A 115,343-nucleotide genomic window follows, 5' to 3' on the forward strand; every position below is an offset into this window, starting at 1 on the left:
CTGTTGGCTCTATACTAGGTGGTAAAAAATTGTAATTTTTTAAAACATCATGAAAATCTACAGTATACTTCTGTACCACTTCCATTGGTTCAATTTCTTCTAAACGTGCTTTTTTAGAAATTCTATCTTCTCCTTCATCTGCATCATTTTCTAAATGACCTGCATCAGTAATATTACGTACATAACGCACTTTGTAACCTAAATGTAATAAATAACGATATACCACATCAAAAAACATAAATGTACGTACGTTTCCTAAATGGGCATTGCTATATACTGTAGGACCACAAACGTACATACCTACATATCCGTCGTTTACAGTTTTAAAAGGCTCTTTTGTTTTTGATAAAGAGTTGTATACTTTTAGTTGATTTTCTTTATATAATTTCATCGGAAAAGTGACTATTAACAGATGCTAAAGATAGGCACTTTATTAGGAAAGTAATAAATTTTTAAAAGGTATTTTTTTTAATACTATCTATTATTTTTGAAGTACTAACTGACTGTATTTTCCAATAATTTTCAGCATATTATCTTCTGTTGATATGCTGAAATTACCATTTACTTCTTTTTTAGAATCGTTAATAGAAAATTTTATTGCTGGTTTATGAGGATGATTTCTAGATTTATCCTCTATAACATGCGCTAATTTTTTATTGATGTTAGCTATATTTATCAATGCTTCGGATGAATTTAAATCAACTTTAAAAGTATGATAATTTGGATGAATTTTATTGATTTTTAAACCTCCAAATTCACTATTTACTTCAACATTTTTATAAACGTTAACAAGAACAACCTCTGATGAAGTTGAACTTATTTTAGTATTAGCAACCGATGCTATATGAGCATCGGTTACATTATTTAAAAATAAATCAGTAGTATTTAGTGAATTTATTATTACTGGCGAGTATGATATATTTAATTCACCTCCGCTTAAAACATCGGCATTAAAAGTACCATAACTAACTTTACCTGAAGCTTTTGTTTTCGGTAACTTTACTTTACAATGACGTGTATTTAAGTCGAAAGTTGCATTTTCAGGCACTTTTATCGTAACCTTTTTAGTAACTTTTACTTTCTTACCATTTATTATTAAATTGTTTCCATTGTTTGAAAAAGAGCGGCTATAACTTACTTCACTTAATTGTTTACGTGCATTTATTAAAGCTTCTCTTTTTAATTCAAGAGCCATACGCTGCATTTCTCTTTTTTTAATTAACTGTTGCTTTTTAGCGTTTTCCTGTTTCTTTAACACTTCTCTTTTTAACTTTATTAATTCAATCTTTTTTTCTCTTTCAAGTTGTTTAAATTTTTCTTTAAGTGCTTTTATATTTTTTTCTTGTGCTTTTTTAAACTTTTTATATTTTTTTGTTTTCTTAAAGGCTTCCCATTCTTTTTTTGATTTTATAGTAATATCATTTACACCATCTTTCCATTGAAAAAAGTAATTTTTTCCATCTTTCGCATATTTATCAAAATCAAATTTCATATGATCTAAATCAGATACTATATCTTCAAAATTAATTTCTGGTATTACTATCTCTGGCATTTCTGGTAATTCAGGCATTTCTGGTAATTCAGGCATTTCTGGCATTACAATAACATTCGCTCCATTAGTGTTGTAATGATAAACGTTAGCACTATTGTCTTTCGATGAATTAAAGAATATAATATCATCTGTATTTAAAGAGTGAAAACTATTGCTTCTAGCATTGATTTTTACTTTACTTTTATTACCTAAAGCTTCAAACTTCCACTTATTTAAATATTTTTGAGCTTCAGATTTACCTAATCCTTCTATTTCTATAACTGCCTCTACAAAAACCTCATTTTTATTCCACGTAGTTACATCAATAGTTGCATTTGTTGCATTGATATTTACAGCAACATCATTGTTGGTTTTAAAGTTTTCGCTAAATTTCTTATCGTACTTCTGGGCAAACACAACACTAGTTGCGAGTAATAAAAAAACACTTATTTTAAATTGTTTGAATGTCATTTTTAATTGGATTTTTAAGTTCATGTAATTGTTTTTGCATACGTTTTAACAGCTGTAAACGCAATTGCAGGTTTCCAATCAATGCATTGATGGTGTTGTCGTTAACTCCTTTTGTATTGAGCTCTTCGGTTAACGATTTATATTCGTTGGTTAGTTCGCCTATTTTAGCAAAATAACCATCGATAAATTCTTTAGTATCATCAGTTAATTCTAACTGACTTAATTCGTAATTAATAGTATTAATATAATACGACTCTAATGTTTTTAATTCAGGTGAAACATTTCCTAAGCTAATCGTATTTTTATATTCATTTGGCACTATGTTTACAGGCGTATTTATATTTTCTGTTGGATAAAATTTAATCGTAACACTTAATAACAATACAATAGAAGCCGCAATATATAACCACTTATATGATTTTTCGCCAACAGGTTTCTCATGCAATTCTTTCATTAATTTTTCTTGAAAACGTTGCCTATGATTTGTTGATATTTCAACGTTTTTTTGAATCTTATTTTTTAATAATTCTCTAATATCTTTAGGCATAGTTTACGTTTTTTAATTGTTCTTGCAGTTTCTTTTTACCTCTTAACAAATGTGTTCTTGAGGTTACCTCTGAAATCCCTAAAATTTCAGCAATTTCTCCATGATCATATCCTTCTAACAAAAACAAGGTTACCACTACCCTATATTTATCTTTTAATTGTTGAATACTGTTTACAATTTCTGCGTATGAAATTGTTGGTTCTACATGCCAATCTCTCTCTTCTATTATTGTATTTGTTTCTTCTTTTATTGAAACTAATTCTAGTTTCTTCTTTTTCAAAAAATCAATACTTTGGTTAATTACAATTCGTTTTAACCAAGACCCAAAGGCTACCTCTTCTTTATAATTTTTTATATTTTTAAAGGCTTTAATAAATGCTTCTTGCATTACATCTTCGGCAATAAACGTATCTTTTACATAACGAACTGCAACCGTAAGCATCGCTTCACAATACAAATCATACAATTGCATTTGCGCCTTTGCGTCATTATTTTTACAACCGTTTATTATAGGTTGATGTAACTGTTTGGTTAATTTCATTATTGATTTCTTATACTAAAGACGATACTTTTTAAACTTCGTTGCAGTTTGCTTACTTTTTATTTTTAAATTTACTTAATATTTAGTTTTTACTTTATAATGATTGATAAAAAAAAATCTGCACTTACCGAAAAAGACGGTGTTTTCCAACCTGAAACCACCAGTATCTCATCTGCAGAAAAAATAAAACTTAGTCGTAGAAAAAAAATTACTACAACCAAGTATATTACAAATATATTAGCAGGTAATATTCCTTTTTTAAGTAAAGCTATTACTTTAGTTGAAAGCACCAATTTAAAACATCAACAACAAGCCAATAAAATTTTAGAAGCTTGCTTACCATATGCAAACAATTCAGTACGAATTGGTATTACTGGTGTTCCTGGTGTTGGAAAAAGTACTTTTATTGAAACTTTAGGAAAACACTTAACCGCACTAGGTAAAAAAGTGGCTGTTTTGGCTGTTGACCCGAGTAGCTCTGTTAATAAAGGAAGTATTTTAGGTGATAAAACTCGGATGGAAGAATTGGTTACCGATAAAAATGCGTTTATCAGACCTTCTCCTTCAGGAACTTCATTAGGAGGTGTTGCTCAAAAAACTAGAGAATCGATTATTTTATGTGAAGCTGCTGGTTTTGACACCATTATTATTGAAACCGTAGGTGTTGGACAATCAGAAACCGCCGTACATTCTATGACCGATTTTTTTTTACTTTTAAAACTTGCTGGGGCTGGTGATGAATTACAAGGTATAAAACGCGGAATTATAGAAATGGCCGATGCTATTGTTATAAATAAAGCCGATAGTGGTAATGAGAAAAATGCAAAAATTGCTAAAGTAGAGTTTAATAGAGCTTTACATTTATATCCACCAAAAGATAGTGGTTGGCAACCCAAAGTTTTATTGGCAAGCGCCCTTAAAAACCAAGGTATAGATGAAGTTTATACAATGATTGATCAATATATAAACACGGCTAAAAGTAGCTTATATTTTCAACAAAAAAGAAACGATCAAAACAAGTACTGGCTGTTAGAAACGATTAATCAGCAATTAAAAGATAATTTTTACAACAATAATAACATCAAAGACTTATTACAGCAGGAATTAAAAAAATTAGAAAACGGAAAAACGACTCCGTTTACCGCTGCTAATAGGTTATTAAATAAATAACTATGGAAACCCATAATGGGTATTTGGTTAAAATGCTACATGTAATAATAAAAAATTTTAAACTCCTTTACATTTATGGAAAACAATACTTTAACTTGGGATGATTTTACAAAAGTAGAAATGCGAGTAGGAACCATACTTACTGCAGAAATATTTAAAGAAGTAAAAAATCCTGCTTATAAAATGCAAATAGATTTTGGTGAATTTGGTATTAAAAAAACCTCAGCACAAATTACTAAATTATATACTCCTGATGAGTTAATAGGTAATCAAATAATTGCAGTAATAAACTTCCCTAAAAAACAAATAGCCAACATAATGAGTGAATGTTTAGTGTTAGGTGCTGTTGGAGACAATAAAGAGGTAACGCTTATATCACCAGAAAGAAATATTAAAAACGGCACAAGAATTGGGTAAATTTATTTTATTCTTATAAACACAAAACTTTCTTAATTAATAAATAATTATTGTATAATGGAAAAATAGGTGTTGAAATAATGAAAATGACTTTAAAATCTAGGATATTGTTTATTCTAGGTATAACAATTATTTACACTTTAATTCTTTGGTTTTTTGATTATGTTTGGAATGAAAATAATTCAATTACATCGTTTATTATTCAAGGTTTATTTTTTGGCGTTATTTTTGGAATTGGGTATCCTTATTCTAATAAAAAATTAGCTGACACATTTTACACAAAAATCTCTAAAAATTTAAATCCTAAATTAGACAAAAATGAACAAATCGAAGTTCACGGATCAGGGAATTTATTTAAAGGAGTTGAAGCTATTGGAGGAAAAATATTCTTAACCAATAAAAGAGTAATCTTCAAATCACATAAAATTAATATTCAAAAAATAAGCATTGATATTAATTACTTCAATATTAAACAAATTAATAAAACAAAAACTGTTAAATTTATCGACAACGGAATAAAAATAACTACCAAAAATCATAAAGAATATAACTTTGTTTTTAATGAAAGAGACTTATGGTTTAGTAAAATAAATGAAGGATTAAATTAAAACAATTTAATCCTTTTTCTTTTTTGGTATATTTGTTTGCAATCAAAAACAATACCATGAAGAAAATCTTCTTAACCATTGTAGCTGCTGCTACACTACTAACTTCTTGTAAACAAGAAAAAAAGGAAGTAATTACAGTTCCTGTAAAAGAAAATACAGCTTTTAATCAATTATTAAAAGATTATAATGAAGGTAAACTACAACTAAATCCGATAAATGCCACTTTTGCTGGTGATAATCGTTTTAACGATCAATTTCCTAACATCTTATCTGAAAATTATCTAACAAAAAACAACGATTTTTACAAAAACTACAAATTAAAACTAGCTGATTTTAAAGAGAATGATTTAACTGAAAGTCAACAAATGAGTAAAGCTGTTTTAGATTGGGATTGTGATATGGCTTTAGCACAAAATAGCTTTAAAAACGATGCTTTAATGCCTATCAACCAAATGTGGACTATCAATTTAACCGTAGGTCAATTAGCTAGTGGTAGTAGTGCACAACCCTTTAAAACTGTAAATGATTACGAAAATTGGCTAAAAAGATTAGATGGTTTTCATGTTTGGATGCAATCTGCCATTACAAACATGAAACAAGGTATTAAAGAAGGTTATGTTTTACCAACTTCTTTAATAAAAAAAATTGTTCCTCAATTTAAAGGTTTGGCTGAAACAAAAATTACGGAACATTTATTTTATTCGCCAATCAAAAAAATTCCAACAGATTTTTCAAAAGAAGATAAAAAGAAATTAGCTGAAAACTATTCTAGTTTATTAAATGAAAAATTAATTCCTTCATTTAAATCAATATACAATTTCTTAAAAACAGATTACTTAGCCGCTGGTAGAGAAACAAGTGGAATTTCTGCTATTCCTAATGGAAAAGAATACTATCAACACGCTATAAAAAACTACACAACAACTACTATGACTGCTGATGAAATACACAACTTAGGTTTAAGTGAAGTTGCACGTATTTTAGCCGAAATGGAAAAAGTAAAAACACAGGTTGGTTTTAAGGGAGAATTAAAAGATTTCTTCAATTTTGTTAGAGAAAATAAAGAGTTAATGCCTTATTCTGAACCGCAACAAATTATCAATAACTTTAATGCGATTCATGATAAAATGAAACCGCAATTAGAAAAATTATTTGGTAACAAACCAAAAACACCTTTTGTAGTAAAACAAACTGAAAAATTTAGGGAAGCTTCGGCTAGTGCAGAATACAACCCAGGTTCATTAGATGGTACACGTCCGGGGGTTTTTTATACCCCAATACCAGATGCTACAAAATACAATGTATTTTCTGATGAAGCGTTGTTTTTACACGAAGCAATTCCTGGGCATCATTATCAAATTTCTTTAACACAAGAAAATCAAGATTTACCAGATTTTAGAAAAACGTTATGGTATAGTGCTTATGGCGAAGGTTGGGCATTGTATACCGAAAACTTAGGAAAAGAATTAGGTTTATATACCGATCCTTATCAATATTTCGGAATGTTAGGTATGGAAATGCACCGTGCAATTCGTTTGGTTGTTGATACTGGAATGCACGCAAAAGGTTGGAGCCGTGAAAAAGCAATTCAATATTCTTTAGATAATGAAGCAGAAAGTGAAACTAGTATTATTTCTGAAATTGAACGTTATATGGCAAACCCAGGGCAGGCATTATCTTATAAAATTGGACAATTAAAAATACGTGAATTACGTGCTAAAGCGAAAAAGGAATTAGGTGAAAAATTTGATATTAGAGAATTTCATAATCAAGTTTTAGAAACAGGTTGTATTCCCTTAGCTTTACTAGAAGCTAAAATTGATAAATGGATTACTGCTAACAAGTAATTATGTGATACTGTAACAAGTTTAGTTTAAAAAAAATCCACTTTGTAAATTACAAAGTGGATTTTTTATGATTTATAAATGTTTTGTAAAGTGGTTTTTAAGCATAATTATTTGACCAAAAATCATCAAGGTAAAAAAGAAACAAGCAAATAACATGATGTTAGAAATGGTAATTCCTTCAAACAAATTTGGCATTTGAATATGATATGAAAAATCTAACTGTAATGTTGGCATTTTCATCCAACTTAAAGATGTACCTCTTGAAACAAATAAAATACTTGTCACTAAAATAACTCCAAGAAAAAACCATCCTTTTCTTGATATTAAAGGTGTTGCTTTATAAATGTTAACAGTTTCTTTTTCTAAAACGGTCATTAAATTAGCTGTAAAATCTAAAGAGGGACTTTCTTCTTTTACTTCTTTAATGTACTTTTTCGTAAAAGCATCTAACTTTTCTATGTCTTTATTTTCTCCCATAATGATTAATTAATTCGGGTTCAACATTTTGTTTTATAACACTTAACAATCTTTTTCTGGCTCTGTGTAATTTTACTTTTACATTGGCTTCAGAAAAATTAGTTATTGCTATAATTTCTTTTAAACTTAGTTCATCAAAATAAAACATCCATAAAATAGTCCGTTCATCTTCTGGTAAACGTAATATACAGTTATTAATTATTTCGGCACGTTCTTTTCGTTCAATACCTTCTAAAATATTTTCAGTAGATTTTATTTTATTAAATGTAATTTCATCAATCGTATCAGTACTATACTTTTCTTTATGCTTTTTTAAGCTATCTAAGGCTGTTCTATACCCTATTTTGTACAACCAAGTAGAAAATTTTGATTCACCTTTAAACTTACTTAAATTTTTAAACGCTTTTATAAAAGTATCTTGAGAAATTTCTTCAGCCTCTTCTCTACTCTTTACCATTTTTAAAGCCAAAGTAAAAATCATCGTTTTATACTTATCAACTAAAAAAGCAAAAGCATTAGTATCTCCTTGTAAGGTTAAATCGATATATGTTTGGTCAGTTTTTATAGTCATTTTATACTTTGACTGCCTATTAATTTAAAAGGTTACAAAATTTCATGAAAAATATTTTTTTATTTTTCTGTAACCTTTTCTATAATCTAACGGTCATACTTGCAAACACAATAAAAATAATCATTTAAATTTTAAAATATGGAAGTAGCAATTGTATTTATGTTTTTATTCGCAGTAATTTTCGGAATCTTTTATTTATTCTATTCAACTAGAAACAAAGAGCGTTTAGCATTGATAGAAAAAGGTGTAGATGCTAAAATATTTATGCAAGGAGAGCGAAAAAAATCAACTTTAACAGGTAGAGTAATTGTTTTAAACCTAGCGCTATTGTTAATGGGAATTGGCTTAGGAATCTTTTTAGGGTTATTAATTGATACGTATAGCTCTATTGATGAAGAAGCGGTATATCCAGCAATGATTTTTTTAATGGCTGGTTTAGGTTTATTTACTGGCTTTAACCTAACTAAAAGATTAGATAAAGAATAGTTTTTTACAATAAATTATAATTTAAAAAGAGAATGAAGTTTTATTTCATTCTCTTTTTTGTTTTATAAATTAGCGATAATTTTTATTTTAAATAAGATAGTAATTGTGAAAGAAAAAGCGGAATTTTATTTTAAGAATGACATTGAATGGCGTAATTGGTTGTCTAAAAACTATAATACATCCGAAGGGATATATCTTATTTTTTATAAAGTTGAAAACATAGAGAGATCTATGCGTTGGGAAGAAGCTGTAAAAGTAGCTTTGTGTTACGGTTGGATAGATGCTACTGTAAAAAGCTTAGGCAACGGTAAACGAAAGCAATATTTTTGTAAGCGAAAACAAAAAAGTATTTGGAGTCCCGTAAATAAAAAACATATTAAAAATTTAATTGCTACTAATTTAATGCATAACAGCGGACTAGAAGCTATAAACATTGCTAAACAAAATGGTTCGTGGAACACTTTAGATGCGATTGATAAACTAATAATTCCGATAGAGCTACAAATGGAATTTGATAAAAATAAAATTGCTTTTACAAACTTTAAAAACTTTGCTCCTAGTTATAAAAAGAATTATTTATATTGGCTACTACAAGCCAAAAGAGAAACAACTCGAACAAAACGTATTGATGAAATTATTAAACTTTGTACTAACAATATAAAATCTAGAAGTAATTAATCATAAAATTATGCCTTGATTAATTTTACTATCTTACAAAAAAAATAAAATGCAATTAGAAGATCTTGTTATAAAATTCACACAAAAAGATGTAAAAGCTTTTGAAAAATTATACGAAATGTATAATAAAAGTGTAAACGGAATTGTATTTAATATTATTAGAGATAAAGATATTTCAGAAGAAGTTACTCAAGATGTTTTTATAAAAGCTTGGAATAATGCTACATCATACTCTGCTAAAAAAGGTAGGTTTTTTACTTGGATTATTAATATTGCTAGAAATGCTGCGATAGATAAAACCCGATCAAAAAGTTTTAAGAACAGTGCTAAAAACCTAAACTCTGAAATTTTCGTAGATATATTAGAGAATCATGATAGTTTAGATTCTAAAACGAATGCTATTGGAATTAAAAACTTTGTAAATAAGTTAAAAGATACCTGTATAAAAGTAATAGAATTACTTTATTTTAAAGGTTTTACGCAAAAAGAAGTTTCTGAAAGTTTAAATATACCTTTAGGTACTGTTAAAACAAGAAACAGAAACTGTATTAATGAGTTAAGAATTATGCTTAAATAATGGAAGCAAAAAAACACATAGAATCTGGAATACTAGAATTGTACGTTGCTGGGGCACTTTCTGAAAAAGAAAACGAGCAAATACATGCCTTAACTATAAAGTACCCTGAAATTTTAGAAGAAATAAAAGATATTGAAAAATCAATATCTTCTCTTACTGGTTATGTTTCTCGTTCAGGAAACAAAAACTCTTTTAAAAATATTTTAATTAAAATATTACAAGAAAAAGAAAACTCAAGTACAGTTATTCCTTTAAATAGTCGAAAAAATAACTGGGCAACTTATACTGGTTGGGCTGCTGCATTAATTATTGGTAGTACGTTAGTTTTATCGATAAATAAAAATAATAACCTACAAGCTGAAATAGATACAATTAATCAAGCTAAAGACCAGTTTAAATTTCAATTAGAAAAATCGAATACTTTTTTAGCTCAAAATGAGAATTTATTAAAAGTAATAAGAGCTAAAAATGTTGTGACTGTGCCTTTACAAGGACAAAAAGTACTTCCTGAGGCATACGCTAAAGTTTTTTGGAATATAGAATCGAAAAAAATATATTTAGATGTACAAGGATTACCTGATCCTCCTGAAGGAAAAGTATATCAAGTATGGTCGTTAAAACTTGATCCGTTATCACCTACCAGTTTAGGAACTATCGATAATTTTATAACTAATAAAAATAAAATATTTACTATTGATAATCCTAACGAATCTCAAGCATTCGGTATTACTTTAGAGCCTGCTGGAGGTAGTATATCTCCTAATTTAGAGCAGTTATATACTTTGGGTGCTGTTTAAAATTATATTTATCTTACAAGCCTTCCTATTTTAAGATCTTAGGTTATAAAATCTTTTTTATATTTATTAATAAAGCTATTGATATTTATAGTCTTAATTATATATCTGTTTTTATAAAAAATTAAATCACTTATATAAATAAACATAGCCGCATAAAGCGACTATGTTTTACTATCATTAATCCTTCTAAAAAAATGATAGCACTTAATAGTTATCCCCCCGAACAACTACTTTTTTATTAAAATGAATATCTTATTGTTGCTTTTACACTAAATGGTGTACCAGGTGTAAAATGAATTTCTTCTACGGCGTTAGGTTCATTTTGTAATCTAGATTCCGTTGCAAATTGTGTTTCATTCCAAGCTACATCAAATAAATTTTCGACTGCCAAACCTAAAGTTATATCATTAATTTTATAACTAATATTTGCATCGGTAACAAAATAACCTTCTGCTACTATTGAGTTATCTTCATTTGCAGGTCTATCTCCTATGTATCTATAATCAATTCCTCCTGAAAAATTTTTATAATTATTTATAGATAAACCACCTGTCATTGTAAAACTTGGAGCTAACGGTATGTTATTAGCATTTGATGGCTCGGCTACAATTTTAGCATCGGTAATGGTAGCATCGGTATTAAAATATAACCAATCTGTTAATTGATATCTAAAACCAATATCTAATCCAAAACGCTCTGATTCTCCTGATGGCTCTACAATACCAGCATCACCAACATAAACCAATTCATCTTCAGATAATAAATACCATAAGGCAGTATTAATTGCTATTTTTGAAGTAGGTTTCCAAATATTACCAAAATCTATACCATAAGCCTTTGGTAATGTTTTTCTGTTAGGTTGTGTAGCAACAACTCTTGCATCATTTGAATGAAACCCAATACCTGATTTTAAAAACCATTGAGTTTTTGTATTTGGTGTGTATGTTATATTTACTTTAGGATTTACAATTACTTTTGATTTTGAAAATGTTTTATATTCATTCAATAAATAATCGTTGTAGCTAAAGTTTAAATAATCTAATCGTAAAGCCGGAGCAATTGTAAATTTACCTAATTCAAACTCACTGTTAAAAAAAGTGTAAAAATTTGTTTGATGTACTTTTCCTAGTTGAATTTCATTTAAAACTTCTTTTCTTTGTAATGTATGTGATAATTCTAAATTATCTACAATATCTGTTCTTAAACCGGTACCAAAAGTTAATGTTGTTGGTATTTTATTTATGTTTAATTTCTTTTTAAATTGTGTGTTAAACCCTAAAATATCTCTATTTTCGGTTTGTTTTATTTGATCTCCATTTATAGGATCGTCTAAGAAAAAAGTAAAATTAGAAAACAAATTAAAATTATAATTCGAATAAAAAATATTAGAAGCTATTTTTACATCATTCTTTAAAACTTTTGAATGTTCAATATTTATATTTGTTCTTGATGTAGTTCCTCCTTCTGTATCATCTATACTACCAAAACGAGTAATATTTCCGTTAGCAACTTCCCTTACAGGGATTTGTCCTGATGCATCCCATTTACTTGTAAAATGAGCTGCTGATAAAGACAAACTACTATTATCTTTTAAAAAGGTTTTATATTTTGAAAAGATATTTATTCTGCTAAAGTTTTGAGGAGATTCTACAAAACCATCTGTTGCCAAATACTCAATAGCTATATAAGCATTGTCTGTACTGTTTTTATCTAAAAGATTAAACATACCTAATGTTCTAAAAGTATTAAATTGCCCAATACCAATTTCAATTTGACTTTGCTCTAAATGTGATTTTGTTTTAAAATCTACATATCCGGCTGTATTAAAATCACCTTTACTTGCATAATAAGGCCCTTTACCAAAGTTTATTTTTTCAATAGTTTCTGGTATTAAAAAGTGCAAGTCACTATATCCTTGTCCGTGAGCATGAGATACCATATTTACAGGCATTCCGTCAACTGACAATGCTAAATCAGTACCATGATCAATGTCAAAACCTCTTAAAAAAATTTGTTCTGCTTTTCCACCACCAGCATGTTGTCCTATAAATAAACCTGGTACTTTTTGTAAAATTTGTTGTGATGAGTTTACTGGTTTTTTATCTAAATCTATTCTAACAAAAGTTTGTAAAGCATCTTGTTTGTTTGATAAAACCATTTCATCTAACATAAAACGTTTGGTTGATAAAATTAATATATATGGCTTTGCTAAGTTGTTTTTAGTTAATTGAATTACTTGTTTTTTGTAACCTAAAATTCTAAATTCTACAAAATCGCCTTCATTTGCTTTTTCAATAACAAATTTTCCGTTTACCTCTGTATGACTATGAGTATTACTTGTCATGTTATACACATAAACATTTTCTAAAGGTTTATTATTGGTGTTAAATACTGTTCCTGTAAACTTTTGTGAAAATAATTGCAAATAACTAATAAGCACAAAAAGTATTGTTAATTTAGTTTTCAAAATAATAGTTTTTAATTAAATATTTAAAATTTTCTTTGTCATCAAAGGTCCTAATTCAAAAGAACTTTTCAGCAATTCTTTTCTTATTTTTTTTGCTTTTGATATTTTTCCGTTAGCTTTATAAATTTCTGCCATATGGTACTGTATTTCAGGTTCAAAAGTTTTATTTGCAATATATGTATCTACTATTTTTAACGATTTTTTAATTTTTTTTTTCTTAAAATAATACCATGCTAATAAATCGTAAGATTGTGGGGTAGGTCTGTTAACTATTTCTTCATTAATTAACGGTAATGCTTTGGCTGTATTATTGTATTCATCTAAATAAACTTTAGCTAAATTTTGATGATACATCACACCATATTGATTATTTTTTATAGTTGATAAATAAGAATTTATATTATTTTTTTTTGATATAGAATCGTTTTGATACTCAGCAATTTCAGCTTTTAACAAATAATAATCTGGTGAAAAATGACGGGTGCTAATCATATCTAAAATACGCTGTGCTTCTGTTGGTTTTTGATCATTAGAATAAACAATCCAAGCAATTCCTTTTTTGGCATATGCGTTATTTTCATCTAAAGCTAACGCTTTTAAGTATAAATTGTATGATTCTTTAACTTGACCATCATGACCGTAAAAATCCGCTAAGTTGGTGTAGCTCCAAATTTTAAGCTGTTTGTCGTTTGCTTCTTCAGCTTTTTTCATAGCCTTCTCCATAAAACGAATGGCTGAACTTAAATTTCCTTTATGATCATACCATTTAGAAACCCTAATTAGATAATCAAAATCGGCATAATCCTCTATCTTGGCTAAAAATTCAAATGCTTTTTGGGTATTTCCTAATTCTAAATATATATCGAAAAGCATTTTTTGACTACCTCTTAAATTTTCTCCAATAACAGTGGCTTTTTTTACTAATGCTAAAGCTTCTTTAAATCGATGTTGAGAAATATAATTTCGTGCTAATGCCCTTAAGTTTCCGCTATTATTATAATTCGTTTTTTTATTAACTTCTATTAACTTTTTCTCAGCTTCTAATAAATAAGTAATAGTACCTTTTGATGAAAAAAGTAACATGTTAGCATCTGCTATTTTTGATAAATATGGATATTGATTGGGGTTTTTAATTATTTTATTTTCCCAGAAAACAAGCTCTCTTTCTGCTAATATTTCAGTTATATTTATTGGATTTTTTAGGTATTTATTATAATCTATTTTTTTTGTTACCTCAATATTTGTAGCAGTACTGCAACTATAAAATAGATTAAAAATAACTATAATTAGTAGTGTTTTTATTGTTTTCATAATAAGAAGGATTAGTTTTTAAAATTGGCTACAATGATACAAAGTAGCCAATTCTTATTTTTTTATAATTTTACCAAGGGCTTGCTAAATAAGGAAAAGATGTTAAAAATTCTTTATCATTAGCACTTACATTATCATCAGATAGTGTTGGGTTTTCAGTAAAATCTTCACCTCCAAAAATCAACAATAACTCTACCGTTATAACATCATCAGCTAAAGCTCTTCCTGTTAAAACATTTTCTCCATCATAAAAAGTTGTTTTATCATCTAAAGATACCGTTAACACATCGGTAGCTAATACTCCTGCAAAACTTGCGGCATCTAGCCCCAATGCATTTTTATCCCCTTCATTTGTATAAGCTGGACTTAAAGCTTTTAAATTTGTTTCAAACATCGCTGCATAAGCTGCATTTTGTTCTGATGGTATTGTAGTATTAAACATATCTTTTTTATCACTATTAACAAATACAGTATTAATAGCTGGTCGTCCCATTTGATCTTTTTGTGTATAAGTACCTGAAAAATTCATAGGTGTTAAATAATCCATATTATCATTATCATCACTACAACTTATTAATGTTAAAAAAGATAATATTAAAAGTGATACTATTTTTATTGGTTTAAGTTTCATAGTGCTGTTTTTTGTAATAAAATTTGATACTATTAACAATACGTTCGTTTTTATATTTTTAAGTTTCATGCTTCAAGATTTTAAAATTTGATTGATAATTATTGCTTTGTTTTTGTTTCTACCCAAGTATTAATAGTTCCTGATCCTCCAATCATAGACTTTGGTACTTCTACAACAACAGACAATACATTGGTTCCTTTAAAAGTATCTGTACCTGGATTATCAAATCCACTCGCCATACCTCCAATTATTTCACCATACTTAGCAAAATCCATAAAAAAAGGATCATCTCTTGGACCTGCAAAAAATTTCATTCCGTTTTTATTTCCTATAACAGGATTTACTTTATAGGGAGATATAGCTACTCCGTATTCAGATCCATCTTGAGGCAATAAACTTTTTACACCCGTCATTGATGGTTTATACGGACCAAAAAAATACATTTTCCCATCTCTTGGAATGGCCTGAATTACCAAGTCTTCTATTTTATCATCATTATTATCAATATTAAATTCTATTAATACATTTTCATCAAATTTTGCCTCACTCGTTGCTGAAGGACTTAATAACCCCTGAACATTTGCTACAAAAACAAGGTTGTTTGTATCTTCTGCTTGAAAAGCATAAAAGTCTGTAATATCGCTCGTACCACCTTGTACATTTGGCGCATCAATATGATCTGCTGCATAAAGCATTAATCCGATTAAAGCAAAAACACCTGCTCCGATAATTAATTTAATTTTTTTCATGATTGTAAATTTTTATTAGTTAATTATTCATTCAACCTTATTTACGAGAAAACTTCTATTTCGGTTTTTATTTTATATCATTTTTTTAAAAAATATTTTAAAACACTAAAAAACAAGTACTTATTTATGTTTTTTTTCTTACCTAAACAATATCCTAACCTTATATTTGTATGTACTACCATTTTAATTAAATGGTAAAAAACAATTAAGTAATTAAGAATACTTTTAATTGTTTTACTTTTATATCATATGATTGGATAAAAGTTAAAAGACTTATTTTAAATACTCTGATTACTGAAAAAAAATAAGGTAAAACGAATGAAGGAAATGTTTACTCAAGTTACAGCCCTGAAAAAAACATAAATATCAAGTTGTAATTCCAAATGCCAAAAATCATTCTATTGCCTTTCACTTTTTATATAAAAAATATTAAAAATGACTAAAATACTTATAACTGGAGGAACTGGATTAATTGGAAAAAGACTTCAAAAAAAGTTAATAGAAAAAAAATATGAAGTTGTTATTTTATCAAGAAATCCAAAAAAAAAGAATGAATTTCTTTGGAATATTTCAAACGAATTTATTGATGATAATGCTTTTGCAAACATTACACATATCATCCATTTAGCTGGAGCAGGAATTGCTGATAAGCGATGGACAGATGAACAAAAAAAAATATTAATTGATAGTCGTGTACAGTCCGCTAATCTACTTTTAAAAAAAACAAAAGAGTTAAAAATTCAACTCAAAGGTTTTATTTCAGCTTCAGGAATTGGTTATTATGGAGCAATTACTTCTGATAAAATTTTTACTGAAGATGATCTTCCTGAAAATGATTTTATTTCTAAAGTTTGTGTACAGTGGGAAAAAGCTGCACATCAATTTAAAAAACTAAATATTCCTGTTACTATTATACGTACCGGTATTGTTTTATCAGAAATAGGTGGTGCGTTGCCAAAAATAAATACACCTTTGTTTTTAGCTAATATAGGAAGCGGAAAACAATACATGCCATGGATTCATATTGATGATTTATGCAACATATATTTAAAAGCAATTAAAACCAATAACTTTACAGGTACATACAATGCTGTAGCTCCCGAGCATCAAACAAATAAAAATTTCACAAAAATACTATCAAAAGTTATTCATAAACCTGTTCTTCCATTTAACGTGCCTTCATTTATACTAAAAATTATTTTAGGTGAAATGAATGTCCTTTTATTAAAAGGAAGTCCTATTTCCTATAAAAAAACAGAAAAACATTATTCATTTATATTTTCTGATTTAAAATCAGCTTTAAAAGATATTTATAAAAGTGGAAAATAAACTTAAAAATCCTGTTTGGTTTTCTTTAAATGAAACACATAAAGATTTCGCTATTAAATATGATGGAGTACAATTTTACAATCCAAAAGTATGTCCGTTTGGCGCTTTTATTGATTCTTCAAAAACAGCAAATGCTTTAAATAAATACGCTAAACTTACTGATAATTTTTTCTTAGTAACAGAAAAAGAAACACCAAATCATGACCCTAATTTTGTTACATTAAATCGAAAAATTGAAGGCTGCCAAATGGTGTTAGAAAACTTAATTGAAATTGATATAACCGAAAAAATCATTCCACTTACTACTAAACATATCAATGAAATATATGACTTAGTTTGGTTGGTTATGCCAGGCTATTTTAAGATGAAAACTTTTGAAATGGGTAAATATTTTGGTGTTTTTAAAAATAATAAATTAGTATCCATTACTGGTCAACGCATGCAAACTAATAATTTTATTGAGGTAAGTGCTGTTGTTACACACCCCGATTATAGAGGTAATGGTTTTGCTAAACAATTAACAACTCATGTTACTAAAAATATAATAGCAAATAAAAAACATCCTATTTTACATACTACTAAAGGAAACCCAGCAATAAAAATTTATGAAAATCTAGGTTATAAATTAACACGTGAAATGAATTGGTGGCACTACTCTAAATAATTTTTATAATAAATACTAACTAAGCTGGTTTTCTATGTATTTTTTTGCTGTTTTATAAATAACATCCACTTCTTTTTTATCATAGCCACTAAATTTACCTAAAGGAAAACATACTGTTGCAAAGGTTTCAAAAAATTTATATTCTTCAGAAGATAGCATCAATAATTTTGAAGCATGCGCTAAGACCTTTAATGTTGTATCTAATTCTTCTGTTTTTTTTTCTGATGGAAAAACAACATAACTTCCTACCGTTGGATATTGTGAATTATTAAAAGGTGTTGTTGGAAAATTATCTATTACTCCTCCATCAGAATACAACATATCATTAATTTTTACAGGATTAAATAAACCTGGCAAGGCACATGATGCTAGTACAGGTTTTAATAATTCGCCTTTAAAAAAATATTCCGTCACTCCTTTATTTAAATTTGTTGTTGAAATGATTAACGGAATTGTTAATTCTTCAAAAGTTGTTTTTATTTTATCTTCAATTAACTTTGCGTAACTAGAGGAATTAAAAATTCCAGGTTTTGCTATAGTTATCCATGAGTATTGAAATATTTCAGTAGTTCTAAAAAAAGATAAAATCTCTTTTGGCTTTAAACCAGAAGCATACATAGTTGCTACTAATGAGCCAGAACTGCATGCAGATATTGCATTAATTTTTATATTAAGTTCTTCTAATTTTTCTAACAGAGCAATATGAGCAACACCTTTTTCTGCACCACCACTTAACACTAGGTTTATAGGTGTATTAGGTTGTAACTTTTTTAATTTATAAATTGAGCATTTATACTTTTCTTTTACCATAAACTATCTATTATAAAATTATCTTATTGTAATTTAATTATTTTTTCTTGCTTATTTTTTAAAAATTCACTCGGGTTAATACCATATTTACGTTTAAATATCTTCGAAAAATAACTTCTACTAGAAAATCCTATTGAATAAACTATTTGAGAAATATTATAATCTGTTGTATTCATCAAATCTCTTGCTTCTTCTAAACGTACATGCCTTATATATTCAATAACTGTTCTAGAAAACAATAACTTAAATCCTTCTTGAAGTTTAACTTGTGTAATACCTATGTTATTAGCTAAATCCTCAACATTATAATCTTCTGCTACATTTTTAAGTATTCTTTGACCTACTTTACGTACTAAACTTATTTCTTTTTTAGTTAAAGATGTACTTGGTTTTTTATTTCTTTTAATATCTTTATTATGCTGTAGCATGTGTTCTGATAATATCTGATACACAATACCTTCTTTTATTAATATACGAATCATACCTTTTTGTTTAATTCCGTTATATTGTTTTATAAGGTTTGCTAATTTCAAATTGTATGTTCCAAAGTAAGCGAAAACATTTTCATGTTGGTCATCATGAAAAACTTCATATAATCTCTGGTTTAATACTGAAGCATCATTTAAACGTTTTTTAATAAATAAAACTCTATTTATTTGAATAAGATGCATGTTTATTTTTACATTCTTTTCAAAATATCTATAATTATAGCCTCCATCTTTACTCGTAATAATTACAGATTGATATTGCTCTAATTTTCGTTTTTTATTTTCTAATTCAAACTTATGAAAAGTATGACCTTCAGTTGTATATGTAAAGTGTATTGGGTTAAATTCAGAAGCATCTATAGCTACTCTAATATCATCTAAAAAGGTAATATCGTATTGTAAAACATTGCCTCCCCACTCAAAGGTTAAAAAGGTAATTTTACCTTTAGCTAAATTACTATCAACTTCTAAAACATACTCACCCCATCTTTCAGTAATCTCTCCTCCTATTACTTTTTGTATTTGCTCAACTGCTCCTATAACATCTGTAGCGGTAATATTTATAACTGTCATTATTTTTTTTGATAAAGTTAATCTTAATCTATTATAATTTTCATAAATGTTTAAAACTACAGACCTTTAATATCTTTAAAGTTATATGTTTATGTTATTTAATTTTTAGTTTTTAACAAGATATTTAAATACTCTTTTCATAAATAATTTTTAGCTAAATGCTTTCAAAACAAATTTTTTATCTTTTTGAACATTTTTTATAAATTTCCTCATAAACAGGCAGTATTTGTTCTAATGAAAATAATTTAATGTGTTCTTTTGCCTTCTTTTTAAATCTTTCTAAAACAATTTCGTTTTTTAAAATTTTAATGGCATTTTTAGCCATGTCATCAATAGCTCCTAAATTACTCAAATATCCTGTTTTACCATGAACATTTACCTCAGGCAACCCTCCACAATTAGTTGAAATTACTGGTGTACTTGCTGCCATCGCTTCTAAAGCTGCTAACCCAAAACTTTCTGTTTCTGAAGGTAATAAAAATACATCTGTATAACATAGTATTTTGGCAACTTCATTACTATTCCCTAAAAACAATACTTTCTCTTCAATTTGTAATTTTTTTGCTAAATTCTCAGCTTTTAAACGTTCAGGCCCATCACCCACCATTAGTAATTTAGAGGGAATTTTTTTTTGAACTTCATTAAAAATCTTAATTACATCTTCTGTTCTTTTAACTGGACGAAAATTACTAACATGTGTTAAAATTTTTTCTTCAGGTTTTGCTAAAGCTATTCTTTTACATTCGTCTTGATTTGCTTTATCGTATTTTTTACCATCAATAAAATTATAAACCACTTTAATATCTTTATCAATATTAAATAAACGCAAAGTGTCTTCCTTTAAACTATTAGATACCGCCGTTACTTCATCTGACTTATTGATACTAAATTCTACCGCAGTTTTATATGTTGGATGACTTCCTACTAAAGTAATATCTGTACCATGTAAGGTCGTTACAACTTTTATTTCTATACCTTTATCTTCTAACATTTTTTTCGCCATATAAGCTGCATAAGCATGCGGAATAGCATAGTGCACATGCAAAACCTCTAATTGGTGCTTCTCTACAACTTCAACCATTTTACTAGATAATGCTAACTCATAAGGTTGGTATTGAAATAATGGATATTCTTCTAAAACGACTTCATGAAAATGCAATCGATGTGAAAAAAAATCTAACCTAACAGGCTGGTTATAAGTAACAAAATGCACTTCATGACCTTTATCAGCTAATGCCATCCCTAACTCTGTTGCTACTACTCCACTTCCTCCAAATGTTGGATAACACACAATTCCTATTCTCATATTTTATTAAAAGATTGAATGGTTTAATTATTGATTTACTTAACTGTAAAGATAAAATTATTCTTACAGTTAAATTCTAAATAAAACTATAAAAAAAGAGTTTTTCAATTGTGAAAAACTCTTTTTTTAAATTATTAATAGCATGTGCTTTAATAGTCTCCTAATGTTTCAGGATTTTGTGCTAATGATGATGCTAATTGCTCATCATTAGGTGCTTTACCATGCCATGCGTGAGTATGCATCATAAAATCTATACCATTACCCATCTCTGTATATAATAATACACAAACTGGTTTTCCTTTACCTGTACGATATTTTGCATCTGCCATTCCCTTTAAAATAGCTGCTACGTTATTTCCTTCTCTTATTTCAAGTACATCCCATCCAAAAGCTTCAAATTTTGCTTTTAAACTTCCCATTGCTAAAACTTGGTCGGTGGTACCGTCAATTTGTTTTTCGTTTACATCAATAGTTGAAATTAAATTATCAACTTTTTTTCCTGCAGCATACATTGCTGCTTCCCAAATTTGACCTTCTTGTAACTCTCCATCACCATGTAATGTGTATACAATTTTATTATCGTCATTTAATTTCTTTGCTTCAGCAGCACCAATTGCAACGCTCATTCCTTGTCCTAAAGACCCTGAAGCAACACGAATACCAGGCAAGTTTTCATGAGTTGTTGGATGTCCTTGTAAACGAGTGTCTAACTTTCTAAATGTAGCTAATTCAGCTACTGGAAAGAAACCACTACGTGCCAAAACACTATAATAAACTGGTGATATATGTCCGTTTGATAAAAAGAATAAATCTTCATTATTCCCATCCATTTTAAAATCAGTAGAATAATCCATGATTTCTTGGTATAAGCATGTTAAAAACTCAGCACATCCTAAAGAACCTCCCGGGTGTCCTGAATTTACTGCATGAACCATTCTAACGATATCTCTACGAACTTGTTGTGTAAACTCTTGGTGTTGTTGTATTGTTGGCATTGTTGTTTTGTTTTGTCATTAGCAAAAGTAACTGTTTATAAAACAATTGCCAATTACTTTTTTTAAGTTTTTTTCTTTTTCTTTTTTGCAGCAGGAAAGAGCACATTATTTAAAATTAATCGATATCCTGGTGATGTTGGATGCAAATCTAATTCTGTTTTCGGATCTCCTACTCTATGCTGATAATCTTCTGGATCATGGCCACCATAAAAAGTAAACATTCCTTTCCCTTTGGTACCATGAATATAACGCCCTTCACCATTCGTTTTATTTTCACCTAAAACCATTACAGTCGATTTTATTGTACTTCGATCAAAAGAAGTAGTTTGTCCCATAAAAGCTTTTACCAATTGTGTATGGTTTTGCGTTAACATTGTTGGTACTTGATCCCATTTTGCTGAAAACTCTCTTAACGTAAAATAATCAACTTCTTTTTTTATTTTACGCTTACGTGTCATATCTATTGATGAAAACTCGTACGTAGTTGGATTGCGAATCAGCTCAAAGTTTTTAAATGCAAAAGTTTTATTAAAATCTATTTTTGATTGATAATTAGGCTCCGAAGCATCTCCGTCAAACATTCCTTCAGCAATATCAACACCGTCAGCAGCTAAAGCAATATCAAAACTATCAGTTGCTGAGCACATTGCAAACATAAATCCGCCACCAACTACATAATCTCTAATTTTTTTAGCTACGGCTCTTTTTTCTTCTGATACCTTAGTATATCCTAATTTTTTAGCCAGTGTTTCTGCATCTTTTTTTTGTTGAATATACCAAGGTGCCGTTTTAAAAGCGCCATAAAAACGACCATATTGTCCCGTAAAATCTTCGTGATGTAAATGCAACCATTCGTATAACAATAGTTTATCTTCTAAAACTTCTTCATCATAAATTACATCAAACGGAATTTCAGCATAGGTTAACACCATAGTTACTGCATCATCCCAAGGCATTTTTCCTTTAGGAGAATATACAGCTATTTTTGGTGCTTTTTCTAAAGTTACCGCTTCTTGATTTTTAGAGGGTGATGAAATTTCTTCTAAAATTAAAGCTGATTTAGCGTCTGAAATTACTTGGTATGAAACTCCACGAATTTTACACTCTTTTTCTACCGATTGATTGTTTTCTATTAAAAAAGCACCACCATCATAGTTTAACAACCATTTTGCTTTTAAGCCGTTTTGTAAGGCATAATAAACAATTCCGTATGCCTTTAAATGATTTTTTTGATTATTATGATTCATCGGCACGTATATAAAAGACGCCCAAAGTGAGTTTGTAACAAACAATAATATAAATGAGTATAATGTTTTTTTCATATCAAAAACTAAAATACACAATTACTAAGTAGTAATTGTGTATTTATTATATTTTATGAATTGTTTAAGTTTTAAAACGGAACATCATCATCACTAGGACCAAAAGCATCTTCAGGCGAAGCAAAGTTATTAGAAGCCATTTCGTTGTTAAAACCTGATTCGACACCAGTATTCATACTTGATTGAAACTCACTACTAAACCCTTCTTCTAAATCTGAGAATTTTGCTAAATGCCCTGTAAATTTTAAACGAATATTATCCAATCCACCGTTACGATGTTTTGCTACAATAAACTCTCCTTGTCCTTCACATGGTGAGTGATCATCATCGTCCCACTCTGTCATTCCGTAATACTCTGGTCTAAAAATAAACGATACAATATCGGCATCTTGCTCAATTGCACCCGATTCACGTAAATCTGATAATAACGGTCGTTTTGATCCTCCACGAGTTTCTACGGCACGCGATAATTGCGATAATGCAATTACTGGCACACTTAGTTCCTTTGCTAAAGCTTTTAAGTTACGTGAAATGGTAGATATTTCTTGTTCACGATTTCCGCCAGATCCTCCAGCAGTCATTAATTGTAAATAATCAATTATTAAAATACGAACATTATGTTGTGACACTAAACGTCGTGCTTTTGCACGTAAATCAAAAATTGAAAGCGCTGGCGTATCATCAATAAAAATTGGTGCATCTGATAGTTTTTTAACCTTAACATTTAATTGTTCCCACTCATGTGGTTCTAAATTACCTTTACGTAGTTTTTCTGATGTTAAACCTGTTTCAGAAGATATCATACGTGTAATTAACTGTACTGATGACATCTCTAGTGAAAAAACTGCAACAGCGTGGTTAAAGTCAATGGCCATATTTTTAGCCATTGAAATTACAAATGCTGTTTTACCCATACCAGGACGCGCTGCAATAATAATTAAATCAGACGGTTGCCACCCCGATGTTAAAGCGTCTAATTTGGTAAATCCGGTTGCCAAACCACTCATTCCTTCTTGGCTAGAAATTTCTTGTATTTTATTAATAGATTGTTGTACTAGCGAATCGGCTCTTTCGGCTCCCTTTTTAAGATTTCCTTGTGTTACTTCAAATAACTTTCCTTCGGCATCATCTAATAAATCAAAAACATCAACTGTTTCGTTGTATGCATTTTCAATAATTTCAGAAGAAATGGTAATTAACTTACGCTGAATATATTTTTCTAATATAATTCGAGAATGGAATTCAATATGCGCTGATGATGCTACTTTTTGAGTTAAACCAATTAAATAAAAATCACCTCCTGCTAAATCTAACGTTCCATTTTTCTTTAATTGATTTGATACTGAAAGTAAATCAATTGGCTCTGAGTTTTGAAACAACGCGTAAATTGCAGCGTATATTTCTTGATGCCTTTTGTCATAAAAAGCTTCTGGATTAAGGATATCGATTATCTCATCAATTCCTTTCTTATCAATCATCATGGCTCCTAAAACAGCCTCTTCTAATTCTAGTGCTTGTGGTGGTATTTTACCTTTTTCAAGGCTAACAATTTTAGCCCTTTCTGTTTTTGTTCCTCTGAGAGATTGCGTTCGTTCCATAACTGCAAATGTAATTTTTTAAGCTGATACTTATAGGCGCTATCTTTAACTTTCTTTATACACAAATTTTGTAAACAAAATTGTTATTAACTTGTTGATAACCTTATAACTTTCTTATTTTTGAATTTTATGAAGCAATATCAAAAAAAAATATTTTTAGCTTTAACCTTACCTATTCAGGTATTTTTTGTGCACCTTTTAAGTCAAAAAACTGCGTGGATAGAAAAATACTATAGTAATGGTGTATATCCTTATATATCTAAATTTTTTCGTTTTACTTTAGGTTGGATTCCTTTTTCTTTTGGAGATATTATAGGATTAATTTTAATTTTATTATTGATAAAGGGCATTTATCAACTAATTAAAAATCGATTTAAAAATAGCATTTCACTACTTTTAAATTTTACAATAGCTTTATCTATTATCTATTTTTGTTTTTACACTTTTTGGGGATTCAATTATTTTCGTGAACCATTGGCTAAAAATTTAAACTTACAGCAAGCAACTTACAGTACTGAACAATTGGTTAAAACAACAAAAAAAATTGTTCTTGAATTAAATAAAGTGCATTTGCAAATTGTTGCAAACGATTCTATAAAAGTCAAAGTTCCATATTCGCAAAAAGAAATTTATCAGTTAGCTACCAATGGTTATCAAAACTTAGCTTTTATTTATCCGCAGTTAACCTATCAAAATACATCTATAAAAAGTTCTTTAGTTAGTTTATTTCAATCTTATAACGGAACCGCTGGTTATATAAATCCAATTACTGGTGAAGCGCAAGTAAATTACATGATTCCTAAAACAGGATATCCAACTACTACATGTCATGAAATGGCGCATCAAATAGGTTGGGCTGCAGAAAATGATGCTAACTTTGTAGGTTTTTTAGCCTCTATTGCAAATGATGATTTATATTTTAAATATTCAGGCTACAGAATGGCGTATAATTACTGTATTGGCCAAGTATACAAACATGATAAAGCGATTGCATCTGAAATAAAAAACTTAGTAAACAAAGGCATTTATAAAGATTACAGAGATAGTTATTTACATTGGAAACAATTTGACAACCCTTTAGAGCCTTATTTAAAAAAAGGTTATAACTCTTATTTAAAAGCAAACAATCAATCAAAAGGAATAAAATCTTACAGTTATGTGGTAGATTTGTTAATTGCCTATTTTGATAAAAATCAATAAAAACATTATTCTTATTTATGAAATATTTTTTAGCTATTTTAGTCCTATTCTCTATCATTTCTTGCAACTCTCTTCCTGATTTGAATGAAGATTTTCCGTGTGTAAAAATTGATACTTACACTGATTTACAAAAAAATGAAGATGTTAGAAAAATGTTTACAATACCGTTGCCTAAAAAATGGAAAGTAAATTTATATTTTGATGATACAAAAACATCCCTTTACGCAGCTGACACCACAGTAAGCCTAACAAAAACAACGCTTATTGATGTTACCCTAGTACATAAAACCGTTTTTATTGATAAAACTTTTGCTCAAAAAATTACAGACGATAACAAAAAAATGAATTTATCAGAAATTAAAACAAACAAAGTAAACCTACTTAACAAACCATCATATTATAGTTATGCTAAGGGTAAAAAAAATAATTATTCTTATCATATTTTAAACACCTTTACTAAAATAAATTCAGACAATTTTTTACATGTAAAAACAGAAATTTATGGAGACTCTTTAGTAGATCAACGAATTTGTAAAGCCTTAAAATTAATAAACAAAATACAGTTAAATTAGTTATTTTTGAAACGCTAAAAAAATACAACAATGAACAAACAACATATCATCAATCGATTTATAAAATACGTAACTATTGATACAGAAAGTGATCCTAACAACCCTGCTTTTCCGAGTACCGAAAAACAATGGGATTTAGCTAGAGTTCTTGAAAAAGAATTGAAAGAAATAGGAATGGAAGAAGTTGATTTAGATGAAAACTGTTATCTAATGGCAACCTTACCTAGTAATTTAGATTACGAAGTGCCAACCATTGGTTTTGTTGCTCATATTGATACAAGTCCTGATTTTACTGGCGCAAATGTAAAGCCTCAAATTCATGAAAATTACGACGGAAAAGATATTCTTTTAAATAAAGAAGAAAACATTGTATTATCTCCAGATTATTTTGAAGATTTATTACAATATAAAGGACAAACAATTATTACTACTGACGGAACTACACTTTTAGGTGCTGATGATAAAGCTGGTGTTACCGAAATCGTTTCTGCGATGGAATATTTAATTCAACATCCAGAAATTAAGCATGGTAAAATTAGAGTATGTTTTCCTCCTGATGAAGAAGTAGGAAAAGGTGCACACATGTTTGATGTTGAAAAATTTGGTGCTCAATGGGCATATACTATGGATGGAAGTCAGATTGGAGAACTAGAATATGAAAACTTTAATGCTGCTGGTGCTAAAATTACTGTTAATGGTAAAATAGTACATCCTGGTTATGCAAAAGGAAAAATGATTAATTCAATGACAATTGCCAGCGAATTAATTAATGCAATGCCATCCAATGAAGTGCCTGAAAAAACAACTGGTTACGAAGGTTTTTTCCATTTACACAATATGGAAGGAAAAGTTGAAAAAACAACTTTACAATACATTATTAGAGACCATGATATGGAATTGTTTAAAAATCGTAAACAAGCCATGTTAGATTTAGTTTCAACCATGAATAAAAAATTAGGTCAAGACTTAATTGAAATTGAAATCAAAGACCAATATTACAACATGAAAGAAAAAGTAACTCCTGTTATGCATATTGTTGATATTGCCGAAGAGGTTATGAATGATATCGGAATTACACCTTTAATTAAACCTATTCGTGGTGGTACCGATGGATCTCAACTATCATACAAAGGATTACCTTGCCCAAATATTTTTGCCGGCGGACACAACTTTCACGGACGTTACGAATACGTACCTGTAGAAAGTATTTTAAAAGCTACCGAAGTAATTGTTGGAATTGCTGAAAAAGTAGCTGTTAAATTTAACTAAGCTTAACTTTTTATAAAAACAAAAAACTCTAGCAAAAGCTAGAGTTTTTTTATGACATCTCCTAGCCCTACAGAAAATATCATAAATATTAAATTGAAATAAATCCCTTTATTTAGGAGAATCACCTTTTCTCTTCCTGATAACAACCTTTTTTTCACAAAAGAAACAGATTTGTATAGTTTTTATAAATAATTTTTTAGGTATACGGACTTCTATAAATTTGACGCAGTTAAACAACAAAGAAGAATGAATAGAGAAGATTTATTAAATTTAGCCAATAAATATGGTTCGCCACTTTATGTATATGATACCGAAAAAATAACGCAACAATATAAAAAAATAACCACAGCGTTTTCTAAAGTTAAAAGTGTAAAAATAAATTATGCTGCAAAAGCTTTATCTAATATTAATATTTTAAAGGTTTTAAACACTTTAAAAAGTGGACTAGACACTGTTTCTATTCAAGAGGTTAAACTTGGTTTGCATGCTGGTTTTAAAGCTAAAGATATAATTTACACACCAAATGGAGTATCATTACAAGAAATTGAACAAGTAGCCAAATTAGGAGTTCAAATTAATATTGATAATTTATCTATACTTGAATTGTTTGGTCAAAAACACCCCAAAGTACCTGTTTGTATTCGTATAAATCCACATATTATGGCTGGCGGAAACAGTAATATTTCTGTAGGTCATATTGATTCTAAATTTGGAATATCAATTCATCAAGTACCACATATAAAAAGAGTTGTTGAAAATACAGGAATGCGTATTAATGGTATTCATATGCATACCGGATCTGATATTTTAGATATTGATACTTTTGTTAGAGCTTCAGAAATATTATTTGACGTTGCTAAACAATTTAAAAACATTGACTTTATTGATTTCGGAAGCGGATTTAAAGTACCTTATAAAAAAGATGATATTTCTACAGATATTGTTGAATTAGGAGAAAAATTATCCACTCGCTTTAATCAATTTTGTAAAGAATATGGCAAAAATATTACCTTAATGTTTGAGCCTGGTAAGTTTTTAGTAAGTGAATCTGGTTACTTTTTAGCAAAAGTTAATGTTATAAAACAAACTACTTCTACTGTTTTTGCTGGTATTGATAGTGGAATGAATCATTTAATTCGCCCAATGCTATATAATTCTTATCATTATATAGAAAACCTGTCAAATCCAAAAGGTAGAGAACGTTTTTATAGTGTTGTAGGTTATATTTGTGAAACTGATACTTTTGGTTCAAATAGAAGAATTAATGAAATATCAGAAGAGGATATTTTATGTTTCCATAATGCTGGTGCCTATTGTTTTTCTATGACTTCAAATTACAATTCAAGGTTTAAACCTGCAGAAGTTATGATTTACAAAGGAAAAGATTATTTAATAAGAAAAAGAGAGACATTTGAGGATATTCTTAGAAATCAAGAGGAAATAAAATTATAAAAAAACGCTGATCTTATATAAGATCAGCGTTTTTTAAAATACAATCAATCCCTTAAAAGACTATATTTTAATTGTAATAAAGTCCCCTATTCTTTATTTAAATTACAAATGTCATCAATTACTTTTAATAAACAGTAAGGAAAAACCTCCTTTTCACCTATTAAATACTATAAAAAATAAAAACCTACTCAAAAATGAGTAGGTTTTATAATATATATTATTTTAACTATTACTTTTCAGCAACAACTTCAAATACAATATCAGCAACTACAGCTCTGTGCAAACGTACAGCAGCATTATATTTACCTAATCTTTTTACACTACCTCCAGTAACTTTGATAAATTTCTTATCAATTACAGTACCAGCTTTAGCTATAGCTTCAGCAACATTAATGTTGTTTACCGAACCAAATAATTTATCACCAGAACCTACTTTAGAAGCAATCTTAATTTCATATCCTTTAATAGCTTCAGCCACTTTGGTAGCATCTTCTACTAATTTAGCTTCTTTAAAAGCACGTTGCTTTAAGTTTTCAGCTAATACTTTTTTAGCTGAAGAAGTAGCTAAAATTGCAAATCCTTGAGGAATTAGGCAATTACGACCATAACCATTCTTAACAGTTACAACATCGTCTTTAAAACCTAAATTTTCTACGTCTTGTTTTAATATCAATTCCATGTGTCTACTTCTTTATTATTTTAATAAATCACCAACATATGGCATTAATGCTAAGTGACGCGCTCTTTTAATAGCTTGTGCCACTTTACGTTGATATTTTAATGATGTTCCTGTTAAACGTCTTGGTAAAATTTTACCTTGTTCGTTTACTAAATACATTAAGAAGTCAGCATCTTTATAATCGATGTATTTAATACCATTCTTTTTAAAACGACAGTATTTAGCTTCTTTTTTAGTTTCGATATCAAGCGGAGTTAAGTAACGTACTTCTCCTTGCTTGTTTCCTTTTGCTTGTTGATCTATTGATGCCATTTCTTACTTTTTTGCAGATTTAACACGATTTCTTCTCTTTTCAGCCCAAGCTGCAGCATGTTTGTCTAACTTTACAGTTAAATAACGCATAACACTATCGTCTCTTCTGAACTCTAATTCAAAAGGAGCAATCGCATCTCCTGCTACCTTGTAATCTAATAAGTGGTAAAATCCACTTTTTTTCTTTTCAATTGGGTAAGCTAATTTTTTTAAGCCCCAATCTTCTTTAGAAATCATTTCTGCACCTTTAGATAGTAAGTAGTCCTCAAACTTCTTTACTGTCTCCTTTATCTGAGTTTCAGATAAAACGGGATTCAAAATGAAAACAGTTTCGTAATGATTCATAATTAAATTGTTTAAAATTTATTTTAAGCCTGCAAATATACTGTTTTTTCCTATCTAAACAAATTCTTACCTTTAAAAACAATCACTATTTTTTATGTAGGTTTGTAACTAAACCTTTTTTATGCAACTCCCTGAAACACCAAACTTAATACATTACGCCATTCCTTTTTTTGTTATAACTGTTATTATTGAAGTTATACTCACTGTTAAAGTTAAGTTAGAAGATTATGAATTTAAAGATGCCTTTACTTCAATAATAATGGGTTTAGGTAATGTTGCTATAGGTTTATTTACCAAAGGAGTAATTTTTACAATTTTTACTTTACTATATAGTTACAGATTTTTTACGATTCCTTTTATATGGTGGTCATGGATTGTTTTGTTATTTGCTGAAGATTTTGTGTATTACTGGAATCATAGAATTGCACATAAAAGTAGGCTTTTCTGGGCAAGTCATGTAGTGCATCATTCATCAAAAAAATACAATTTAAGTACCGCTTTAAGGCAAACTTGGACCGGTAGCTTTTATACTTTTATTTTTTGGGCACCTTTGGCTATCATCGGGTTTCATCCTTTAATGATATTAACTCAAATGAGTATTAGCTTATTATACCAATATTGGATTCATACTGAATTGATAAAAAAATTACCCAATTGGTTTGAAGCTGTTTTTAATACACCTAGTCATCACAGGGTACATCACGCTACAAATCCGCAGTACTTAGATAGAAACCATGCGGGTATTTTTATTATTTGGGATAAACTATTTAGTACTTTTGAACCCGAAGTTGAAAAACCTATATATGGTTTAGTTACTAATATAAATACATATAATCCTATTAAAATTGCTTTTTTAGAATGGTGTAATATGTTTACTGATGTTTTTAAAAGCAAAACTTCTTTAGGAAAAAAGTTTTTATATCTACTAAAGCCTCCTGGTTGGAAACATGACGGCACCGGAAAACTTTCTGGTGATTTACGCCATGAATGGGAAGTAAATAAAAAAAGAGAAGTTTAAACACTTCTCTTTTTTATTAAAGTCAATACCTTAATTAATATCAAATCGTAATCCTAATGAAATATTTCGTGTGTCTGTATTCTTAAATAAAGGATTTAAATCATATTTAACATACAAACCATAACCTTGGTAAGCAAAATATGCGCTTAGTCCATAATTAATTGTGTTGGTGTTAAAACTAGCTTTTTGTACTTCTTCAACATTAATACCTTGCGCGTTTTTGTATTCTAAATACTGGCGAGTTCCTAACTTAAACCCAAAGAAACCTCCAAGCCCGAAGCGAATAGATTGATGCGTTCTATCAACAATTTCTTCATCTGAATACTTTTTATTTTTTGAAAAATCAAATTCTAAATGCATCGGAAAAGTCATTTGAACATGGCGTAATCTACTTTCTATAAGATTATTTGTATGCTCATTTAATGCTATTTCATCTCCATTTACAACATGATATTGGTTATTTTCGGCTCTTAAATTATTCCATAAAAATGATACCCCATATTTAAAATATGTTTTCGATGGTTCTTTTGAAAAACGTGTTTTAAATGTAAAACCTAATTCGTAAAAATGCGATTGCCAAAATTTATACTTAGAATCATTTAATGAGCTAAATTTATTATTTGTTAAAACGTTGTTTACACCTAAAGCAAATACAAACTGAGTAGTGGTTCTTTTATTTTTTCTATTCCTTTTTTTCTTAACATCATCATCCGATAAGTTAAACTTAAATGTCGTTCCTCCTATTCTAAAAGTATCTTCAAAATCAACATCATTATTACTTGCTATTTTACCGTCTGTTTTATCTTGCACTAATTGTTGTAAATTTTGTTCTTGTTCACTAATTAAATTTTCTATTTGCTTCGCATGATAAACTGCTGCTGACTTTTTTAAAGCAGTAGCCTCATCAAGTGTAAGCTCTTTTTTATCAACTTTTAAATTAATTTCTTTTACCTTTATTTTTAAGGAGTCTTTTTGCTGTGTTGTTATTTTATCAATATTTTTAGATATTTTTTTCACCTCATTTTCAAATGTTTTTTCTTGAGATTGGGCAATAGTTGTTACAAACAACACTAATAATAGTATTCTTTTCATGTTTTAAATTTTTAAATTAAATGGAATAATTTGGTAATTTAATTATCGATAATTGGTAAGCGTTTACTTATTTCTATCTGCAATTGCTACAATTACATTTGATAGTTTTGATTTGAATTTTTTCATAAAATTTTGCTCAAAATCAGTTTCTTTAATATCATACTCTACTTCGGCCAAAATAGTTTCAGGATTTATGGCAAGGTTTGATTTTATTAATTCTTTTCGAATAGTATCTAACACATCTTTTCTATTAATTTTATACTTCGCATAATACTCTTTTACCTCTTCTTGCGAATGTGTTACTACAAACAACAAATCATCACTATTTACAAGTATACTTGATTTGCCTTTTTTACTATTTGCAATCGTTGAATCTTTATCTTCTTTTTTAACTTTATGATTAACTAAAATTTTACCAATACGTTGTTTTGACACATTGGCTACTGTCCTTTTAGATTCTTCTTTAAACTGTATTTTTTTAGTTTTTATATTTTTATATTTTTCCTTTCTTTCAATCACTTTTACAATTGCTTCTTCAACAGGTATAATTTCTTTTAGGTTAACTTCTTTAAGTTTTAAAGTATCAGTTGTTGCATTAACTATAATATTTTGAGGAGTAAGTTTATTATTTAATATGTATAAAAAACCTGCACCAATTAACACAACAATACTTGCTGCATAACCTAGGTACAAAACCCAACTATGTTTTTTCTTAACTGGCTCTTTATTCAACTCTTCACTTAAACGTTCCCAGGCTGATAAAGAAGGTTTAAATTCCCTATCTTTAAGTTTATCAGCTATTTGTTTATCTATTTTATTTGTCTGCATTTTCAATCTGATTCATTTTTATATAGCTTTGTTGCAACCACTTTCTGGCTTTAAACAATTGCGACTTAGAGGTACCTTCTGAAATATTCAATTTTTTAGCTATTTCTGAATGTTTATATCCTTCAATGGCATATAAATTAAAAACTAATTTATAGCCTTCAGGTAATTGGTCTATTAATTTCTGAATATCTTCTACCGATGTATTTTCTAAATTTTCGGTAGCAACATCATCAAAAACAAAATCTTCATCTGTTAATTGAATCGGATTTTTTTTATTTAAATAAGTAAGACAAGTGTTTACTATAATTTTACGAATCCACCCTTCAAAACTCCCTTCATTTTTAAAGGTATCTAATTTTGTAAATACTTTTAAAAACCCTGAAAGCATTAAATCTTCAGCATGGTGCATATCTTTTACATATTGCCTACAAACCCCTAACATTTTAGGCGAGTACTGTTTAAATAATAGCTGCTGAGCTTCTCTATTCTGCTCTTTTGCCTTTTTTATTAATACAGATTGATTTTTATGTAACTGAATAATTTTCAATTCGAATAGTTAATTTACACGCTTACAAATATAAAGACTAGCACATTGTAAAAAAGGTTGCCTAGCGGTAAAAAAAAGTAAAAAAGAATCTCCGACTTTATAAAAAGTCGGAGATTCAAATATCATCTTAAATGATATTTCAGGGGGACTTAAATATTTTAAAGTCTTGTTACCACTGAATTATATAACAAATATATCTTTTTTTATCAATATATATTAGAGGAAAAACACTCGATATTTACTGTATAAATACTTTTTTATTATTGTAAACATTTTTAACGAAAACTTGCTCAGTAAGTTTCTTTACACTATTTTTATTTTGAAACGTATTTAACAAAAAGAACTTTAAGCGTATGAGTTATAATGCAACGATCGAAGAAGAAAATAAAGAAATAGCCCACAGATATAAAGATTTATTAAAAGGAACCTACCAAACACTATCTGATAATGACAAAAAATTAATACGTAAAGCTTTTGATATTGCTGTTGAAGCTCATTCTGAACAACGAAGAAAAACAGGCGAACCTTATATTTATCATCCAATTGCTGTAGCTAAAATTGTTGCTTATGAAATTGGCTTAGGAGCTACCTCAATTGCCGCAGCATTATTACACGATGTTGTTGAAGACACCCATTACACTATTGATGATATGGAGCGTTTATTTGGTGAAAACATAGCACGTATTGTTAGCGGACTTACCAAAATCTCTAATCTAAAAAAAGAGCAAGATTACTCAATACAAGCTGAAAATTTTAGAAAAATGCTACTTACCTTACATGATGATGTAAGAGTTATTTTAATAAAAATTGCCGATCGTTTGCATAACATGCAAACCATGGACGCAATGCCCGCCCATAAACAGGTAAAAATTGCCTCAGAAACTTTATACATTTATGCGCCTTTAGCACATCGATTAGGTTTATACAATATAAAAACAGAATTAGAAGATTTAGGATTAAAATATACCGAACCTGAAGTTTATAAAGATATTTTAACCAAAATAAAAGACAGTAAAGAAGAACAACAAAAATATATTGATAGCTTTACTGGTATTTTAAAAGAAGCTTTAGATAAAGAAGGTTTTAAATATGATATTAAAGGGCGCTTTAAATCAATTTTTTCTATCAGAAGAAAAATGCGAAAACAAAACGTAACCTTTGATGAAGTATACGATAAATTTGCAATTCGAATTATTTATGAACCAACCTCTGATGATGAAAAATTTGATGCTTGGAAAATATACTCTATCGTAACCGATTTTTTTAAACCAAACCCTGCCCGTTTACGAGATTGGATTTCACAACCAAAATCAACAGGTTATGAAGCTTTACATATTACCGTAATTGGCCCACAATCAAGGTGGGTTGAAGTACAAGTGCGCTCTGAAAGAATGGACGAAATAGCTGAAAAAGGATATGCAGCACACTTTAAATACAAACAAGGTAATGTTAAGGAAAACGGACTAGAAGGTTGGTTAAATAAACTAAAAGAAACTTTAGAAAACCAAAGTGCTGATGCCATTGACTTTGTTGAAGATTTTAAACTTAATTTATACGCAAAAGAAATATATGTTTTTACTCCTAAAGGAGATTTAAAATCACTACCTAAAGGAGCATCTGCGCTAGATTTTGCTTTTTCTGTTCATACCGATGTAGGTTTAAAATGTAGAGGAGCCAAAGTAAACGGAAAATTAGTTCCGTTAAGCCACACCCTTAAAAGCGGTGATCAAGTACAAGTGCTAACCGCTAGCAACAACAAACCAAATGTACGTTGGTTAGATTTTGTATTAACTGCAAGAGCACGTACTAAAATTAAATCAGCACTAAAAGCTGAAGAAAAGATAATTGCAGAAGAAGGAAAGGCTATTTTATTACGAAAATTACGCCATTTAAAAATTGGATCAGGAGAAAAAGTAATACACGAACTTGCTAATTATTTTGGTTTAAAAACAAGTTTTGATTTATTTTTTAGAGTTGGTAACGGTGCTATTGACAATACACAATTAAAGGAGTTTGTTACACAACGAAGCGGACTCATTATGGGCTTTATTAAAAATACGTTTCGTCGAAACCCATCAAAAGGAATTTCAGAAAAAGAAGAAATCACCCATAAATATGACGCTTTAGTATTCGGTAAAGAAGAACAAACATTAGATTACACATTAGCAAAATGCTGCTCTCCTATCCCAGGCGATAAAGTTTTTGGCTTTGTAACCATAAACGAAGGTATAAAAATTCATAAAAAAGATTGCCCTAATGCTATTTCATTACAGTCAAATTACGCATATCGAATTATGCTTGCTAAATGGATTGACTCTACCAAACAAGAGTTTACAGCCATTTTAAATTTATCAGGAATAGATAATAAAGGTATCGTTAATAGTATTACACGTATTATTTCAAATAGTATGGATGTACATATTCATAGCATTAATATCTCAGGAGATCATGGTGTTTTTGCAGGAAAACTCTCGTTAAGTGTAAAAAACAAAGCCCAACTTAATAAGTTAATTGACAACATAAAAAAGATAGATGGAGTACAAAAAGTAGAGCGTGTTAATACATTGTAAATATCATTTTAATATCCTTGTTTTTTTATCAATAAATAAACGTAAATTTGTCCGTCCGTAAATTTTTAAATAAGAATGAGTAACTCAGTCGAAAATCAAGAAATTGTAAAAAAAGTTTTCACTACTTTTTTAGAAGAAAACAAGCATCGAAAAACACCAGAACGTTATGCTATTTTACAAGAAATATATAGTGCTGAAGAGCATTTTGATATCGAATCATTATATATTAAAATGAAAAATAAAAACTATCGTGTAAGTAGAGCAACACTTTACAATACGATGGATTTACTTTTAGATTGTGGTTTGGTTCGTAAACATCAATTTGACGGGCAATCAATGGCACGTTACGAAAAAAGTTATTTCGATAAAAATCACGATCATGTAATTTTAACTGACTCTGGAGAAGTTAAAGAATTTTGTGACCCTAGAATTCAAATCATCAAAAAAACAATTGAAGATGTTTTTGATATTGATATTCACAACCATTCACTCTATTTTTACGGAACAAAACGCAACAAAAAATAACAACAACAAATACACTTAATAACACACTAAATGGCAGTAGATTTATTACTCGGATTACAATGGGGAGACGAGGGAAAAGGTAAAATCGTAGACGTACTAACAGGTAATTACGATATTATTGCACGATTTCAAGGAGGTCCAAACGCAGGTCATACCTTAATCTTTGACGGTAACAAACACGTTTTACACACAATTCCTTCTGGAATTTTTCATAAAACCGCTTTAAACGTAGTTGGTAATGGAGTGGTAATAGACCCTGTTATCTTTAAAAAAGAACTAGAAAATTTAGATGTTCATAATATCGATTATACATCTAAATTATTAATTTCTCGTAAAGCACATTTAATTTTACCAACACACCGTTTATTAGATGCTGCTTCTGAAACATCTAAAGGAAAAGCAAAAATCGGTTCTACTTTAAAAGGTATTGGTCCAACTTATATGGACAAAACTGGTAGAAATGGAATGCGTGTTGGAGATTTAGAGCTAGATAATTGGAAAGATAAATATAGAGCTTTAACTCAAAAGCACTTAAGTATGCTTGCTTATTTTGATGTGCAAGTAGAATATGATTTAGATGAATTAGAGGCTGAATTTGATTTAGGAATTGAAAAATTAAGAACACTACAATTTATAGATTCTGAAGAATTTTTAAACTCAGCAATAAAAGAAGGAAAAACAATTTTAGCTGAAGGTGCACAAGGATCATTATTAGATATCGATTTTGGTACCTATCCTTTTGTAACCTCTTCAAACACAACAGCTGCAGGTGCTTGTACTGGTTTAGGAATTGCTCCTAACAGAATTGGAGATGTATTTGGTATTTTTAAAGCCTACACAACACGTGTTGGTTCTGGACCTTTTCCTACTGAATTATTTGATGAAGATGGTGCACAAATGGCTAAAGTTGGTCATGAATTTGGGGCAACTACTGGTCGTCCAAGAAGATGCGGTTGGTTAGATTTAGTGGCTTTAAAATATGCTGTTGATGTAAACGGTGTTACGCAATTAATGATGATGAAAGGAGATGTACTTTCTGGATTTGACACCTTAAAAGTATGTACTTCATACAATTATAAAGGAGAAGAAATTACACATTTACCTTATAATATTGAGCCTGAAAATATTTCAGTAAACTATACTGAATTTAAAGGATGGGAAGATGATTTAACAAAAATGACAAATGCTGATGAGTTACCAAAAAACTTACTAGACTATGTTGCTTTTATTGAAAAAGAGACCGGAGTTCCTGTAAAAATAGTATCGGTAGGACCTGATAGAAAACAAACAATTAATAGATAAATTTAAAAAGGAACCCTAATTGAGTTCCTTTTTTTTTGCATTTAATGGTACACGAATATTTACAAAATATAACAACGCAATTTAAATCGTATAAACAAGTAGCTGACAAAACCATTGCGCAACTACAAGAAAAAGAATTGCATTTTAAGTACAACGAAGAAAGCAACAGTATTGCTATAATAATGATACATGTTTCTGAAAATATGTTATCACGTTGGACCGATTTTTTTACTTCAGATGGTGAAAAGGAATCAAGAGATAGAGATGCCGAATTTAAAACTCAAAGTTTATCAAAGGATGAATTATTAACTAGATGGGAAAATGGGTGGAATTGCTTATTTACTGCTTTAAATTCGTTAAATGAAACTAATTTTGAACAACCTATTTATATCAGAAATAAAAAGCATAAACTTATAGAGAGTATTACTAGGCAAATAGCTCATTACCCTTATCATATTGGTCAGATAACTTATGTAGGTAAAATGATTTTAAATGATAAATGGCAAACAACTTCTATTGCCAAAGGAAAATCAAAAGAACATATGAAACGAGAATTTGCTAAAAATTCAAAATAAAAAAAGGAGCTCTTAAGAGCTCCTTTTTTTATTTATTTAATATTTCTTGTCCAAATTTATGGCACAAAGCTAATGTTTCGTTTATATCATCAATAGTCGTTTTTGGATTTATCAAACACATACGTAATACAACTTGTTTATTTAAAATAGTTGTTACTAAAAACGCCTCTTTAGAATCCATTACTTTTTTAGAAATTTCTTGATTTAAAACATCAATCTCTTTTTCTGATAAATTTAATCCAATTGGGTTATATCTAAAGTTAATTACTGCTAAGGTTGCAGGAGAAATAATTTCCCAATTTCTACTTTTTCTTAATATTTTTTCAACATCATCCGTTAGTTTAATATTATAACTAACTGCTTTTTTAAAAGTATCTAAGCCATATGTTTTTATCGACATGTAAAATTTTAACGCTCTAAATCTTCTTGTTAATTGAATCCCGTAATCATAAAAGTTTATTTCAGACTCATTTCCTTCAATATCTCTTAAGTATTCAGGTTTTTCACTAAAGGTACCACTTAACCATGACGAATCCTTTACTAATAAACATCCGATTTCGTAGGGTTGATAAAACCACTTGTGCGGATCAACAGTTAAAGAATCTGCTCTTTCGATTCCACGCAAAGCTTTTGCTCCTTTTTTAGATAAAATTGCAGCTCCTCCATAAGCTCCATCAATGTGAAACCATAAATTTTCTTCTTCACAAATGTCTGCTATTTCATCTAAAGGATCAACAGTACCTGTATTTGTTGTTCCTGCCGAAGCTAAAAAACAAAAAGGCTGTAACCCTTCTAACCTATCTTTAGCTATGGCATTTTTTAGTTTATTTATACTTATCCTAAACTCTATATCAGTTGGCAAAATACGAATCTGCTCTTTTTTAAATCCTAAAACACGAATTGCTTTAATATTAGAAGAATGTGCCTGATCAGATAAATAAATAACAGCTTTTGAAAAATCATCTCCACACTTAATACGACGAGCTGTAACCAAAGCTGTCAAGTTTGCCATTGACCCACCACTTGTAAAAATACCTCCACCTTTTTCAACAGGAAAATTAAACATTTTTAATAACCAGTTCATGGTTACTATTTCTAATTCTGCTGCTGCAGGAGAAACCATCCATCCTCCAGAAAAAACATTAAAACCTGTAGCTAAACTATCAGCCATTGTACTAATAAAATTACTAGGTCCTGGTACAAAAGAATATGCTTTTGGATGCGAAATAACAGTACTATTAGGTATCACATTATTCATCACAAAATCTAATACTTCATTTGCATTCATTCCTTTATCAGGAGCTTCTTGCAAAAATAAATTATCCATTTCTTTACGTGTAGCAGAAGTAACAGGTTTTTTATCTTTTAAAGTATCCCAATGTTCAGCTATTAAATCGACTATTTTATAGCCATAAGACTTCATTTCTTCTATTGATAAATCAAAATGAGCACTCATAAAAATTCTTTTTTTTTAATTTGCACAAAAATAGCCAATAAAATACGACACACTCTTTTTAATATTATAATTTTATTGATTTATTAAGAAAAACCGCAAGTTCTTTTCGTTATTTTTGCTTTCTAAATATGGTTACTTTGAAAAAAATATTTCTTTTATCTTTTTTATTATATATTACTGCAGGTTTTTCTCAAGCAAAAAAAATAAAAATCCTTTCTACACAACAAGCACTTACTGATGAAGCTAAATACCCTGGTGCTACTTTACTTATTGGTAATGTAAAAATGGAACATGAAGGTGCTACTTTAGACTGCCAAAGAGCCTTACTTTATAAAAAAGAAAATATTTTTAAAGCCCTTGGTGAGGTTGTTATTGAACAAGGTGATAGTATTATTCAATACAGTGATTTTACGCTTTACAATGGAAATACCAAAAAAGCAAAATCGTGGGGCAATGTTGAAATTAACGATAAAGAGATGAAAATGAGTACAGACACACTTCATTTTGATCGTCAAAATCAAATTTTATATTACCCAAACGGCGGAACGATTCGAGATAAAAAAAACACCTTAAAAAGCATTAAAGGAACTTATTTTTTAAGAGATAAAAAATTTACAGCAAAATCTAAAGTTACCGTAGTAAATCCTGATAACAATTTAGAATCAGACCATTTAGATTATTATACAAACTCAAATTTAGCTTATTTATATGGTCCCAGTACCGTTACAAATTTAAAAGATAGCACGAAAGTTTATTCTGAAAGAGGATTTTATGATACCAATACCGATATTTCTTATTTTGTAAAAAACGCAAAACTTTTTTTAAAAGAACGTACAATTTTAGCTGATAGCCTTTATTATGATAAACGCAAAGGTTTTGCTTCTGCAACCAATCGAATAAAAGTAATTGACACACTTCAAAATATGGTTACTAAAGGTAATTATGCAGAACTATACGAAAAAAAAGATTCACTCTTTATTATTAAAAGAGCTGTTACAATTTCTTTGCTCGATAAAGATTCTATGTATGTTGCTGGTGATAAAATTTTACTAACTGGTAGGCCTGAAAAAAGAATTGTTCGAATTTTTAAAAATGTTAAAATTTTTAAATCTGATTTACAAGGAAAATGCGACTCCATTCACACAAGTCAAAACACAGGGCTTACACGAATGTTTAATAACCCAATTTTATGGTCAGGTAAAAGTCAAATTACAGGAGATAGCATTCAACTATTAAGTAATAAAGAAACCAATAAATTAGACTCTTTAAGAGTTTTGCAAAACGCGTTTATGATTCAAAAAGATTCTTTATCTAAAGATGATTTTAATCAAATAAAAGGAAGAAATATTTACGGTAAATTTGAAGAAAATGATTTAAGGATTATGCTTGTGAAAGGAAATGCAGAATCGTTATATTATAACAGAAACGAAGAATCTTTAAAACTAGAAACCATTACCAAAGAAATAGCTAGTGATATTGAATTTACCTTAGAAAACAACGAAATTATTCAAACAAAATACTTTAAAAAAACAGAAGGAAAAACATTTCCGCCATCAGAATTTCCTTCTGAAGAAAAAAAGTTTAAAGGTTTTATTTGGCGTGAAGATGAACAACCCAAAACAGTAGAAGATATTTTTGTGAAAGATAAAAACACTACAACTCCTGTTAAGGTTAAAAAAAATAACTCAGCAATTAATAAAGCTAAAAAAATGTTTGTAAAAGAAACTATAAAAAGGCAAGATTTTAAAAAATCAAGAGCCTTAAAACCTGAGTTAGAATTAAAAAAAATTAAATAATAAATTGTGAAAAACGATTTTTTAAAATATCAAGGGCAAACAACACCACATCCATTAGCTATTGAAATATCACATGCTAATGGTAGTTACATTTACGATGCTAACGGAAAAAAAATGTTAGATTTTGTTGCTGGTGTATCTGCAAATACCTTGGGACATAATCACCCCAAAGTTACTAATGCTATAAAAAATCAATTAGATTCATATACGCATGTTATGGTGTATGGAGAATTTATACAAAAACCTCAACTGGAGTTATGTAAAGCACTAGCAAAAACATTACCTGAAAACTTATCTTCTGTTTACATCGTTAATTCGGGAACTGAAGCTACTGAAGGTGCCCTAAAACTAGCAAAACGTTTTACAGGCAGAGATGAAATGATAGCCGCTAAAAACAGTTATCACGGTAATACCCAAGGCGCAATGAGTGTTTGTGGTGCCGAACAACAAAATCGCGCATTTCGTCCGTTGGTTCCTGGTATTAAATTTATTGAATTTAATAACGAAGCCGATTTAGCAAAAATCACTACAAAAACAGCAGGTGTTATTTTAGAAACGATTCAAGGTGGTGCTGGTTTTATTGAACCACAAAATAATTATTTAACAAAAGTAAAGCAACGATGTGAAGAAGTTGGTGCTTTATTAATTTTAGATGAAATTCAAACAGGAATTGGGCGCACCGGAAAATTTTGGGGTTTTGAAAATTACAATGTTATTCCTGATATTATTATAACTGGTAAAGGTTTAGGTGGCGGAATGCCGATTGGTGCTTTTATTGCTTCTTTTGAAATTATGAATTGCCTTAAAGAAAATCCAAAATTAGGACATATTACAACTTTTGGTGGACATCCTGTAATTGCAAGTGCTGGTTTGGCTACTGTAAAAGAAATTACTGAATCAAACCTCATCGAAGAAACACTAAGGAAAGAGAAATTAATTAGGGATAAATTTAAAAATAACACTGCCATTAAAGAAATTAGAGGGCGCGGATTAATGTTGGCTTTATTAGTTGAATCTCCTGAAATTGCTTCAAAAGTTATTTTAAATTGTTTAGATAAGGGCTTAATTTTATTTTGGTTGCTTTTTGAAGGTAGTGCTATAAGAATCACTCCTCCATTAACCATTTCTGATAAAGAAATTAACGAAGGATGTGATTTTATTTTAAATGAATTGAACGTTTTTATACAAGACTAATTACTTACGTATCTATATGCTAAATAAAAAATTGGTACACTTATTTATGTTTAAAATAAATTCTTAGTTCCGAAGGTATTGAGTCTTGTTTGAAGTTTTTATGTATGCTCCAATTGAAACTTTCTTGTTTAGATTCAATAAATGTTCTAGCCATTTTATTTGGAATTAGATATAATCCTTCTGGGTGTTTTCCTTTTATAGGAGATGTATTTATCTTGAGTTTTAAGTCAGTATTAATAATAAGTTCTTCATAAACTTTTTGAGTAACATAAAATCGAGTTGAAGAATATTCAATTGTTTTTTTCATAGTTCTCTTTAGTTTTTTAAATAAAAAAAAAGTTAATATATCTTTAATTTGATGTTTTTTAGCGATAAATATATATATATTACATTTTTCATAAAATGTAATACTTGTACATAACTAAAAAAGCGCATTAACCAACAACCGTTGGTGCGCTTCATCTATTCTTAAAAAATATTTAAAATAATACTACACCAAAAATTCAAATAAATTTGGTTTATCATTTAAGTATTCACCATAAAAATTAAGTGCTTTCATTCTAGCTATTAAAGGTGCTAAATTTTCACTTTTAACAAGTTCAATACCTACTACAGCTGGTGCATTTTCTTTACTCGTTTTCTTTGAGTATTCAAAATATGTAATATCATCGTTTTCTCCTAAAACGTCTATTACAAATTCTTTTAATGCTCCTGCTCTTTGCGGAAAACGAATAATAAAATAGTGCTTTAATTTACCATATAATAATGCACGCTCTTTAATTTCGGCAGTTCTCGTTATATCGTTATTACTACCGCTTATAACACAAACAACATTTTTACCTTTAATTTCATCTGCAAAAAAATCTAGCGCTGTTATTGTTAAAGCGCCAGCAGGTTCAACCACAATAGCTTCTCTATTATATAAATCTAAAATCGTTTGACATACTTTTCCTTCAGGAACCGTTATCATATCATGTAAATTTTCTTTACAAATATTAAAAGTTAAATTCCCTACTTGTTGTACTGCTGCACCGTCAATAAACTTATCTATTTTTTCTAACTTAACATTTCTATTAGCTGAAATAGATGTTTTCATAGATGGAGCTCCTGCTGGCTCTACTCCTATTATTTTTGTGTTTGGAGACAGTAATTTAAATACACTAGATAGCCCTGAAGCTAATCCTCCTCCTCCTACAGGAACAAATACATAGTCTATAGCCTCTTTAGATTGGTTTATCATTTCTAAACCAACTGTTGCCTGCCCTTCTATAATTTTTTCATCATCAAAAGGGTGTACAAATGTTTTACCTAAAGTATCACACACATGTTTTGCAAACTTATAAGCATCATCAAAAGTATCACCAGACAATTCAATATCAACATAATCTCCACCAAACATTTTAACCTGTTCTACTTTTTGTTTTGGTGTAGGTGCTGGCATTACTATAGTACCATGAATTTTTAATTTCTTACAAGCAAAAGCCACTCCTTGTGCATGATTTCCAGCACTTGCACAAACAATTCCATTACGTCGTTGTTCTTCAGTTATCGAACTAATTTTATTATACGCTCCTCTTATTTTATAAGATCTAACCTGTTGTAAGTCTTCTCTTTTAAGGAAAATATTTGCCTTAAACTTTTCTGAATAAATATAATTTTTAAATAAAGGAGTTTCTATAGCTACACCTTTTAGTGTAGCTACAGCCTCCTTAATTGCCTTTATTGTTGGTGAATATGTGGTGTTTACTTGCATATTATTAATGAAAAACTACTGCTTCTTTTTCTTCTTCTTGATCTATTGTTTTCATGGCTGTCATTGACGCTCTTAATGTTTTACCAATAGCCTCAATTGGATGTCCTTGAATTGTATTGTTAACAGCAATTAAATCTAAATTATCTACTTCATTAGAAGATGTAAATGATTTACCTATAACAGAAGTATCAACGTCTTTCATAAAATCTACTAACATTGGTTTAGCAGCATGATCAAATAAATAACATCCATATTCAGCTGTATCAGAAATAATACGATTCATTTCATATAATTTCTTTCTTGCTACGGTATTCGCGATTAATGGTAATTCGTGTAAAGATTCGTAATAAGCTGACTCAGCCTTAATACCTGATGCTACCATGTTATCATAAGCTAACTCTACACCTGCTCTTACAAAAGCAACCATTAAAGTACCATGATCAAAATATTCTTGTTCGTTAAACTCTATTTCTGTAGCTGTTGTTTTTTCAAAAGAAGTTTCTCCTGTAGCTGCTCTCCATGATAATAAGTTAACATCATCATTAGCCCAATCTTCCATCATTGTTCTTGAAAAATAACCTGACATAATATCATCCATATGCTTTGTAAACAATGGCGCTAAAATAGTTTTCAATTCTTCTGAAATTTCAAATGCTTTAATTTTAGCTGGATTTGATAAACGATCCATCATATTTGTTATTCCTCCATGCTTTAAAGCTTCGGTAATAACTTCCCATCCGTATTGGATTAATTTAGATGCATATGTAGGTTCAATTCCTTCTTCAACCATTCTTTCAAATGATAAAATAGAAGCTGTTTGTAATACACCGCATAAAATAGTTTGTTCTCCCATTAAATCAGACTTAACCTCAGCTACAAATGATGATTCTAGTACACCTGCTTTATGGCCACCTGTTGCAACTGCATATGCTTTTGCTTGTGCCCATCCTTTGTTTTCAGGATCATTTTCTGGGTGTACTGCTATTAAAGTTGGTACACCAAAACCTCTTTTATATTCTTCTCTTACCTCTGTACCAGGGCATTTTGGTGCAACCATAATAACCGTTAAATCTTCACGAACTTGCATTCCTTCTTCTACAATATTAAAACCGTGAGAATAAGATAATGTAGCTCCTTTTTTCATTAAAGGCATTACTGTATTTACAACTCTTGTGTGCTGTTTATCTGGTGTAAGATTTAATACTAAATCTGCCGTAGGAATTAACTCTTCGAAAGTACCTACGTTAAAATTGTTTTCAGATGCGTTTTTAAAAGAAGCTCTTTTTTCTTCAATTGCAGCAGCTCTTAGAGCATAGGAAACGTCTAATCCTGAATCTCTCATGTTTAAACCTTGATTTAAACCTTGAGCTCCACAACCAATAACAACAATTTTCTTTCCTTCTAATGCTTTTACTCCATCAGTAAATTCTGATGAGTCCATGAATCTACATTTTGCTAATTGTTCTAGTTTTCCTGCTAATGATAATGTATTGAAATAATTTGTTGCCATTTTTTAGTTGTTTGTTGATAATAATGTTGATATTTTCATTTCGTCTTTAGTAATTGCAATTCGCCCTGATCTAACAAATTGCATAATACCATGTTGATCTAACGTATGATATAATTCTTCTATTTCTTCTTTAGCTCCTGATTTTTCAAGTACAAAAAAGTCTTTATTTATATTAATTACTCTAGATTTACTGCTATTTATTATAGTTTGAATTTCGTTATTTTCTGTTAATAAATTAGAACTCAATTTAAACAAGCATGATTCTTGATATACGGTATTTTCATCTGTATGATAATACGCCTTTATAACTTCTACTTGCTTTTCTATTTGACCTATAATTTTTTTTATTTGTTCTTCAGTTACTTTAACTAACAACGTAAATCTAGACACACTTTTTATTTCTGATTTAGAAGTATTCATACTTTCGATATTAATATTTCTTCTTAAAAAGATTCCTGAAATTCTATTTAATAACCCTACATTATTTTCTGCGTAAACTGAAACTGTATATGTTTGTTTATTTTCCATAATTATGCTAATCTTATATCTGAAACTGAGGCTCCCGTAGGCACCATTGGAAATACATTATTCTCTTTCTCAACACAAACCTCTAAAAAATATGCATCTTTAGATTCCATCATTTCTTTAACAGTACCTGCTAAATCTTCTCTTTTGGTAACCCTTTTTGCATCTATACTATAACCTTTTGCAATCGCTACAAAATCTGGATTGGTCATTTCTGTTGACGCATATCGTTTATCAAAAAACAATTGTTGCCATTGACGTACCATTCCTAAAAACTCGTTATTTAAAACAACAATTTTAACTGCTGCTTTGGTTTGTAAAATAGTTCCTAATTCTTGAATTGTCATTTGATAACCTCCGTCTCCAGCAATCATCACAACCTCTCTTTCTGGTGCTCCCATTTTAGCTCCAATTGCAGCTGGTAATGCAAAGCCCATTGTACCTAAACCACCTGAAGTAACATTACTTTTAGTTTTGTTAAATTTAGCATAACGACATGCAAACATTTGGTGTTGCCCAACATCTGAAACAATTACAGCATCTCCTCCAGAAGCTATATTTATTTCCTTTAAAACCTCAGCCATTGTTAAGCCTTCTTTGGTTGGAAATAAATCATCCTTTTGAACTTTATCAAATTCTATGGCATCTAACCTTCTAAACTCTTCTAACCATTGATCATGTTTATTTTCATTAATTAGCGGTAATATTTGTGCTAAACTCTCTTTAACATCACCTAAAACAGCAACATCTGCTTTTACGTTTTTATCTATTTCAGCAGGATCAATTTCAAAATGAATTACTTTTGCTTGTTTAGCATATCTACTTAAATCTCCCGTAACACGATCATCAAAACGCATTCCTACAGCTATTAATAAATCACATTCGTTTGTTAATTTATTAGGCGCATAATTACCATGCATTCCAACCATACCAACATTTAATTCATGTTCTGTTGGTAATGCTGACAATCCTAAAATTGTCCATGCTGACGGAATATTTGCTTTTTCTATAAACGCCTTAAACTCTGCTTCTGCTTCTCCTAAAATAACACCCTGCCCAAAAACAATCATTGGTTTTTTAGCGTTATTAATTAATGATGCAGCTGCTGCTACTTTTGTTATATTAACTTCTGGTTTTGCTTGGTAACTACGTACTGAAGTACATTTTTCATATTCAAAATCAAAAGTATCAAATTGCGCATCTTTTGTTATATCAATTAACACAGGACCTGGTCTACCTGATTTTGCTATATAAAATGCCTTTGCAAAAATTTCTGGAATTTCAGAAGCTTTTGTTATTTGATAATTCCATTTAGTTACAGGAGTTGAAATACCAACTATATCAGTTTCTTGAAAAGCATCCGACCCTAATAAATGAGAAGCTACCTGGCCTGTTATACATACCATCGGTGTAGAATCTATTTGTGCATCAGCAATACCAGTAATTAAATTCGTAGCTCCAGGTCCTGATGTTGCTATTGCTACACCTACTTTACCTGTTACTCTTGCAAATCCTTGTGCTGCATGCGTAGCTCCTTGCTCATGGCGGGTAAGTACATGATTAATTTTATCTTGGTATTTGTATAGCTCATCATATACTGGCATGATTGCCCCACCAGGATATCCATAAATTAAATCTGCTCCTTCTTCAAGTAAGCATTTAACAACAGCTTCTGCTCCAGAAATATGTATTTTCTTCTTTGAAACTGTTTCAGGTTTTGTTTGCGTTTTTGTATTCATAATTTCAGCTATTAAAATGCATCAGTTACACACCCTTTAGATGCTGACGCTACTGTTTTTGCGTATTTGTATAATATTCCTTTTTTATGCTTTAATGCGGGTGCTATCCATTGTGCTTTTCTTTCTGCTAATTCTTCATCAGAAAGTAATACATTTATAGAATTGTCTTCTGCACTAATTCTAATTTTATCTCCTGTTTTAAGTAAACCAATTGTTCCTCCAGATTGTGCTTCAGGTGTAATATGCCCAACTACAAAACCATGCGTTCCTCCTGAAAAACGACCATCGGTAATTAATGCTACCGATTTCCCTAAACCTGCTCCCATAATAAGCGAAGTTGGCTTTAACATTTCTGGCATTCCAGGTCCTCCTTTTGGTCCAACATATCTAATTACAACTACATCTCCTCTTTCTACTTCCCCTTTTGAAATACCTGTATTTGCTGCCTGTTCTCCATCATATACAACTGCTTTTCCTTCAAAAAGTAATCCTTCATTTCCTGAAATTTTAGCAACCGCTCCTTCAGAAGCTAAGTTTCCATAGATTATTTGGATATTTCCTGATGTTTTTAAAGCTTTATCTTTTGGATGAATTACATCTTGATCTTCAAACTCCATTGCATCAACATTTGCTAAGTTTTCAGCCAATGTTTTTCCTGTAACAGTTAAACAATCACCATGTAAATAACCATTATCTAATAAATATTTCATAACAGCAGGTGTACCTCCTATTGAATGAACATCTTCCATTAAATATTTCCCTGATGGTTTTAAATCTGCAATTAAAGGAGTTCTATCTGTTACCTTTTGAATATCATCTAACGTAAAATCTATATCAGCAGCATGTGCTATTGCTAAAAAGTGTAATACAGCATTGGTAGAACCTCCTAAAGCATTTACTAATGCCATTGCGTTTTCTAAAGACTTTTTAGATATAATATCTAAAGGTTTTAAATCTAATTCTAATAAGTTTTTAATAGCCAAAGCTGTTCTTTCTGCTTCAGATAATTTATTAGGATTTTCTGCTGGTATTGATGAATTATATGGTAGTGCAAACCCCATACATTCTATTGCTGATGCCATAGTATTTGCAGTATACATACCACCACATGCGCCAGCACCAGGAATTGCTCTTTTTATAATTTCTCTATACTCATCTTCCTCTATTTCTCCTGCTACTTTTTGGCCTAAAGCTTCAAAAGCAGAAACAATATTTAATTTCTTTCCTTTGTAGTTTCCAGAAGCAATTGTTCCTCCATACATCATAATTGATGGACGATTTAAACGTAACATTGCTATTACTGCTCCGGGCATATTTTTATCACAACCAACTACAGAAACTAATGCATCATAACTTTGTGCATTCATAACAGTTTCTATTGAATCAGCAATAATATCTCTTGAAGCTAACGAGTAATTCATTCCTGAAGTTCCCATCGAAATTCCATCAGAAACTCCAATTGTATTAAATCCTAAGCCAACTAACCCTGCAATTTTTGTTTCAACTTTAACTTCGGCTGCTAAATTGTTTAAATGCATGTTACATGGGTTACCATCATAGCCAGTACTTGCAATACCAACTTGAGCTTTACTCATGTCTTCATCTGTTAAACCAACTGCATACAACATTGCTTGTGATGCTGGTTGAGATTCATCTTGTGTTAACCTACTACTGTGTTTGTTTAATTTCATTTTAACTTGCTTTACGTTTATTACGTAATCCTAATACTTCGTTTTTATATAATTTCATTAATTGATATCCATGTGATTTTTCCCATGCTAATGGAAACTGATACTCATCTAATGATTCTAACCCTACAACTTCGGCTGCTGTTCCTGTAAAAAAACAAGCATCCATATCTTTTAATTCTTCTAAAGTGACATGCTTTTCTTCTATTGGAATTCCATTTTCTTTACATAAATCAATTACTGTTGATCGTGTAATACCTGCCATAATATGCCCTTTAGGAGGCGTATATAATTTCCCGTCTTTCTCCATAAATATATTTGCTCCAGAACATTCGGCAACATTATTATTCATATCTAATAACAGAGCTTCATCATAACCTGCCGCTTTTACTTCATTTGATGCTAAAATAGAGTTCGTATAATGCCCTGTTACTTTTGCTTCAACAAAACATGATTTAGGATTTGGACGTTGAAATTTAGATGTTTTAACTCTTAATAGTTTATTACCCATTAATTTACCCCACTCCCAACATTGTATAATTAATTGAGAATCTTTAGCTGAAAAGACCCCCATATTTTCACCTGCTACAATTAGAGGTCGTATATATGCGTCTTGTAAATTATTTTTTTCTAACAACTCATATGTTAATCGTGTAAGCTCTTCTTCAGTATAATTAAACTCAATACTCATTACTTCAGCTCCGTATTTAAGTCGTTTATAATGTTCTTCAGATTTAAACACTTTGGTTCCCTCACTCGTTTTATAAGCTCTTATGCCTTCAAAAACTCCGTTACCATAATGCAAGCTTTGACTGTATGGATTTGACGTAGCATCTTTTGCTTTGATAAACTCTCCATCGTAAAAAATCACACTTTCTTCGTTATAATACATCCTCTTCTTTTTTTAATATTCAAAATTATTTTATTGTTTCTTTATTAATTCTATTTTCTTTTTACTTTAATGATGCCTATCTGACAATAAAAACACTTAATCGTTTAGTTATCAATAATTTAAAAAACAACATATATACTATTCAACATATAAAAAAAACCTGTGTCAAAATTGACACAGGTTTTTTATTGTATAGCAATAAACATCTGTATCAACTCGGTGGTGAGCTAATAATGACAATAATTAATGCGATAATGTTTAAAATTTGATTCATTTTGTTGTAATAAAAAAGGCTTCCTAAAAATTTAGGAAGCCTTTTAATATTTATTTTTTTAAATATACTTCCTTTATCCTTGTAAAATAATTACAATGACTACAATAGAAATAATATTTAAAATTTGTTTATTCATTTTTTGTTTTAATCTCCGTTTATAAAAAACCGATAGGCAAATATTGAAATTTATTTTTTAATTATCCTAATTATTTTATAATAATTTAAAATTAATTTATATGTTTGCAATATGATTACACAAAAAAATAAAATACGTAGTACTGTTCCCAGTACATTTGTTCGCTTTCGCCGTCGCAGCTAAAAGCAAACAAATATTTCTTTATACGTAACTTTTATTTTTTATTCTTTGTACAATTTCAAATTCATATCAATAGTATCTGTAGTTATTCTTTCGAATAGCCCCGCAATTGTACGCCCTATTTTCCGCCGTCGCCCTTTGGGTGCTATCTAATTTATTGAACCTAGGTGAGTCCGGTTCTTCTTTTCAAACAATCAATTTATTTCAAATAACACAATACCTATCAAACACTTAAGTGTTTACAAAAATCATATTGGTATTATTTAAAATCAAGAACAATGGAAATTGTTATTGCTAATAAATCACATAGTATATACGCAAAAATTATCTGTGACACTATTGCCGAATCTGCTAATGTTAGAGGTACAGGAATTGCTAAGCGTACACCTGAATATATCATAACTAAAATAGAAAACGGCAATGCTGTTATCGCTTTAGAGAATGAGAAATTTGCTGGATTTTGTTATATAGAATCTTGGGGACATGGAAAATTCGTTGCTAATTCAGGCTTAATTGTACATCCTAATTTCAGAAAACAAGGATTGGCTAAAAGAATAAAAGCAACCGTTTTTGAACATTCGAGAACAAAATTTCCTTTAGCGAAAGTATTTTCAATAACAACAGGTTTACCTGTAATGAAATTAAATAGCGATTTAGGATACAAACCTGTTACTTTTTCAGAATTAACAAATGATCAATCTTTTTGGAAAGGCTGTCAAACCTGTAAAAATTATGACGTTTTACAAAGAACAAAACAACAAATGTGTTTATGTACAGGCATGTTATACGATCCATCAATCAAAGAAAAAAAAAACACTAAAGTAAAAATTAAAGAGAAAGTTTTTCAAAGATTAAAGAGAATTAAAGAAAACCTTTTCTTAAAAAAATATAAAAAATGAAAAAATTAGTTATTGCATACAGCGGAGGTTTAGATACATCATATTGTGCCGTTAGCTTATCTAAAGCTGGGTATGAAGTTCATGCTGTTAGCGTAAATACAGGTGGGTTTACGAATACAGAAATTCAAGATATTGAAAAAAATGCCTATAAAATGGGAGTTACTACTTATAAGAATATTGATGCTGTCGCTACATTTTATCAAAAAGTAGTAAAATATTTAATCTACGGAAATGTATTAAAAAACAATACATATCCTTTATCTGTAAGTGCTGAAAGGATTATTCAAGCAATCGAAATTGCAAAATATGCTAAAAGTATTAATACAAAATATATTGCTCATGGAAGTACTGGAGCAGGAAATGATCAGGTACGTTTTGATATGATTTTTCAAACTATTGCTCCTGAAATTGAAATTATCACACCAATTAGAGATCAACAACTCTCTAGACAAGAAGAAATACAATACCTAAAAGATAATGGAATTGACTTGTCTTGGGAAAAAGCAAAATACTCGGTAAATAAAGGTTTATGGGGAACAAGTGTTGGCGGAGAAGAAACGTTAACTTCTGCTAAAGCACTACCTGAAAAAGCATATCCATCTCAATTAGAAAAAAACGGAGAGGAAAAAGTAAAAATGACTTTTAAAAATGGCGAATTCATTGCTATAAACGCTATAATTGATTCACCACAAAATAACATTCAAAAATTAAATGAATTAGCATCTAAATATGCTATTGGTAGAGATATTCATGTAGGTGATACCATTGTTGGAATTAAAGGAAGAGTTGGTTTTGAAGCTGCAGCCGCGCTAATTTCAATTAAAGCGCATCATTTATTAGAAAAACACACCCTTACTAAATGGCAATTACAACATAAAGAATATTTGTCTAGTTTTTACGGAATGCATTTACACGAAGGCCAATATTTAGATCCTGTTATGAGAGATATCGAAGCTTTTCTAGAAAATAGTCAAACTAAAGTTTCAGGTGAAGTATCTATAACTCTTAAACCATATCATTTTCAGTTAGATGGTATTACTTCTAAACATGATTTAATGAATCCTGAATTTGGAAGCTATGGAGAAGAAAATAAAGCTTGGACTGCAAATGATGCAAAAGGTTTTATTAAAATTCTAGGAAATCAAAATAAAATATATCAACAAGTTAATTCTTAAAAAATGATACAAGCAGGAATTATAGGAGGCGCTGGTTATACAGCTGGCGAGTTAATTAGGTTATTAATAAATCACCCAAAGGTTAAAATTAACTTCGTTTTTAGTACCTCTAATGCAGAAAATAAAATAAGTAACATTCATCAAGATTTAGTTGGTACTCTAAACTTAAAATTCACCAATACAATTAATTCTAATGTTGATGTATTGTTCTTATGTTTAGGTCATGGAAATTCTAAGAAGTTTTTAGAAAGTAATACTTTTTCTGATACTACAAAAATAATCGATTTAGGAAATGATTTTAGATTAAAAAAAGATACTGTTTTTCAAGAAAAAAACTTCGTTTATGGTTTACCTGAGCTACAAAAAAGCAAAATAAAAAAAGCAAAATACATTGCAAACCCTGGTTGTTTTGCTACTGCAATTCAATTAGCATTGCTTCCATTAGCTAATGAAAATTTAGTTACGAACGATGTACATGTAAATGCTGTAACAGGTGCTACTGGTGCAGGTACGTCATTAACTGCAACAACTCATTTTACTTGGAGAGATAATAATTTTTCATATTACAAACCTTTTACACATCAACATTTAGGAGAAATCAATGAATCTGTAAAAACGTTACAAACTAATTTTAGCTCTCAAATTGTGTTTATGCCAAATAGAGGTGATTTTTCTAGAGGAATTTTTGCTACGGCTTACACCTATTTTAAAGGAACTTTAGATGAAGCAAAAACACTTTATAAAGAGTTTTATAAAGATGCTAATTTTACTATTATTTCAGATAAAGAAATACATTTAAAACAAGTGGTAAATACCAACAAGTGTTTAATTCACTTACACAAGCATGAAAATAAATTACTCATAACAAGTGTTATAGATAATTTATTAAAAGGAGCCTCTGGGCAAGCAGTACAAAATATGAATTTGATGTTCGGGTTTGAGGAAACAGCAGGACTAAATTTAAAAGCAACTTATTTTTAAAGCAATGTCATTGCGAGAGCAACGAAGCGATCTTATAAAAAGATTACTTCAATCATTCTTCTTTCGTAATGACTCAAAAATTAATAAAAACATGAAAATAGCAATTATAGGTACAGGAAATTTAGGAAAATCTATTGCAAAAGGATTAATAACAACCAATGCTATAACTTCTTTATATTTAACAAGAAGAAAATTAGATACGATTAAAGAGTTTGAAGGGTATAAGAATGTTAGTTTAACAACTAATAACTCTGAAGCTGTTATAAATTCAGACATCATTATTTTAGCTGTTCAACCAGCACATTTAAAACAAATTTTAAATGATATTCAACCTTTACTAAAGGAAAATCACATTATTATTTCTACCATTACAGGGTTTTCAATTACTCAAATTGAAGAGATTGTTGGAACTCATAATTTTATTATTAGAGCAATGCCAAATACTGCAATTGCCGTTGGTAAATCGATGACTTGCTTGTGTGGAAACACCAAAGGGTTGGAAAGAATAAAAGTTGCCGAAGCTGTTTTTAACAGATTAGGAACTTCTATTGTTATTCCAGAATCTAAAATGCAGGCTGCAACCGTAGTTTGTGCAAGCGGAATTGCTTTTTGGATGCGAATGATAAGAGCAACTACTCAGGCTGCTATTCAATTAGGTTTTGATGCCAAAGAAGCACAAGAATTAGCCATGCATACTTGTGATGGTGCTGCAAACTTATTAATTACAACAGGAAATCATCCAGAACAAGAAATAGATAAAGTTACAACGCCTAAAGGCTGTACTATTGAAGGGTTAAATGAAATGGAACATCAAGGATTGAGTTCTTCATTAATACAAGGAATGGTTACCTCATATAATAAAATTAACACCATAAAAACTGAGCAATTATGAGTTTATTTAATGTATATCCACTTTTTGATATTACTCCCGTAAAAGCAAAAGATATTAATGTGTATGATGAAAATGGTACAGAATATTTAGACTTATACGGAGGGCATGCTGTTATTTCTATTGGACATTCTCACCCAACATATGTAAAGAATATCAGTAATCAAGTAAGTAATTTGGGCTTCTACAGTAACTCAATTCAAAATCCGTTACAAACAAAATTAGCTGATGAGTTAATAAAGCAATCTAATTGTAACGATTATCAATTGTTTTTATGCAATTCAGGAGCTGAAGCAAATGAAAACGCCTTAAAACTAGCTTCTTTTCATACCAATAAAAAGAAAATTATTGCTTTTAAAAATGGTTTTCATGGTAGAACATCTGCTGCGGTTGCTGCTACAGATAATACTAAAATTGTTGCGCCAATTAATGCACAACAAGAGGTTAAATTTTTCGAATTAGGTGATTTACAATCTGTAGAAAAAGCTTTACAAAAAAAAGATGTTTGTGCTGTAATTATTGAATGTATTCAAGGAGTTGGTGGTTTAGATGAAAGTACTACTACTTTTTATCAAAGTTTAGATAAATTATGTAAACAATACAAAGCTTTGTTTATAGCCGATGAAGTACAAGCTGGTTTTGGAAGAACTGGTGATTTCTTTGCTTTTCAAAAACACAATATTACCCCAGATATTATTTCAATGGCTAAAGGAATGGGAAATGGTTTTCCTATTGGCGGAATTTTAATTCATCCATCAATTGAAGCTTCTTATGGTTTATTAGGAACCACTTTTGGTGGAAATCATTTAGCTTGTGTGGCTTCTTTAACTGTTTTAACTATTTTGAAGGAAGAAAAATTACTAAAAAATGCAAGTATTATTTCTGAATACTTTATTAAAAAAGCAGCAGATATTCCAGCAATTAAAAAAATAAAAGGAAGAGGTTTAATGCTTGGAATAGAATTTAATTTTCCAATTGCATCGTTAAGAAAAGAACTAATTTTTAAACATCATATTTTTACAGGAAGTGCTAAAAACCCTAATTTACTAAGGATTCTTCCGCCATTAACAATCAAAAAACAACATGTTGATCAGTTTTTTGATGCCGTAAAAAAGGAATTGAGTAATTAAAAGTAGCAAACGCATTTTGTCGAGCCCCATAGAATTATAGTATGAAAAAATATACCAGTGTAAACGATATAAAAAATGTTTCTAAAATTATTCAAGAAGCAATTCAATTAAAAGAAACCCCCTTTCTATTTGAAGATTTAGGAAAACATAAAACTCTTGTAATGTTGTTTTTCAACTCTAGCTTAAGAACAAGGTTAAGTACAGAAAAAGCAGCGAAAAATTTAGGAATGCAAGTAATGATATTAAATGTTAATGATACTTGGGATTTAGAATTTGAAGATGGTACAGTTATGAATTTAAATTCATCTGAACATGTAAAGGAGGCTGCTCAAGTAATTTCTCAATACGCAGACATTATAGCTATAAGAGCATTTTCATCCTTAAAAAATAAAGAAAAAGATGAGTCTGAATTCATATTAAATAGCTTTATAAAATATGCTACAGTTCCGGTTATAAACATGGAAAGTTCAACAGCGCATCCTTTACAAGCTTTAACCGATGCAATTACCATTGAAGAGTTAAAAACAAAACTAAAGCCAAAAGTTGTATTGTCTTGGGCTCCGCACCCGAAAGCATTGCCTCACGCTGTTGCTAATTCGTTTGTTAAAATGATGCAAGAAACAGCTGTTGATTTTTCTATTACACATCCGAAAGGTTATGAATTGAATCCTGAAATCACAAAAAACACGCCTATTAATCATAACCAAGAAGAAGCACTTAAAAATGCTGATTTTGTGTATGTGAAAAACTGGAGTAACTATACCGATTATGGAAAAATTACTTCTCAAGATCCAAATTGGATGCTTACAAAAGAAAAATTAGGTACAGCTAAATTTATGCATTGTTTACCTGTTAGAAGAAATGTGGTAGTTGAAGATAGTGTGTTAGACAGTAACAATTCTGTGGTAATTCATGAAGCTAATAACAGAACGTATGCAGCTCAGGTTGTGTTAAAAAAAATAATAGAGAATATATAATTATTGTCAGGTAGAGCATTACTGAAATCATAATATTTTTTGATTGAAAGTTACAAACGAAGTTTGTTGAAACCTAATTAACCTCTCGACTTCACTCGAGGAGACATTAAAATAGAGTATGGAAACATTAAAAATTATAAAAATAGGAGGAAATATTATAGACAATCCAATAGCATTAGATAATTTTCTTATTGAGTTTTCTAAAATTGAAGGCCCAAAAATATTAGTACATGGTGGCGGTAAATTGGCCACAAAACTAGCACAACAAATGAATGTAGAAGTTAAAATGGTTGATGGTAGAAGAATAACAAATACAGAAACATTAGATATAATTACGATGGTCTATGCAGGAAAAATAAACAAAACAATCGTAGCTTCTTTACAACAAAAATCAACCAATGCTCTTGGTTTTACAGGTGCTGATGGTAATACAATTCTCTCAGTAAAAAGACCTGTAAAAGAAATAGATTATGGTTTTTCTGGCGATATAATTAATGTCGAAACCAATGTTTTAGAGACATTATTAAACATAGGTATTACACCTATTTTTTGTGCTATTACTCATGATAATAATGGTCAATTATTAAACACTAATGCAGATACAATTGCTTCAGAATTAGCCATTGGTTTTGCTAAGAAACATCAAACAGAATTATATTACTGCTTTGAAAAAAATGGTGTTTTATTAGATATAAATAATGAAGATTCTGTTATAGAGAACATTACTACAAAAAAATATGAAGAGTTATTGGCTAAGAACATTATTGCCGATGGAATGTTACCAAAAATGAATAATTGTTTTCATGCAATTAACCAACAGGTACATAAAGTTTGTATTGGAAAATCAGAAATGTTATACAACCAGAATTCAAAATTCACAACAATACAAGCTTAATGAAAACACAACAAGAATTAACGCTTGATGCGATCGAATTATTAAAAAACTTAATAGAAACACCTTCTTTTTCATCAGAAGAGAACCAAACAGCACTGCTTTTAGAAAGTTGGTTTATTAGTAACAATATTCCTTTTAAAAGAAATGTACATAACGTTTGGGCTATTAATAAATATTTTGATGAAAGTAAACCTAGCTTACTTTTAAATTCACATCACGATACCGTAAAACCCAATAATGGCTACACAAAAGATCCTTTTAAGGCAATTATTGAAGATGGAAAATTATATGGCTTGGGAAGTAACGACGCAGGTGGTTGTTTAGTTTCACTATTAGCTACTTTTACTCACTTTTATCATAAAAAAGACCTAACATATAATTTAGTAATTGTAGCGTCTGCAGAAGAAGAAAGTAGTGGTGATAATGGTTTAAATAGTATGTTATCTATCATTCCGAATATTGATGTAGCTATTGTTGGCGAACCAACTTTAATGAATTTAGCTGTTGCCGAAAAAGGATTGGTTGTTTTTGATGCTATAGTTAAAGGTACTCCAAGTCATGCTGCACACCCAAATACCAATAATGCCATTTATAATAGTATTAATGTTTTAAAGTGGTTTGAAAATTATCAGTTTAAAAAATCGTCAGATGCTTTAGGTGATGTAAAAATGACAGTTACACAAATAAATGCAGGTAAGCAACATAATGCAATTCCTTCAGAAGTGAAACTAGTTGTTGATGTTCGTGTTAATGATAAATATACAAATCAAGAAATTGTAAATATTCTACAAAAAGAATCTCCTTGTGATACTATTGAACCTCGTGGAATAAAATTGAGTTCTTCTTCAATTCCGATTAATCATGAATTGATAAAAGCAGGTATTTCTTTAGGAAGAAAAACTTATGGCTCTCCTACCCTATCAGATCAGTCTGTATTAAGTTGTCCTTCTTTAAAATTAGGCCCTGGTGATAGCACTCGTTCGCATACAGCAAATGAATTTATTTATTTACATGAAATTGAAGAAGGAATTGAAATTTATATCAATTTATTAAATAAAGTAATAGTTTAAAAATAATGTCAATTCAAACTCATTTGAGAAGTTTTAATGTCAATTAGATCTCGACTGCACACAATCAGACAAAAAATATTATAATATGAAACTTTGGGATAAAGGATTAAGCATAGATAAAAAAATAGAACAATTTACAGTCGGAAACGATAGAGAAATTGATATGCATATAGCTAAATATGATGTACAAGCATCTTTGGCTCATGCTAAAATGTTGTATAAAATTGCAATAATCGATTCAGATGAATTACAAAAATTAGAAGAAGGTCTTGATGAAATGAAACATCAAATCGAAAATAACACATTTGTAATTGAAAATAACTTTGAAGATATACACTCTAAAATTGAATTTGAGTTAACTAAAAAGTATGGAGATGTTGGAAAAAAAATTCATACTGCCCGTTCTAGAAACGATCAAGTTTTAGTTGCCTTACATTTATATTACAAACAGAACATAGCTGACGTAATTAAACAAACGAATACTTTATTCGAAACTCTTTTAGGTTTATCAGAAACATACAAAGACAATTTATTACCTGGCTATACACATTTACAAGTAGCAATGCCTTCTTCTTTTGGTTTGTGGTTTTCTGCCTATGCCGAAGTATTAATAGACGATATATATTTGTTAGAAGCCGCTTTTAAGGTAGTAGATCAAAACCCTTTGGGCTCTGCTGCTGGTTACGGAAGTTCTTTTCCGATTGATAGAGCTTTCACAACACAAGAGTTGAATTTTTCTACGTTAAAATACAATGTTGTTGCTGCACAAATGAGCAGAGGTAAAAGTGAACGAACAATTGCAGCGGCTTTGGGCGGATTATGTAACACCTTAGCTCGTTTTTCGATGGATATTTGCTTGTATATGAGTCAAAATTTTGGATTTATTTCCTTTCCAGATGAGTTAACTACTGGAAGTAGTATTATGCCTCATAAAAAGAATCCAGATGTATTTGAGTTAATTAGAGGTAAATGTAATAAAATACAGGCATTGCAAACTGAAATGATTTTAATTACTAATAATTTGCCAAGTGGTTATCATAGAGATTTTCAATTATTAAAAGAAAATATGATTGCTGCTTTTGAAGAAGTTAAAAATATTTTAGAAATTTTTAATTTTTCAATCAAACAAATTATTGTTAAAGATGTAAATCCAAATGATGAAAAATACAAATTTTTATTTACAGTTGATAATATGAATACATTGGTAGAAAACGGGATGACCTATAGAGATGCTTATAAAAATATTGGTACTAAAGTTGAAAATGGAACATACAAACCAGATACTTCAAAGAAGCATTCTCATATTGGAAGTATCCATAATTTAAGTTTAGATAAAATTCGAGAGAAATTTCCGAAATAAGAATATAAAATTCTTTGCAAACGTATATTTACTTAGTTAAAAAAAGAGGTAATCTATTTTTGTGATTTAAACTGTGATTTTAAATAATGAAAATTTATTTTTTTATGAAGTTTTAAATAAATCAATAAAAACATATAGTCAGTAAATACAAAAAAAGCTCAGAATTAAATTAATTCTGAGCTTTCTATCTTAAAGCAATATTATTGCTTAACAATATTCATTTCTACATTAGTTTTTAATTCTTGACCTTGAATTTGTATAATCATATCTATTTTTGAATTTACAGGCACACCAGATTTTCTGTCTATGCTCATACTTCCTGTAATATCACCTGTTGCAATGCCTTCAACTTTTCCAGAAACATTTAACAATACACTTTTAGATGAGATAGAAGTTACTTTATAAACAAAGTTAAATTTCATCCCTTTACTATCTTTAATCATAGACCAAGTATCGCCTACTGCTACTGCTTTTTCAGGATATGTAACATTACTCGATTGTTTAGTTAAATCACTTGCCCCTGGTATATTTGGTACTACTTTTGTTTCTAAAATTTTTCCTAATTTATCTCCTTTAGCTGTAATGGTAGCTTTTAGCATTGGTTCCATTTGAGCTTTCATCATTTTTCCTGCTTGATCTAACTCTTCACCTTTCTTACTAGAATCATAAGACATTTGCATGCCTCCTTGCGACATATCCATTACCATTTTAGTAATTTTCATAGTGCTTTCATACTCTTTGTCAGAAACATCTGTAATCTCTTGACTCATCGTCATTGTTGTATTCATAGACATTACTCCTACACCCATATTTTGAGTCATTTTCATGTTCATTTCATACACATCTCCTTTTTCGTAATTTAAACGCAATAAAACTTTTTCTTGTCCAACACTTACCATTGTTAATCCTAATAACAATACAGCTAATAACTTTTTCATTTATTTTAATTTTTATTATTCGACGACTAATATACATAAAAACAGAAAGGCTTAGGAAAATATCCTAAGCCTTTTATTTTAACTAAAATTTATTTTTAAAAATCTTGATTAACATCCCAGGATTCTAAAATTTCTTTTAAGGTTTTAATAAACATTCCGCCCAAAGCTCCGTTTACAACCCTGTGGTCATAAGAATGAGAAACAATCATCTTTTGACGGATTCCAATAAAATCTCCTTCAGGAGTTTCAACTACTGCTGGTTTTTTAACTATTGCTCCTAATGCTAAAATGGCTACTTGAGGCTGGTTAATAATAGGTGTTCCTGTAATACTTCCAAAACTACCAACATTTGTTACGGTATACGTACCTCCTTGAATATCGTCTGGTTTTAGTTTATTACCACGGGCTCTAACCGCTAAATCATTTACTTGTTTAGTCATGCCAACTAAACTTAATTGATCAGCGTTTTTTATTACTGGTACAATTAAATTTCCGTCAGGTAAAGCTGCCGCCATTCCTAAATTTACATTCCCTCTTTTAACAATTTTATCGCCATCAACAGCAATATTAATCATTGGATGTTTTTTAATTGTTTGCGCAACTGCTTGCATAAAGATTGGTGTAAAAGTTAACTTTTCTCCCTCTCTTTTCTGATATGCATTTTTAACTTTATTTCGCCAAGTAACGATATTAGTTACATCAATTTCAATAAACGATTGCACGTGTGCAGATGTTTGTACAGAATCGACCATATGTTTGGCTATCAATTTACCCATACGTGTCATTTCAATAACCTCATCCTGTCCACTTAATGTTACTGGAGCTGCTTGAACTTTTGGTTTTTCTGTTTTTACAACTGAAGTTTCAACTTTAGGTTGATTCCCTCTAGTTTCTAAATAAGTTAAAATATCTGATTTAGTAACTCTTCCTTCTTTCCCTGTACCTTTTATATTTTCTAACTCGGCAAAAGAAATCCCTTCTGTTTTTGCTATATTTTTTACCAAAGGTGAATAAAAACGATCACTCGATGAAGTATCTATACCTGCTGAAACAACTTCTTTTGCTTCTTCAATTGTTTTTTCAACTTCAACAACTGCTGCTTTTATTTCTTCTTTTTTAGGTGTTTCATTTACGACAACATCCCCTCCTTCAGTTTCTATAATTGCTATGGTTTGTCCTACCTGAACAACAGTATCTTTTTCAAATAATATCTCAACTAAAGTACCTTCTACTTCACTTGGCACTTCGCTATCTACTTTATCTGTAGCTACTTCAACAACTGTATCATCAATATCAATAGTTTCTCCGATTTCTTTAACCCAAGAAGTTATCGTTGCTTCTGCAACACTTTCGCCCATTTTAGGCAATTTTAGTTCAAATCTAGCCATTGTATCTTTTTTTAATCTTCCGCGAAATTACTAAAAAACATGCATTTTTCAATATATTTAACCTTAAAATATTTATAAAAAAACACTTATATTTTATATTATTCACAACAAAAGTAGTTTTTTTTAAAATTTTTAATTATTTTAAAAGAATAGATCCTTGTTAAATTATTGATTCATCAATTAAAAATTAATTTTATTAACATATTAAATCACTTTAATTAAACAAAAATTATTCACTAAAACAGTTACTCTTTTCTTATTCAATTTCTTTATTTTTACTTTACAATCTATTTTTAATAATTATTTATATTTGTCTACTTCAATTAAACAACTAAATTTTTTATATACTTGGCGCCCCTACCAAGATAAAATACTATTAAACTTTTCAAGACACATAGAAGATAATCATTTTCATATTGTTGCACCTCCCGGTTCTGGAAAAACTATTTTAGGTATTGAAATTTTAAAAAGAATAGGAAAAAAAACATTGGTCCTTGCACCAACTTTAACTATCAGAAATCAATGGGAAAATAGATTGCAAACATTTTTCACTAAAAATAGCGATTTTAAAAACTTTTCTTTTGATATAAAAAAACCTGCTGACATTACCTTTTCTACTTATCAAGGGTTACACGCTTTTTACAAAACATTTGAATGTAAAGATGATTATTTTTCATTTTTTACTAAAAATAATATTGATGTTATTTTGTTAGATGAAGCGCATCATTTAAAAAAAGAATGGTGGAAATGCTTGTATCAATTAAAAGAGCAACATTTACAAACTGTGATTGCACTTACTGCTACACCACCTTATGATAGTGAAAGTACTGAGATTCAAAAATACTTTGATTTATGTGGTAAAGTTGATGATGAAATTTTTGTTCCCGATTTGGTGAAAGAAAAAAACCTTTGTCCACATCAAGATATCGTTTACTTTTCTAAACCCGAAAACAAAGAAATCAATACAATTGTCAATTTTAGGCTAAAGGTTTCTGATTTTATTACCAATCTATTAAATGATCAGGAATTTATCGACTTTATAAAACAACATCGATTTTATAAAAATACTGAAGAAAACTTAACTGATATTTATAAATTTTCTACTTTTTTTTCGGCAATACTTATTTTTTTAAATGAAGCCAAAACACTTATTTCTAAAGAAAAATTAACCTTATTAGGCTTTGAAAAAGATGAAATAGTTGAGTTTCCAAAAATAACACATGCGTGGATTGAAATACTCTTACAACATATTCTTGTTATTGATAGAGCGCAGTTAATTAATCATGAAAATTACCTTTATCTTTTAGAAAAAAAACTGAGAAAATTATCCATCTTCAGTAATAATAGAGTTAATTTAATTGGAAGTACTTTTTTATATAAATCACTTAGTAATAGTACAAGTAAATTAAAAAGTATTGTTGCTATAGTACAGCAAGAACAAGTTAATTTAAAAGATACTTTACGTTGTGTTGTACTTGCCGATTATATAAGAAAAGAATACCTTGATGTTACTTCAAATAATATACAAACCATCAAAAAAATGGGCGTTGTTCCTATTTTTCATCATCTAAAAAAAACAATTGATGCTGAAGAATACTTAGCTGTATTGTCTGGTAGTTTAGTTATTATACATTGTAATTGTATTGCAAAATTAGATTTAATTGATTCGATAACAAACTACACGCAAATCCCTTTAAAATCAGATGCTGAATATATAATATTGCAATCTAAATCATCTTCAAACAGCGGTTTAGTTAAAACTATTACTCAATTATTTCAATTAGGACATATTAAAATTTTAATTGGCACAAAATCGTTATTAGGTGAGGGATGGGATGCACCAGCTATTAATAGTTTAATTTTAGCTTCAGTAGTAGGTTCATTTGTTAGTTCTAACCAAATGCGAGGCAGAGCTATTAGAATTGATACCAAAGCTCTTAACAAAACAGCACTTATTTGGCATTTAGCTTGCATTGATACTTCTGATATTTATGGAGGTAAAGATTTAGCTGTTTTAAAAAAACGTTTTGATGCTTTTATAGGAATAAATAACAGTGAAAAAAATATTATTTCTAACGGAATTGAACGTTTAGCATTACCAAATACAATTTTTGAAGAAGATATCAATACTTTAAATAAAACAGCTTTATCAATTTCAAAAGATAGGTTGCAAATAAGTAATAAGTGGAAAAATGCCGTTCGTTATAATAAAGACGTTGCGCAAGAATTAAAAATATATCATCAAAAAGACAATGTTTTTTTAAAACAAAAAACAGCTTATTTTAAAGACTTTGTTAAATTTTCAATTTTAGAAGTTTTAATTAGTCTTACATTGTTTTTTCCGCAATTCATTATTAAAAACATCAACATAGTATTATCTAAAGGGATTTATTATTTTATATATTCTTTGTTAACTACTTTAGGATTAACCTTTGGTTTTAAAATATATAAAACCTTAAAAATGTATTTTCAATATGGTCTTATTCATAAAAAAATCGATAAAATAGCACAGGTGGTTTTAAGCTCATTATATGAAATAAACGAAATAACTACTCTTAAAAGTGAAATTAACATCAAAATAAAATCATTACCTATGGGTGATGTTAGTTGTGTAATTACTGGTGCTAGCAAATATGAAAGTAACTTATTTATAAACACACTTGATGAAATATTACAACCTATTGATAACCCTAAATATTTAATTATAAAAACCAATTGGTTTCGTAACAAATTAAAAACACAAAATTTTTATCCAGTTCCTACTATTTTTAGTGCTCGTAAAAAACAAGCCTTAGTGTATCAAAAACATTGGAATAAAAACCTTGGTAAATCGCTACTTATTTACACTAGGAATACTCGTGGTAGAAAATTTCTTTTACGTGCTAAATTATTTCATGTTCGTAATATTCAAAATGAAATGACCAAAAAAAACATCATTTGGAAATAATTTAAGCAAATTACATCCAATTTTTAGGTTGCTTTAAAACCTCTAGTAACTTAAATTCTTCTGACCCTTCTTTTGGCTCTTGATTATAAACCCATTGAACAACCGGAGGCAAACTCATTAAAATACTTTCTATACGACCGTTGGTTTTTAAGCCAAATAAGGTACCTCTATCATGTACCAAATTAAACTCAACGTAACGACCTCTTCGTACCTCTTGCCAGTCTTTATGCTCTTTTTTATATGTTAGATCTTTTCTTTTTTCTACAATTGGCACATAAGAGTTTAAAAAACTATTACCTACTTCTGTTACAAAATCATACCTATCTTGCATTGAAAAATTCGAGGTTTCTTTTAAATAATCAAAAAACAAACCTCCAATACCTCTAGCTTCATTTCTGTGAGCATTCCAAAAATAATTATCACAGGTTTCTTTAAACTTTGGATAAAAATCAGCATTATGTTTATCACAAGCTGTTTTACATACCGTATGAAAATGCGTTGCATCTTCATTAAACAAATAATAAGGAGTTAAATCTTGACCTCCGCCAAACCATTGAGTAACAATATTACCATTACCATCATACATTTCAAAATAACGCCAGTTTGCGTGCACTGTGGGTACAAACGGGTTTTTAGGATGCAATACTAAACTTAATCCGCAGGCAAAAAAATCGCCACTTTCAACACCAAATTGTTTACGTAACGCTTCTGGTAATTCGCCAAATACTTTTGATATATTGACACCTCCTTTTTCAAAAATAGCACCATTTTCAATCACACGAGTTCTTCCACCACCACCTTCGGCACGTTTCCAATTATCTTCTTTAAACTTTGCAATACCGTCAATCTCCTCTAACTTTTTTGTTATAGTGTCTTGTAATTGCTGAATGTAGTTATAAAACTGATCTTTCATTTGTTTAGTTCTTGTTAGGCAAAAATACTTATTCTATATGTTTTTTTGCTCTATATTCTTAATAGTTTCGGTAGTGGCTGCTGTTACCGATAAAGGTAAAACTAGCACAACTCCTATTATGGGTACTAACAAAAACAGCATAAATATAATTCCGTTTCCAATAGCTAAACCTTTATTGTTTTTTACAAAATTAATACTTTGTTTATATTTAAAGTGACGCTCTAATGTATAATCCATATTACTAAAACCCGCATAATATGCTTGCATTACAAATAATAAAATTGTTGAAAAGAAACCTATAACAGGTATTATACTTATTAATAAAATAGGAATTGTAAAAAAAAGCTCTCTAAACAAATTCCTTACATTTATTCTAACTCCTCTTATTAATTGTTCTTTAAAAGTTGTTTTTTGATGATACTCTTTTTTCCCTATTAAAAATTCTTCAATTTTTTCTGAAACAGGACTCATAAAAGGAGCTGATAAAGCCATTATAATATGCTTATATAAAAGTAAACCAATCGCGATTATTAATAACCCAATAAAAAATGTACTAATTACACTAAAGGTTTGTTTTCCTTGCTCCCATTTCCAAAAACTCGCAAGGTAGTTACCGATATTATCTGATAACGAAAACGACAAAACCCCTATTAAAACAGCTGTCAATACACTTATTATCATTGGAATAATAAAGTATTTCCATAATTTAAGTTTTGTTATTAATTGAAATGCTCCGAAATAAGCTCGTATTGATTTTAGTATGTCTTTTATCATTTTTATCAAGTAAAAAACCTCTTTCTAATTAGAAAGAGGTTTAATATATAAATATTTAAAATTACTGAATAACTGGTTTGATAAACTTATCTAACTCTTCTTCATTAATTTTATTTACCTCATCCCATCCCATACTTTTTGTTGGCGATAAGGCACCTCTTTTAAAGTTTAAAATTCTTTTATTTTCGGTTATTAAATATGTTGATGGATAATCTAACTTATGAATAAAGCCAGAAGTTCTTATTGTTGATCTATTTTTTGTTTGTTCTTTAGAGGCTACTAAAAATATTCTTTTATCTAATTTCTTTGCCATCCTTTTGGCACCCTTTTCAGTATCCCAAAACAACATAATAAACTTTACTTTACCGTCATATTTTTCAACCATTTTATTTAATGCTGGTATTTCTCCCCAACAAGGTGCACACCATGTTGCTGCAGCTAATAAAACAATAGGAATATCTATAGCATCTGTACTTATTGTTTCGCCATCTATAGATGTAAAATCGTAATTAGAAATATGCTTATCTTTTATACAATTATATACAATATCATCTAACATAGCAGCATCATTACTAGCTACAGATATGCAATCATCAACAATATCTTTGTAATATATTTTCTTTTGTGAAAAACTTTGTATAGTTAAGGTTAAAGTTAATAAAAGGAGTAATTTTCTCATTTTTAATATTTTATGGGGGTTCAGCTTTATACTTTATACTCTTTTACCGCATCTATAAATGCTTTTGCATTTTCGAGCGGAATATTAGGTAAAATTCCGTGCCCTAAGTTAACAATATATTTATCTTTACCAAACTCATTTATCATTTGGTTTACCATTTTTTTAATTTCAGCAGGTGGAGACAACAACCTAGAAGGATCAAAATTACCTTGTAAAGTAATGTTCCCTCCTGTTAAATAACGAGCGTTTCTTGCCGAGCACGTCCAATCTACTCCCAATGCTGATGCGCCTGACTTGGCCATTGTATCTAAAGCGAACCAACATCCTTTACCGAAAGCAATTACTGGAGCCTCATCTTTTAATGCGTCAATGATTTGTTGGATATACTGCCATGAAAATTCTTGATAATCGGTTGGAGATAACATTCCTCCCCATGAATCAAAAACTTGAACAGCATTTACACCTGCTTTAACTTTTACTTTTAAATAAGCAATTGTGGTATCTGTTATCTTCTGAAGCAATTGGTGTGCCAAAACTGGTTTTGTGAAACAAAATTCTTTTGCTTTGTCAAAATTTTTAGATCCTTGCCCTTGTACTACATAACATAAAATTGTCCATGGAGATCCTGCAAAACCTATTAAAGGCACCTCATCATTTAGTTTTTCTTTGGTTGCTTTTATGGCTTCCATTACATAACCTAATTCTTCATTAACATCAGGTACTATTACTGTATCTAATCCTTTTTGGTCTCTAATTGGGTTTGGTAAATAAGGTCCAAAGTCTGGTTTCATTTGTACCTCAATATTCATAGCTTGCGGAATTACCAGAATATCAGAAAATAAAATAGCTGCATCCATACCATATCTTCTAATAGGTTGTACGGTAATTTCTGATGCTAACTCTGGAGTTCTACAACGCGTAAAAAAATCATACTTTTTTCTGATTTCAATAAATTCTGGCAAATATCTTCCTGCTTGACGCATCATCCACACTGGTGGACGCTCAACAGTTTCTCCTTTTAATGCTCTTAAAAATAAGTCGTTTTTTATCATGCTATTTGTTTACAAAGATTATTTCTTTGTTTGTTTTATTTATTTTAACAATATGAATTGGTTGGGTAAGCGACATAGTAACCATGTCTGTTGGTTTTGGTCCTTTTGATAAAACCGTTACCTGTAACTTATCATTATTTTGTATTTTATTTAAAATTTCTACTGAAAATCCGCCTGTTGTTTTTTTAGCATCAATAGCTACTAAAATAGTATTTTTTGAAAAATCAACTGAATTTTTAAACTCTGTAGAAATTGTATTTGTATCATCTATTATAGTTAAAAATTCTTTCCATTTATCAACAGAATTAATCACCAAATTTTCTTTAATAAATCCTTCTGAACCATCACCAGCTAAACTCCCTTTATACAAAGAAGTAATTTCACCTTTTTCTTGGTTACTAGGACAAGAACTTATTAAAATACTAAAAAAAAGGGTGAAAAATAATTTCATATATGTTTGTTTTACATTTTAGATACTGCTTCCATTCCTTTATCAATTGCCTTAGCAATTTTTTGTAGGTCTTTTTCAGTTAATGCTGATGATAAAAACCATGCTTCAAACTGAGATGGCGGTAAGAAAACTCCGTTATGCATCATTTCCCAAAAGAAAGTTGCAAACTTTTTAGTATCGGATGTTTGTGCTTGCTGAAAATTAGTTACTGTAACATTTGTAAAAAATGGATTGATCATTGATCCAAATCTATTTACTGTAATTTCAACGCCATATTTTTTAGATGATTCTAATAAAAACACTTCAATAATTTGAGCAATTTCATTGAACTTTTCATAAGGATTTTGCTTTTTCAACTCTGTTAAAGTTGCTATTCCTCCTGCCATTGCTATCGGGTTACCACTTAAGGTTCCTGCTTGATACATTCCTCCTAACGGAGCTACCATTTCCATAATTTCATTACGAGCACCGTAAGCTCCTACGGGAAAACCTCCTCCTACAACTTTACCTAAACAAGTAATATCTGCTTCTACTCCCAATAACTCTTGTGCTCCTCCAAATTTAGAACGGAAACCTGTCATTACCTCATCTATAATTAACAATGCTCCTTTAGACTCTAAATATGTTTTTAATTCTTTTAAGAAATCATTTTGCGGAATTACCACCCCCATATTACCAGCAATTGGTTCTAAAATAACTCCTGCAATATCATCATGTTCTTCAAAATGTGCTTTTACACTTTCTAAATCGTTATAATTTGCAATTAATGTATTCTTTACTGCACCTTCTGGTACACCTTTACTTCCAGGTAAGCTTAAAGTTGCTAATCCTGAACCTGCTGCTACTAATAATGCATCCTGATGTCCGTGATAACAACCAGCAAATTTTATAATTTTATCTTTACCTGTATAAGCTCTAGCAAGTCTAATTCCACTTAAAACAGCTTCTGTACCTGAGTTTACAAAACGAACTTTATCCATTCCCGGAAAAGCTTCACAAACTATTTTTGCTAATTTAATTTCGTTTTCAGTTGAAGCTCCAAAAGAATATCCATTTTTTAATGCTTTGGTAATTGCTTTTTGTACTTTTTTATGACGGTGTCCTAAAATCATTGGTCCGTAAGACAATACTAAATCTACATAAGTATTATTATCTACATCGGTAATCTTACTACCTTTTGCTTTTTTTATAAATAATGGATTACCGCCTACCGAAGAAAACGCCCTTACAGGAGAATTTACAGCTCCTACAAGATTAACCAATCCTTTTTTATATAATTTTTTTGATTTTTTGAATTCCATATTTCTATATGCTTTCTGTCATTGCGAATGTAATGAAGCAATCTGCATATTAATAATAAGATTACTTCGTCATTCTTCCTCGCAATGACGTTATTTATTTAATAATACTTTAGCTGCTTCTTTAGCAAAATAGGTAATAATAATATTAGCTCCTGCTCTTTTCATTGATAATAATGTTTCCATCATTACTCTTTCTCCATCAATCCAACCTTTTTCGGCTGCTGCTTTTACCATTGCATATTCACCACTTACATTATAACATGCAATTGGCCTGTCAAAATTATTTTTTAAATCTCTAATAATATCTAAATACGATAAAGCTGGTTTTACTATTAAAACATCAGCTCCTTCTTGATCATCAAAAGTTGCTCTTCTTATGGCTTCATCTCTATTAGCTGCATCCATTTGATAGGTTCTTCTATCTCCAAAGCTTGGAGTAGAATCTACCGCTTCTCTAAACGGCCCGTAATATGACGATGCATATTTTACCGAATATGCCATGATTGGTAAATCTACAAAACCAGTATTATCTAACGATTCTCTAAGCATAGCTACTATACCATCCATCATACCAGAGGGTGCTAACATATCTGCGCCTGCTTTGGCATGAGAAACTGCTTGTTTTGCTAAATTTACAATAGTTGCATCATTATCTACATCGTTATTATGAATAACTCCACAATGCCCGTGACTTGTATATTCACAAAAACAAACATCAGTAATAACATACAAACTTGGATAGTTTTTTTTGATAAATCGGATTGCTTGTTGCATAATTCCGTTATCATTCCAAGTTTCTGTTCCTATTTCATCTTTTGTTGAAGGAACGCCAAAAAGCATTACTGCCGGAATATTTAACGCTACTATTTCTTCTAATTCTTCAGCAATTGAATCTAAGGAATATCTGAAAATCCCTGGCATGGAAGCAATTTCAGTTTTTATATTTTCTCCTTCTTCAATAAATAAAGGATACACGAAATCGTCAACAGATAATTTGGTTTCTCTTACCAATCTGCGAACTCCTTCTGTTTTTCTAAGTCTTCTTGTTCTAAACATAATTATAACTTGTGATACTAAATTAAATTCAGCGTTACATTATTCTTTTACAAAATGTAAGTTTACTAATTCTATAACGCTTTCTACCGTTGGTAAATTAGCCACTTTTACATTTTTAAAGTGTTTACGTGCTTCTTTAGCGGTACTTTCACCAATACAAAAAGCTACTTTATCTGTAGTATTTTTTTCTAAATAACTTTCAACTGTAGATGGACTGTAAAACAAGACTCCATTTACTGTATCAGCTACTTTAGATGGACTATACATTGTTTTGTAGGCTTCAACTTCGTTAACTTTAATACCGTTGACTTTTAAAACATTTGGTAAAGTATCTAATCGTAAGTCGCTACAAAAATAAGTTACTTCTTTTCCTTTAATTTCTTTTGATAGATATGCAGCCAACTTTTCTGCATTTCTTTCAGACTTAACAACGCTTCCTATTTTTTGTTCGATTAACTTTTTAGTTCTACGACCAACACAATATATATTTTTGAATTTTAATTCATCCGCTGTAAAAGAATTTGCTATTGCTTCTACTCCATTTTTACTGGTAATAATAACATTTTCAATTTCTTTTTTTATTACCTTAGGTGCAATTCTATTAAAACGTACTTTAATAAAATCACTATCTTCAACTCCTATTGAGCTTGGTAATAGTTTCTTTTGAATTTCTGATAGTTTTTTAGTTGAGTAAATAGAAAAATCTTTTTCAATTACTTCATCTTCTGCCATTAATTCTTTTCCGCCTCTATTAATTACATAATCAGCACAATCTTTTGCTAAATAACGGTGGCGCCCCATTTTAGCATTTTTAGTAACTGATATTTTCTTTTTACCGTCTTTACTTAACAATAAACCTTTAAAGTTTATCTCTTCGGTTTTAGGGTCAACGTAAGCTAAAGCTCCTATTGGCGCAGTACACCCTCCTTCTAAAAGGTTTAAAAATTCACGCTCAATACCTACACAAACTTGTGTTTCGTAGTGATTTAATTGCTCACAAGCATCTTTAGAAAAGTTATCATCAGCCAAAGCTGTAATCATAATTGCTCCTTGTGCTGGTGCCGGAATCATCCATGGTAAGTTAATTGCTCCTGCTGGTCGTTTACCTATTCGTTCTAATCCTGCGGCTGCAAAAACAGCACCGTTCCATTCGTTATCTTCTAACTTTTGCAAACGTGTATTTACGTTTCCTCTTAAATCAACAACTTTGTGTGTTGGATAACGATTTAACCATTGTGCACGTCTACGTAAACTACCGGTAGCGATAACTCCGTTTGGTTGCCCAAAAAATTCTTCGTTATCTTTTAACACTAAAATATCGTTGTAATTTGCTCGTTTTAAAACGGCTGCTTGTATAATTCCTTCTGGTAAAACTGTAGGAACATCTTTTAAAGAATGTACTGCGATATCAATATCTCCATTTAACATGGCGATATCTAAATTTTTGGTAAATATTCCTGTTATTCCTAATTCATACAAAGGTTTGTCTAAAACAAGGTCTCCTGTAGATTTTATCGGAACTATTTCGCACTCATACTCTAACTCTTCTAATTCTTTACGAACTTTGTTTGCTTGCCACATAGCCAATTGGCTATCACGTGTACCTATTCTAATTGTCTTCTGCATGGATAGTTTCTAAATTTGCGCCAAACACTTTTGCCATTACTTCAATACTATTGTTTACTGATGTTTCTTCGGCTTTTAAGTGTTTTACAAACTGTGTAGTTATTTTTTGAATGAATCTTGATGTGATTACTTCTGCTTGAGATTCATCAAAATCTTTTATTTTTTTCTTATGAAAGGCTATTTCGTGTTGTTGAATTGTTTGTAACGATTCTTTTAACGCTGTAATAGCTGGGGTAAATTTCCTATGATTTAACCACTCATTAAACTCTTCTTTATGTGTTTCAATGATACTTTCGGCTGTTGGAATTTCTTGTTGGCGAATAGCCAATGTTTCATCAGTAATTTTTGATAACTCATCAACATTTACTAAAGTAACATTTTTTAAATCTGCTACTTCTTTTGAAACGTTTGCCGGCATTGATAAATCTAAAATTAAAAGCTCTCTATTTGTTAAAATATGTTCTCTTTTAATTGTTGCTTCTGATGCTCCTGTTGAAACAATTAAAACATCGGCATTAGCAATTTCTTTATTTAAATTTTCAAATTTTGCTTTTGATATTGAAGGATGCTCTTTAACAAAAACGGTGGTTTTTTCTTCTGTTCTATTAATTAAACTTACCGTTTTGTTTTGTGTATATTCTGCTAAATTTTTACAGGTATGTTTTCCCATTTTACCTAAACCAAAAACTAATATGTTTTTAGAATTATAATCTGGTAAGTTTTTAATAATATACTGTACTGCAGCATATGAAACTGAAGTGGTTCCTGAGCTTAACCTTGTTTCGTTTTTTACACGCTTGCTTGCCTGCATTACATGGTTTAACAAACGCTCAAAATAAGCATTGGTGGTACCTAACTCTTTTGCTAATTTAAATGCTTGGCGTAACTGACCAACAATTTCATAATCGCCTAAAATTTGACTATCTAAACCTGTTCCCATTCTAAACAAATGGTTAATAGCTTCTTTATTTTTATAGACATTTGAAACTTCGGCAAATTCTTCAACAGCTCCGTTTGAATATTTACAAAGCAAACTAATTAATTGAAATGGATGTTCAGCAAAACCTGTAATTTCAGTTCTATTACAAGTAGACAACACAAAAATACCATCTGCTCCATTTTTTTTTGCTTCTTCTAAAAGTTTTACTTGGTTTTCTTTAGAAATACTAAACTTTCCTCTTATAGTTGCATCTGCTTTTTTATAGCTAACCCCTATATTATATAAATTCTTACTATGTTTATCTGCTACCATTAAGTCTTCATCAATAAAGTCGGTCAAAAATAAAAAGATTAAATAAATAAAAATGTCGCTTAAAGAACTTTTAATGTCGCTATCTGTTTTTTATAAAAAAAAGACCTCTAAAACACAGATAAAGTGTATTTTTGCAGTAAAATCAACTACAAAAGATATTTCAATTTAGAACTATTCTAAATAAAATATTTTTAATTACATTTTGATATATGTCAAAAAACATCGCAGAAAGTACATTTAGAGAAATACTATTAGAAAAAGGTTTTTTTGTTTTGAAATTTCAAAACAACACTACTAAAACTGAGCTTTTTAAAAAAGACATAGATAACTCATATATTCAGCTACATTATTGCGTAAAAGGAAATTGTAAATTTCATTTTAACAATAACGCATACACATTTAATGTACTAGATAAACATTCAATATTTTTATACAACCCTCAGCAAAATCTTCCTATTAACTTAGAAATACTTCCTAAAACATCATTGGTTTCAATAATTATTTCTATCGAAAAATTTCATTCTCTTTTTTCAAAAGAAGCAAGTTATATTCCTTTTTTAAGTGATGATAATAAAAATAAAAAATATTACGACAATACTCCCATCAACTCAAACTCATTAATGGTTTTACAACAAATATTAACTGCTAAAAACCATAGTTCGATGAGAGATTTGTACATAAAAGGAAAAACGTACGAATTATTAAGTTTACATTTTGATACTGGCGAAAATACCGACAGTGAATACTGCCCATTTTTAGTAGATGATAGAGAAGTGCTAAAAATAAGACAAGCGAAGGATATTATTATTTCAAAAATGAGTGAACCTCCAACCTTACAAGAATTAGCAAATGAAGTTGGCTTAAATTTAAAAAAATTAAAAGAAGGTTTTAAACAAATATATGGCGATACTGTTTACAGTTTTTTGTTTGATTATAAAATGGAACATGCTCGTAAACTTTTAGAAAGTAATCAATTTAACGTAAACGAAGTTGGCTTACAAGTTGGCTACAGCACGTCTAGTCATTTTATTGCAGCCTTTAAAAAGAAATTTGGCACCACACCAAAACAATACGTAATATCTTTACAAGCCAACTAAAAAACTATGAAGCAACTTACTCATTACGATATAGAAAATAAGCAACAACAATTCCCTATAACAATTGTTTGTGATGCTATTCGTACTCCTGAAAATATTGGTATGTGTTTTCGTATTTCAGAAAGTTTTGGTGTAAATAAAATATTTTTACACGAAAGTTCTCCATCTATTGAAAATAGAAATGTAAAACGTACCGCTCGAAACACAGATACTCAAGTTAAACATGAAATATATACTGATTTCAATTTACTAATTAATAAATTAAAAGAAGAAGGGAATACTATTATAGGTATTGAAATTGCTGATGAAAGTATAAGAATTCAAGATTTTGATTTTACTTCAAAAGAAAAAATAGTTTTACTTTTGGGTAGTGAAAGAAATGGTATTGAAAACATAAACCTAGTAGACGCTACTGTTGCTATACCTATGTACGGCCGTAACTCATCAATGAATGTAATACATAGTTTAAGTATTGCTTTATATGAAACAACAAATCAATTAAATAAAAAATAATACTATAAACATTGTAGAGTAATTTTAAGATAAAATCACTTTACTCGTAATAGATATATAAATAGAAAGAATGAAAGGAGCTTTATTAGTAAACTTAGGATCTCCTGAAAGTACAGATCCAAAAGATGTTAAAAAATATTTAGGTGAATTTTTAATGGATGAACGCGTAATTGATGTTCCTTATTGGTTTCGTTCATTTTTAGTTAAAGGAATCATATTAAACACAAGACCTAAAAAATCTGCCGCTGCCTATAAAAAAATATGGTGGAAAGACGGCTCTCCGTTAATCGTTTTATCAGAAAGATTACAAAACAAAGTTCAGCAAAAAACCGATTTACCTGTTGCTTTAGCCATGCGCTATGGTAGTATGACCATAAAAAAAGGACTACAAGAATTACACGACAAAGGTGTTACCGAAGTAATGTTAGTTCCGCTATACCCTCAGTTTGCTATGGCAACTACTGAAACAATTGTAGTTTTGGCTGATAAATTACAAAAGGAGTTTTTCCCGAATATAAAAATCACTGATGTTCCTGCTTTTTACAAAAAGCCTGAATATATTAAAGTACTAGCAAAAAGTATCAAAAGTTATTTAGCTGATAAAGATTACGATCACATCTTATTTTCTTATCACGGTGTTCCAGAACGTCATATCCGAAAATCTGACATTACTAAATCTCATTGTAATCCTGAAGCAGGAAATTTAACATGCTGTAACACATCTTCAAAAGCGCATGAATATTGTTATCGCCATCAATGTTATCAAACTACAAAAAATGTAATTGCTGAATTAGGCTTAGATGAAAACACCGTTTCAACCTCTTTTCAATCTCGCTTAGGCGTTGATCCTTGGTTACAACCTTATACCGACAGAACAATTGTAAATAAAGCCGAAAAAGAAGGTGTTAAAAAATTAGCCATTGTTACCCCGGCTTTTGTTTCTGATTGCCTAGAAACGCTAGAAGAAATTGCCATGGAAGGAAAAGAAGAGTTTTTAGAAGCAGGTGGAGAAGAATTTCATACAGTTCCATGCATAAACGATAATGACGATTGGGTTGATGTTTTAGCTGGATGGATCAATAAATTTTAGAATAACTTCTCGATACAATTTCGAGAAATATCGAAATCACTCGAGGTGACATACAAATATCATTTAGCGCATTTTTCTAAATAAAAAACGATTGTCAGTTCGAGTATTTTTTTGAGGAATGAAAAAATTTATATTGATAACTTTATTTAATTAAACCTTCGATTTTCCTCAAAACTTTAACAATAAATAAGTTTTAAATAGAAAAAAATGGATTTTTTATACGTAAAAGCATTGCATATTATTTTTGTAGTCACCTGGTTTGCTGGTTTATTTTATATCGGTAGGTTGTTTATTTACCATGTAGAAGCTGAAAAAAAAGACGACCCCGCTAAAACTATTTTACAAACCCAGTACAAATTAATGACAAAACGCTTGTGGTATATTATTACATGGCCATCAGCAATTTTGGCAAGTTTTTTTGCCTTTTGGATGCTTTATAAAAATCCTGTTTATCTAGAAATGCCTTGGATGCATATAAAACTAGCATTTGTTTTAGCTTTATATTTTTACCACGGATTTTGCCACAAAATATATAAAGAATTACAAAACGATAAAATCAACTATTCGCCGACAAAACTGAGAATATTTAACGAAGCACCCACTGTAATTCTGTTTGCCGTAGTATTTTTAGTTGTTTTAAAAAGTGCTATTAATTGGATTTGGGGTGTTGTTGGTATTATTCTTTTTGGAATATTACTAATGATAGGAATTCGTTTTTACAAAAAAGTAAGAGCAAAAAAATCTTGGGATAAGTTTGAAAAAGATTTGATTGAAGAGGATGAAAAACTTGATAATTAATTATACTTTAGTCGCTTAAATTTTTTAATTATAAATCATGAAAAGATTACTTATTTTATCTATTACTATCTTAACCTTAACATCTTGTTCTAGCAATGATGATAATTTAGATCCTTTTATCGGAACTTGGTCATTTTCTGCTGTAGATGGAACAGAAGTTGATGAATGCTCACAAAAAACTACACTTACTATTCTTGAAAACGGAAATTTTATAAACGACCACTACGAACTCATTGATGATAAATGCGAACTAGAAAACACTAACAAAGGTACTTGGATTAATAGAAGTGGAGGAAACTACGGTATAACTCAAGATGGGAGTACAAAAGAGAGTGTTAATAAAGTAACTTTTACAAACAACAACAACACTTTTTCTTTTAACGAAACTGATGATGATGGAACAGTTGAAATAATTACTTACAAAAGAAAATAAACATCACCTCCTTTCTCATTAACATAATAAAAAAAGCGAAGTTTTAAAACTTCGCTTTTTTTTAATTATCCTTTTATCGCCTGCTCAAAAGGAATCCTATTAACAATACTTCTACCCAAAGTAACCTCATCCGCATACTCCAACTCATCCCCCACTGAAATTCCTCGAGCAATAGTTGATGTTGTAATATTATATTTTTCTATCTGTTTAAAAATATAAAAATTGGTTGTATCCCCTTCCATTGTAGAACTTAAAGCAAAAATCAACTCTTTTACCTCACCTTCTTTTACTTTATTCACTAAAGAATCTATTTGTAAGTTTTGTGGCCCAATTCCTTCAATAGGCGATATCTTACCTCCTAATACATGATACACACCTCTAAATTGTGCCGTATTTTCAATCGCCATCACATCTCTAATATCCTCTACCACACAAACTATTTCTATATTTCTATTGGAGTTATTACAAATATCACATAAAACGGTGTCAGAAATATTATGACACTTTGCACACGATTTTACATCGTTCCGTAAACTTGTTAAAGCTTTTGCTAAAAATGTAGTGTTTTCTTTAGGCTGCTTTAATAAATGTAACACCAAACGAAGTGCTGTTCGCTTACCAATCCCTGGTAATCTGCTTACTTCATTTACCGCATTTTCTAATATTTTTGATGAAAAATCCATGACGCGAATTTACAATTTTTCAATTAGCAAACAGCAATACACAACGCATCAATTAGCTTATAAAAAACACTCGTTAATTAATCACTCTTTGAGCTATCGTTCTGCAATTAAAAAAAGTATCTTCGTACTTTAAAATTTAAACAAACATTTAACAATGAATTCAGACATTAAAAACATAGAACCTAAAGCTGTTTGGAAGAATTTTGCACTTTTAAACGCAGTGCCTCGTCCATCAAAAAAAGAAGAAAGAGTTATTCAGTTTATGGTGGATTTTGGTAAAAACCTCAATCTTGAAACCATGGTTGATAAAGTTGGAAACGTTATTATATGTAAACCTGCTTCTGCCGGAATGGAAAATCGTAAAACCATTGTAATGCAGAGCCATTTAGATATGGTACATCAAAAAAATTCCGACACTATTTTTGATTTTGATAAAGAAGGAATTAAAATGTTTGTTGATGGCGACTGGGTAAAAGCAGACGGAACCACTTTAGGGGCAGATAATGGTTTAGGTGTAGCCTCAATCATGGCTGTTTTAGAAGCTACCGATATTGCACACCCTGCTATTGAAGCTTTATTTACTATTGACGAAGAAACTGGTATGACAGGTGCCATGGGATTAGAAGGAGGCATTTTAAAAGGTGAAATTTTATTAAATTTGGACACTGAAGAAGATGATGAAATTGGTATGGGATGTGCTGGTGGTGTAGATGTTACTGCTACAAGAACTTACAAAGAAGAAACTACTCCTGATAATATTACTGCATTTCAAATTGCTGTTACAGGTTTAAGCGGTGGGCATTCTGGAATGGATATTATTAAAGGCTTAGGTAATGCTAACAAAATAATGAACCGTTTATTATTTGATGGCTTTACAAACTTCGGATTACGCGTTACCGAAATAAACGGAGGGAGTTTACGAAATGCGATTCCTCGTGAAAGTTTTGCTAACGTAGTTATTGATACCGCTTCAAAAGAACCATTTTTGTTTGAAATTCAAGAATTAATAAACAGTATTAAAGCTGAATTTTCAACATTAGAACCTAATTTATCAATTGAATTAACAACAATTGATGCTCCTGCAAAAGTAATGGATTTAGGTGTTCAAGAAGGATTAATTAAAGCTATTTACGGCGCTTTAAATGGTGTTTATAGAATGAGCCCTGATATTGAAGGTTTGGTAGAAACCTCAAACAACATTGCTCGTATTATTGTAAAAGACGGTGCCATTAAAATAGGGTGCTTAACACGTTCATCTTCAGAAACTAATAAATGGGATTTAGCAAACTCATTACGTGCCGTATTTGAATTAGCAGGTTTTGAGGTAGAATTTTCGGGTTCTTACCCTGGATGGTTACCAAACGTAAATTCTGAAATTTTAAAAACTGTTTCTAAGTTATATGAAGAATTACATGGCGAAAAAGCAAATGTAGCAGCTTGTCATGCTGGTTTAGAATGTGGAATTTTAGGTCAAAATTACCCTGATATGGACATGGTTTCTTTTGGTCCTAATATTAAAGGAGCACACTCACCTGATGAGCGCGCACAAATTTCATCTACTCAAAAATACTGGAAATTTTTATTAGAGATTTTAAAAAACATCCCTATTAAAAACTAATATTTAGCTTAAAAAAATTTAAAACCACAACTTACAAGTTGTGGTTTTTTTTTCAATCAAGAATAATATTATTCTTTAAACCTACAGTAAATACTTATTAAAAAAAAAGAATCAAAGACCTGCAAAAAAAATAAAAAATAAAAAAAAGTATTAAAAAAAACAATTATAATAAAAAATTAACTATGTTTATAACAAAAATTTTAATTAAAATTCGCTATAAATGAAAAATAAAATACTTTCTGTATTCATTTTCCTTGTAATTAAATTCACCAATATATATTCTCAAAACATAAATTCTTTTTACACTTCATTTGATCAAAAAATTGGAATATCTAATACAGATTTAACATATGGGGTAGTCTATAAAGAAAAACATAGAAACTCGAAAAATAATCACAACTACTTTCTTTCTAATTATTTTTCAGACGGTAATATAACCTACAAAAACGAAACTTTTTATAAGGTTAAAATAAAATATGATTTAATTGATGATTTAATTATACTAAATATCAATAGTAATAAAGAAAACAAAGCCATTCTTCTTGAAAAAGAATTTATATCTAATTTTTACATTAAAAACAAAAATTTCATAAACACTAATGAATTTGGTTTTCTTGAAGAGATATTTACTGATAAATTATTTTCTATTTACAAAAAACATAAAAAAAAGAAAATAGAAAAAATGGGAGTGAATAAAACTTATTATGTTTTTGAAAAAGAAGAAGATGGTGATATACTTTATTACAAAAAAAAATACTATTTAATAAAATCTAAAAAGGATTTTATTAAGTTATTTCCTGAAAATAGAAAAAAAATAAAAACATTTTACAAAAAGAATGATTTTTTACAAAAAAACAAACTTATTAAAAACCTTATGGCTTTACTTTTAGCTAAATCAATATAAGGAATAAATACCGCTATGAAAAACACTCTATTCATTATTCTTTTCTTCAATTTCGCAACCGTTTTACCTCAACAAAACACAGAAAAAATATCTATAACCTTTAATAATCTGAATAAAAAAGAATGCTTAAACCTAATAGAATCAAAAACAGATTATCATTTTTACTACATAGAAGAATGGTTTGACAAGAAGAGAATAGATACTTCTTTTACTAACTCAAAAATATCTGAAATCTTAAATTTTATTTTTAAAGACAGCCCTATAAACTACTTTATTTTAGACAGTTCTAAAATAATACTAACTAATGGGAATTTAATTAAAAAAACTGTTTACGAAACTTCTAAAAACACAAACCGCTCACCTGTTTTTGTCAACTTAAAAAATAATAATAAAAATCTCATAAAAATTGGGAAAGAAAGTAATCTAAAACAAAAAAAATACTTGTTAACTGGTTTTATTAAAAACAACAAAAACGATAGCCCTCTAAATAATGTTACTATTTTAGAGAAATCTAAAAACTTATATACAACAACAGATATAAATGGTTTTTATAGTTTAAAGTTACCTTATGGAAAAAACAAAATAGAAACTCATATTATTGGGTTTAACAGTACTGTTAAAGATTTAATAATTTACAACAATGGAGTTTTAAATTTATCTATTTCCGAAAATTCCGAACACTTAGATGAAGTTATTATCGATGGAAATTTAAATAAAAACATAAAACAAACTATTTCTGGAATTACTCAAATTAAAGCTCAAAACATAAAAAAAATACCTTTAGTTTTAGGAGAAAGAGATCTTTTAAAAGTAGCCGCAACATTACCCGGCATAAAATCTTCGGGTGAAGGATCTGAAGGTGTAAACGTAAGAGGAGGTAAGGTTGATCAAAATTTATTTTTATTAGATAATGCTACGATATACAACCCTACCCATTTCCTGGGACTCTTTTCTGCTATTAATCCATTTACAACCCACAGCCTAAAAATATACAAAGGAAATACACCTACCGAATATGGAGGAAGGTTATCTTCTGTTTTTGATATCACCACAAAAGATCCTAACACAAAAAAATTTAAAGGAGAAGCATCTATAGGGCCTGTTACTGGTAATCTTAATATTGATTTACCTATATTTAAAAATAAATCTGGATTGATACTTGGTGCAAGAAGCACTTATTCTGATTGGATTTTAAACACAGTTGACAATGATAAATTAAATAATAGTAATGTTTCTTTTTTTGATTTAATAGCCAAGTACAAACACAAAATCAACAGCAATAATAACATAAAACTAACAGGATATTACAGTAAAGATAAATACCAAATATCTTCTGACACAATAAATAAGTATAATAATTCTAGCATTTCCTTTAATTGGTTCCATCTATTTAATGACAAGAATAAAGGAAATTTAATTTTATCTAACAGTACATATTCATTTGATATAAATTACGAAAATGATGAAACAACAAAAGGTTATGATCTTAATTATAGAATTAATGAAACGGGACTAAAACTTAAACTAAAATACATACACTCAAAAAAGCACAGCTTTGATTATGGTTTGGAAACTAAATTATATAATATTTCTCCAGGAACTATAGTTCCAAATAATAATAAATCCACCATAACCTCACTTAGTATACCAAACGAAAAAGCTATTGAAAATGGTTTATTCTTATCAGATGAAATAACTTTAAATAAAAAACTTACTATTAATTTAGGTTTGCGTTTTTCACAATACTTGGCATTGGGGAGTTCAAAACAAAGAATCTATAAAGAAAGTACTCCTAAAAACCCTTCAAATTTAATTGAAATTAAAGAATACAACAAGAATGAAATTTTCAAAAAATATCAAGGATTAAGCTATAGATTATCAGGGAGATATTCTTTAACCAATGATCTATCCTTAAAAGCTAGTTTTAACAAATCATTCCAATACATACATAGACTAAATAACAACACCTCGGCTAGTCCTATGGATACTTGGAGGCTTTCAGATACAAATATTAAACCGCAAGAAGGAATACAAACAACATTTGGAATTTTTAAAAATATAAATGGTAATAATTATGAGGTTAGTATTGAAGGATATTATAAAAAATACAAGAACCTACTAGATTATAAAATAGGAGCAAATCTTTTATTAAATGAAACAGTAGAAACAGAAGTCTTACAAGGAGCAGGAAAGTCCTATGGTGCCGAATTTTTAATTAAAAAAAACAAAGGAAAACTAAATGGCTGGCTAGGTTATAGTTATTCAAAATCCCTTATCCAACTAAAAAGTGATTTTTCAGAAGAGACTGTTAATGGAGGAAAGTTTTTTCCTACAAACTACGACAAACCTCATGACTTTAATATTGTTTTAAATTACAAACTTACTGAAAGATATAGTTTCTCTAGTAATTTCACCTATCAAACAGGAAGACCTATTACCTACCCAACAGGAAAGTATGTACATCAAGGCATTGAGCTATTAACATATAGTAATAGAAATCAATTTAGAATACCAGACTATTACAGGCTAGATATTGGTTTTAACATAGAAGGTAACCATAAAATAAAAAAACTTGGACATAGTTTTTGGAACATATCAGTTTATAATGTTCTAGGGAGAAACAATCCTTATTCAATTTATTTTGAAACTAAAAATGGAAAAGTTAACGGATATAAAAGCTCTATTTTTTCAACACCAATACCTACAATAACATACAACTTTAAATTTTAACTATGAAAAATAAAAATAAATGGTTCTTTATAACAGTAATAGTGATGATTACTAGTTGTGTTGAGCCTTTTGAAATCAAAGATATTGCCCATGAGAGCAAGTTAGTTGTTAATGCTATTATTACTAATGAATTAAAAAACCAAATCATAAAGCTGTCAAGAACAACAAAAATAGATTCGACAGGTATAAGTCCTGAAAAAAATGCTCGCATTTCAATAATTGATGACTCTCAAAACGTCTACCAATTTAAAGAATTAAATGATGGAGAATACCAATCAATTAATCAATTTAATGCGATTCCTGACAAAAGTTATACATTAAAGATAGAAACTCAAAACGGAGAAAATTATAGTTCTACCCCTGAAAAACTAACCGAAACTGTATCTTTAGAAAATATAGAAATAAAAACTTCACAAAATGAAACAGAAGATAAAGAAGTAAAAATAAGCATAAATAACTCCTACACAAATGATACTAATAAATATTACCGCTTTGAATATCATGAGACTTATAAAATTACACCTTTTTCTTGGAATCCTCAAAAAGCAATAGTAGTCTCAAGAGATTTTCCTTTTCAGTTTGATTTAATCCCTAATCCAGATCCTAAATACTGCTATGTTAACAAACAGCCCACAAACATAATAATAGCTGAATCACCTCAATTAACAAATTATGTTATTAAAAGTAAGTCAATACTTGATAGAGCATGGTCTTTAAGATATAGTATACTTATTAAAGAATACGTTTTAAATGAGAAAAGCTATAATTACTATAAGCTAGTAAAAAAATTTTCAAATCCTACTGAAATTTTTTCTCAAATTCAAGTTGGTACCATTCCTAACAATATAAGTTCTAACACAAACCCTGATAACAAAGCAATAGGGTTATTTCAAGTATCAGCTGTTTCTTCAAAAAGAATTTTTATCAACAGGGAAGATTTAACTGACGAAAAATACATTTATCCAGGAGAAGAATATTGTGACATAATTACCCCTGAAAAGATAGATCCTTTTTCTGGCTCCCCTCTAATATCAGCTATAGACAGTAATAACTACTTATTTTCAGGAATAACAGCTAATCCAAGTTCGCCTTATAAATTAATTAGTAAACCATGTGGTGACTGCACCTACTTAGGTGAAACAAGCAAACCATCTTTCTGGATAGACTAACTCGAGACATAATGAAAAAAACAATTTTAATTGCAATACTTATTTCTTTTATAACAACAACAGCTCAATCTCAAGAGCCGCAAAAGCCTTTAACCACAAATAAATTCATTAATGAAAATATATTTGTACATGTAAATTCAAATTTTCTTCTTACTGGTGAAAAATTATACTACAAAATATACTGTTTAACTCAAGAGGATAAAACTTTTTCTACTTTTAGTAAAATTGCTTATTTAGAATTAATAGATTCTAATAACAAAACAGTATTTAAACAAAAAACATCAATTAAAAACGGTGTTGGTTATGGTGATGTTTTTATAAATACTGATATTGAAACAGGAACATATAAATTAATTTCATACACTAATTGGATGAAAAACACTCAAAATTTTTATGAAGATAACCTTTACATCGTAAACCCTTATTCTAAAAATACCGAAATCAATAAAACAAAACAATCACTTTCTATAAATAATCTAGAAAAAGATTCTCTTACACTTCTAAATAAAGAAAAAACAAACACTTATGGTAAAAGAGAAAAAATTACTTTTGATTTTTCTAATTTAATTAAAAACAACTACAATAACTTTTCTGTTTCTGTGAGAAAAAAAACAATTAATAGTCTACCTCTCAAAAAAAACGTAACCTCTTTACCAAAAAAATCTTACAACAAAAAAAACAGTAAATACTTTTATTTACCTGAACTCAGAGGTTCTTTGATAAAAGGTAAAGTTTTTACTCTCGATTCTTTAAATTCGGTATCAAATATTAAACTAACTTTATCTGTAAAAAACGGTAATGAAGTTACTAAAACTGCAATTACAAATAAATTTGGTGAATTTTATTTTAATATTAAAAACTTAAACTCTACCAAAATTATATTACAAATGCTAGATCACAACATCAATAATTATGTTGTAAAAATCAATAATAACAATCTTATTGAAAAAAAATATAAGAACTTTCCTAAAATTAAATTCGATAACAATATTATTGAAACAATTAAACAAAGAAGTTTATTTACACAGATAGAAAATGCATATTATAATGTTAAAAGAGACTCTATAATTAAAATTCAAAAAAAAGATTCACTTTTCAAAAACTTAAAAACTGTTTATAATTTAGACGATTATAAAAGATTTAAAACTGTTAAAGAAACTTTTACTGAAATCACAAAAGATTTATGGGTTACAAGTGACAATAAAATACGTGTAAGAACTCGAAATTATTTAAGTAATAAAAACTATTTATCATCATTATTAATAGTAGATAATCATATTATACCTAATCATAATTACTTTATTGAATACGACACCTACAATATAAAAACAGTGTCAGTAATAACTGAAGATTATTTTTATGGAAATCAATTATATCAAGGTGTTGTAACTATAGATACTTTTAATGGAGATTACACACCTCAATCAAAAAACATAAAAGAGTTTGACATTTTACCTGTACAAAATAAGAAAAAATATTTTTTTCAACAGCATAACAGAACAAACAATAAAAGAATACCTGATTTTAGAACTCAACTATACTGGAATCCTATTTTAAAATCTAATAAAGTAGTATTCTACTCCTCAGATGTTACTGGAGAGTTTGTTATTGAAATTGAAGGTTTTTCTCAAAAAGGAAAACCCATATCATTAAGAAAAACTTTTTTTGTGCATTAATAAAAAACCACAACTTACAAGTTGTGGTTTTTTGTTTACATTTATAAAATGAATTTTTTAGCGCATTTATATTTATCTGGTAGCAATACTAAATTAATGATTGGTAATTTTATAGCCGATCACATTAAAGGGAATAAATTTTCTCACTTTGAAGAAGAAATAAAAAAAGGAATTATTTTACACCGTCAAATAGATACTTTTACCGACACTCATGATATTGTAAGAAAAAGTAAAAGACGATTACACGAACGCTATCGCCATTACGATGGCGTAATTATTGATATTTTTTACGATCATTTTTTAGCTAAAAATTGGAATACTTACTCGGAAATACCCTTAGACACTTACGTAAACTCGGTATATAAACTTTTACAAGATAATTTTGATATTCTTCCTGAAAAAACACAACAAATACTTCCCTTTTTAACCAAATACAACTGGCTATACAACTATCAATTTGCAAAAGGGATTCAAGAAGTTTTAAATGGCATGAATAAACGAACCAAAGGAAAATCACAAATGAATTTAGCCTCCGAAGATCTTCTAATCCATTATCAAGAATTTGAAGAAGACTTTACGTTATTTTTTGAAGATTTGCGTAAATTTTGTACTTCAAAGACCCAATCAATTACTATTTAAATTATGAATTTACAACCATTCCATCTTGCAATTCCTGTTCAAAATTTAGAAAAATGTAGGATTTTTTATAACGATATTCTACAATGTAAAGAAGGTAGAAGTTCTGATCATTGGATTGATTTTAATTTCTTCGGCCATCAGTTAGTTATTCATCAAAAAGAAAACTACACTCCAACTAAATCAATTACAAATCCTGTTGATGGACACGATGTTCCTATCCCTCATTTTGGCGTTGTTTTAAAATGGGATGACTGGATAACACTTTCTGAAAGATTAAAAACATATAATATTAAATTTATCATCGCACCAACTATTCGTTTTAAAGGATTAATTGGCGAACAAGCAACCATGTTTTTTAATGATCCTGAAAATAACGCTTTAGAGTTTAAAGCTTTTAAAGATAGTTCGCAACTGTTTGCTAAATAATGATAATATCAGAAACACATAACGTTCCTACACTAGAAAAATCGATTCGACTACAAGAGTACGGAGTTGGTATTTTTAAAACTATCCCTACAAAATCTGGTTTAAAAAAAGCTATTAAAAAAGAGTTGGTTATAGTAAATGGTAAAGTTGCTACTACTGCCCTATTTATAAATGGTAATGAAGTTATAGAACTTTATCAATTAAACGACAACACAGCTTTTAAACAATTTGAGTTTGACTTAGAAGTTGTTTTTGAAGATGAATACTTAGCCATTATTTATAAACCTTCGGGAATTTTAGTTAGCGGAAACTCTTTTGCTACCATTGACAATGCTTTGCTACAAAACATCACAAAAAGCCCCCAATTTGATGCTGTACGACCAAGACCTGTGCATCGTTTAGACTACCCAACAAGTGGATTGTTATTAATTGGAAAAACAACTTCGAGCATTACTGCATTAAATAAATTATTTGAAAATAAACTAATCAAGAAAATCTATTATGCGATTAGTATTGGTAAAATGAACGAAAAAGGACAAATTAATATTCCTATTGACACCAAAACAGCATCAACATTATACAAAGTTATAAAAACAGTTAACTCTGAACGTTTTGATTATTTAAACTTAGTTGAATTAACACCAAAAACAGGTAGAAAACATCAATTAAGAAAGCATTTATTAGCTATTAATAATCCTATATTAGGTGATAAAGAACATTTTATAGATGGTTTAATTTTAAACGGAAAAGGATTGTACTTACATGCAGCTACTTTAAAATTTGAGCATCCGTTTACGAAACAACAAATTGAAGCAACAAAAGCACTTCCAAAGAAATTCAAAAAAATATTTCCATCTTAAGTATCCATTAAAAAATATATCTTTGCCACTATGCGAATAGATATTATTACCGTTGCCCCAGATTTACTTAAAAGCCCGTTTGAACATTCAATGATGAAACGTGCCATTGACAAAGGATTAGCTGAAATTCATTTTCATAATTTACGTGATTACGGAATTGGATCCTACAAAAAACTAGATGATACTCAATTTGGTGGTGGCGCTGGTATGGTTTTAATGATAGAACCTATTGATAAATGTATCTCTAAATTACAATCAGAAAGAACGTATGATGAGATTATTTATATGACACCTGATGCAAAAACATTAAATCAATCTATAGCAAACACACTTTCGTTAAAAGAAAATATTATTATTTTAACAGGGCATTATAAAGGAGTAGATCAACGCGTAAGAGATAAATTTATCACTAAAGAAATATCTATTGGCGATTATGTTTTAACAGGTGGCGAATTGGCTGCAGCTATTTTATGTGATGCTGTTGTTCGATTAATTCCAGGAGTTTTAGGTGATGAACAATCTGCTTTAACCGATTCTTTTCAGGATGATTTATTATCTCCACCTGTGTATACCAGACCAGCTGAATATGACGGAATGAAAGTGCCAGAAATATTATTGTCAGGTAATTTTCCTAAAATTGATGCTTGGCGAAATGAAAAAGCCTATCAACATACTAAAAATATAAGACCCGATTTATTAGATGAATAACCCAAAAATACAGCACGATTTAATTATTGTTATTCCTTGTTATAATGAGGAAAACCGATTACCTATAAATCAGTTTAAACAGTTTTTAGATACAATTTCTGATGTATTGTTATTTTTTGTAAACGATGGCTCTTCAGATAAAACGGATGATGTTATTGAAAAATTAGCAACACTGTACCCTAAAAAAGTAAAATTACTTTCTTTAAAACAAAATGTAGGAAAAGCTAGTGCAGTTAAAGCTGGTTTTAATTTTTGTGAAGAAAATAATTCTTTTTCAAAAATTGCTTACTTAGATGCTGATTTAGCAACTACTTTAGAGGAATGTCATGCTATAAGTAAAAAAATAAACACTACTATTCAATTTGCATTCGGATCTAGAATTGCAAAAATAGATACTAATATACAGCGCAAACAACATCGTTTCTTTATCGGTAGGTTTATTGCCACTTTAATATCTAAACAGTTAGATTTAAAAGTTTATGATACCCAATGCGGCTGTAAAGTTTTTAGTAAACAATTGGCTGCAAACGTTTTTAAAGAAGATTTTATATCAAAATGGTTGTTTGATGTAGAAATTTTTCACCGTTTGATTTATATTTTCAAAAAAGAAAATATAAAAAATATTGCGCGAGAAATCCCTTTAAAATCATGGATTGATGCCGATGATAGTCGTGTAAAAATGACTTATTTCTTTAAACTTTGGTTTGATTTACTTTCTATAAAAAAACGATACAAATCTTAAATAAATGCGTAACCTAATCAACAAGAAAAACTTTTTTGCTATTTCTGTATTGCTTTTAGTTTTATGGAGAGCTTTTTTAAACGGAGCGATTCCTTTGATGGACAAAACAGAAGCTCGTTATGCAGAGATTGCCAGAATAATGGCAGAAACAAACGATTATATAACTCCACAAATAGACTACGGAGTTCCATTTTGGGCTAAACCACCACTTTCTACTTGGTTATCTGCTTTAAGTTTTGATGTTTTCGGAGTTTCTGAGTTTACAGCAAGATTACCTTATTTATTATTAAGTATTTTAATGATTTTCTTAATTGGTAAATATGCTAAAAGAGAAAACTTACCGTTTTTTTTACCTGGGTTTATCGCACTAACCATTCCAGAGTTTTTGATTCATGCCGGAGTTGTATCAACTGATACATCGTTAGCTTTTAGTGTTGCCATAGTAATGCTTTCTTTTTGGGAAGCAATGCATCATCCCGAAAAACCAATCTGGAAGTATTTAATTTTTGTTGGTTTCGGATTAGGATTATTAGCCAAAGGGCCTATTATTTTTATTTTAACCTTGCCTCCTATTTTTGTATGGTCGCTGATTTCAAAATCGTTCAAAAAAATATTCAAAACATTTCCTATCTTTCTAGGAATACTAATCATCGTTTTAATTGCAATCCCATGGTATTATTTAGCCGAGCAAAAAACACCTGGATTTATAGATTATTTTATTGTTGGCGAACACTTTAGTAGATTTTTTGATAGTAGCTGGTCTGGTGACAAATATGGTTTTCCAAAACAACAACCTTTAGGCATCATCTGGGTTTTTCTTTTAGTATTTGCACTTCCTTGGGTTCAAATGATTATTGGTAAATTATGGAAAAATAAAGCTACTTTTTTCACTAATAAATGGACGCTATTTTTAAGTGCATGGTTAATTTGGACTCCCTTATTTTTTACAGTTTCTAAAAGTTTAATTCACCCATATATATTACCAGTCTTAATTCCGATTGCTCTTTTAGTTGTTCATTTTTGGAAAGAGACCAAGCAGAAAACAGTGTTAATCGCCATAAGTTTAATTGTTCCAATTGCTACGATTATCGTTTACAGTTTTGCTTTGATTAGTAATAACATAGAAAAACATGCCAATTCGGATAAATATTTTATTCAAAACTCTTGTAAAGAAGATATTCAAATATATCATTATAACACAAAAAGTTATTCTAGTCAATTTTACTCTAAAGGGAAAGTTAAATCGATAAAAGTAACTGAATTAGAAAAAGAGCTATTAAGTAAAACACCTTTTTATTTAATAGTATCTAAAAGAAATTTGAAAAAAGTAGTACCAAGTAATAACGTAACACTCAAATTAATAAACAGTAACGCTAAAAAGAACTTATACCGTGCTAATTAAAAATATTAACTTATAAAATCTTATTTTATATAAATTTTTATTAATTTCGCAGCCACAAAATAACCTCTGACGAGAATCGTGAATGTTATTTAGTAAAACAATATAAACATTATTACAATGGATTTAGTAAAATTTGTTCAAGACGAATTTGTAACAAGAAACGAATTACCAGAATTTGCAGCTGGAGACACAATTACTGTGTATTACGAGATTAGAGAAGGTGAAAAAGTACGTACTCAGTTTTTTAGAGGGGTAGTTATTCAAAAAAGAGGTGTTGGTGCTTCTGAAACTTTTACAATCAGAAAAATGTCTGGTACTATAGGTGTTGAGCGTATCTTCCCTGTAAATTTACCTGCTATTCAAAAGATAGAAGTAAACAAAAGAGGTGTTGTACGTAGAGCACGTATTTACTACTTTAGAGGTCTTACTGGTAAAAAAGCAAGAATTAAAGAAAGAAGAAACTAGTATTCTTTTTCAAAAAATTAAAAGCATCGTGATTAACTACGATGCTTTTTTTATTCACAATTGTTAATAGCACTCGCTAATATCTTGTTGATTATCAAAAGTAAAACACCATTAATTAAATATCATTTTTTATCGTTTAAATAGAATTTATTACTAAGTAGTTTTACAACTCTAAATATAAATTCAAAAAAGTGTTCTTTTAAATGTTAGATGAATCTTTTTTTGATTAAATTATTATTTCTATTAAAATAGTATTATATATTTTTATTAAAAGTACAGGACATTACGAAAGCTAAAACATCAATAATAAATAAATTACTATTTAAAAAAAAGCCATATTATTACAAGAAATTGTATAATATGGCTTTTATTTTAGCAATAAAAACTAAAAACAGCTTCTTTTTTTTATCAAATTCACAATAAACACCCCTAATTAATAACATTTTAGCTGCAAAAAACTCATTGGTAATTCTTAAATTTGCCATACTTCAAAATAAATTATTAACGATTATGGTACGTATTTTAATCAATACTGCCTTAAAACAACTAATATATGAGCAAAACTGCTAAAATCATGTACACTAAAACGGATGAAGCACCAGCGTTGGCTACTCGTTCGTTTTTACCTATTGTAAAAGCTTTTACAAAATCGTCTAATATTGAAATAGAAACAAAAGATATTTCTCTTGCAGGACGTATTCTTGCTAATTTTTCTGATTTTTTAACTAAAGAGCAACAAGTAGAAGACGCTTTGGCTTTTTTAGGAGACTTAGCTAAAAAACCAGAAGCAAACATTATTAAATTACCTAACATTTCTGCTTCGGTACCACAATTAAAAGCCGCAATTAAAGAGTTGCAAACTTTAGGGTACGCTTTACCAGATTATCCTGAAGAAGCAAATACTGATGATGAAAAAGCAATTTTAGCTCGTTATAATAAAGTAAAAGGATCGGCTGTGAATCCTGTTTTACGTGAAGGTAACTCCGATCGTAGAGCACCAAAAGCAGTAAAAAATTACGCAAAAAAAAATCCACATTCAATGGGAGCTTGGAGCTCTACTTCTGAAACTCACGTTGCAACCATGACAGCTGGAGATTTTGCACATACTGAAAAATCTGTTACTTTAAGTAATGCTACCGATGTAAAAATTGTACACACAGACGCTAACGGAACAACTACTGTTTTAAAAGAAAAAGTTTCTTTATTAAATGGTGAAATTATCGATGCTTCGGTAATGAATAAAAAAGCTTTATTAGCTTTCTTAGCTGAACAAGTTGCAGATACTAAAGAAAAAGGATTGTTATTTTCTTTACACATGAAAGCAACCATGATGAAGGTATCTGACCCAATTATTTTTGGTCATGCTGTACGTGTTTTCTTTAAAGATTTATTTGCGAAACATAGCGATACTTTTAATGAAATTGGTGTTGATGTAAATAACGGATTCGGAAACTTACTAAGTAATCTTGAAGAATTATCTGCCGATAAAAAAGCAGAAATTTTAACCGATATTGAAACAATATATGCTAATAATCCTGATGTTGCCATGGTTGATTCTGACAAAGGAATAACCAATTTACACGTTCCTTCGGATGTAATTATTGATGCTTCAATGCCAGCAATGATTCGTACTTCTGGGCAAATGTGGAACAAAGCAGGTAAACAACAAGATACCAAAGCGGTAATTCCTGACAGCTCTTACGCTTCTCTTTATCAAACTACGATAGATTTTTGTAAAGAAAACGGAGCTTTTGACCCAACTACTATGGGAACCGTTCCTAATGTAGGTTTAATGGCTCAAAAAGCTGAAGAATACGGATCACACGATAAAACTTTTGAAATTACTTCAAACGGAACAGTTGATGTAATTGATGCAAACGGAACTACTTTACTATCCCACGAAGTGGAAACTGGTGATATTTGGAGAATGTGCCAAACAAAAGATGCTCCAATTGAAGATTGGGTAAAATTAGCTGTTACTAGAGCTAGAGCAACAAAAGCACCTGCTGTATTTTGGTTAGACGAAAACAGAGCACATGATGCTGAAGTAATTAAAAAAGTAGAAAAATATTTACCAAATCACGATACTAATGGTTTAGATATTTTTATAATGTCTGTACCTCAAGCAACTTCTTTTACTTTAGAAAGAGTTAAACAAGGTGAAGAAACTATTTCGGTAACAGGAAATGTACTACGTGATTATTTAACTGATTTATTTCCTATTTTAGAGTTAGGAACATCAGCAAAAATGTTATCAATCGTTCCATTAATGAATGGTGGTGGTTTATTTGAAACTGGTGCTGGTGGATCTGCTCCTAAGCACGTACAACAATTAGTAGAAGAAAATCACTTACGTTGGGATTCTTTAGGTGAATTTTTAGCCTTGGCGGTTTCATTAGAGCATTTAGGAGAAACTAACAACAATGCTAAAGCAAAAGTTTTAGCTGAAGCATTAGATGATGCAACTGATAAATTGTTAGAAAACAAAAAAGGACCTTCAAGAAGAACTGGAGAGTTAGATAACAGAGGATCTCATTTTTATTTAGCAACCTATTGGGCACAAGCCTTAGCTAATCAAAATAAAGATGCTGATTTAAAAGCGCAATTTACTCCTATTGCAGAAAAAATGACAGCTAATGAAACTACTATTGTCAACGAATTAAACTCAGCACAAGGTAAGGCTGTAAACATTGGTGGTTACTATGAACCAACTGATGAATTAGCTGATGCTATTATGAAATCGAGCAATACATTAAATACTATTTTACAAAGTATTTAATTTTATCATTATAACGTAAAAAAGCAGGTAATTAAAATTACCTGCTTTTTTACGTTATAAAATATTATAATTACTAAATTTGAACTATGGATTTTATTAAAACTACTGAGCAGTCTTCAAAATACAATCATTTAGAAAAAATGACTGTTACTGATTTATTATCAAACATAAATAACGAGGATAAAACAGTTCCTTTAGCTGTTGAAAAAGCATTGCCACAAATTGAAAAACTTACTACTCAAATAGTAACAAAATTAAAAAAAGGTGGACGATTGTTTTATATCGGTGCTGGTACAAGCGGTCGTTTAGGTATTTTAGATGCTAGTGAATGCCCTCCTACTTTTGGTGTTCCGCATGAATTAGTTGTTGGGCTTATTGCAGGCGGAGATATAGCTATTAGAAAAGCTGTTGAAAATGCAGAAGATTCAACAAAACAAGGTTGGCTTGATTTACAAGAGCACAACATTTCATCTAAAGATGTAGTAGTTGGTATTGCTGCATCAGGCACAACACCTTATGTAATTACTGCTTTAAATGAATGCAATAAAAACGATATTATTACCGGTTGTATTACTTGCAATCAAAAAAGCCCTTTAGCACTAACAGCTCAATTTCCTATCGAAGTAGTCGTTGGACCTGAGTTTGTAACTGGTAGCTCTCGTATGAAAGCCGGAACTGCTCAAAAATTAGTTTTAAACATGCTATCTACCGCTACAATGATTCAACTAGGTAAAGTAAAAGGTAATAAAATGGTTGATATGCAACTATCTAATAATAAGTTGGTAAAAAGAGGAGAAAAAATGTTAGTTTCTGAATTAAACATCGACCAAGTAACTGCAAGTAAATTATTAAAAAAGTACGGAAATGTTCGTGATGTTATAAAAAACCATACCAATGCCTAAACAAATAACTTTTGATAAAATTGTAAAAAAATTTTTAATCCTTTTGGGTTTATTAATTACATCTCCAATAATAGTAAGCATCGGGTTTAAAGCTTTAAAAATTTACACCGAAAACCCTAAAAAATATATTGCCTATGCGATATTAGGTATTGGTATTTTTTTACTCTTATACACTGTTTACTTCGGATTTAAAACAATAAAAGCATTTTTAGATAATTTATTTCAAAAATAATTTGAGAAAAAATACCACCCTAAAAAAACTTATAAACTGGGAGCATTGGCCTTCTTATATGTTTTACATTCCTAACTTACCCTATGCATTTTATTTGGCTATAAAAGCGAAACACCTGTCTTTTTACACAGCCACAAACCCTTGTATTAAAAATTCTGGAATCGGCACCGAATCTAAGTTCGAAACAACCATGCTCATTCCTGAAAAATATCGCCCTAAAACTATATTAATAAAACCTAATACGGAGTATAATAAAATAATTACAGCTATTAATGAGCAACAAATTCAATTTCCTTTAATAGCAAAACCAGACATTGGTTTTAGAGGCCTGTTAGTACAAAAAGTACATACCGAAACTGAGTTACAAACCTACTTTAAAAAGTATGGAATGATAGCCATCATTATTCAAGAATTTTTAAATTATGAAAATGAATGTGGCGTTTTATATTTTCGGTATCCAGAAAACAAAACTGGAAACATTACCTCTTTAACCCTGAAAAAATTTTTAGCCGTTACTGGCGACGGAAAAAGCACTTTAAAAGAATTAATTTTAAATGATGAAAGGGCAAAATTATATATAGAATTATTTACCGAAATTCATCAAAATAAATTAAATACAGTTCCCTATAAAGATAAAGTTGTAAAACTTACTGCTATAGGAAATCACTCAAAAGGAACTCAATTTATTAACGGAAACCATTTAATTAGTAAAACATTAATTAAAACTTTTGACACACTTAATAAAAAAATTCCTGGTTGGTATTATGGACGAATTGACTTAAAATACAATTCTTTTTCTTCTTTAGAAAATGGTACAGATTTTAAAATTATAGAAATCAATGGTATTTTGGCAGAGCCAACCCACATATACGATGCAAAAAAATTCACTTATTTTCAAGCATTAAAAACAATAAGGACGCACTGGAAAAGTATCTATAAAATAGCAACTGTAAATAATAAAAAACTTAACATTCCTTATAAAAACACAAAACACTTTTCTGTAGAAATTTTACAATTAAAAAAACACCTATCACACATAAAAAAAACATCTTAAAGTTTATTTATAAGTGACTTAAATATAAAAGAGGTGTCCAACTATTATAACGATTATTATTTATAAGTTAAAAAAAATGATTACTTTTGCCGCTTTAATTTCCCATATAGTATGAAAATAAAACTATTATTTATACTTATTTTCTTAATTAAAACCTCTCTTTTCTCTCAAGTAAAGATAGGCGATAATCCTTCTGTGATCCATTCTAGTTCCATTTTAGAATTAGAAAGTACGGACAAAGCCATAGTTATTAGTCGTATGTCAAACACTCAAATGAGTGCAATTGCACCACTAAAGGGTGCGTTAGTATATAATACTGATGAGGATTGTGTTTTTATGTATGATGGAACTTCTTGGAAAAGTTTATGTAAAAATAATTCATCAGGTAGAGGTATTAATGTCACGACAAGTTCAACAGCTCCAACAGGTAATAATTTAGGTGACTTTTGGATTAATGATACCTTAAACACCACAAGTATTTGGGATGGAAATAACTGGATTGCTATTGATAATAACCCTAGAAGAGGTAATGGTATACCTAACAACACAACAATTACTGATGCATTAGCTGGGGACGTATATGTTGATACTACAACAGGGGTAATTTATGCATATGACGGAACAGATTGGGTAAATTCAAATACAGCTCCTAATGCTAATAACGGTCTTTTAATTGATGCTACTAATACCATACAATTAGGCGGAGTATTAATAAAACCTACAACTATACAAACAGATACTACAAATACCTTGGCTATTAATGGCTTAGAAAACGGAGACACTACTCAAGATGCTATTGTTACCGTAAATAATGCTACCGGGCAATTACGAAAAATAGATCCTTCAGATTTATTACGAGAAGAAGTTACTAAAATTATAGCAATTGATAACCAACAAACTTTCTCTGGATTAACAATTTATTCAAACGATAAAATTAACGTATACAGAAACGGTGTTCGTATCGATTTTACGGTAATCAACACAACAACAATAGAAATAGAACCTGATGCAACATGTTATGCAGGTGACGAAATAAGAATAATACAACTTTATTAATATCAAAAATCCCTATTACAAATTTTTAAATAATCAATTTATGAAAACAATTACAAACAAATTTAAATTCGCATTAGTTGCCGTAGGTATCTTAGCAATCGGTACTGTTAATGCACAAACAACTGATCCTACAACGCTTACAAAGGATACAGACCCTACTAAAACAGTAAAATTAATAGATAATAAAGGTACTATTAAATACTTACAATCTAATAACGGTATTACTCAAATAACATCTACAGCACCAGGTAATAGAACTACTACAACTTGGCAATTAGGTGGTACTTTAACTGCTGACACAGATATTAATACTGGTGCTCAGGAATTTAAAGTAACAATTGATGGTGCTGCTGGTGGTACGTTTGTTATTGATGGAATTCAAGAAGAAACAGGTAGTGCTGCAACCGCTATGGGTGGTACAGGTTATACCTTACTTGTAAGAGATGAGACCACAGGACAGGTTAAAAACTTATTAGCTACTGATTTAATTCAAAGTGGACAAGAAAGATTTGTTGCTACAGATGGTCAAACAGCTTTCGCTTTAACAGGTGTTACTGATTTACCTTCTTTTAGCCAAGTTTATGTATATAGAAATGGTGCAAAATTAATTGCAGGTGCTGCTGCTGGTGTTGGAGTAGATTATACTGCTGCTGCTGGTACAGTTACTTTAGACTTTGCAGATGAAGTAGACCCTAATGATTGGACGGTTTATGCTGGTGATATTATCGAGGTTCACTTTGTAAAATAATATTTAAATATAATTAAAGTATTGGTACTGATAAAATCGGTACCAATACTTTAAAATAATTTTGATTTACTCTCTAAATATATTCAAAATTAAAACACCCCATTAAAAACTAATCTTTATCTAATTTCAAAATTATTAGCAACTACAATTATTAACACATAGTTAAGTCCTTTATAATAAGAATGATACAATATAAAAAACATATATTAATATTAATTTTTGCATTAATTTTATTTTCTAATAAAATTAATGCTCAACAAGTTAGAGTAATTGACAATAAAGGAACCATACAAACAGTTAATAACAATTTAGTAACAACAAGTCCTACTTTTCCTTCTAATCCTGTAGAAGGAGACATATGGTTTGACACAACAAATAGTCTTATAAGAATTTTTGACCCTAGTTTACCTTTACCTATTACAAATCAATGGCCTACCATTACATCTACTGCTGCATCAAGTAATATATATACTACTGATGGTACATTAGATGCTAATCGATTTGTAAATGGAGGAACAAACAACTTAAGATTTTCTAATTTAGGTAGATTTGATATAGATAATGCTAATTACATAAACTTAGAATCAACTGGTTTTTTTGATATTAAGGCAATAAGTGGAATTAACTTACGTAACAGTAATACAATTGTTCACGAAAACCTATCTGTCAAAAAAAGTTATATAGATAGTAGTGGTGATGTTGGTACAAATGGTCAAATACTATCATCTACAGCAACAGGTACTGATTGGATAGACAATGCTGCATTAAGCAATTGGCTTACTACTGGTAACACAGGCACAACAGCTGCTAACTTTCTTGGAACTATTGATGATGTTAAAATGCAAATACGTTCAAACAACCTTCCTATATTAGAATTTGGTAGAAGAGGAACTTTAGGTTTAGATCAATCCTATCCTGATTATACAGATGTAAATCAGCCATTAGTATATCTTAGGGGTAATAATAACATATCAGCACTACAATTTGCTGCATCTGGTGCTAGCTTTTACAAACCAATGTTTTACACAACAAGTAATGGTAGCTTTAGACTTAAAGGTAGTTCTGGAGCAACAGACTTGTTTGAAATTGGATCTGCTGGCCCTAACAATCAAGGACGCTTAGAGTTTACTATTGGTGATGATGGTAACGAACCTATAATATTTAAACGTTATTATTACAGTCCACAAATTTATAGAGAGTTTTTTAGAGTACAAGGAAATACAACTGGAAGAAATGCAAAAACAAGGTTTGGTATTAACATTAATCAACAGGAAATACCTGTTACAAATGATATAAACGCAAACTATAATACTGGTAATTTTGATATCGCTAATTCTACTTTACAAATTAAAGGGTCTGTATCTAAATCTATCTTAACTACAACCAATAACCTAACACTTAATGAAGATCATTACTCTATAATTATTAATGGTAATCACGCAATTACACTACCTAGTGCTTCTACTTGCGAAGGAAGAGAATATATACTTAAAAACATCACTAGTAATAACATTAACATTTCTAATTATCGTAATTTATCAAATATTAATGCAAATTCAATAGGCAGTAACACAATTTTAAAGTTACAAAGTAATGGTTCTATATGGCACCAAATGAACAACTCAAACACAACTAGTTCTGGTGGAGGTTCATCTACATTAACTTATATCGATAAATACAACAATACAAACTCAACAATAAGAATCAATGACTTTAATTTAAATGGTACATTAGTCCCTTTAAATTCTGTTAGAATTTTTAACGGACCTATAAATAACAGAAATAATAACCAGGTACAAATTACAGAAACTGGGCTATATGAAGTTACATATACTGTTTCATTAAGAAAAGAAAATGGAAATGATTTCAATAGCTTAAACAATAACTCTCTAGAAGTAGTTGTTTGTCAAAATAATAACCCAATAGCTAATACAGGTAGTATAATTACTCTTATAGGAAACACAAATCAAAGATATGTAAGTGCTTCAAGAACTGTTTTGTTAAATCTTACAGCCTTTCAAAGTTATGGTATAAAAATCAGAGAAAAAAACATAAATAATTCTGGAGATGTTGTTATTGATGCTAATGCTACTGGCATGACAATTAGAAAAATCAATTAAAATACAATAAACCAATTAATTGTAGAATTTTTTAATTTTCAACAAGTACTATGAAGTTATTTTTTATCTCGTTATATTTTTTATTTACTTCTTTTTTTATATTTTCTCAAACTGCTTTCCAAAATTTTGGTAATGTACAATTACATACTGATGCCAAAATAGGTTTTCATACCGATGTAATAAATGATGGATTGTTAGATAATTATACAGGTTTTGCTGGCTTTTATGCTGATACTGAAACTCGCATTATTTCTGGTGCAAACCGTATTACTTTTTTTGATGTAGAAATTGACGCTGTAAATAATTTAGAACTTAAAAATTCATTAGGCGTAAGAAACGATTTAGATTTTATAAATGGTACCGTAATTACGCCAAGAAATAATCCTAATATTTCATTAGATTTTATAGATTACAACATCTATGCAGGTGAAGATGATATAAGACATGTTGATGGCTATTCATCTGTACAAGGAAACGGAAGTGATAACTTTACTTTTCCTATTGGAGATGGTGTTCTTTTTCGCCCAATGAAAATCGACAATCAAAGCAATTACAACCTTTATAAAGGTGCTTATTTTTATGAAGACCCAAATGCTCCAAGCACTTTTCCTACAAACTTTTTAACCGACCAAAAACAAGTATTACTTGAAAACATTAGTAACACTGAATATTGGGATTTAAACGGAACTAAAGAAACAAGAATTACTTTAACCTGGGATAACAGAAGTGATATTGCTGCCATTGCTGATAAAATTTCGTTGTTAACAGTGGTTGGTTGGAATATTGCAGAAAACCAATGGAAAAATTTAAGTGTTTTAAATGTTACAGGTAATTTAAACAACGGAGAAATTACATCGGCAGTATTTATACCTGATGATTACGAAATAATAACCATAGGTACTATTTTTGATGATGAAATTGTTCCTGAGGACACCAATAATATACTAATTTCTCCTAACGGCGATAGTAAAAATGAGTTTTTAGTTTTCGATGAAATTGCAGAACATGCAAATAACAAATTAGTGATTTATAATCGATGGGGAAATATCGTCTATCAAGCAGAAAATTATAAGAACGATTGGAATGGTACTTCTGAAGGAAGAGCTACTTACAAAAAAGAAACCAAACTTCCTGAAGCTACCTATTTTTATTATTTAGAACTTGGTGATTCTCCAAATAATTATAGAAAATTAAAAAAAGGTTGGGTATATATTCATAGATAATACCTCTACTCTACTAGTACTTTTTTAGGAGTTGTCGGATTATACCCAAAATCAGCATCTGGTAAATCAATTCCTAGCTGATGTATGATAAAGCCAATACTAGCAAAATGATGTATTGCATGGCTATGCGCTTGTGCTAAAGCACCACCTAGGGTATAATTTGTAGTTACTACCCCGCTGCCTAAATCATCACTAACAGCTACGATCAAGTCAAAATCTGTACTTTTTAAAGTATGTAATTGCCTAAGTATATCGTTAAAATATGCGATTCCAAATTTCGTTTGTTCTTCCGCTAATTGATTTCTTTCTCTATCTGAAAAATTTATCTTTCTTTTATTAAAACCTTTTAAAATACAAGCAAAAACATCTAACACATGGCGCATATTAGCTCCTATGCTCGAATAATATGGTGCTATTGATTTATCATTATACTGAGCATCAGAAATATGAGTTAACAATTTAATTCCTCGTTGTAAGTTTTCATCAATAACATCAATCATTCGTTAATCTGTAAGTTTAAGAGTAAGTCGTATAAATATAAAGTTTTTTACGGGTAAATATAAATTATTCCACTAAAAACAAATAAACCATTAAAATACAACTAATTAAATCAATATAAAATATTAAAAAATAATAGATAAATAAGGAAGTTAATTTTTGGCACGTTCTTTGAAAATTATATTTCAAATGCGGTAGCCGAAAAGCAAATAGAGTAAGCATAACCCTAAATTTATCAATTATGAAAAAAGGGATACTTTTATTATTAGCAATAATGTCGTTAGCCACTATAAGCGCTAAAGACAAAAATAAATCAACTAGTAAAATTGGGGTTACAAATCGTTATAACGATGCTGTTACCTTTGTTGAAAGAAATGTAGAATTTCATATTTTTTTAAACGGAGACTTTGATTTTAACACTCATTATAAAAACACTCGTTACGCGGATTATTACGGACGACGTGTAAAAACTAATAGAGGCGTACGTATTGAACGAGATTATAAAGGGAGAGTGAGACGTATTGGTAATACTTTTATTAATTATGATGCTAGAGGCAATGTAAAACGAATAGGTAATGTATATATTGATTACAAATTTGGAAGACTAGCTAAAGTTGGTCATTTAAAGGTTAAATATGACCGTTGGAACAACCCAAGATTTTACGGTTCGGTAAAATATAATGATTATTATGAAGATTGTGTTTATGACAATGATATAAATATAGATGTTAACATCGGGCGAGTATTTAACTATAACGATGCTTATTTTTATAAAAGAGATTTTAGAAATAAGTACCGTAAATACAAAGAAGATAATAAATTCTTTTATTACAGATCTAAACCAAATGCTAAAACAGGAAAGCGTGGTAAAATTTTAAAAAGACGTAAAAATAAAAACTATTATAAAAAAATAACATCTGAACAAAAAGGGAAATCTAGGAGAAATAGATAAATAAAATATACCTAATTTTTAGTCAAGTTAACTGTATAGGTTTTTAAAAAAGATATGTATTATTCTTTTAAAAACCTATACAGTTATTTGTTTATTTTTTAGGCATCATTATCAGATTCAAAATCTTTCTTAACTCTTTTACTTCCTTCATACAATTCGTATTTTACAAAACGACAATCTAAATCTGCATTTTTAAGTGGTATACGTTTAGAAGTACGCAAGCCTACATTTTTTAAAGCTTGTATATCAGATGTAATCAACCAAGCTGTAGAACCATGATAATTATGCTTTAAAGTGTCACCTATCTTTGTATAAAACTCATTTACATCTATATTTAAACGCTCACCATAAGGCGGATTAAATAAAATGGTAGTTTTACCAAATACTTCTTTTTTAGAATTGAAAAAATTAACGTGATGTACACCTATAAACTCATCTAAATTTGCATTTACAATGTTTTGTTTTGCTTTACTAACTGCCGATGGAGCTTTATCAAACCCCATTATTTTAAAATGTGAACTTGTAATTTTTTTTAATAAAGCATCTTGAATTACATAATATAAATCTTCATCATAATCTTTCCAATTTTCAAAAGCAAAATGCTTACGATTAATATTTGCCGGTATATTATTAGCAATCATTGCTGCTTCAATTAATATGGTTCCAGAACCACACATCGGATCAATAAAGTTTTCTTCTCCTTTATATCCTGATAACATTACCAAACCAGCCGCTAAAACCTCATTAATCGGTGCAATATTGGTAGCACTTCTATACCCCCTTTTATGCAATGAATCTCCAGAAGAATCTAACGAAATAGTTAACCATTCTTTATGAATATGAATGTGAATTTTAACATCAGGGTATTTTAAATCTACATTCGGACGCTTTTTATACTTATGCATAAAATAATCAGCAATAGCATCCTTTGATTTTAAACTAATGTAATGTGAATTTGTTGTAAAATTTTTCGAATTAACTACAGCACCAATGGCAAAAGTTCCATCAACATCTATATATTTATCCCATTTAACACGCTGTATTGCTTCGTATAAATCTTCTTCATCAAAAATTTTACTCTTTTTAATTGGTTTTAAAATACGAATAGCTGTACGTAAAGCAATATTTGCCTTATACATAAACCCTGTATCTCCTTTAAAAGATACATTACGTATTCCTTCTTTAACGTCTTGAGCACCAAGTTTTCTTAATTCATCTACTAATACTCTCTCTAAACCTGCCATAGTAATAGCAGTCATTTTAAAATCTTTCTCCATGTAACTGTAAAATTTCATTGCAAAAATACAGTTAATTTTGGGTAGATGTTAATCTTTTCTTGTTTCAATATAAAAAACGTAAGATTTATGTATTTTTGCAGACTTTATAATTATGAAAACAACAGACTGGTTTACTTCGTGGTTCGATACCTCATATTATCATACATTATACAAACATAGAAATGATGCTGATGCTCAGTTTTTTATGCGAAATATAACTTCGTTTTTAAAATTACCTCAAGCTAGTTTTATTGCTGATTTACCTTGTGGTAAAGGTAGGCACTCAGTGTATTTAAACTCTTTAGGTTATAAAGTTACTGGAGGAGATTTAAGTAATAATAGTATTCAACATGCTAAAAAATTTGAAAACGACACATTAAACTTTGAAGTTTGGGACATGCGTGACCCATTAGAAAACAAATATGATGCTATTTTTAACTTATTTACAAGCTTTGGTTATTTTGATGACGACAATGAAGATATTGCTATTTTAAAAAGTATAAAAAACGGCTTGAATGAAAATGGCGTATTTGTTTTAGATTTTTTAAATGTTGAAAAAGTAAAAGCTACTTTAGTTACAGAGGAAGTAAAAACAATAGACGGTATTGAATTTCATATTAAAAGAGAAATTAAAAATGGGTTTATTTTAAAACATATCTCTTTTATTGCTGATGAAAAAAATCATACATATACTGAACAGGTAAAGTTTTTAACTTTAGATAAAATGCAAACGTATTTTAAAGAATCTAATTTAAAAATAAAACATGTTTTTGGTGATTATGGTTTAAATAATTTTGATAAGAACACATCTGATAGATTAATTTTAATTGCTGAATGAGTTATATTTTATTAATAATAGCTGTTTTAATAGGTTCTTTATTTGTTTTAGTTTTAAAACCAAATAATAAGTTTGTACGTTTATTATTAGCCTTTAGTGGGGCTTATTTACTATCAGTTACTATTTTACATTTACTACCCGAAGTTTATACACATGCCCAAAACACAAAACAACTCGGAATATTAATTTTAGTGGGAATTATTATTCAGTCTGTTTTAGAATCATTTTCTAAGGGAGCTGAACATGGGCATATTCATTCACATACTAATAATCCAAAATTTCCTTGGTTATTGTTTGTAAGTTTATGTATCCATGCTTTTTCAGAAGGTTTGCCAATACACCATGCTGGCGACAATCTATTGTGGGCTATTATTGTTCATAAAATTCCGATTGCCATAGTTTTAACCACCTTTTTACTACAAACAGATTATAGTAAAAAGACTATCATTTTATTTTTAAGTATTTTCGCTTTAATGAGTCCCTTAGGCGTATTAATTTCTGATAAAGTTACTTTTTTTAACCAATTTCATACAGAAATAACAGCATTAATTGTTGGAGTATTTCTTCATATCTCAACAATTATTCTTTTTGAAAGTTCTGAAAATCATAAATTTAACTTTAAAAAATTCACTGCTATTCTTTTAGGTATTCTTTTAACTATTTTTACACTCTAAATCTCCTCTCTGTTTACCAAATCGATAGAAAAAGCAGGTAAACAAACCGCTAAATATTCACAAGGTTCGTTAAAAGGGTTTGAATATTGAATTCGAACACCTTTTTCTATTTTAATAGATTCTCCTGCTTCTAAAACAATCACCTCTCCATCAATATTAAATTGTTTTTTTCCTTTTATAATATAGGTGTATTCTTCAAAATCTGGCTTCTGAAAAGGCTCACTCCACCCTATTGGTGCAACCATGTGTGCAATGCTTACTTTTGAGTTTTTATCAGTTGCATTACCAAAATGTTCTTCAATTAATTTTCCATCTGTGGTTGGAACTACAAACGGCTCTTTTTGTATGGTATATTTTTTCATATTATCTAAAATAAAGAAACCGAAACAGTTGTTTCGGTTTCTTGGTTTCTTCTAGTTAAACCAAATAGTCAATGATTTTATTTTTGCTAAATCAGGAATTTGTTCTTTTGTTACTTTCTGAGTACTAAATTCTTTTAACCCTAAATCTTCTTTATCAATAGATACTGTTGCATTTAAATCATCTATAAATAAAGTTGCTGATAAAAAAGACGATTCTACTTTACTAATCGTATTATTTGCATTTATTTCTTGAAATAATGAATTGATATTTAATCCTGTTTTGGTTTTAAAACGTTCATCAAAAATTTCGATACTTTTTATAGTTGACGTAGAATCTAATTGTTCTTTTGGTACAATTGTTAGCAAGTGTTTTCCTCCATTTTCATAAATTAAATATTTATCATCATCCTGAAAATAATTACTTCCTTTTGCCCCTTCACTTAAAATTTTTACAACAGAATCATTTTTAAAAATTCCGTCTATTTCTTGCATGGTTGTTTTAGTTGTTATTGCACCTATTTTACCTTTCGAAATATCATATTTACTGTTTCCGCATTGTATAAATACAACTGATATTAGGGCTATTATTAGAGGTTTAATTAAGTTTTTCATTTTTTATTGTTGGTTTATTTTTATTAAAACGTTTATTTATATTATTTGTTTTACTTTAATACTTTTTTTAGGATACCAAACACACTACGAATAAAAGTAGCACTTGTTAATACTTTTATTATCGGATTTTGTCGGGTACTTCTACTTCTTGTTGAAGAAGATCTTCCACTAATTTTTTCCTTTTCTTTTTGGCGTTCTTCAGCGGTATTTTCTTTATTTATTTTGGCTATTTTTTCGTTTAATAACTCATAGGCACTTTCTCTATCAATAGTGTTATTATATTTAGGTATTAATCTCGAATTATCTAAAACTTGTTTAATTTCTTTCTCCGTTAATACATCCATCCTACTCATAGGAGCTCGCAACATGGTTCTTACTAATGGAGTTGGAATTCCTTTTTCATTTAATACTGAAACTAAAGCCTCTCCTATTCCTAATTGTGTTAAAACCTCTTTGGTATCGTAATATACAGAATCTGGATAATTTTCAGCAGCTAATTTAATCGCTTTTCTATCTTTTGCTGTAAAGGCACGCAAAGCATGTTGAATTTTCATTCCTAATTGTGCCAATACATCTTCTGGTACGTCTTTAGGATTTTGTGTTACAAAGTACAATCCAACACCTTTTGAGCGAATTAATTTTACAATACTTTCTATTTGATTTAACAATGCTTTTGATGCTTCATCAAATACTAAGTGAGCTTCATCAATAAAAATAATTAATTCAGGTTGCTCACTATCACCTTGCTCTGGAAATGTTTCATAAATTTCAGCCAATAATTGTAGCATAAAAGTTGAAAATAATTTTGGCTTATCTTGAATATCAGTTAATCGTAATACTGATATTACCCCCCTTCCATTCTCATCAACGCGTGTTAAATCATCAACTTCAAATGATTTTTCTCCAAAAAACAAATCACCAACTTGCTGCTCTATCGCTATAATTTTTCTAAGGATAGCTCCGGTACTAGCCGTTGAAATTCGCCCGTATTCAGATTGAATTTCTTCTTTTCCTTCATTAGTAATAAATTGAAGAATTTTTTTAAAATCTTTTAAATCTAATAAAGGTAATTTATGATCATCACAATATTTAAACATTATTGCCACAATACCCGATTGTGTTTCGGTTAAATCTAAAATTCGCGATAATAAAACTGGCCCAAATTCAGACACAGTTGCTCTTAAACGTACTCCATCTTGTTCAGAAATTGATAAAATTTCTATTGGAAATTTCGTCGCATTAAAAGGAATACCTATCTTTTCATGGCGTTGATCAATTTTAGCATGTCCTGGACTAGGTTGTGCCAACCCACTTAAATCTCCCTTAACATCCATCAACAATACAGGTATTCCTTTTTCTGACATGTTTTCAGCCAATACCTGCAAAGTTTTTGTTTTACCTGTACCGGTAGCTCCTGCTATTAATCCGTGTCGGTTTAAGGTTTTTAACGGGATATTAACCAACGCATTAGTTACCGTTTCTTCGCCAAGCATCCCAGCTCCTAAAGTGATAAAATCTCCTTTGCTTTTATAACCTTCGTTTATATAATTAAAAAACGTTTCGTTTTTACTCATTATTACGATTCTTTTTATTGATAAAACACGTAAAAGTAACAAAAATCATTCATAAAATTTTAATCTTACCTATCTTTGCACTCTTATGTTGAAAAAAGAAGTACAAGAGTTAATTAATAAAGGAGAAATGCTTCCGTTAATGGAAGAGTTTTATACCATTCAAGGAGAAGGATCTCATACAGGAACGGCTGCTTATTTTATTAGAATTGGTGGTTGTGATGTAGGATGCCATTGGTGTGATGTTAAAGAAAGTTGGGATGCTAATTTACACCCACCAACCAACACAGATGTTATTATTACCAATGCTAAAAAGTGGGCTAAAACCGTTGTTATAACTGGTGGTGAACCTTTAATGTGGAGTTTAGATTATATTACGAATCAACTACAAGATAAAGGTATGAAAACCCATATTGAAACCTCTGGAGCGTATCCATTTTCTGGGAAATGGGATTGGTTTTGTTTATCTCCTAAAAAAACAAAATTACCTACTAAAGAGTGTTATAAGGAAGCAGATGAGTTAAAAATGATTATTCATAATAAAAGTGATTTTGAATTTGCTGAAGAACAAGCGGAAAAAGTTGGTAAAAAATGTCAACTTTTTTTACAACCTGAATGGAGTAAAAAAGAAAAAATGACACCTTTAATTGTAGATTATGTAATGAAAAATCCGAAATGGCGAGTTTCTTTACAAACACACAAATATTTAAATATTCCATAATAAAAAAGCAACCTAGTTAGGTTGCTTTTTTATTATTTATAATTTATCACAAAACTATTGATTCATTTTATTAATTGTTTTTATCAACAATTTTTTTAGCTCAATTGTTTGCTTACTTTTTGAATACTTCTTTTTTAATTCAGGGTAAGGTTCAAGAATTTTTAAAATATTTTTTTTATCTAATTGATATACTAAACCTGTATCTGTATCGAGTACAATCCCTCTAACTTTATTTGATACAGCTGCTCCAATAAGTCCAAAAGCAACAGCTGATGATGGGTCGGAAACTCTATCTTCAAAATAAAGATATTTACCTGTTAATAATGATTTAACAAAATGAGAGTCATAACTATATCGTAAAGCACTCATGTAAATATGCGTCCCATCTGAGATAAATGTTATTCGCTTATTAATTTTTTTGCTATCATTACTTTGTATTTTAAATTTAGGATATTTTTTATTTTTTTTTGCTATAAGCCGATAATTATCTTCTAAAAAAGGATTGTTTGCTACTAATTGAGAAAAACTAGTATAAAGTCCTTTTTTTATTTTTTTAGAAAAATCAAACTTTTTGTTAGTTTCTAATACTATTAATTCTCCTTTTTTATTTTCCCAATCACTTTCAGAAAAAGCTTTTAAACTTTCTTTTATTCCCTTTAAAATACGTGTTCCATGTTTTTTAGTAACATCCATTCCTCCACTTTCAACTTCAGATGCTGTGTACCAAAGTGAATACAATTTACCTTCATTTCTTTTTGCTAACTCAAATCGGAATCTAAAAATTCCTTTTTCAGATAATGCACTAGTTCTTTCTGAAACATTAAATTCATGGATAATTAATGTGAGTGGTTCACTTTCTTTTTCTTTTATAAGAATGTTATTTATTTTTTCTTTTAAATATATTTGAATACTATCAGGTAAAACCGCTGAAACACGTTTATTAAACAATCCTTTTTGAGCAAATCCTATATTTATTTTAATTAACCGATTATCAATAATTTCTGAAACATAAAATTTACTAACCGCTATATTTTCTTCAACTTTTAACTCTACTATATGAGGTTTACTTTGTGCGTTAATATTTAATGTAAAAATTATTATAAGTAAAAAAGGTAGAAAAATTTTCATATTATTTATAGAAATAAGAATTATTAATTATAGCTAAGTTATAAAACAACTATTATTTAAAAGCAAAAAACTCACCCAAAAGGTGAGTTTTTTTTATAAAAATATCATATTTACTATTCTTTATACACTCCCATATTAGCGTATTTATCCATACGTTGGGCTATTAAATCAGTAGTATTTAAATCTTTAATTTCATCAAAGGCTTTTACAATTTGCTCTTGTACTGCATTAAAAGCTCCTTCTCTGTTAGCATGAGCTCCTCCGTTTGGCTCTTCAATAATTCCGTCGATTAATTTTAATCGTTTCATATCATCCCCTGTAAGCTTTAAAGCTTCGGCAGCTTGCTCTTTGTACTCCCAACTACGCCATAAAATAGAGGAACATGATTCTGGTGAAATTACTGTATACCAAGTATTTTCCATCATATATACTTTATCACCTACTCCAATACCAATAGCACCTCCTGAAGCTCCTTCACCAATAACTATTGATATAATTGGTGTTTTTAAACGTGTCATTTCAAGTATATTACGTGCAATTGCTTCACCTTGTCCACGTTCTTCAGCTTCTAAACCTGGGTATGCTCCTGGGGTATCTACTAATGTTACTACAGGAATACCAAATTTTTCTGCCATTTTCATTAAACGTAATGCTTTACGGTATCCTTCTGGATTCGCCATTCCAAAATTACGATACTGACGTGTTTTGGTATTATAACCTTTTTGTTGACCAATAAACATAAATGATTGATCTCCTATTTTACCTAAACCTCCAATCATAGCCTTATCATCTTTTACATTACGATCGCCGTGTAATTCCATAAAGGTATCACCACAAATTGCGTTAATATAATCTAAAGTATAAGGTCTGTTTGGATGACGTGATAATTGTACACGTTGCCAAGGGGTTAAGTTTTTGTATATATCTTTTTTTGCTTTTTCTAGCTTTTTTTCAATCTTCTTACAGGTTTCTGTAACGTCAACATCACTTTCTTTTCCTATATCAAAACACTTTACCAATTGATCTTCTAGTTCTTTTATTGGCAATTCAAAATCTAAATATTCCATTATATAGTTTGATTTTATAATTCGTTGTTTGTAAAGGCAAACATACTAAAAAATTGTAAAATTTAGCTTTCTCCCTTTTTTAAAATACTACTTTTTATTTATTTTATTTTTAATTGACCTCATATTTTTTAAAACTCCATTTAGTAAAACGACAAATAAAACAATAAATGCTCCGTAGTAAAATTCGGTATTCATCTGTTCTTTTTCTCCAAAAACTATTAAGGCTAAAACTATTGCATAAATAGGCTCTAAATTAATAGTTAGCATTACTGTGTAAGGTGTTAAGTATTTCATAACATGAACAGAAGCTATAAATGCATAAGCTGTACAAAAACTACTTAATATGATTAAATATAACCAATCATTTGTAGTAATTTGAAAAAACTGAAGTGAAAATTTTTGTGTAAAAAATAAATACAATGTTATTCCTATGGCACCAAATAATAATTGATAAAAAGAAATGACATTTGCATCGTATTTTTTTATAAATAACCCATTTAAAACTGCAAATAGTGCCGATAAAAAGGCTGATATTAATGCGTAAACAATTCCTAATACATATTGACTCTGGAAATTAAATATAATATACAAGCCTACAATTACTAACCCTCCTAATAAAATTTCAATTCCTTTTATTTTTCTTTTAAAAAATATAGGCTCAATTAATGAAGCAAAAAAAGCTCCTGTACTCATAGTTACCAAGGCTACTGAAACATTTGACACTTTTATTGCTTTAAAAAAAGTAACCCAGTGTATCGCTATAATTACTCCTGACACTGCAAACTTTAACAGCCCTTTTTTATCTACTTTAAATGATTTTTTACGAATAAAAAAATAGATTGCAATAAATACAACAGCTAATGTCATACGATACCAAACTAACGGAATTGCTTCTATAGATATTAAAGCACCTAATATTGCTGTAAATCCCCAAATAAAAACAATAAAATGTAGGTGTAGATAATTTTTTAATTTACTTCCTTGCATTGATGTATAAATATATTGCATAAGCTCCAAAAACAATATTTGGCACCCAAACGTTTAATAAAGCATTGGCGCCTGCAACGGCTCCTAATACCTCTGCTACTTTTAAAAAGAATACATACACAAACATTACTGATATTCCTAAGGCTAAATTTAATCCTATTCCTCCTCTTCTTTTTTTATGTGCTAAGGCAACAGCTATTAATGTTAAAATATAGCAAGCTACTGGTAAGCTTGTACGTTTATATAGTTCTACTAAGTGAGCGTTTAAGTTTTTAACGCCTCTTTTTTTAGAAATCTCTATAAATTTAATTAATTCAGGTGATTTCATTTCTTGAGCCAGAACATTCTTGTAATTTAAATCGTTAGGAGTAAATGCGAACGTAGTGTCTAAGCTATTTCCTGTAAAAATACTATCTCTTTCTTTAAATATTTTTCTTTCTTTCCAA

Annotated in this window: 111 protein-coding genes (2 of these 111 cut by a window edge); 60 read left to right on the plus strand and 51 right to left on the minus strand. The window is 29.5% G+C overall.

Features of this window, described 5'->3' with window-relative positions; translation table 11 throughout:
* The 4 genes from cysS to Q4586_RS10075 form a co-directional block, all read right to left on the minus strand.
* Positions 1 to 391, minus strand: partial view of a cysteine--tRNA ligase gene (gene cysS / locus Q4586_RS10060; protein WP_303528778.1) — the 5' portion only. It extends 1,091 nt beyond the left edge of the window; 391 of the gene's 1,482 nt are visible here — the first part of the coding sequence; it begins with the start codon at positions 389 to 391; its stop codon lies off the left edge, out of view.
* Between the two features lie 90 nt (positions 392 to 481).
* Positions 482 to 2,002 (minus strand): hypothetical protein, encoded by a 1,521-nt coding sequence (locus Q4586_RS10065; RefSeq protein WP_303528780.1) that lies wholly within the window; start codon positions 2,000 to 2,002, stop codon positions 482 to 484.
* Positions 1,983 to 2,549: a hypothetical protein gene (locus tag Q4586_RS10070; protein WP_068705102.1), complete on the minus strand. Its 567-nt coding sequence runs from the start codon at positions 2,547 to 2,549 to the stop codon at positions 1,983 to 1,985. Before Q4586_RS10070 ends, Q4586_RS10065 begins: the two co-directional genes overlap by 20 nt.
* Positions 2,542 to 3,090: an RNA polymerase sigma factor gene (locus Q4586_RS10075; RefSeq protein WP_068705100.1), complete on the minus strand. Its 549-nt coding sequence runs from the start codon at positions 3,088 to 3,090 to the stop codon at positions 2,542 to 2,544. The genes Q4586_RS10070 and Q4586_RS10075 overlap by 8 nt, the downstream gene beginning before the upstream one ends.
* Positions 3,091 to 3,189: 99 nt before the next feature.
* On the opposite strand from Q4586_RS10075, the gene meaB reads away from it, so the two are divergent.
* From meaB to Q4586_RS10095, 4 genes are all read left to right on the plus strand, one after another.
* Positions 3,190 to 4,260 (plus strand): methylmalonyl Co-A mutase-associated GTPase MeaB, encoded by a 1,071-nt coding sequence (gene meaB, locus Q4586_RS10080; protein ID WP_176714986.1) that lies wholly within the window; start codon positions 3,190 to 3,192, stop codon positions 4,258 to 4,260.
* 75 nt (positions 4,261 to 4,335) lie between these two features.
* Positions 4,336 to 4,677, plus strand: a complete 342-nt coding sequence (locus Q4586_RS10085; protein WP_303528785.1) for a tRNA-binding protein — start codon at positions 4,336 to 4,338, stop codon at positions 4,675 to 4,677.
* Between the two features lie 50 nt (positions 4,678 to 4,727).
* Positions 4,728 to 5,285 carry a GRAM domain-containing protein gene (locus Q4586_RS10090; RefSeq protein ID WP_303528786.1) on the plus strand — a complete coding sequence of 186 codons (558 nt, stop codon included), beginning with the start codon at positions 4,728 to 4,730 and terminating at the stop codon, positions 5,283 to 5,285.
* 56 nt (positions 5,286 to 5,341) lie between these two features.
* Positions 5,342 to 7,132, plus strand: a complete 1,791-nt coding sequence (locus tag Q4586_RS10095; protein ID WP_303528787.1) for a DUF885 domain-containing protein — start codon at positions 5,342 to 5,344, stop codon at positions 7,130 to 7,132.
* A 72-nt stretch (positions 7,133 to 7,204) separates the two neighbouring features.
* Here the strand turns inward: Q4586_RS10095 and Q4586_RS10100 are convergent, their stop codons facing one another.
* Both Q4586_RS10100 and Q4586_RS10105 read right to left on the minus strand, forming a co-directional pair.
* Positions 7,205 to 7,609: a hypothetical protein gene (locus Q4586_RS10100; RefSeq protein WP_303528788.1), complete on the minus strand. Its 405-nt coding sequence runs from the start codon at positions 7,607 to 7,609 to the stop codon at positions 7,205 to 7,207.
* On the minus strand, positions 7,596 to 8,180 hold the full coding sequence (locus tag Q4586_RS10105; protein ID WP_068705090.1) for an RNA polymerase sigma factor: 585 nt from the start codon (positions 8,178 to 8,180) through the stop codon (positions 7,596 to 7,598). Before Q4586_RS10105 ends, Q4586_RS10100 begins: the two co-directional genes overlap by 14 nt.
* A gap of 138 nt (positions 8,181 to 8,318) precedes the next feature.
* Here Q4586_RS10105 and Q4586_RS10110 point away from each other — a divergent pair, with 138 nt between their 5' ends.
* The 4 genes from Q4586_RS10110 to Q4586_RS10125 all read left to right on the plus strand — a co-directional run bounded on the left by Q4586_RS10110 (position 8,319) and on the right by Q4586_RS10125 (position 10,718).
* The gene (locus Q4586_RS10110) at positions 8,319 to 8,666 is read left to right on the plus strand and encodes a DUF6249 domain-containing protein (RefSeq protein ID WP_068705088.1); all 348 of its coding nucleotides are present in this window, start codon (positions 8,319 to 8,321) and stop codon (positions 8,664 to 8,666) included.
* 105 nt (positions 8,667 to 8,771) lie between these two features.
* Entirely contained in the window at positions 8,772 to 9,344 is a 573-nt protein-coding gene (locus Q4586_RS10115; protein WP_303528789.1) for a YdeI/OmpD-associated family protein, read from the plus strand.
* A 49-nt stretch (positions 9,345 to 9,393) separates the two neighbouring features.
* Positions 9,394 to 9,921, plus strand: coding sequence for an RNA polymerase sigma factor (locus tag Q4586_RS10120; RefSeq protein ID WP_068705085.1), 528 nt, complete (start codon positions 9,394 to 9,396; stop codon positions 9,919 to 9,921).
* Positions 9,921 to 10,718: an anti-sigma factor gene (locus tag Q4586_RS10125; protein WP_303528790.1), complete on the plus strand. Its 798-nt coding sequence runs from the start codon at positions 9,921 to 9,923 to the stop codon at positions 10,716 to 10,718. The genes Q4586_RS10120 and Q4586_RS10125 overlap by 1 nt, the downstream gene beginning before the upstream one ends.
* Before the next feature lie 238 nt (positions 10,719 to 10,956).
* On the opposite strand, the gene Q4586_RS10130 is transcribed toward Q4586_RS10125, so the two are convergent.
* From Q4586_RS10130 to Q4586_RS10145, 4 genes are all read right to left on the minus strand, one after another.
* Complete coding sequence (locus tag Q4586_RS10130) at positions 10,957 to 13,185, minus strand: TonB-dependent receptor (RefSeq protein WP_303528792.1); 2,229 nt, start codon at positions 13,183 to 13,185, stop codon at positions 10,957 to 10,959.
* Between the two features lie 15 nt (positions 13,186 to 13,200).
* Entirely contained in the window at positions 13,201 to 14,496 is a 1,296-nt protein-coding gene (locus tag Q4586_RS10135) for a tetratricopeptide repeat protein (protein ID WP_303528793.1), read from the minus strand.
* Between the two features lie 70 nt (positions 14,497 to 14,566).
* The gene (locus tag Q4586_RS10140) at positions 14,567 to 15,127 is read right to left on the minus strand and encodes a DUF4331 family protein (RefSeq protein ID WP_367997993.1); all 561 of its coding nucleotides are present in this window, start codon (positions 15,125 to 15,127) and stop codon (positions 14,567 to 14,569) included.
* Positions 15,128 to 15,225: 98 nt separating this feature from the next.
* Positions 15,226 to 15,876: a DUF4331 family protein gene (locus tag Q4586_RS10145; RefSeq protein WP_068705076.1), complete on the minus strand. Its 651-nt coding sequence runs from the start codon at positions 15,874 to 15,876 to the stop codon at positions 15,226 to 15,228.
* A gap of 435 nt (positions 15,877 to 16,311) precedes the next feature.
* Here Q4586_RS10145 and Q4586_RS10150 point away from each other — a divergent pair, with 435 nt between their 5' ends.
* Both Q4586_RS10150 and Q4586_RS10155 read left to right on the plus strand, forming a co-directional pair.
* Positions 16,312 to 17,205 (plus strand): TIGR01777 family oxidoreductase, encoded by an 894-nt coding sequence (locus Q4586_RS10150; protein WP_303528796.1) that lies wholly within the window; start codon positions 16,312 to 16,314, stop codon positions 17,203 to 17,205.
* A complete protein-coding gene (locus Q4586_RS10155) occupies positions 17,195 to 17,869 on the plus strand; it encodes a GNAT family N-acetyltransferase (protein ID WP_303528798.1) in 675 nt (224 codons plus the stop codon). Before Q4586_RS10150 ends, Q4586_RS10155 begins: the two co-directional genes overlap by 11 nt.
* A gap of 15 nt (positions 17,870 to 17,884) precedes the next feature.
* Here Q4586_RS10155 and Q4586_RS10160 read toward each other — a convergent pair whose 3' ends face one another.
* From Q4586_RS10160 to dnaB, 6 genes are all read right to left on the minus strand, one after another.
* On the minus strand, positions 17,885 to 18,679 hold the full coding sequence (locus tag Q4586_RS10160; protein WP_303528800.1) for a patatin-like phospholipase family protein: 795 nt from the start codon (positions 18,677 to 18,679) through the stop codon (positions 17,885 to 17,887).
* Between the two features lie 23 nt (positions 18,680 to 18,702).
* Positions 18,703 to 19,740 carry a helix-turn-helix domain-containing protein gene (locus Q4586_RS10165; RefSeq protein WP_068705068.1) on the minus strand — a complete coding sequence of 346 codons (1,038 nt, stop codon included), beginning with the start codon at positions 19,738 to 19,740 and terminating at the stop codon, positions 18,703 to 18,705.
* 178 nt (positions 19,741 to 19,918) lie between these two features.
* Positions 19,919 to 21,046, minus strand: coding sequence for an N-acetyl-alpha-D-glucosaminyl L-malate synthase BshA (gene bshA / locus Q4586_RS10170; protein ID WP_068705066.1), 1,128 nt, complete (start codon positions 21,044 to 21,046; stop codon positions 19,919 to 19,921).
* A 149-nt stretch (positions 21,047 to 21,195) separates the two neighbouring features.
* On the minus strand, positions 21,196 to 22,041 hold the full coding sequence (locus Q4586_RS10175; protein ID WP_068705064.1) for a transketolase: 846 nt from the start codon (positions 22,039 to 22,041) through the stop codon (positions 21,196 to 21,198).
* A gap of 62 nt (positions 22,042 to 22,103) precedes the next feature.
* A complete protein-coding gene (locus tag Q4586_RS10180) occupies positions 22,104 to 23,288 on the minus strand; it encodes an asparagine synthetase B (RefSeq protein ID WP_438273387.1) in 1,185 nt (394 codons plus the stop codon).
* 146 nt (positions 23,289 to 23,434) lie between these two features.
* Entirely contained in the window at positions 23,435 to 24,961 is a 1,527-nt protein-coding gene (gene dnaB / locus Q4586_RS10185) for a replicative DNA helicase (protein ID WP_271404864.1), read from the minus strand.
* Between the two features lie 129 nt (positions 24,962 to 25,090).
* Here dnaB and Q4586_RS10190 point away from each other — a divergent pair, with 129 nt between their 5' ends.
* The 4 genes from Q4586_RS10190 to lysA all read left to right on the plus strand — a co-directional run bounded on the left by Q4586_RS10190 (position 25,091) and on the right by lysA (position 29,454).
* Complete coding sequence (locus Q4586_RS10190) at positions 25,091 to 26,161, plus strand: DUF3810 domain-containing protein (protein WP_303528806.1); 1,071 nt, start codon at positions 25,091 to 25,093, stop codon at positions 26,159 to 26,161.
* A gap of 17 nt (positions 26,162 to 26,178) precedes the next feature.
* Positions 26,179 to 26,733, plus strand: a complete 555-nt coding sequence (locus tag Q4586_RS10195) for a hypothetical protein (protein ID WP_303528808.1) — start codon at positions 26,179 to 26,181, stop codon at positions 26,731 to 26,733.
* Between the two features lie 30 nt (positions 26,734 to 26,763).
* Complete coding sequence (pepT, locus tag Q4586_RS10200) at positions 26,764 to 28,002, plus strand: peptidase T (protein WP_068705054.1); 1,239 nt, start codon at positions 26,764 to 26,766, stop codon at positions 28,000 to 28,002.
* A gap of 246 nt (positions 28,003 to 28,248) precedes the next feature.
* Positions 28,249 to 29,454, plus strand: a complete 1,206-nt coding sequence (gene lysA, locus Q4586_RS10205) for a diaminopimelate decarboxylase (RefSeq protein ID WP_303528810.1) — start codon at positions 28,249 to 28,251, stop codon at positions 29,452 to 29,454.
* A gap of 229 nt (positions 29,455 to 29,683) precedes the next feature.
* On the opposite strand, the gene rplI is transcribed toward lysA, so the two are convergent.
* The 3 genes from rplI to rpsF are packed head-to-tail and all read right to left on the minus strand — an operon-like array spanning position 29,684 to position 30,790.
* Positions 29,684 to 30,133: a 50S ribosomal protein L9 gene (rplI, locus tag Q4586_RS10210; RefSeq protein WP_068705050.1), complete on the minus strand. Its 450-nt coding sequence runs from the start codon at positions 30,131 to 30,133 to the stop codon at positions 29,684 to 29,686.
* A 15-nt stretch (positions 30,134 to 30,148) separates the two neighbouring features.
* Entirely contained in the window at positions 30,149 to 30,445 is a 297-nt protein-coding gene (rpsR, locus tag Q4586_RS10215) for a 30S ribosomal protein S18 (protein WP_068705048.1), read from the minus strand.
* A gap of 3 nt (positions 30,446 to 30,448) precedes the next feature.
* A complete protein-coding gene (gene rpsF, locus Q4586_RS10220; RefSeq protein ID WP_068705046.1) occupies positions 30,449 to 30,790 on the minus strand; it encodes a 30S ribosomal protein S6 in 342 nt (113 codons plus the stop codon).
* Positions 30,791 to 30,911: 121 nt separating this feature from the next.
* Here rpsF and Q4586_RS10225 point away from each other — a divergent pair, with 121 nt between their 5' ends.
* A complete protein-coding gene (locus Q4586_RS10225; RefSeq protein WP_303528814.1) occupies positions 30,912 to 31,808 on the plus strand; it encodes a sterol desaturase family protein in 897 nt (298 codons plus the stop codon).
* A gap of 30 nt (positions 31,809 to 31,838) precedes the next feature.
* Here Q4586_RS10225 and Q4586_RS10230 read toward each other — a convergent pair whose 3' ends face one another.
* From Q4586_RS10230 to Q4586_RS10240, 3 genes are all read right to left on the minus strand, one after another.
* Positions 31,839 to 32,900, minus strand: a complete 1,062-nt coding sequence (locus tag Q4586_RS10230; RefSeq protein ID WP_303528815.1) for a hypothetical protein — start codon at positions 32,898 to 32,900, stop codon at positions 31,839 to 31,841.
* A 63-nt stretch (positions 32,901 to 32,963) separates the two neighbouring features.
* Positions 32,964 to 33,734, minus strand: a complete 771-nt coding sequence (locus Q4586_RS10235) for a hypothetical protein (protein ID WP_303528817.1) — start codon at positions 33,732 to 33,734, stop codon at positions 32,964 to 32,966.
* On the minus strand, positions 33,715 to 34,275 hold the full coding sequence (locus Q4586_RS10240) for an RNA polymerase sigma factor (RefSeq protein ID WP_303528818.1): 561 nt from the start codon (positions 34,273 to 34,275) through the stop codon (positions 33,715 to 33,717). The genes Q4586_RS10235 and Q4586_RS10240 overlap by 20 nt, the downstream gene beginning before the upstream one ends.
* A gap of 353 nt (positions 34,276 to 34,628) precedes the next feature.
* Between Q4586_RS10240 and Q4586_RS10245 the strand changes: the two genes are divergently transcribed.
* From Q4586_RS10245 to Q4586_RS10260, 4 genes are all read left to right on the plus strand, one after another.
* Positions 34,629 to 36,845: a RelA/SpoT family protein gene (locus tag Q4586_RS10245; RefSeq protein WP_068705035.1), complete on the plus strand. Its 2,217-nt coding sequence runs from the start codon at positions 34,629 to 34,631 to the stop codon at positions 36,843 to 36,845.
* Between the two features lie 75 nt (positions 36,846 to 36,920).
* On the plus strand, positions 36,921 to 37,370 hold the full coding sequence (locus Q4586_RS10250; protein ID WP_068705033.1) for a Fur family transcriptional regulator: 450 nt from the start codon (positions 36,921 to 36,923) through the stop codon (positions 37,368 to 37,370).
* Positions 37,371 to 37,400: 30 nt separating this feature from the next.
* Positions 37,401 to 38,672, plus strand: a complete 1,272-nt coding sequence (locus tag Q4586_RS10255) for an adenylosuccinate synthase (protein ID WP_068705031.1) — start codon at positions 37,401 to 37,403, stop codon at positions 38,670 to 38,672.
* Positions 38,673 to 38,716: 44 nt separating this feature from the next.
* On the plus strand, positions 38,717 to 39,247 hold the full coding sequence (locus Q4586_RS10260) for a DUF1572 family protein (protein WP_303528821.1): 531 nt from the start codon (positions 38,717 to 38,719) through the stop codon (positions 39,245 to 39,247).
* 28 nt (positions 39,248 to 39,275) lie between these two features.
* On the opposite strand, the gene Q4586_RS10265 is transcribed toward Q4586_RS10260, so the two are convergent.
* Complete coding sequence (locus tag Q4586_RS10265) at positions 39,276 to 40,703, minus strand: pyridoxal phosphate-dependent decarboxylase family protein (protein WP_303528823.1); 1,428 nt, start codon at positions 40,701 to 40,703, stop codon at positions 39,276 to 39,278.
* Positions 40,704 to 40,840: 137 nt separating this feature from the next.
* Here Q4586_RS10265 and Q4586_RS10270 point away from each other — a divergent pair, with 137 nt between their 5' ends.
* On the plus strand, positions 40,841 to 42,499 hold the full coding sequence (locus tag Q4586_RS10270; RefSeq protein ID WP_303528825.1) for an OstA-like protein: 1,659 nt from the start codon (positions 40,841 to 40,843) through the stop codon (positions 42,497 to 42,499).
* A gap of 6 nt (positions 42,500 to 42,505) precedes the next feature.
* On the plus strand, positions 42,506 to 43,693 hold the full coding sequence (locus tag Q4586_RS10275; protein WP_141677689.1) for an aspartate aminotransferase family protein: 1,188 nt from the start codon (positions 42,506 to 42,508) through the stop codon (positions 43,691 to 43,693).
* Positions 43,694 to 43,733: 40 nt separating this feature from the next.
* On the opposite strand, the gene Q4586_RS10280 is transcribed toward Q4586_RS10275, so the two are convergent.
* The 7 genes from Q4586_RS10280 to Q4586_RS10310 all read right to left on the minus strand — a co-directional run bounded on the left by Q4586_RS10280 (position 43,734) and on the right by Q4586_RS10310 (position 51,800).
* The gene (locus Q4586_RS10280; RefSeq protein WP_068705021.1) at positions 43,734 to 44,000 is read right to left on the minus strand and encodes a hypothetical protein; all 267 of its coding nucleotides are present in this window, start codon (positions 43,998 to 44,000) and stop codon (positions 43,734 to 43,736) included.
* A gap of 183 nt (positions 44,001 to 44,183) precedes the next feature.
* Positions 44,184 to 45,446 carry a threonine ammonia-lyase IlvA gene (ilvA, locus tag Q4586_RS10285; protein ID WP_303528826.1) on the minus strand — a complete coding sequence of 421 codons (1,263 nt, stop codon included), beginning with the start codon at positions 45,444 to 45,446 and terminating at the stop codon, positions 44,184 to 44,186.
* A gap of 4 nt (positions 45,447 to 45,450) precedes the next feature.
* The gene (gene ilvC, locus Q4586_RS10290; protein ID WP_303528828.1) at positions 45,451 to 46,956 is read right to left on the minus strand and encodes a ketol-acid reductoisomerase; all 1,506 of its coding nucleotides are present in this window, start codon (positions 46,954 to 46,956) and stop codon (positions 45,451 to 45,453) included.
* A 3-nt stretch (positions 46,957 to 46,959) separates the two neighbouring features.
* On the minus strand, positions 46,960 to 47,484 hold the full coding sequence (gene ilvN / locus Q4586_RS10295) for an acetolactate synthase small subunit (RefSeq protein ID WP_303528829.1): 525 nt from the start codon (positions 47,482 to 47,484) through the stop codon (positions 46,960 to 46,962).
* 2 nt (positions 47,485 to 47,486) lie between these two features.
* On the minus strand, positions 47,487 to 49,220 hold the full coding sequence (gene ilvB / locus Q4586_RS10300) for a biosynthetic-type acetolactate synthase large subunit (protein WP_303528830.1): 1,734 nt from the start codon (positions 49,218 to 49,220) through the stop codon (positions 47,487 to 47,489).
* Positions 49,221 to 49,231: 11 nt separating this feature from the next.
* Entirely contained in the window at positions 49,232 to 50,911 is a 1,680-nt protein-coding gene (ilvD, locus tag Q4586_RS10305) for a dihydroxy-acid dehydratase (RefSeq protein ID WP_303528832.1), read from the minus strand.
* Position 50,912: 1 nt separating this feature from the next.
* Positions 50,913 to 51,800 (minus strand): branched-chain amino acid transaminase, encoded by an 888-nt coding sequence (locus Q4586_RS10310; protein WP_303528834.1) that lies wholly within the window; start codon positions 51,798 to 51,800, stop codon positions 50,913 to 50,915.
* An 868-nt stretch (positions 51,801 to 52,668) separates the two neighbouring features.
* Here Q4586_RS10310 and Q4586_RS10315 point away from each other — a divergent pair.
* From Q4586_RS10315 to argH, 9 genes are all read left to right on the plus strand, one after another.
* The gene (locus tag Q4586_RS10315; RefSeq protein ID WP_303528836.1) at positions 52,669 to 53,289 is read left to right on the plus strand and encodes a GNAT family N-acetyltransferase; all 621 of its coding nucleotides are present in this window, start codon (positions 52,669 to 52,671) and stop codon (positions 53,287 to 53,289) included.
* On the plus strand, positions 53,286 to 54,464 hold the full coding sequence (locus Q4586_RS10320) for an argininosuccinate synthase (protein WP_303528838.1): 1,179 nt from the start codon (positions 53,286 to 53,288) through the stop codon (positions 54,462 to 54,464). Before Q4586_RS10315 ends, Q4586_RS10320 begins: the two co-directional genes overlap by 4 nt.
* 3 nt (positions 54,465 to 54,467) lie before the next feature.
* A complete protein-coding gene (gene argC, locus Q4586_RS10325; protein ID WP_303528840.1) occupies positions 54,468 to 55,445 on the plus strand; it encodes an N-acetyl-gamma-glutamyl-phosphate reductase in 978 nt (325 codons plus the stop codon).
* Between the two features lie 91 nt (positions 55,446 to 55,536).
* Entirely contained in the window at positions 55,537 to 56,337 is an 801-nt protein-coding gene (gene proC / locus Q4586_RS10330; protein ID WP_303528842.1) for a pyrroline-5-carboxylate reductase, read from the plus strand.
* Entirely contained in the window at positions 56,334 to 57,464 is a 1,131-nt protein-coding gene (locus Q4586_RS10335) for an aspartate aminotransferase family protein (protein WP_303528843.1), read from the plus strand. Before proC ends, Q4586_RS10335 begins: the two co-directional genes overlap by 4 nt.
* A gap of 41 nt (positions 57,465 to 57,505) precedes the next feature.
* A complete protein-coding gene (locus Q4586_RS10340; protein ID WP_303528844.1) occupies positions 57,506 to 58,441 on the plus strand; it encodes a Rossmann-fold NAD(P)-binding domain-containing protein in 936 nt (311 codons plus the stop codon).
* Positions 58,442 to 58,559: 118 nt separating this feature from the next.
* Entirely contained in the window at positions 58,560 to 59,336 is a 777-nt protein-coding gene (gene argB / locus Q4586_RS10345; RefSeq protein WP_303528845.1) for an acetylglutamate kinase, read from the plus strand.
* Complete coding sequence (locus Q4586_RS10350) at positions 59,336 to 60,406, plus strand: M20 family metallo-hydrolase (protein ID WP_303528846.1); 1,071 nt, start codon at positions 59,336 to 59,338, stop codon at positions 60,404 to 60,406. The genes argB and Q4586_RS10350 overlap by 1 nt, the downstream gene beginning before the upstream one ends.
* Before the next feature lie 85 nt (positions 60,407 to 60,491).
* Positions 60,492 to 61,766, plus strand: a complete 1,275-nt coding sequence (gene argH, locus Q4586_RS10355; protein ID WP_303528847.1) for an argininosuccinate lyase — start codon at positions 60,492 to 60,494, stop codon at positions 61,764 to 61,766.
* Between the two features lie 200 nt (positions 61,767 to 61,966).
* Here argH and Q4586_RS10360 read toward each other — a convergent pair whose 3' ends face one another.
* Positions 61,967 to 62,704 (minus strand): DUF6263 family protein, encoded by a 738-nt coding sequence (locus Q4586_RS10360; protein ID WP_303528848.1) that lies wholly within the window; start codon positions 62,702 to 62,704, stop codon positions 61,967 to 61,969.
* Positions 62,705 to 62,799: 95 nt separating this feature from the next.
* Positions 62,800 to 64,092, minus strand: coding sequence for a dihydrolipoamide acetyltransferase family protein (locus Q4586_RS10365; protein WP_303528849.1), 1,293 nt, complete (start codon positions 64,090 to 64,092; stop codon positions 62,800 to 62,802).
* A gap of 310 nt (positions 64,093 to 64,402) precedes the next feature.
* On the opposite strand from Q4586_RS10365, the gene Q4586_RS10370 reads away from it, so the two are divergent.
* Positions 64,403 to 67,039 (plus strand): DEAD/DEAH box helicase family protein, encoded by a 2,637-nt coding sequence (locus Q4586_RS10370; protein WP_303528851.1) that lies wholly within the window; start codon positions 64,403 to 64,405, stop codon positions 67,037 to 67,039.
* 10 nt (positions 67,040 to 67,049) lie between these two features.
* Here Q4586_RS10370 and hemF read toward each other — a convergent pair whose 3' ends face one another.
* The 9 genes from hemF to hemA form a co-directional block, all read right to left on the minus strand.
* The gene (gene hemF / locus Q4586_RS10375) at positions 67,050 to 67,952 is read right to left on the minus strand and encodes an oxygen-dependent coproporphyrinogen oxidase (RefSeq protein ID WP_303528853.1); all 903 of its coding nucleotides are present in this window, start codon (positions 67,950 to 67,952) and stop codon (positions 67,050 to 67,052) included.
* 33 nt (positions 67,953 to 67,985) lie between these two features.
* Positions 67,986 to 68,726 carry an EI24 domain-containing protein gene (locus tag Q4586_RS10380; RefSeq protein WP_303528855.1) on the minus strand — a complete coding sequence of 247 codons (741 nt, stop codon included), beginning with the start codon at positions 68,724 to 68,726 and terminating at the stop codon, positions 67,986 to 67,988.
* Positions 68,727 to 68,787: 61 nt separating this feature from the next.
* The gene (locus Q4586_RS10385; RefSeq protein WP_068704981.1) at positions 68,788 to 69,405 is read right to left on the minus strand and encodes a TlpA family protein disulfide reductase; all 618 of its coding nucleotides are present in this window, start codon (positions 69,403 to 69,405) and stop codon (positions 68,788 to 68,790) included.
* A 26-nt stretch (positions 69,406 to 69,431) separates the two neighbouring features.
* Positions 69,432 to 70,457 carry a uroporphyrinogen decarboxylase gene (hemE, locus tag Q4586_RS10390; protein ID WP_068704979.1) on the minus strand — a complete coding sequence of 342 codons (1,026 nt, stop codon included), beginning with the start codon at positions 70,455 to 70,457 and terminating at the stop codon, positions 69,432 to 69,434.
* 1 nt (position 70,458) lies between these two features.
* Positions 70,459 to 70,908, minus strand: a complete 450-nt coding sequence (locus tag Q4586_RS10395) for a protease complex subunit PrcB family protein (protein ID WP_068704976.1) — start codon at positions 70,906 to 70,908, stop codon at positions 70,459 to 70,461.
* Positions 70,909 to 70,919: 11 nt separating this feature from the next.
* Positions 70,920 to 72,209: a glutamate-1-semialdehyde 2,1-aminomutase gene (gene hemL, locus Q4586_RS10400; protein WP_068704974.1), complete on the minus strand. Its 1,290-nt coding sequence runs from the start codon at positions 72,207 to 72,209 to the stop codon at positions 70,920 to 70,922.
* Between the two features lie 90 nt (positions 72,210 to 72,299).
* The gene (gene hemB / locus Q4586_RS10405; protein ID WP_303528859.1) at positions 72,300 to 73,265 is read right to left on the minus strand and encodes a porphobilinogen synthase; all 966 of its coding nucleotides are present in this window, start codon (positions 73,263 to 73,265) and stop codon (positions 72,300 to 72,302) included.
* Positions 73,266 to 73,304: 39 nt separating this feature from the next.
* Positions 73,305 to 74,891 (minus strand): hydroxymethylbilane synthase, encoded by a 1,587-nt coding sequence (hemC, locus tag Q4586_RS10410; RefSeq protein WP_068704970.1) that lies wholly within the window; start codon positions 74,889 to 74,891, stop codon positions 73,305 to 73,307.
* Entirely contained in the window at positions 74,875 to 76,143 is a 1,269-nt protein-coding gene (gene hemA / locus Q4586_RS10415; RefSeq protein ID WP_068705442.1) for a glutamyl-tRNA reductase, read from the minus strand. The genes hemC and hemA overlap by 17 nt, the downstream gene beginning before the upstream one ends.
* Before the next feature lie 209 nt (positions 76,144 to 76,352).
* Between hemA and Q4586_RS10420 the strand changes: the two genes are divergently transcribed.
* From Q4586_RS10420 to Q4586_RS10440, 5 genes are all read left to right on the plus strand, one after another.
* Complete coding sequence (locus Q4586_RS10420) at positions 76,353 to 77,240, plus strand: helix-turn-helix transcriptional regulator (RefSeq protein ID WP_303528861.1); 888 nt, start codon at positions 76,353 to 76,355, stop codon at positions 77,238 to 77,240.
* A gap of 6 nt (positions 77,241 to 77,246) precedes the next feature.
* Positions 77,247 to 77,753: a TrmH family RNA methyltransferase gene (locus Q4586_RS10425; protein WP_068704966.1), complete on the plus strand. Its 507-nt coding sequence runs from the start codon at positions 77,247 to 77,249 to the stop codon at positions 77,751 to 77,753.
* Positions 77,754 to 77,823: 70 nt separating this feature from the next.
* Positions 77,824 to 78,843, plus strand: coding sequence for a ferrochelatase (gene hemH, locus Q4586_RS10430; RefSeq protein WP_068704964.1), 1,020 nt, complete (start codon positions 77,824 to 77,826; stop codon positions 78,841 to 78,843).
* Between the two features lie 207 nt (positions 78,844 to 79,050).
* Positions 79,051 to 79,641 carry a CopD family protein gene (locus Q4586_RS10435; RefSeq protein ID WP_068704962.1) on the plus strand — a complete coding sequence of 197 codons (591 nt, stop codon included), beginning with the start codon at positions 79,051 to 79,053 and terminating at the stop codon, positions 79,639 to 79,641.
* A gap of 37 nt (positions 79,642 to 79,678) precedes the next feature.
* Positions 79,679 to 80,074, plus strand: a complete 396-nt coding sequence (locus Q4586_RS10440) for a lipocalin family protein (protein ID WP_303528865.1) — start codon at positions 79,679 to 79,681, stop codon at positions 80,072 to 80,074.
* Between the two features lie 65 nt (positions 80,075 to 80,139).
* Here Q4586_RS10440 and recR read toward each other — a convergent pair whose 3' ends face one another.
* A complete protein-coding gene (gene recR / locus Q4586_RS10445) occupies positions 80,140 to 80,757 on the minus strand; it encodes a recombination mediator RecR (protein WP_068704958.1) in 618 nt (205 codons plus the stop codon).
* Between the two features lie 154 nt (positions 80,758 to 80,911).
* On the opposite strand from recR, the gene Q4586_RS10450 reads away from it, so the two are divergent.
* The 20 genes from Q4586_RS10450 (at position 80,912) to Q4586_RS10545 (ending at position 104,210) form a co-directional block, all read left to right on the plus strand.
* On the plus strand, positions 80,912 to 82,375 hold the full coding sequence (locus tag Q4586_RS10450) for an aminoacyl-histidine dipeptidase (RefSeq protein ID WP_068704956.1): 1,464 nt from the start codon (positions 80,912 to 80,914) through the stop codon (positions 82,373 to 82,375).
* 220 nt (positions 82,376 to 82,595) lie between these two features.
* Positions 82,596 to 83,279, plus strand: coding sequence for a hypothetical protein (locus Q4586_RS10455; protein WP_068704954.1), 684 nt, complete (start codon positions 82,596 to 82,598; stop codon positions 83,277 to 83,279).
* A 15-nt stretch (positions 83,280 to 83,294) separates the two neighbouring features.
* Positions 83,295 to 86,009, plus strand: a complete 2,715-nt coding sequence (locus tag Q4586_RS10460; protein ID WP_303528868.1) for a TonB-dependent receptor — start codon at positions 83,295 to 83,297, stop codon at positions 86,007 to 86,009.
* 2 nt (positions 86,010 to 86,011) lie between these two features.
* Positions 86,012 to 87,178 carry a DUF4249 domain-containing protein gene (locus Q4586_RS10465; RefSeq protein WP_068704951.1) on the plus strand — a complete coding sequence of 389 codons (1,167 nt, stop codon included), beginning with the start codon at positions 86,012 to 86,014 and terminating at the stop codon, positions 87,176 to 87,178.
* A gap of 11 nt (positions 87,179 to 87,189) precedes the next feature.
* Positions 87,190 to 88,854 (plus strand): hypothetical protein, encoded by a 1,665-nt coding sequence (locus tag Q4586_RS10470; RefSeq protein ID WP_303528870.1) that lies wholly within the window; start codon positions 87,190 to 87,192, stop codon positions 88,852 to 88,854.
* 48 nt (positions 88,855 to 88,902) lie between these two features.
* Positions 88,903 to 89,493, plus strand: coding sequence for an acyl carrier protein phosphodiesterase (locus Q4586_RS10475; RefSeq protein WP_303528871.1), 591 nt, complete (start codon positions 88,903 to 88,905; stop codon positions 89,491 to 89,493).
* 3 nt (positions 89,494 to 89,496) lie between these two features.
* A complete protein-coding gene (locus tag Q4586_RS10480) occupies positions 89,497 to 89,919 on the plus strand; it encodes a VOC family protein (RefSeq protein ID WP_068704945.1) in 423 nt (140 codons plus the stop codon).
* Positions 89,919 to 90,779: an RluA family pseudouridine synthase gene (locus tag Q4586_RS10485; RefSeq protein WP_068704943.1), complete on the plus strand. Its 861-nt coding sequence runs from the start codon at positions 89,919 to 89,921 to the stop codon at positions 90,777 to 90,779. The genes Q4586_RS10480 and Q4586_RS10485 overlap by 1 nt, the downstream gene beginning before the upstream one ends.
* Before the next feature lie 30 nt (positions 90,780 to 90,809).
* Positions 90,810 to 91,487 carry a tRNA (guanosine(37)-N1)-methyltransferase TrmD gene (gene trmD, locus Q4586_RS10490; protein WP_303528873.1) on the plus strand — a complete coding sequence of 226 codons (678 nt, stop codon included), beginning with the start codon at positions 90,810 to 90,812 and terminating at the stop codon, positions 91,485 to 91,487.
* Positions 91,480 to 92,229, plus strand: coding sequence for a glycosyltransferase (locus tag Q4586_RS10495; RefSeq protein WP_303528875.1), 750 nt, complete (start codon positions 91,480 to 91,482; stop codon positions 92,227 to 92,229). Before trmD ends, Q4586_RS10495 begins: the two co-directional genes overlap by 8 nt.
* A 4-nt stretch (positions 92,230 to 92,233) precedes the next feature.
* A complete protein-coding gene (locus Q4586_RS10500; protein ID WP_303528877.1) occupies positions 92,234 to 93,631 on the plus strand; it encodes an ArnT family glycosyltransferase in 1,398 nt (465 codons plus the stop codon).
* A 117-nt stretch (positions 93,632 to 93,748) separates the two neighbouring features.
* Entirely contained in the window at positions 93,749 to 94,096 is a 348-nt protein-coding gene (gene rplS / locus Q4586_RS10505) for a 50S ribosomal protein L19 (protein ID WP_068704935.1), read from the plus strand.
* A gap of 553 nt (positions 94,097 to 94,649) precedes the next feature.
* On the plus strand, positions 94,650 to 96,875 hold the full coding sequence (locus Q4586_RS10510; protein WP_303528879.1) for an NADP-dependent isocitrate dehydrogenase: 2,226 nt from the start codon (positions 94,650 to 94,652) through the stop codon (positions 96,873 to 96,875).
* A gap of 86 nt (positions 96,876 to 96,961) precedes the next feature.
* Complete coding sequence (murQ, locus tag Q4586_RS10515; protein WP_303528881.1) at positions 96,962 to 97,777, plus strand: N-acetylmuramic acid 6-phosphate etherase; 816 nt, start codon at positions 96,962 to 96,964, stop codon at positions 97,775 to 97,777.
* The gene (locus Q4586_RS10520; protein WP_260585388.1) at positions 97,770 to 98,009 is read left to right on the plus strand and encodes a DUF6095 family protein; all 240 of its coding nucleotides are present in this window, start codon (positions 97,770 to 97,772) and stop codon (positions 98,007 to 98,009) included. The genes murQ and Q4586_RS10520 overlap by 8 nt, the downstream gene beginning before the upstream one ends.
* A 1-nt stretch (position 98,010) precedes the next feature.
* Entirely contained in the window at positions 98,011 to 99,063 is a 1,053-nt protein-coding gene (locus Q4586_RS10525; RefSeq protein WP_303528882.1) for an ATP-grasp domain-containing protein, read from the plus strand.
* Between the two features lie 111 nt (positions 99,064 to 99,174).
* Entirely contained in the window at positions 99,175 to 100,119 is a 945-nt protein-coding gene (locus tag Q4586_RS10530) for a phage tail-like protein (RefSeq protein ID WP_303528883.1), read from the plus strand.
* Between the two features lie 40 nt (positions 100,120 to 100,159).
* Entirely contained in the window at positions 100,160 to 100,867 is a 708-nt protein-coding gene (locus Q4586_RS10535; RefSeq protein ID WP_068704925.1) for a hypothetical protein, read from the plus strand.
* A 182-nt stretch (positions 100,868 to 101,049) separates the two neighbouring features.
* Positions 101,050 to 102,987, plus strand: coding sequence for a hypothetical protein (locus Q4586_RS10540; protein ID WP_068704923.1), 1,938 nt, complete (start codon positions 101,050 to 101,052; stop codon positions 102,985 to 102,987).
* A 50-nt stretch (positions 102,988 to 103,037) separates the two neighbouring features.
* On the plus strand, positions 103,038 to 104,210 hold the full coding sequence (locus Q4586_RS10545; RefSeq protein WP_068704921.1) for a T9SS type B sorting domain-containing protein: 1,173 nt from the start codon (positions 103,038 to 103,040) through the stop codon (positions 104,208 to 104,210).
* A gap of 5 nt (positions 104,211 to 104,215) precedes the next feature.
* On the opposite strand, the gene Q4586_RS10550 is transcribed toward Q4586_RS10545, so the two are convergent.
* A complete protein-coding gene (locus Q4586_RS10550; RefSeq protein ID WP_303528885.1) occupies positions 104,216 to 104,710 on the minus strand; it encodes a DinB family protein in 495 nt (164 codons plus the stop codon).
* Between the two features lie 239 nt (positions 104,711 to 104,949).
* Here Q4586_RS10550 and Q4586_RS10555 point away from each other — a divergent pair, with 239 nt between their 5' ends.
* Positions 104,950 to 105,660 (plus strand): hypothetical protein, encoded by a 711-nt coding sequence (locus Q4586_RS10555; RefSeq protein WP_303528887.1) that lies wholly within the window; start codon positions 104,950 to 104,952, stop codon positions 105,658 to 105,660.
* A 98-nt stretch (positions 105,661 to 105,758) separates the two neighbouring features.
* Here Q4586_RS10555 and Q4586_RS10560 read toward each other — a convergent pair whose 3' ends face one another.
* Positions 105,759 to 106,937: a THUMP domain-containing class I SAM-dependent RNA methyltransferase gene (locus tag Q4586_RS10560; RefSeq protein WP_303528889.1), complete on the minus strand. Its 1,179-nt coding sequence runs from the start codon at positions 106,935 to 106,937 to the stop codon at positions 105,759 to 105,761.
* Between the two features lie 112 nt (positions 106,938 to 107,049).
* Between Q4586_RS10560 and Q4586_RS10565 the strand changes: the two genes are divergently transcribed.
* Both Q4586_RS10565 and Q4586_RS10570 read left to right on the plus strand, forming a co-directional pair.
* Positions 107,050 to 107,775 carry a class I SAM-dependent methyltransferase gene (locus Q4586_RS10565; RefSeq protein WP_068704913.1) on the plus strand — a complete coding sequence of 242 codons (726 nt, stop codon included), beginning with the start codon at positions 107,050 to 107,052 and terminating at the stop codon, positions 107,773 to 107,775.
* Positions 107,772 to 108,449, plus strand: coding sequence for a ZIP family metal transporter (locus Q4586_RS10570; protein WP_068704911.1), 678 nt, complete (start codon positions 107,772 to 107,774; stop codon positions 108,447 to 108,449). Before Q4586_RS10565 ends, Q4586_RS10570 begins: the two co-directional genes overlap by 4 nt.
* On the opposite strand, the gene Q4586_RS10575 is transcribed toward Q4586_RS10570, so the two are convergent.
* Genes Q4586_RS10575 through Q4586_RS10585 form a run of 3 tightly spaced genes read right to left on the minus strand, consistent with a single transcriptional unit; the run spans position 108,446 to position 110,997 of the window.
* Positions 108,446 to 108,811: a cupin domain-containing protein gene (locus tag Q4586_RS10575; RefSeq protein ID WP_068704910.1), complete on the minus strand. Its 366-nt coding sequence runs from the start codon at positions 108,809 to 108,811 to the stop codon at positions 108,446 to 108,448. The two genes, Q4586_RS10570 and Q4586_RS10575, sit on opposite strands and share 4 nt — an antisense overlap.
* A 51-nt stretch (positions 108,812 to 108,862) precedes the next feature.
* Entirely contained in the window at positions 108,863 to 109,423 is a 561-nt protein-coding gene (locus tag Q4586_RS10580) for a hypothetical protein (RefSeq protein WP_068704908.1), read from the minus strand.
* A gap of 50 nt (positions 109,424 to 109,473) precedes the next feature.
* Positions 109,474 to 110,997: a helicase HerA-like domain-containing protein gene (locus tag Q4586_RS10585; protein WP_303528892.1), complete on the minus strand. Its 1,524-nt coding sequence runs from the start codon at positions 110,995 to 110,997 to the stop codon at positions 109,474 to 109,476.
* 85 nt (positions 110,998 to 111,082) lie between these two features.
* On the opposite strand from Q4586_RS10585, the gene Q4586_RS10590 reads away from it, so the two are divergent.
* Positions 111,083 to 111,715: a 7-carboxy-7-deazaguanine synthase QueE gene (locus tag Q4586_RS10590; protein WP_068704905.1), complete on the plus strand. Its 633-nt coding sequence runs from the start codon at positions 111,083 to 111,085 to the stop codon at positions 111,713 to 111,715.
* Positions 111,716 to 111,769: 54 nt separating this feature from the next.
* On the opposite strand, the gene Q4586_RS10595 is transcribed toward Q4586_RS10590, so the two are convergent.
* The 4 genes from Q4586_RS10595 to Q4586_RS10610 form a co-directional block, all read right to left on the minus strand.
* On the minus strand, positions 111,770 to 112,843 hold the full coding sequence (locus Q4586_RS10595) for a DUF6563 family protein (RefSeq protein WP_303528894.1): 1,074 nt from the start codon (positions 112,841 to 112,843) through the stop codon (positions 111,770 to 111,772).
* 113 nt (positions 112,844 to 112,956) lie between these two features.
* Positions 112,957 to 113,910 carry an acetyl-CoA carboxylase carboxyltransferase subunit alpha gene (locus Q4586_RS10600; RefSeq protein ID WP_303528895.1) on the minus strand — a complete coding sequence of 318 codons (954 nt, stop codon included), beginning with the start codon at positions 113,908 to 113,910 and terminating at the stop codon, positions 112,957 to 112,959.
* Between the two features lie 87 nt (positions 113,911 to 113,997).
* Positions 113,998 to 114,897 (minus strand): DMT family transporter, encoded by a 900-nt coding sequence (locus tag Q4586_RS10605; protein ID WP_303528896.1) that lies wholly within the window; start codon positions 114,895 to 114,897, stop codon positions 113,998 to 114,000.
* A protein-coding gene (locus Q4586_RS10610; protein WP_084443154.1) for an LptF/LptG family permease crosses the window boundary here: on the minus strand, positions 114,884 to 115,343 show its end. Its footprint extends 626 nt past the window's final position; only the last 460 of its 1,086 coding nucleotides appear in the window; its start codon lies beyond the right edge, outside the window; it ends in the stop codon at positions 114,884 to 114,886. The genes Q4586_RS10605 and Q4586_RS10610 overlap by 14 nt, the downstream gene beginning before the upstream one ends.

It is taken from the genome of Tenacibaculum soleae (assembly GCF_030549005.1).
GTDB lineage: Bacteria > Bacteroidota > Bacteroidia > Flavobacteriales > Flavobacteriaceae > Polaribacter > Polaribacter soleae.

Excerpts from the sequence above, each read along its gene's own strand:
- Q4586_RS10510 (WP_303528879.1), top strand. The coding sequence starts at position 94,650 with ATGAGCAAAACTGCTAAAATCATGTACACTAAAACGGATGAAGCACCA.
- argC (WP_303528840.1), top strand. The coding sequence starts at position 54,468 with ATGATACAAGCAGGAATTATAGGAGGCGCTGGTTATACAGCTGGCGAG.
- ilvN (WP_303528829.1), bottom strand. The coding sequence starts at position 47,484 with ATGGAAAATAAACAAACATATACAGTTTCAGTTTACGCAGAAAATAAT.
- Q4586_RS10125 (WP_303528790.1), top strand. The coding sequence starts at position 9,921 with ATGGAAGCAAAAAAACACATAGAATCTGGAATACTAGAATTGTACGTT.
- Q4586_RS10500 (WP_303528877.1), top strand. The coding sequence starts at position 92,234 with ATGCGTAACCTAATCAACAAGAAAAACTTTTTTGCTATTTCTGTATTG.
- Q4586_RS10165 (WP_068705068.1), bottom strand. The coding sequence starts at position 19,740 with ATGACAGTTATAAATATTACCGCTACAGATGTTATAGGAGCAGTTGAG.
- lysA (WP_303528810.1), top strand. The coding sequence starts at position 28,249 with ATGAATAGAGAAGATTTATTAAATTTAGCCAATAAATATGGTTCGCCA.
- Q4586_RS10550 (WP_303528885.1), bottom strand. The coding sequence starts at position 104,710 with ATGATTGATGTTATTGATGAAAACTTACAACGAGGAATTAAATTGTTA.
- rpsR (WP_068705048.1), bottom strand. The coding sequence starts at position 30,445 with ATGGCATCAATAGATCAACAAGCAAAAGGAAACAAGCAAGGAGAAGTA.
- Q4586_RS10385 (WP_068704981.1), bottom strand. The coding sequence starts at position 69,405 with ATGAGAAAATTACTCCTTTTATTAACTTTAACCTTAACTATACAAAGT.
- Q4586_RS10075 (WP_068705100.1), bottom strand. The coding sequence starts at position 3,090 with ATGAAATTAACCAAACAGTTACATCAACCTATAATAAACGGTTGTAAA.
- Q4586_RS10465 (WP_068704951.1), top strand. The coding sequence starts at position 86,012 with ATGAAAAATAAAAATAAATGGTTCTTTATAACAGTAATAGTGATGATT.
- Q4586_RS10395 (WP_068704976.1), bottom strand. The coding sequence starts at position 70,908 with ATGAAATTATTTTTCACCCTTTTTTTTAGTATTTTAATAAGTTCTTGT.
- Q4586_RS10530 (WP_303528883.1), top strand. The coding sequence starts at position 99,175 with ATGAAAATAAAACTATTATTTATACTTATTTTCTTAATTAAAACCTCT.
- Q4586_RS10260 (WP_303528821.1), top strand. The coding sequence starts at position 38,717 with ATGGTACACGAATATTTACAAAATATAACAACGCAATTTAAATCGTAT.
- Q4586_RS10540 (WP_068704923.1), top strand. The coding sequence starts at position 101,050 with ATGATACAATATAAAAAACATATATTAATATTAATTTTTGCATTAATT.
- Q4586_RS10560 (WP_303528889.1), bottom strand. The coding sequence starts at position 106,937 with ATGGAGAAAGATTTTAAAATGACTGCTATTACTATGGCAGGTTTAGAG.
- Q4586_RS10595 (WP_303528894.1), bottom strand. The coding sequence starts at position 112,843 with ATGAAAATTTTTCTACCTTTTTTACTTATAATAATTTTTACATTAAAT.
- hemF (WP_303528853.1), bottom strand. The coding sequence starts at position 67,952 with ATGAAAGATCAGTTTTATAACTACATTCAGCAATTACAAGACACTATA.
- proC (WP_303528842.1), top strand. The coding sequence starts at position 55,537 with ATGAAAATAGCAATTATAGGTACAGGAAATTTAGGAAAATCTATTGCA.
- Q4586_RS10380 (WP_303528855.1), bottom strand. The coding sequence starts at position 68,726 with ATGATAAAAGACATACTAAAATCAATACGAGCTTATTTCGGAGCATTT.
- Q4586_RS10585 (WP_303528892.1), bottom strand. The coding sequence starts at position 110,997 with ATGAGTAAAAACGAAACGTTTTTTAATTATATAAACGAAGGTTATAAA.
- Q4586_RS10420 (WP_303528861.1), top strand. The coding sequence starts at position 76,353 with ATGTCAAAAAACATCGCAGAAAGTACATTTAGAGAAATACTATTAGAA.
- Q4586_RS10590 (WP_068704905.1), top strand. The coding sequence starts at position 111,083 with ATGTTGAAAAAAGAAGTACAAGAGTTAATTAATAAAGGAGAAATGCTT.
- ilvC (WP_303528828.1), bottom strand. The coding sequence starts at position 46,956 with ATGGCAACAAATTATTTCAATACATTATCATTAGCAGGAAAACTAGAA.
- rpsF (WP_068705046.1), bottom strand. The coding sequence starts at position 30,790 with ATGAATCATTACGAAACTGTTTTCATTTTGAATCCCGTTTTATCTGAA.
- Q4586_RS10135 (WP_303528793.1), bottom strand. The coding sequence starts at position 14,496 with ATGAAAACAATAAAAACACTACTAATTATAGTTATTTTTAATCTATTT.
- rplS (WP_068704935.1), top strand. The coding sequence starts at position 93,749 with ATGGATTTAGTAAAATTTGTTCAAGACGAATTTGTAACAAGAAACGAA.
- Q4586_RS10350 (WP_303528846.1), top strand. The coding sequence starts at position 59,336 with ATGAAAACACAACAAGAATTAACGCTTGATGCGATCGAATTATTAAAA.
- Q4586_RS10520 (WP_260585388.1), top strand. The coding sequence starts at position 97,770 with ATGCCTAAACAAATAACTTTTGATAAAATTGTAAAAAAATTTTTAATC.
- Q4586_RS10230 (WP_303528815.1), bottom strand. The coding sequence starts at position 32,900 with ATGAAAAGAATACTATTATTAGTGTTGTTTGTAACAACTATTGCCCAA.
- Q4586_RS10120 (WP_068705085.1), top strand. The coding sequence starts at position 9,394 with ATGCAATTAGAAGATCTTGTTATAAAATTCACACAAAAAGATGTAAAA.
- Q4586_RS10310 (WP_303528834.1), bottom strand. The coding sequence starts at position 51,800 with ATGTATTATAACGAAGAAAGTGTGATTTTTTACGATGGAGAGTTTATC.
- ilvA (WP_303528826.1), bottom strand. The coding sequence starts at position 45,446 with ATGCAAGTAAACACCACATATTCACCAACAATAAAGGCAATTAAGGAG.
- Q4586_RS10070 (WP_068705102.1), bottom strand. The coding sequence starts at position 2,549 with ATGCCTAAAGATATTAGAGAATTATTAAAAAATAAGATTCAAAAAAAC.
- Q4586_RS10365 (WP_303528849.1), bottom strand. The coding sequence starts at position 64,092 with ATGGCTAGATTTGAACTAAAATTGCCTAAAATGGGCGAAAGTGTTGCA.
- Q4586_RS10605 (WP_303528896.1), bottom strand. The coding sequence starts at position 114,897 with ATGCAAGGAAGTAAATTAAAAAATTATCTACACCTACATTTTATTGTT.
- dnaB (WP_271404864.1), bottom strand. The coding sequence starts at position 24,961 with ATGGAACGAACGCAATCTCTCAGAGGAACAAAAACAGAAAGGGCTAAA.
- hemH (WP_068704964.1), top strand. The coding sequence starts at position 77,824 with ATGAAAGGAGCTTTATTAGTAAACTTAGGATCTCCTGAAAGTACAGAT.
- Q4586_RS10190 (WP_303528806.1), top strand. The coding sequence starts at position 25,091 with ATGAAGCAATATCAAAAAAAAATATTTTTAGCTTTAACCTTACCTATT.
- Q4586_RS10545 (WP_068704921.1), top strand. The coding sequence starts at position 103,038 with ATGAAGTTATTTTTTATCTCGTTATATTTTTTATTTACTTCTTTTTTT.
- recR (WP_068704958.1), bottom strand. The coding sequence starts at position 80,757 with ATGGATTTTTCATCAAAAATATTAGAAAATGCGGTAAATGAAGTAAGC.
- hemC (WP_068704970.1), bottom strand. The coding sequence starts at position 74,891 with ATGCAGAAGACAATTAGAATAGGTACACGTGATAGCCAATTGGCTATG.
- Q4586_RS10315 (WP_303528836.1), top strand. The coding sequence starts at position 52,669 with ATGGAAATTGTTATTGCTAATAAATCACATAGTATATACGCAAAAATT.
- ilvB (WP_303528830.1), bottom strand. The coding sequence starts at position 49,220 with ATGAATACAAAAACGCAAACAAAACCTGAAACAGTTTCAAAGAAGAAA.
- Q4586_RS10495 (WP_303528875.1), top strand. The coding sequence starts at position 91,480 with ATGAATAACCCAAAAATACAGCACGATTTAATTATTGTTATTCCTTGT.
- Q4586_RS10225 (WP_303528814.1), top strand. The coding sequence starts at position 30,912 with ATGCAACTCCCTGAAACACCAAACTTAATACATTACGCCATTCCTTTT.
- argB (WP_303528845.1), top strand. The coding sequence starts at position 58,560 with ATGGAAACATTAAAAATTATAAAAATAGGAGGAAATATTATAGACAAT.
- meaB (WP_176714986.1), top strand. The coding sequence starts at position 3,190 with ATGATTGATAAAAAAAAATCTGCACTTACCGAAAAAGACGGTGTTTTC.
- Q4586_RS10250 (WP_068705033.1), top strand. The coding sequence starts at position 36,921 with ATGAGTAACTCAGTCGAAAATCAAGAAATTGTAAAAAAAGTTTTCACT.
- Q4586_RS10485 (WP_068704943.1), top strand. The coding sequence starts at position 89,919 with ATGATAATATCAGAAACACATAACGTTCCTACACTAGAAAAATCGATT.
- Q4586_RS10455 (WP_068704954.1), top strand. The coding sequence starts at position 82,596 with ATGAAAAATAAAATACTTTCTGTATTCATTTTCCTTGTAATTAAATTC.
- Q4586_RS10425 (WP_068704966.1), top strand. The coding sequence starts at position 77,247 with ATGAAGCAACTTACTCATTACGATATAGAAAATAAGCAACAACAATTC.
- hemL (WP_068704974.1), bottom strand. The coding sequence starts at position 72,209 with ATGGAATTCAAAAAATCAAAAAAATTATATAAAAAAGGATTGGTTAAT.
- Q4586_RS10100 (WP_303528788.1), bottom strand. The coding sequence starts at position 7,609 with ATGGGAGAAAATAAAGACATAGAAAAGTTAGATGCTTTTACGAAAAAG.
- rplI (WP_068705050.1), bottom strand. The coding sequence starts at position 30,133 with ATGGAATTGATATTAAAACAAGACGTAGAAAATTTAGGTTTTAAAGAC.
- Q4586_RS10535 (WP_068704925.1), top strand. The coding sequence starts at position 100,160 with ATGAAAACAATTACAAACAAATTTAAATTCGCATTAGTTGCCGTAGGT.
- Q4586_RS10565 (WP_068704913.1), top strand. The coding sequence starts at position 107,050 with ATGAAAACAACAGACTGGTTTACTTCGTGGTTCGATACCTCATATTAT.
- Q4586_RS10460 (WP_303528868.1), top strand. The coding sequence starts at position 83,295 with ATGAAAAACACTCTATTCATTATTCTTTTCTTCAATTTCGCAACCGTT.
- Q4586_RS10575 (WP_068704910.1), bottom strand. The coding sequence starts at position 108,811 with ATGAAAAAATATACCATACAAAAAGAGCCGTTTGTAGTTCCAACCACA.
- Q4586_RS10175 (WP_068705064.1), bottom strand. The coding sequence starts at position 22,041 with ATGCCAACAATACAACAACACCAAGAGTTTACACAACAAGTTCGTAGA.
- Q4586_RS10255 (WP_068705031.1), top strand. The coding sequence starts at position 37,401 with ATGGCAGTAGATTTATTACTCGGATTACAATGGGGAGACGAGGGAAAA.
- hemB (WP_303528859.1), bottom strand. The coding sequence starts at position 73,265 with ATGTTTAGAACAAGAAGACTTAGAAAAACAGAAGGAGTTCGCAGATTG.
- hemE (WP_068704979.1), bottom strand. The coding sequence starts at position 70,457 with ATGATAAAAAACGACTTATTTTTAAGAGCATTAAAAGGAGAAACTGTT.
- Q4586_RS10340 (WP_303528844.1), top strand. The coding sequence starts at position 57,506 with ATGAAAAAATATACCAGTGTAAACGATATAAAAAATGTTTCTAAAATT.
- Q4586_RS10580 (WP_068704908.1), bottom strand. The coding sequence starts at position 109,423 with ATGAAAAACTTAATTAAACCTCTAATAATAGCCCTAATATCAGTTGTA.
- Q4586_RS10095 (WP_303528787.1), top strand. The coding sequence starts at position 5,342 with ATGAAGAAAATCTTCTTAACCATTGTAGCTGCTGCTACACTACTAACT.
- Q4586_RS10160 (WP_303528800.1), bottom strand. The coding sequence starts at position 18,679 with ATGGTAAAAGAAAAGTATAAATGCTCAATTTATAAATTAAAAAAGTTA.
- Q4586_RS10450 (WP_068704956.1), top strand. The coding sequence starts at position 80,912 with ATGAATTCAGACATTAAAAACATAGAACCTAAAGCTGTTTGGAAGAAT.
- trmD (WP_303528873.1), top strand. The coding sequence starts at position 90,810 with ATGCGAATAGATATTATTACCGTTGCCCCAGATTTACTTAAAAGCCCG.
- Q4586_RS10265 (WP_303528823.1), bottom strand. The coding sequence starts at position 40,703 with ATGAGTGCTCATTTTGATTTATCAATAGAAGAAATGAAGTCTTATGGC.
- Q4586_RS10280 (WP_068705021.1), bottom strand. The coding sequence starts at position 44,000 with ATGAAAAAAACAATTGAATATTCTTCAACTCGATTTTATGTTACTCAA.
- Q4586_RS10600 (WP_303528895.1), bottom strand. The coding sequence starts at position 113,910 with ATGGAATATTTAGATTTTGAATTGCCAATAAAAGAACTAGAAGATCAA.
- Q4586_RS10475 (WP_303528871.1), top strand. The coding sequence starts at position 88,903 with ATGAATTTTTTAGCGCATTTATATTTATCTGGTAGCAATACTAAATTA.
- murQ (WP_303528881.1), top strand. The coding sequence starts at position 96,962 with ATGGATTTTATTAAAACTACTGAGCAGTCTTCAAAATACAATCATTTA.
- Q4586_RS10145 (WP_068705076.1), bottom strand. The coding sequence starts at position 15,876 with ATGAAAAAAATTAAATTAATTATCGGAGCAGGTGTTTTTGCTTTAATC.
- Q4586_RS10195 (WP_303528808.1), top strand. The coding sequence starts at position 26,179 with ATGAAATATTTTTTAGCTATTTTAGTCCTATTCTCTATCATTTCTTGC.
- Q4586_RS10320 (WP_303528838.1), top strand. The coding sequence starts at position 53,286 with ATGAAAAAATTAGTTATTGCATACAGCGGAGGTTTAGATACATCATAT.
- pepT (WP_068705054.1), top strand. The coding sequence starts at position 26,764 with ATGAACAAACAACATATCATCAATCGATTTATAAAATACGTAACTATT.
- Q4586_RS10335 (WP_303528843.1), top strand. The coding sequence starts at position 56,334 with ATGAGTTTATTTAATGTATATCCACTTTTTGATATTACTCCCGTAAAA.
- Q4586_RS10245 (WP_068705035.1), top strand. The coding sequence starts at position 34,629 with ATGAGTTATAATGCAACGATCGAAGAAGAAAATAAAGAAATAGCCCAC.
- bshA (WP_068705066.1), bottom strand. The coding sequence starts at position 21,046 with ATGAGAATAGGAATTGTGTGTTATCCAACATTTGGAGGAAGTGGAGTA.
- Q4586_RS10105 (WP_068705090.1), bottom strand. The coding sequence starts at position 8,180 with ATGACTATAAAAACTGACCAAACATATATCGATTTAACCTTACAAGGA.
- Q4586_RS10360 (WP_303528848.1), bottom strand. The coding sequence starts at position 62,704 with ATGAAAAAGTTATTAGCTGTATTGTTATTAGGATTAACAATGGTAAGT.
- Q4586_RS10110 (WP_068705088.1), top strand. The coding sequence starts at position 8,319 with ATGGAAGTAGCAATTGTATTTATGTTTTTATTCGCAGTAATTTTCGGA.
- Q4586_RS10435 (WP_068704962.1), top strand. The coding sequence starts at position 79,051 with ATGGATTTTTTATACGTAAAAGCATTGCATATTATTTTTGTAGTCACC.
- Q4586_RS10150 (WP_303528796.1), top strand. The coding sequence starts at position 16,312 with ATGACTAAAATACTTATAACTGGAGGAACTGGATTAATTGGAAAAAGA.
- Q4586_RS10085 (WP_303528785.1), top strand. The coding sequence starts at position 4,336 with ATGGAAAACAATACTTTAACTTGGGATGATTTTACAAAAGTAGAAATG.
- Q4586_RS10140 (WP_367997993.1), bottom strand. The coding sequence starts at position 15,127 with ATGAAACTTAAACCAATAAAAATAGTATCACTTTTAATATTATCTTTT.
- Q4586_RS10480 (WP_068704945.1), top strand. The coding sequence starts at position 89,497 with ATGAATTTACAACCATTCCATCTTGCAATTCCTGTTCAAAATTTAGAA.
- argH (WP_303528847.1), top strand. The coding sequence starts at position 60,492 with ATGAAACTTTGGGATAAAGGATTAAGCATAGATAAAAAAATAGAACAA.
- Q4586_RS10440 (WP_303528865.1), top strand. The coding sequence starts at position 79,679 with ATGAAAAGATTACTTATTTTATCTATTACTATCTTAACCTTAACATCT.
- Q4586_RS10470 (WP_303528870.1), top strand. The coding sequence starts at position 87,190 with ATGAAAAAAACAATTTTAATTGCAATACTTATTTCTTTTATAACAACA.
- Q4586_RS10180 (WP_438273387.1), bottom strand. The coding sequence starts at position 23,288 with ATGAATCATAATAATCAAAAAAATCATTTAAAGGCATACGGAATTGTT.
- Q4586_RS10065 (WP_303528780.1), bottom strand. The coding sequence starts at position 2,002 with ATGACATTCAAACAATTTAAAATAAGTGTTTTTTTATTACTCGCAACT.
- ilvD (WP_303528832.1), bottom strand. The coding sequence starts at position 50,911 with ATGAAATTAAACAAACACAGTAGTAGGTTAACACAAGATGAATCTCAA.
- Q4586_RS10570 (WP_068704911.1), top strand. The coding sequence starts at position 107,772 with ATGAGTTATATTTTATTAATAATAGCTGTTTTAATAGGTTCTTTATTT.
- hemA (WP_068705442.1), bottom strand. The coding sequence starts at position 76,143 with ATGGTAGCAGATAAACATAGTAAGAATTTATATAATATAGGGGTTAGC.
- Q4586_RS10555 (WP_303528887.1), top strand. The coding sequence starts at position 104,950 with ATGAAAAAAGGGATACTTTTATTATTAGCAATAATGTCGTTAGCCACT.